The organism is Streptomyces sp. NPDC020898, assembly GCF_044333925.1.
In the GTDB taxonomy this organism is placed as follows: domain Bacteria; phylum Actinomycetota; class Actinomycetes; order Streptomycetales; family Streptomycetaceae; genus Streptomyces.
This window is the reverse complement of record NZ_JBIRRV010000007.1, coordinates 476,463-568,716: the sequence shown is the minus strand read 5'-3', so window position 1 is coordinate 568,716 and position 92,254 is coordinate 476,463. Positions and strand designations below refer to the sequence as shown.

Here is a 92,254-nt window from a genome sequence, read left to right as displayed (position 1 = left end):
GGCTCGGCGTACACGGCCACGCTCGCGATCCCGGCATCCCGGCAGGCCCGGGCAACGCGGACAGCGATTTCGCCACGGTTGGCGATGAGCACCTTGCGCACTTTCCTCCGCCGCACACTCATGAGAAGAACTTCCAGGACGCGGCAGGGGCCGCGTACGCACGGCTGCCCCGGCTCCAAGAGGCCGTCCTGGCAGGCCCGTTCGTACCGTCGCCGCTTTCCGCGGCCGACTCCTGCTGCTGTCCGGCCGACAGCAGCACGGCCACCACCGCTGCCAGCTCCTCGTCGCTGGGGTTTCCGTGCAGCACCTTGAACGCGTTCATCTGTCCGCCGTCCCTTCGTACGTCGGCTTCACGTCGGGGGATTTCCATGCTTGCGCGAGGGAAGATCGGCGTGCTTCGTGCGCAGCATGGCCAGTGAACCGATCAGCGCCGATCGGGTGTCACGGGGGTCGATCACGTCGTCCACGAGCCCGCGCTCCGCCGCGTAATAGGGGTGCATCAGCTCCGACTTGTACGCGTCGATCTTCTGCCGGCGCATCGCGTCCGGGTCCTCGGCACCGTTGATCTCACGGCGGAAGATCACGTTGGCGGCGCCCTCGGCGCCCATGACGGCGATCTCGTTCGAAGGCCAGGCCAGTGACACGTCCGTGCCGATGGACCGGGAGTCCATGACGATGTACGCGCCGCCGTAGGCCTTGCGGACGACGACGGAGATGCGCGGGACCGTGGCGTTGCAGTACGCGTACAGCAGCTTGGCGCCGTGCCGGATGATGCCGCCGTGTTCCTGGTCCACACCCGGCAGAAAGCCCGGCACATCCACCAGGGTGACCAGGGGGATGTTGAAGGAGTCACAGACGGAGACGAAGCGCGCCGCCTTTTCGCTGGCGTGGATGTCGAGTACACCGGCGACCGACGACGGCTGGTTGGCGACGACGCCGACGACATGGCCGTCGAGGCGCGCCAGGGCGCAGACGATGTTGGTCGCCCAGGCGGAGTGGACCTCGAAGTACTCGCCGTCGTCGACGACTTCCTCGATCACCGACCGCATGTCGTACGCCTGGTTGGGGTCGGCGGGGACGAGATCCAGCAGTGCGTCGTTGCGCCGGTCGGCCGGGTCGGACGTCGGGGTGACGGGCGCGAGCTCCCGGTTGTTCTGCGGGAGCAGCGAGAGCAGATAGCGGACCTCCTCCAGACAGGTCTCCTCGTCGTCGTGGGCGAACTGGGCGACGCCCGACACGGAGGCGTGCACGTCGGCGCCGCCGAGGCCGTTCATCGTGACCGCCTCACCGGTCACGGCCTGCACCACATCGGGTCCCGTGATGAACATCTGCGCGGTGTCGCGGACCATGAAGACGAAGTCGGTGAGGGCGGGGGAGTAGGCGGCACCGCCCGCACACGGGCCCAGCATCACGCTGATCTGCGGGATCACACCGGAGTTGCGGGTGTTGCGCTGGAAGATGCCGCCGTATCCGGCGAGCGCGGTGACACCCTCCTGGATACGGGCGCCCGCTCCGTCGTTGAGGCTGACGAGCGGGGCGCCCGCCGCCTCGGCGAGGTCCATCAGCTTGTGGATCTTGGCGGCGTGGGCTTCGCCCAGGGCACCGCCGAAGATCCGGAAGTCATGGGCGTAGACGAAGACCGTCCGACCGTGCACGGTGCCCCAGCCGGTGATCACCCCGTCGGAGTGGTAGCGCTTGTGTTCCAGGCCGAAACCACTGGCCCGGTGTCGGCGCAGGGCCTCGATCTCCTGGAACGAACCCTTGTCCAGCAGGAGTTCGACGCGTTCGTGGGCGGTCAGCTTGCCGCGGGCATGCTGCCGGTCGGTGGCTTCGGGGTCGGGTCCCTGCCGGGCCCGCTCCTTGAGCGCGTGCAGTTCGGCTATGCGGTCCTGGGTCTGGGTCTGGGTCTGGGTCTGGGGCGTCACGGACGTACTCCTTGTCACGTTGAAGGGACGGGTCGGGGCGGAGCGCGGTCAGTGCGCCGCCACCTCGGCCAGCAGCCGGGAGGCGTGCTCCCAGTCCGTGCGTGTGCTGCCGCAGGCCGCCACATAACCGTCGGGGCGCAGCAGCAGGAACCCGCCGCCGCCCTTGCGTACATGGCTGTGGCTGACGAGCGCGGGCCGCAGCCCGGCCAGTGCCCGGCCGCGCAGCTCCCCCTCGCGGTCCCCGCGTCCGAGCGTCACCAGCCGGTACCGGTCCCCGTCCGGGTGTGACGAGGCCCAGTGCGGTGAGCGGGTGCCCGGCTCCGGAAGACGGCGCCCGCCGAGCCGGCCGCCCGCCCGGTCCGCCGGGTAGCGGACCCGCCAGCCTGCCAGCAGCGGTGCGAACCAACGGCGCAGCAGCCCCAGGGACTCCAGCGTGCTCCAGACGGTGTTGCGGACCCGCGCCGCGGTGGGGCCCAGCGTGAACACCTTCAGGAACTGGTGGGTGTTGCGGACGATCTGCTCGGCCGCGTGCCGCCGCTCGGGCTCGTAGCTGTCGAGCACGGCCGGGTTCAGCGTCCCCTTGATGACACCGGCCAGTTTCCAGGCGAGGTTGTGCACATCCTGGATACCCAGGTTGAGGCCCTGGCCGCCGAGCGGGGAGTGTGTGTGGGCGGCGTCCCCGGCCAGGAAGACGCGTCCCTCGCGCAGCCGGACCGCGATCCGCTCCTGACTGCTGAAGTTGTTCACCATGTCGAGCGAGGCGATGCGCAGACCGCCGGGCCCGCGCTCGTCGAGGATCTGCTGCACCCCCTCCTCGGTGAGGGGGTGGCCGACGGGGACGGCCGCGGACACGCGGACCCGCTCGCCGGGCATCGAGGCGAAGACGACCGAGCCGGCCAGACCCAGGAAGTACGTGACCGCGTCGTCCGCGGGCCGCCCTTCGAACCGGCCCTCGGCCAGCAGGAAGTTGACCGGAACCGGGCTGCCGGCGAAGTCGATGCCGAGCTGTTCACGGATCGGGCTGCGCACCCCGTCGGCTGCGACGAGCCAGTCCGCCTCGATCCGCGCCGTCCCGTCCGGACCCTCCGTCTCGACGACGACCGTCTCCTCGTACGGGACGATCTTGGTGACCTCGACGCCGCGTTCCACGTGGCCGCCCAGCTCTCCGAGGCGCCGCTCCAGGAGCGCGCAGGTGCTCTCCTGCGGGAGCATCAACGGCTCGTTGAGCGCGCCGAGTTCGATGCGCAGGGTGCGGCCGTTCGCCAGGTGGTACTCGTTCGCGCGGATCCGCAGGCCCTGCCGCTCCGCCTCGTCCAGGATGCCCAGCTCGCGGAAGACCCGCAGGGTCGGGGCGTGCAGTTGTACGGCGCGCGATCCGCGGTGCGGGGAGTCCTGGGCCTCCAGGACGCGGGCGGGAACGCCGCGCTGCCACAGGGCGCAGGCGGCGGCCAGACCGACCGGGCCCGCGCCCGCGATCACCACCGTCGTCTTGGTGTCCTTCATGTTCGGGTCGGCCTCCGGTCTCTGGTCCCTCTGGTTCATCTGGTCCGCGTTCACACCGGCTCCCGGGTGTTGAGGGTGACAAGCCAGGCGGTGACGGCTTCGGCGGTGTCGGGCGCGTACTCCTCGATCATGGAGAAGTGGTCCCCGGGCACATCGGCCGCTTCGTGCGGCGGCTGCCAGGACGACCGCCAGCCGTCCCCCTCCGCCGGCGGGGTGCCGGGTACCGGCTCGGACGGGCGGACCAGCAGTACCGGTGTCTTGACCGGGCCGGGCCGCCAGCCGTCGAGCAGGCTCAGATAGCCGCTCATCGCGGTCAGCCGGGCGTCCTCGACGGGGCCGAACTCCTCGAGCCGGCCGGCCATCTGCCCCATCAGCGCGGGCCCGGCCGCCGCGAGAGCCTCGTCGCCGGGCGCGTACGTGTCGAGCAGGACGAGCGCGTCCGGGTAGACCCCGGAGCTCTCCAGCAGCCGGACGGTCTCGTGGGCGACGACGCCGCCCGAGGAGTAGCCGACGAGGACGAACGGTCCGCCCTCCGTGTTCCGGCGGACCGCTGTCGCGGCCGCGTCGGCGATGGCGTCCAGTGTCGAAGGCAGCCGTTCACCGTCCCGGAAACCGGGCAACGACAGGGCGAACACGTCCCGGTCGCCGGCGAACGGCGCGGCGAACCGCGCGTACTGGTGGGGTCCGGAGGTGGCGAGGACGGTGGGGAAGCACAGCAGCCGAGGGCCACCGGATCCCTCCGTGAGCCGTACCGGCTCGGGCAGGTCGCCCGGCTCCGGTACGGCGAACACGGGCCGTTCGCGGGCGGCTTCGGCCAGCCGGTCCATGACGTCGGCCGTGTCCCCGCTCGCGTACGCAGCCGAGAACCGCTCCGCGAGAGCGCCCTGCGACCCCGGCTCCCGGGCACTGCCGGCCAGTTCGTCGGCCAGATGGCGGGCCAGCGCTTCCGGCGTCCGCCGGTCGAGAACCACCCGGGCCGGCAGACGCAGTCCGGTCGCGGCGCTGAGCCGGTTGCGCAACGCCACACTCGTCACCGAGTCCATGCCCAGCTCCAGGAACTCGCGCTGCGCCGCGACCGCGCCCGGCTCCGCGTGTCCGAGCACCGCGGCGACCTCCGCGCTGACCAGGTCGAGCAGCAGCTCTCGTTGGCGCGCCGGCGGCAGCCCGGCCAGCCGGCCCCATGCCTTCGACGCGCCGGCCGTAGCCGTGGCGGACTCCTTGCGGGCCCGCTTGACCTGGGGGATCTCGGAGACGAGCGGGCTGGGCCGGTCACCGTCGAAGACCTGGGCGAAGCGGTTCCAGTCGACATCGGCGAGCACGATCGCGCCGGCCGCCGGGTCCATGGCCCGCTCGAAGGCGGCGAGCGCGGGAGCCGGGCGCAGCAGCGGGAGTCCGCGTCGGCCCAGTCGCTCCCTACGGGACTCCTCCAGGGCCCTGGCCTCGTCCTCGACGGGTTCGCTCCGCCATACGCCCCACGCCTGCGCGATCGCGGGCAGGCCCAGGGACCTGCGGTGAGCCGCCAGCGCGTCCAGGTGTGCGTTGGCCGCCGCGTAGGCGGCGAGGCCGAGGCCACCTCCGAAGGCCGCGGTGACCGACGAGAACAGGACGAACGCCGAAAGGCCGCCGTGCAGGGTCAGTTCGTGCAGATGACGGGCGCCGAGCACCTTGGCCCGCAGAACGCGCTCCAGATCCGCCGTGGTCAGGCTGTCCAGCGGGGTGTCCTCCAGGACCCCGGCCGTGTGCACGACAGCGGTCAGCGGCGCCTCGTCCGGGACGCCGGCGACCACCTCCGCGAGGGCGTCGCGGTCGGCCACGTCACAGACGGCGACGGTCACGCGCGCGCCCAGCGCGGTCAGCTCGGCCTCGAAGTCGCCGATCAGCGCGGGGTCCGTGCCGGGCGCAGTCGTCAACAGCAGCCGTCCGGCGCTCTTTGCGGCGCCCTTCCCGGCGAGCAGCCGGGCGACGTGCGCGCCCATACCGGTGACGCCGTCGGTGACCAGGACGGTGCCGCCGTCGGCGTACAGCCCCAGGTCGGGCGCCGGGGCCGGGGCGGGGGCGGGCACGAGCCGGCGTACGTACACACCCGAACCGCGTACGGCGGTCTGGTTCTCGCCGCCGGGTGCCATGAGCAGCGCGGTCAGCCGGGACAGCGACCGGTCGTCGGCCGTGTCCTCGGGAAGGTCGATCAGGCCGCCCCACAGCGCCGGAGTCTCCAGCGCCGCGACCTGTCCCAGGCCCCAGACCTGTGCCTGCTCCGGGGAGCCGACCCGGTCCGGGGGTTCGGCCGACACCGCGCCGCAGGTCACCGTCCACACCGGAGCCGTGAGTTCCGCGTCCGTGAGGGCCTGCAGCAGCAGTACCGTCCGGTCGAGCCCCGTGGACACCGCCGGACGCGGACCCTCCCCGGGGCCGAGCGGCACCAGCGACACGACGCCTGCCACGGCCTTGCCGGCCAGGGATCCGGCGGCCTCGGCGAGCCTCCGGGCGAGATCCGGACGATCGGTCTCCTCGTCCACCTCGACGGTCGTGGGGCGGGCGCCGGCGTCCGCCAGCGCCCGGGCGAGTCCCGCGGCGACCGGGTCGGCCGAGGGGTGCGACGGACGTACCACCAGCCAGTCGCCGGCGAGGACGGCCGAGGCGGGTTCGGCGACGGGCCGCCACACCACCTGGTAGCGCCACGAGTCCACGGCACCCAGTTCCTCGCTGTCGCGCCGCCACGAGGACAGGGCGGGCAGCAGTTCGACGAGGGCCGAGGTGTCGGTGAGATGCAGCGACGCGGCGAGACCCGCCACGTCCCCGCGTTCCACGGCGTCCCAGAAAGCGGCGCCGACCGGATCGCCCAGAGGGCCACGGTCCTCGACCGGATCGACCCAGTAGCGCTGCCGCTGGAACGGATACGTGGGCAGCTCGACCGTGGTGCGCCCCGCGCCGAGGACCGCCCCCCAGTCGACCCGGAGACCGCGTACGTACGCCTCGGACAGGGAGGTGAGGAAGCGTTTCATGCCGCCGCTGCCGCGCCGCAGCGTGCCGGTCACCAGCACGTCCGCGCCGGCGTCCTCGACCGTCTCGTCCACGCCGAGGACCAGCACCGGATGGGCACTCGACTCGACGAACACGTCGAAGCCGTCGTCGAGCAGGGTGCGCACGACCGGCTCGAAGTCCACCGGGCGGCGGCAGTTCTCGAACCAGTAGTCGGCCGTCAGCTCCGGCCCTTCGAGGGCCTCGCCCGTGACGGTCGAGTACAGCGGTACGCGGCCCTTCCGGGGCCGTACGAAGGAGAGGAGCTCGGCGATACGGCCGCGCAGCCGGTCCACCTGCGGGGAGTGCGAGGCGACGGTCGCGGGCACGATCCTGGCCCGGATGTCCCGCTCGGTCAGCGCCGCCACCAGCTCCGCCAGCGGCTCGGGCGCCCCGGCCACGGTCACCAGGCGGGGACTGTTGACACCCGCGACGGCCAGTTCGTCCCCGTACGGGGCGAGCCACTCGTCCATCTCCCGGCGGGACAGCGCGACGGACGCCACCGCTCCACGCCCCACCAGTTCGTCGGCGAACAGCTGGGAGCGCAGCACCACGATCCGGGCCGCGTCCTGGAGCGTCAGCGCACCGGAGACACAGGCCGCGGCGATCTCGCCCTGCGAGCTGCCGACCACCGCGTCCGGCTCCACTCCGTGGTGGCGCCACAGCTCGGCGAGGGACACCATCACCGAGAACAGCACGGGCTGGACGACCTCGATCCGCTCCAGCGACGGCGCGCCGTCGCGTTCCCGCAGAACGTCCTCCACCGACCAGTCGACATGGGCCGCGACAGCGGCGTCGCAGGCGCGCAGCCACTTTGCGAACTCCGGTGAGGTGTCCAGCAGTTCCACGGCCATGCCGGCCCACTGCGAGCCCTGCCCGGGGAACACGAACACCGTCCTGCCGCGTTCCTTGGCGACACCCGCGGCGACCTGCGCGGACGCCTCGCCCGAGGCCAGCGTCTCCAGACCCGCGGCCAGCTCGTCCGCTCCGGTGCCCAGCACCACCGCCCGATGGTCGAGAGCCGATCGGGTCACCGTCAGGGAGTGGCCCACATCGGCGGGCGACAGCCCGGGGTGGGTGCGCAGATGGGTCCGCAGCCGGGCGGCCTGGGCCCGCAGCGCCGCGTCGTCGCGCGCCGACAGCGGATACGGCACCACCACCGGCTCCACGGACGGCTCCGCAGCCGTGGGACCGGCCTCGGCGGGCGGGCCCTGCTCCAGGACCACATGGGCGTTGGTCCCGCTCATGCCGAAGGCGGAGACCCCGGCGCGGCGCACCCGTCCCGTCTCCGGCCAGGCGCGTCGTTCGGTCAGCAGCTCGACCGCGCCCGCCTCCCAGTCGACGAACGGCGACGCCTCGTCCGCGTGCAGGGTGCGGGGCAGCACCCCGTGCTCCATCGCCTTGACCATCTTGATGACACCGACCACACCGGCCGCGGCCAGTGTGTGCCCGACGTTCGACTTCACCGAACCCAGCCAGAGCGGCTGCTGCGCGTCGCGCCCGTGTCCGTAGGTGGCGATGAGCGCCTGGGCTTCGATGGGGTCACCGAGGCGGGTGCCGGTGCCATGCGCCTCGACGGCGTCCACCTCGGCCGGCGCCAGGCCCGCCGAGGCCAGCGCGGCACGGATGACGCGCTGCTGGGAGGGCCCGTTCGGCGCCGTCAGGCCGTTGCTGGCACCGTCCTGGTTGACGGCGCTGCCCCGCAGCACCGCCAGGACCCGATGGCCGCTGCGGCGCGCGTCCGACAGCCGCTCCACCACCAGCACGCCCACCCCCTCGGCGAAGCCCGTACCGTCGGCCTCCGCTCCGAACGCCTTGCAGCGCCCGTCCGGCGAGAAGCCCCGCTGCCGGCTGAAGTCGACGAACCCGGTCGGCGTGGCCATCACGGTGACCCCGCCGACCAGGGCCAGTGAGCACTCGTCGCGGCGCAGGGCCTGCGCCGCCAGATGCAGCGCGACCAGCGACGAGGAGCACGCCGAGTCGACGGTGACCGCGGGACCCTCCAGCCCGAAGAGGTACGACACCCGGCCCGACAGCACACTGGTCGCCGAGCCGGTCATCCGGTACGCCTCGATCTCCTCCGGAGCCGAGGTGAGCAGTACCTGGTAGTCGGAGGTGACGCACCCCGCGTACACGCCGGTGCTGCTGCCCCGCAGCGTGGCCGGGTCGATCCGGGCCCGCTCCAGCGCCTCCCAGGAGGCCTCCAGGAACAGCCGCTGCTGCGGGTCCATGGCGAGGGCCTCGCGCGGGGATATCCCGAAGAACCCGGCGTCGAACTCGGCGGCGTCGTACAGGAATCCGCCGCGCCGCGTGTACGACTTGCCGGGCCGGTCCGGCTCGGGGTCGTACAGCCCGTCGACGTCCCAGCCACGGTCGGCCGGGAACTCGGAGATCGCGTCGGTGCCGGTCTCCACCAGCGTCCACAGGTCCTCGGGGGAGCGCACACCGCCCGGCAGCCGGCAGCTCATGCCGACGATCGCGATCGGCTCGTTCCAGGATTCCTCGGCCTCCCGCAGCCGCAGCCGGGAATCGCGCAGCTCGACCGTCACCCGCTTCAGATAGTCCCGCAGTTTCTTTTCGTCGGACTCAGACATCGCGTTCCTCGCTGGTTCAGGGCGGTGGGGGATCGGTGGGGTCAGGACGAACCCAGTTCGGAGTCGATGAGGTCGAAAAGGTCCTCGTCGTCGGCATCCTGGAGCCGGTCCGCGAGCTCGCCGGCCGGACCGGCGGACGCCGCCGGGACGTTCAGCGCGGACAGCATGGCCTGGAGCCGGGCGGCGGCCCGTTCGCGTACGCCGTGGTCGTCCGCCGAGGCCAACGCCTCTGCCAGCCGGTCGAGTTCGCCGTCCATGTCGACGTCGGCGCCCGCAGTCCGCGGGGCCAGTTCCCCGGCCAGCCGGGCGGCCAGGTCCACCGGCGTCGGGTGGTCGAAGACGAGCGTCGCGGGAAGGCTCAGGCCCGTCGCCGCCCCCAGCCTGTTGCGCAGAGTCACGGCGGCCAGCGAGTCGAAGCCCAGCTCCTTGAGGGACCTGCGCGGCTCGACGGCCTCCTTGCCCGGGTACTGCAGCGCTGCGGCGATCTCGGTGCGCACCAGGTCGAGGACCCGGCGCTCCCGCTCGGCCGCGGCGAGCCCGGCGAGTACGACGCCCAGGTTCTCCACGGTCTCGGCCTGGGCCGCGTCGATGGCCGCGTCGGGCAGGGGGGCCGCCGGCTGCGCGGTGTGCCTGCGCCGCCAGGCCGACAGGGCCGGCAGTGCCTCGCCCAGTGCGGCCGTCTCGTCGGCGCTCAGCGTGCCGGCCAGCGTGTCGAGGTCCTCGTGTTCGACGGCGGCCCAGAAGCGGGCCTCCACCGAGCCGGGTGCCGGCACGTCCGTGCCGGGCGCCTCCATCCAGTAGCGCTGCCGCTGGAACGGATACGTCGGCAGCTCCACCCGGCGTGCGCCCGAACCGGCGTACGCCGCCTGCCAGTCGACGTCCGCGCCGCGCACGTACGCCGTCGCGACGGCCGCCGTGAACGTCTCGGCCTGCGCGTGGCCGCGGCGCAGCGTGGGCACCAGCGCGGCGGCCTCCGGCCGGTCGGCCAGGGACTCCTGCGCGAGCGCGGTCAGGACGGCGTCCGCGCCCAGCTCGACGAAGGTGGTCACGCCCGCCTCGACGAGCGCGGTCATGCCGTCGTGGAAGCGGACGGCCGCACGGACATGACGTACCCAGTACTCCGGCGAGCACAGCTCCTCGGCGGTGGCGGTGCGGCCGGTCAGGTTCGACATCACCGGTATCCGCGGTTCCTGGAACGACAGCCGGCCGACGACGGTCCGGAACTCGTCGAGCATCGGGTCCATGTGCGGCGAGTGGAAGGCGTGACTGACCCGCAGCCGCCGGGTCTTGATTCCGCGCACCGCCAGTTCCTCGTCGATGGCGCTCACGGCTGCCTCGTCGCCCGAGATCACGGTCGAGGCGGGGCCGTTCACGGCGGCGACGGTCACCTCGTGCTCGCGCCCGGCGAGCAGCGGAGCGAGTTCCTCCTCGGTGGTGAGTACGGAGAGCATGGCGCCCCCGGCGGGCAGCGCCTGCATGAGACGGCCGCGGGCGGCCACCAGGGTGCAGGCGTCGGCGAGCGAGAGCACACCGGCCACGTGCGCGGCCACCAGTTCGCCGATCGAGTGACCCATCAGATGGCCGGCACGCAGCCCCCACGACTCGGCGAGGCGGTACAGCGCGACCTCGACCGCGAAGAGCGCGGGCTGCGTGTACGCGGTCTCGTCGAGCAGCGCGGCCTCTTCCTGTCCCTCCGCCGCGAAGATCACGTCCAGCAGCGGACGGTCCAGCTGCCGGTCGAACGTCCCGCAGACCGTGTCCAGCGTCTCGGCGAAGACGGGGTACGTGTCGTACAACTCCCGTCCCATGCCGGGGCGTTGGCTGCCCTGGCCGGTGAACAGGAAGGCCAGAGAACCGCCGCCCCCGGACTCGCCGCGCGGACCGCGCACCAGCGTGGGCGCGGAGCCGTCGGCGGCGAGCGCGTCCAGCCCGGAGAGCAGCCCGTTCTCGTCGGAGGCCAGCACGACCGCCCGGAGGTCCAGCGGAGCACGGGTGGCCGCCAGCGAGAACCCGAGGTCGTCACCGGACACGCCGCCGGTGAGCCGCGCCGCCAGCCGGGCCCCCTGGGCGGCCAGCGCCGACGGGGTACGGGCGGACAGCGGCAGAACCGTCATGGGAAGGCCCGCGGTCGGTTCCCGCGCGGGCTCTTGTGCGCGTTCCTGGGTGGGTGGGGCTTGTTCGAGGACGATGTGGGCGTTGGTGCCGCTGATGCCGAAGGAGGAGACGGCGGCGCGGCGGGGTCGGCCGGTGTCGGGCCAGGTCTGTTGTTCGGTGAGGAGTTGGACGGCGCCCGTCTCCCAGTCGATGAGGGGTGAGGGCTGTTCGGCGTGGAGGGTGCGGGGGAGTACCCCGTGTTCCATGGCTTTGACCATTTTGATGACGCCGCCGACGCCGGCTGCGGCCTGGGTGTGGCCGATGTTGGACTTGAGCGAGCCGAGCCACAGCGGTTGTTCCGGGTCGCGTCCTTGGCCGTAGGTGGCGATGAGGGCCTGGGCTTCGATGGGGTCGCCGAGGCGGGTGCCGGTGCCGTGTGCCTCGACGGCGTCGATGTCGGACGGCGTCAGGCCCGCGGAGGCCAGCGCGGAACGGATGACGCGTTGCTGGGAGGGGCCGTTGGGTGCGGTGAGGCCGTTGCTCGCGCCGTCCTGGTTGACGGCCGAGCCCCGGATGACTGCCAGGATGTTGTGTCCGTTGCGTCGGGCGTCGGAGAGTTTCTCCAGGACGAGGACGCCGACGCCCTCGGACCAGCCCGTACCGTCGGCCGAGGCCGAGAAGGACTTGCAACGCCCGTCCGGAGACAGCCCCTTCTGCCTGCTGAACTCGACGAACGTACCCGGCGACGACATCACCGTCACCCCGCCCGCGAGAGCCAGTGAGCACTCCCCCTGGCGCAGCGCCTGGGCCGCGAGATGCAGGGTGACGAGGGAGGAGGAGCAGGCCGTGTCCACCGTGACCGCCGGGCCCTCCAGACCGAAGGCGTACGACACCCGGCCGGACAGCACACTTCCGGCGCCCCCGGTCAGCCGATGGCCGTCGGCGCCCTCCACGGGCTCGAACAGATACGGCCCGTAGTCGTGGTACATGATGCCCGCGTAGACGCCGGTGTCGGTGCCGTGGAGTGTGGTGGGGTCGATGCCGGCGCGTTCGAAGGCCTCCCAGGAGGCTTCCAGGAGGAGGCGCTGCTGCGGGTCCATGGCGAGTGCCTCGCGGGGTGAGATCCCGAAGAACTCGGCGTCGAACTCCGCCGCCTCGTGCAGGAATCCGCCCTCACGGGTGTACGACGTACCGGGTCGGTCCGGGTCGGTGTCGTGCAGCCGCTCCAGGTCCCACCCCCGGTCGACGGGGAACGGCGAGACGGCGTCGGTGCCCTGTTCGAGCAGCTCCCACAGGTCTTCGGGCGAGGTCACTCCGCCGGGGTAGCGGCAGCTGACGCCGACGATGGCGACGGGCTCGCGGGACACGGCGAGAAGCTCTTGGTTCTGCTGGCGCAGCCTGCTGGTCTCCTTGAGCGAGTCCCGCAGCGCTGCCACGACCGCTTCGGACGAGGTGGTGTTCATGCTGTTCCTTCTCCAGGACTGTTCAGGACTCTTCAGGAGCCGTGACTCTCGCGAGCCATCCGTACGAGGGCGTCGACGTCCAGGGCGTCGATGTCGATGTCGGTGTCCGGACCGTCCGCATCCATGGCGGAACCGTTGCCGTCGGTCGCCGTGCCGCTCGCGCCCGCCTCCGGTTCGGCGAGCTTCAACAGCGCGTCCAGCAGGCCGGAGCCCCGGAGCCGGTCGATCGAGAGCGCGGTGAGCATCCTGCGGATGTCGTGCTCCGCCATGGCGCCGCCGGTCGGGGTGGCCTCCGCTGCGGACTCGCCGTCGGCGCCGCCCAGTTCGGTGCGCAGGAGGTGGGCTACGGCGAGGGGGTTGGGGTGGTCGAAGACGAGGGTGGCGGGCAGGCGCAGTCCGGTGGTTCGGTTGAGTCGGTTGCGCAGTTCGACGGCGGTGAGGGAGTCGATGCCGAGTTCCTTGAAGCTGCGGCGCCCGTCGACCGCGTCCGGGCCCGCGTAGTCGAGCGTCGCGGCGACCTCGGCCCTGACCAGATCGACGAGCAGCTCTTCCTGCTCCGGTTCGGCCAGACCCGCCAGGCGCTGTGCGAAGGAGGGGCCGGACGCCTCCGCCGCCGAGGCACCGCCGACCGCCGCCCGGCGCACCGGCGTACGGACCAGCCCGCGCAGCAGCGGCGGAAGTTCCGCACCCAGGGCCCGTAGCGCGGCGACGTCGAGCGGCAGCGGGACGGCACCGGCCAGGCCCGACGCCAACGCGGTGTCGAACAGCTCCATGCCCTGGGCCGGAGCGATGGGCACCATGCCGCTCTTCGCGAACCGCTTGCGGTCGGCCTCGCTGAGCGCCGCCGCCATGCCGCCCTCCGCCCATGGACCCCAGGCCAGGGACACGGCGGGAAGCCCGAGAGCGTGGCGGTGCTGCGCGAGCGCGTCCAGGTAGACGTTGGCCGCCGCGTAGTTGGCCTGGCCCGCGCCTCCGGCCAGACCCTGGATCGAGGAGAAGAGCGCGAAGACGGACAGGTCCAGGTCGCGGGTGGCCTCGTGGAGGTTGCGGGCGGCGTCCGCCTTGGGACGCAGCACGGCCGACACGCGCTCGGGAGTGAGCGCGGTGAAGACGCCGTCGTCGAGGACGCCCGCCGCGTGGACGACACCGGTGAGCGGGTGCTCGGCCGGAACGCCGGCCAGCAGTTCGTCGAGGGCGGCCCGGTCGGTGACGTCACAGGCCGCGAAGGAGACCTCGGCGCCGAGACCGGTGAGCTCCCGCCGCAACTCCTGTGCACCATCGGCGCTCCCGCCGCGACGGCTGACCAGCAGCAGCTGCCGTACACCGTGTTCGGTGACCAGATGACGGGCGAGCAGCCCGCCGAGCGCGCCGGTCGCCCCCGTGATCAGGACCGTACCGCCCGATGCGAACGGTGAACCGACGGCCTCGGGCACGGTGACCCGCGCCAGCCGGGGTGCGAGCGCCTGTCCGTTCCGTACCGCGATCTGGGTGTCCGCGCCGGTGAGCGCCCGGTCCGGGGCGGTGGGGTCGTCGAGGTCCTCGACGTCCATGAGCACGATCCGGTCCGGGTTCTCGGTCTGCGCCGAACGCAGCAGGCCCCAGACCGCCGCCGCTGTCAGGTCGCGCACGTCCTCGTCGTCCGACACGGCCACGGCGCCCTCGGTGACGACGACCAGACGATGGTTCTCCGGCCGGTCCTCGGCCAGCCACTCCTGGACCCGCGCCAGCGCCCCGTGCACGGTGGCGTGCACCGAGTCCGTGCCCCGCAGCCGTACGACCGTGGTGTCGACCATGGCTGTGCCGGGCGCGACCGGAGCCCACTCCACGCGGAGCAGCGACTCGTGGACCCGGCTCCCCGCCGCACCGAGCTGTGCCGCGGAGACCGCCCGCACCGCCAGCGACTCCACCGACGCCACCGGAGCGCCGGCCAGGTCCGCGACGTCGATCGTCACGGTGTCGGGGCCGGCCGGGGCCAGCCGCACCCGGGCGGTCGTGGCACCGGTCGCGTGGAGCCGCACGCCGCTCCAGGAGAACGGCAGCCGCGGCTCACCGGTGCCCGGCAGGGCGCCGAGTTCGATGGCGTGCAGCGCCGAGTCGAGCAGCGCCGGGTGCAGGCCGAAGGCGTCCGCGTCAGCGCTCGCGCCCGCCTCCGCGCGCCGGGCGTCGGGCAGGGCCAGCTCGGCGAAGACCTCGTCACCGCGCCGCCACACCGCGCGCAGCCCCTGGAAGACCGGGCCGTAGTCGAACCCCTGTTCTGCGAGCGTCTGGTAACGGCCCGTCAGGTCGACGGGCTCGGCACCCTGCGGCGGCCAGACCGTGAGCTCCCGGCCCGTCTGCCGGCCCTCCTCGGAGGTCAGCACACCGCCGGCGTGCCGGACCCACGGCTGGTCGAACTCCCCGCCGTCCAGCCGGGAGTACACGCTCAGCGAGCGCCGCCCGGACTCGTCGGCGGCACCGACGGCCACCTGGAACTGCACGGCACCGTGTTCGGGAAGCATGAGCGGACCCTCCAGGGTCAGCTCCTCCAGCTGCCCGGACCCTGCCTCGCCACCCGCTCGCAGTGCCAGTTCCACGAAGGCCGTGCCGGGCAGCAGTACGCGGCCGAGGACCACATGGTCGGCCAGCCATGGGTGGGTGCGCAGCGAGAGCCGCCCGGTGAACAGGAACTCGTCGCTGTCGGCCCGCGTGACGGCGGCGCCGATCAGGGGATGGTCGATCTCGCCGAGCCCGATGGAGGCCACGTCCCTGGTCGGGGCCGTGTTCGGCTGCCAGTAGCGCTTGCGCTGGAAGGGGTAGGTGGGGAGGTCGATCCGTTGTGCTGTCCGGTTGCCGAACATGGCTTGCCAGTCGGGGGTGGTGCCGCGTACCCAGAGTTGGGCGAGTGCTTCGGTGAGGGTGGTGGGTTCGGGTTGGCCTTTGCGCAGTGCGGTGATGAAGGCGGGTTCGGTGGTGGGGTCTGGGGTGTTGGTGGGGTCTGTGGTGTCGGGGATGCAGGCTCGGCCCATGGCGGAGAGGACGCCGGTGGGGCCGAGTTCGAGGTAGGTGGTGACACCGCGTTGGTGGAGGGTGGTGATGGCGTCGTGGAAGCGGACGGTCTCGCGGACGTGGCGTACCCAGTAGTCGGGTGAGGTGAGCTGTTCGGTGGTGGCGAGAGTGCCCGTGACGTTCGAGACCACCTGGAGCCGGGGCGGGTGATAGGTCAGCCGGCGGGCGACGGCGGCGAACTCGGCCAGCATCGGGTCCATGTGCGGGGAGTGGAAGGCGTGACTGACCCGCAGCCGCCGCGTCGTGACGCCCTCCTCCTCCAACCGTTTGGCCACGTCCAGCACGGCGAGCAGATCGCCCGAAACGACCGTGGAGGTGGGCCCGTTGACGGCGGCCACGGACACCTCGTGCTCGCGTCCCGACAGCCGCGCGGTGACCAGTTCCTCGGTGGCGAGCACGGAGACCATCGCGCCGTTCTGCGGCAGGGCCTGCATGAGACGGCCGCGGGCGGCCACCAGGGTGCAGGCGTCGGCGAGCGAGAGCACACCGGCGACATGCGCGGCCGTCAGCTCGCCGATCGAGTGCCCGGCCACGAACTGCGGCCGCAGGCCGAAGTGCTCGGCCAGCCGGAACAGCGCCACCTCCAGCGCGAACAGTCCCGTCTGCGTGTAGACCGTCTGGTCCAACAGCTCCGCGTCCCACTCGGCGTCCTCGTGATCGGCGAACATGAGGTCGCGCAGGGAGCGTCCGAGGTGGGCGTCGAGGTGCCCGCAGACCTCGTCCAGGGCCTGCGCGAAGACGGGGTACGTTTTGTACAACTCCCGTCCCATTCCGGAACGTTGGCTGCCCTGGCCGGTGAACAGGAACGCCGTGTCGCCCATGACGACCTCGCCCTGTACCAGCCGGTTCGACGAGCCGCCGTCGGCCAGTAGGGCCAGCTCCGCCAACAGCCCGTCGCGGTCCTCGGCCGGAACGACAGCGCGGTGATCGAGCGCCGCACGGGAGCGGGCGAGCGAGTCACCGAGTACCCGCAGGTCGACGTCCTCGGTCGCCTCCAGGTGGGCGATCAGCTGCCGTGCCTGGTCGCGGAGGGCGTCCGGGGTCTTGGCGGACAGCGGGACGGGGACGGGGCCGCTCGTCGCCGGGGCCGGTTCCCGCACGGTCTCTTGTGCGCGTTCCTGGGTGGGTGGGGCTTGTTCGAGGACGATGTGGGCGTTGGTGCCGCTGATGCCGAAGGAGGAGACGGCGGCGCGGCGGGGTCGGCCGGTGTCGGGCCAGGTCTGTTGTTCGGTGAGGAGCTGGACGGAACCCGCTTCCCAGTCGATGAAAGGGGAAGGTTCTTCGGCGTGGAGAGTGCGGGGGAGTACCCCGTGCTCCATGGCCTTGACCATTTTGATGATGCCCGCGACACCGGCCGCGGCCTGGGTGTGACCGATGTTGGACTTCAGTGAGCCGAGCCACAGCGGCTGTTCCGCGTCCCTGTCCTGGCCGTAGGTGGCGATGAGGGCCTGGGCTTCGATGGGGTCGCCGAGGCGGGTGCCGGTGCCGTGTGCTTCGACGGCGTCCACGTCGGACGCCGTGAGCCCGGCTGCCGCGAGGGCGGTGCGGATGACGCGTTGCTGGGAGGGGCCGTTGGGTGCGGTGAGGCCGTTGCTCGCCCCGTCCTGGTTGATCGCGCTGCCGCGTACGACGGCCAGGACCCGGTGTCCCTGCCGGCGGGCGTCCGACAGCCGTTCCACGACCAGGACGCCGACGCCCTCGGACCAGCCGGTGCCGTCGGCCGAGGCCGCGAAGGGCTTGCAGCGGCCGTCGGGCGCGAGTCCGCGCTGCCTGCTGAACTCGACGAAGGTGTCCGGGGTCGACATGACGGTCACCCCGCCCACGAGCGCGAGCGAGCACTCGCCCTGGCGCAGCGCCTGGGCCGCCATGTGCAGGGCGACCAGCGAGGACGAGCAGGCCGTGTCGACGGTGATCGCCGGGCCCTCCAGACCGAAGGCGTACGACACCCGGCCCGAGAGCACGCTGGCCGCCGAACCGGTCATGCGCTGGCCCTCGGCGCCGGTGCTGCCCCGCCCGCCGTCCTGGTCGCGGAACATGAACGTGCCCGCGTAGACGCCGGTGTCGCTGCCGTGCAGCCCGGTCGGGTCGATACCGGCCCGCTCCAGCGCCTCCCACGAGGTCTCCAGCAGCAGCCGCTGCTGCGGGTCCATCGCGAGCGCCTCACGCGGCGAGATCCCGAAGAACGCGGCGTCGAACTCCGTGGCTCCCTCCAGGAATCCGCCCTGTCGCGTGTACGACGTGCCGGCTCGCTGGGAGTCGGGGTCGTAGAGGGACTCGAGGTCCCAGCCGCGGTCGGCCGGGAACCCGGAGATCGCGTCGCCGCCGGACGCCACCAGCTCCCACAGCTCCTCGGGCGAACCGATACCGCCCGGCAGCCGGCTGCTCATGCCCACGATGACGACCGGGTCGTCGTCGGCCGCGACCCTCCTGGTGCCGGCCGTGGCAGCGCGAGGGGAGTCCAGCAGCGCGGACCGCAGATGCCCCACGACCGCCTCCCCGGTCGGATGGTCGAAGACCAGCGTGGCCGGCAGCCGCAGCCCCGAGACCGCGCTCAGCCGGTTGCGCAGCTCGACGCCGGTGAGCGAGTCGAACCCCAGCTCCTTGAACGTGAGCCCGGTGTCGACGGAGTCGGCCGACGCCAGCTCCAGCACGTCGGCGATCTCGCCCCGCACCAGGTCGGCGACGGCGCGCTCACGTTGGGCCGCCGGCAACCCCGAGAGCCGCTCGGCCAGGCCGGACAGGGGACGAGAGACCTGCTGCCCGGCGGCGGATCCGGCAGACGGCGCGCCGTCGGAACCCTGAGGGCGTCGGTCCGCCGAGGCGGCTTGACGGACCGGGGTCCGGACGAGTCCGGACAGCGCGGGACGAAGGCCGGCCGCAGCCGCGCGTTCACCCAGCGCCGCCCGGTCGAACCGCGCCGGCACCAGCAGCGGTTCGTCGAGCGCGCGGGCCGTCCCGAGCAGGGCGAGCCCGTCCTCGTCGGCCAGCGGCAGCAGTCCCGCGCGGGCAAGCCTTTCCCGGTCGTCGTCGCCCAGTCCGCGCGTCAGCTCGCCGCGCCGTTCCCACAGGCCCCAGGCCAGCGAGAGGGCGGGCAGCCCCTCGGCGCGGCGGTGGTGGGCCAGCGCGTCCAGGAAGGAGTTGGCGGCGGCATACGCGGACTGCCCCGCGTTGCCGACGGTACCGACGACCGACGAGAACAGGACGAACTCCGACAGCTTCAACTGGCGGGTCAGCTCGTGCAGATGCAGTGCCGCGTCCACCTTGGGCCGCAGCACACGGCCGGCCTGCTCGGCGGTGAGGTTCTCCAGTACGGCGTCGTCCAGCACGCCCGCCGCGTGGACGACGGCCGTCAGCGGACGGGCGGCGGGGACCGCGGCGATCAGTGCGGCGAGCGCCTCACGGTCGGCGACGTCGCACTTCGCGACGGTGACCTCGGCGCCGAACTCCCTGATTTCCGCAGCGAGTTCAGTCGCACCGGGCGCGTCGGGACCCCTGCGGGACGCCAACAGCAGATGCCGTACGCCCTGTTCGGCGGCGAGGTGACGGGCGACGAGTCCGCCGAGTGCCCCCGTGCCGCCGGTGATCAGAACGGTTCCGTCGGACTCCCACACGGCGGAGAGGTCCGTCGCGGGTGCGGCTTTCTCCAGCCGTGGCGCGAGGACGCGGCCGCCGCGCAGGGCGAGTTCGGGCGCACCGGAGGCGAGGGCGGCGGGCAGTGCCCGCAGGGACTCGGAGCGCTCACCCAGGTCGAGGAGGACGAACCGGCCGGGATGCTCCGCCTGGGCGGACCGTACGAGGCCCCACAGCGGTGCGTGCGTCAGGTCCGGCACTCTGTCGTCCGGGCCCGCGGCGACCGCGCCGCGGGTCACCAGGACCAGCCGGGACCCGGCGAACCGCTCGTCGGCCACCCAGTTCCGCAACAGGTCCGCCGTGTCCGCCACGGCGGTACGGGTGGCCTCGGCCCTCCCTGTCGCGCCCTGCTCGCCCGGTGTGAACGGTACGAGCACGAGAGGGGGGACACGGTGCCTGGTGGCCTGCGAGAGAGCGGCCAGGTCCGGGTACAGCTCCACGCCGTCGGTGGCGGTGGTCAGGGCGGCACTCAGACCCAGCGTGTCCGCACCGAGCACGGCCCACGGGCCCGCGGTCGCCCTCTCCTCGGACAGCGGCAGACCGCTCCACCGCACGCGGAACAGCGAACCGCGCCGCGGGACGTGCGCGAGGGCCCGCAGCTCCTGGGCCGAGGCGGCGCGCGGACGCAGCGCGTCCACCGCCAGCACCGGCCGCCCGGCCGCGTCGGCCGCCTGGAGCGAGAACCCGTCGGCACCGTCGCCCAGGACACGGACCCGGAGCAGCTCGGCTCCGACGGCGTACAGACGGACCCCTCGTACGTCCACCCTCAGGACGGCGGTCTCCTGGGCGAGCGGGAGGGCCTCCCGGGGTAACGGCGCGTTGGCGGCGGCGCGGAACGCGGCGTCCAGCAGCGCCGGGTGGAGCCGGTAGCCCTCGGCCTCCTCGACCGCGATCTCCGCGAACAGTTCGTCGCCGCGCCGCCACAGAGCACGCAGCCCCCGCGGCGCGTGATCGGCGTCCGGCGTGGTCTCGGCCGCTCCCGACGGGGGCCAGACGGACAGGTCGAAGCCCGCCTCCTCGGCGTGGCCCGTCTCCTCGGCCGGCGCGAGCACACCGTCGGCGTGCCGGGTCCATGGCGCCTCGGCGTCCGCGTCCTCGGGCCGCGTGTGCACGGCCAGCGCGCGCCGCCCGTCCTCGTCCGGCGCCCCGACGACGACCTGGACGCGTACGGCTCCGGGCTCGGGCAGCACGAGCGGCGCGTGCGTCGTCAGCCGGTCGAGGCGTACGGCGCCCACCTCCTCGCCGGCCTGGAGCGCGAGCTCCACGAACGCCGACGCGGGCAGTACGGCGGCCCGTGACCCGGAAGGGTGGGGGATCCACGCGTGATCGGGGGCCGACAACCGTCCGGTGAGCAGGAGTTCACCGGAGTCGGCGCGCCGCACGACCGCGCCCAGCAGCGGGTGTCCCGCCGCCACCAGCCCGGCCGCGCCCACATCCCCGCCGCGCAGCGGTGCCCGCAGCCAGTGGGACGTGCGCCGGAACGCGTACGTCGGCAGTTCCGTGCGGCGACCGCCGAAGGTCTCGGCCGCCCGCTCCCACGCGACCGGCACCCCGTGCGCGTGCAGTTCGGCCAACGCCGCGAGAACGGTGGTGACTTCGGGGCGCGAACGGCGCGCGGTGGGCACGAAGCGGGCATCGGCGGCGACGCAGTCGCGGCCCATGGCCGCCAGCACGGCGTCCGGACCGACCTCCAGGTACGTCCGTACACCGTGCTCCTCCAGGGCACGCATACCGTCGAGGAAGCGGACCCCCTCACGCGCGTGACGCACCCAGTGCTCGGGCGCGGCGATCTCCTCGGCGGCGATCGCGCGGCCCGTCAGGTTCGACACGACGGTGATCTGCGGCGGGTGATACGTCAGTTTCTCCGCCACCTGCCGGAACGCGTCGAGCATGCCGTCCATCCGCGGCGAGTGGAAGGCATGGCTGACGCGCAGCCGCTTGGTCCTGCGGCCCTGTTCCTCCCAGCTCCGGGCCACTTCCAGGACGGCGTTCTCGTCACCGGCGATCACGGTCGACAGCGGGCCGTTGGCCGCGGCGACGGTGACCTCCCGCTCCCGCCCCGCCAGGGCCGGCAGCAACTCCTCCTCGGACGCCTGGACCGACACCATGGCGCCGCCCTCGGGCAGTTGCTGCATCAACCGGCCGCGCGCGGCCACCAGCGCCGTGGCGTCCGGCAGCGACAGCACACCTGCGACATGGGCGGCTGCCAGTTCACCGACGGAATGGCCCAGGACGACGGAGGGCGTGACACCCCAGTGCTCCAGGAGCCGGTAGAGGGCGACCTCGTACGCGAAAAGGGCGGGCTGTGTGTAACGGGTCTGGTGGAGAAGCGCCGCCTCGCCGGAGTCCGCGGCGTCCGCATCGGCGAACATCACCTCCCGTAGCGGCCGGTCGAGTTCGGCGTCAAGATGACCGCACACCTCGTCCAGGGCCCGGGCGAAGACGGGAAACGTCTCGTACAACTCCCGCCCCATGCCATGGCGTTGGCTTCCCTGACCGGTGAAGAGGAAAGCGGTGGTGGAGTCGCTCGCGGACCCCGTCACCAGACCCGGTGCCGACTCCCCGCCGGCCAGCGCGCCCAGCGAGGCGAGCAGTCCCGCACGGTTGTCGGCCAGCACCACGGCACGCTGCTTGAAGTGCGTACGGGTGGCGGCGAGGGAGTACGCCACGTCGGCGGTCCCGGTCCCGGGGCGGTCCGTGAGATGGCGCAGCAGCCGGTCCGCCTGGGCGCGCAGCCCCTCCTCGGTCCGCCCCGACAGCGGTACGGCGACGGGCGCGGCCACCGGCACGACGGCGTCTTCGGCGACCGGCGCTCCCGGCCAGTCCGTCAGCACGAGATGGCAGTTGGTTCCGCCCATACCGAACGAACTGACCCCGGCGACGACCGGCCCGTCCTCGGGGCCACGCAGCGCCACAGTGGCGTCGCCGACCGCGATCCGCAGTTCGTCGAGCGGGATCGCCGGGTTGGGCCGCTCGAAGTTGAGACTCGGTACGAGGGTGCCCGCGCGCAGACACAACGCCGCCTTGACGAGGCCCGCGATCCCCGCCGCGCCTTCGAGGTGCCCGATGTTGGTCTTCACCGAACCGACGAGCAAGGGGGCGTCCTCGGCACGTCCGGCGCCGAGCACGGCGCCGAGCGCCGCCGCCTCGACGGGGTCGCCGACCGGTGTCCCGGTGCCGTGCAGCTCGACGAACCGTGTGGCGGACGGCTCGACCCCGGCCGCGGAGTACGCCCGGCGCAGGACGTCCTCCTGCGCCGCGCCCCGCGGTGTGGTGAGCGTGGCGCCGCCTCCGTCGTTGTTGACGGCTCCGCCGCGGATGACGCAGTACACCTGGTCACCGTCCGCGATCGCGCGGCGCAGCGTCTTCAGGACGACGACACCACCGCCCTCCCCGCGCACATAGCCGTCGGCGCGGCTGTCGAAGGCGTACGTACGGCCCTCGGCGGACAGCGCCCCGAACCCCTCGGCGACGGCGAAGCCCTCCGGGACCAGGTTGAGGCTGACGCCACCGGCGAGCGCGACGGAGGACTCTGAGCTGCGCAGGCTCTCGCAGGCGAGCTGGACAGCGACGAGGGACGAGGACTGACCGGTGTCCACGACGAGGCTGGGGCCTCGCAGCCCGAGCACGTAGGACACGCGGTTGGCGATGACGCCACGGCTCGTGCCGGTGATCGAATGATGGGTGACGGACTGGGCGCCGTACTGATGGGCGAGCTTGGCGTAGTCGTCCCAGATCGCGCCGATGAAGACGCCCGCCGACGTGTCGCGGAGCTCGGCAGGCCGGATGCCGGAGTTCTCCAGCGACTCCCAGGCCAGTTCGAGGACCAGCCGCTGCTGCGGATCCATGGCCGCCGCCTCGCGCGGTGAGATGCCGAAGAACTCCGGCTCGAACGTGTCGATGCGGCCCAGGAACCCGGCCGGCCGCACCGCGGCACCGGCCGGCAGCCCGGGACGGCCCTCGGGGACGGGACCGACGGCGCTTTCGCCGTTCGCCAGCAGCTGCCAGAAGGCGTCGGGATCCGGGGCGCCCGGGAAGCGGCAGGACAGACCGACGACGGCGATGGACCCGTCCAGCACCGTAGAACCCTCATAACCCTCGGGACGACCGGACCCGGGACGGATGGCCATGTTCTTCGCTCTCCCTGTCGGCGAAACCGCGCGCGACGAGGCGACCCGTGCGCGTGGACGTACGTGATGTGGTGCGGTCGGCGGGCGGGGGGCGGCCTCGGGCGCTCCCGCTCCGCTCACGTGTACGTGTGGAAACCGCGGCCGGACTTCTTGCCCAGCAGTCCGCTCTCGACCATGCGCAGCAGCAGTGCGGGCGGTGCGTACAAGGGCTCCTTGAACTCCTCGTACATGGCCTCGGCGATCGAGACCGTGGTGTCGAGGCCGATGAGATCGGCCAGTTGGAGTGGTCCCAGCGGATGGGAGCAACCCAGGGTCATGCCGCGGTCGATCACCTCGGCTGTCGCGAGACCGGAGTCGAGCATGCGGATCGCGGACAGCAGGTAGGGGAACAACAAGGCGTTCACCACGAAACCGGCCCGGTCCGGAGCCTTGATGACGGTCTTGCCGAGCATGTCCGCCACGAACGACTCGGCCCGGGAAGTGGTCCGGGGATCCGTCAGCACCGACTCGACGATCTCGACGAGGGGCAGTACCGGCACGGGGTTGAAGAAGTGGACGCCGAGGACCTGTCCGGGTCGGCCGGTGGCACGGGCGAGCCGGGCGATGGAGAGCGAGGAGGTGTTGGAGGCGAAGATCGCGTCCGGTGTCTCGACGATCTTGTCGAGCGAACCGAGGAGGTCGAGCTTGAGCGCCTCGTCCTCCTTCACAGCCTCGATGACCAGCTGACGGTCGCTCAGTTCACCCAGATCGCGGGTGAAACCGATGCGCCGCACTGTGTCGTCGCGCTGCTCCTCGGTGATCTTCCCCTTGCTCAGGGCCCGGTCCAGCGAGCGGGCCACCCGCCTCGGCCCGGTCTCCAGCGAGCGCTCGGAGGAGACGGCGACCAGGACGTCGCAGCCCGCCTTGGCGCACAGTTCGGCGATGCCGGCGCCCATGATGCCGCTGCCGACGACACCGACCCGACGAATCTCCGAGGTGGCCGGGGCGTCGGTTCCAGGCCCGCTCACGCCGCCACCCCCCAGCGCAGCAGCGAGGCCCCGATGGACATACCGCCGCCGAAACCGGCGAGCAGGACGAGGTCGCCCGCCGCGAGGGCACCCGACCGGTTCGCCTCGTCGAGGGCGACCGGCACGGACGCGCTGCCCACGTTGCCGTACTTCTGCAGGGTGCGATGGGTGGTCGCGCGGGTCAGCCCCGCCAGCTCGACGACTTCGCCGAGCATCACGCCGTTGGCCTGGTGCGGTACGAAGTGGTCCACCTCGTCCAGGCCGACGCCCACCCGTTCGGCCAGCACGGCCAGGGCCGGGGGCACCTGTTCGGTGACGAAGTCGCGCACGCCGCGGCCGTTCATCCTGAAGTAGTGACCGCCCTCGGCGAGGGTGCGGGCCGAGGCCGGGTTCCTGCTGCCGCCGGCTTCCACGCGGATCAGGTCGTGGGCGTCGCCGCGGCTGACCAGGTCGATGCCGATGATGCCGTAGGGCTCGGCCACGGGTCCGACGACGGCCGCTCCGGCGCCGTCGGCGAAAAGGACCGCCGTCCGCCGGTCGCCGAAGTCGAGGATCCGCGAGTACAGGTCCGCGCCGATCACGAGGACGTGGCAGTCCGGTCGGCCCTCGACGAGGCTCCGGGCGAGTTCCAGCGCGTAGACGAAGCCACTGCACACGACGTTGATGTCGAAGCACGCGGCCGCGTAGGCGCCGAGCGCGTCCTGCACCAGATAGGAGGTGGGCGGCTGGGGGAAGTCGCCGGTGGACGTCGACACGATCAGGTAGTCGATACGGTCGGCGGTCAGTCCCGCCTGCTCCAGCGCCCGGTTCGCGGCATGTACGGCCAGGTCCGAGGTGGCCTCGTCCGGTGCGGCGTAGCGGCGCGACACGATCTGCGTCTTGCGCTCTATCCACTCGGCGGTGACGCCGGCCCGGGCAGCGACCTCCTCGTTGCCCACTTCTTCCTTGGGCAGATAGGAACCGGTCGATATGATTCCGATTCGTTTCTCTGTCACGTCACGCAGCCCTTTCCTGGGACTTCGCACGCGCGGAAGCAGCGTCGGTTCCGGTGGCCCGCAGCGGATTCAGCCGCTCGACCCCGAGGGCGGCCCGCTTCTCGGCGTCGGTGACACCGAGACCTTCCTCCGGGGCCAGACACAGTACGCCGACTTTTCCGGTGTGCTTGTTCTGCTGGACGAGCCTGGCGGCCTCGGCAACCTCGGCCAGCGGATAAACATCTGAGAGAACAGGGGACAGCCGTCCGAGCTGGACGAGCCGGTTGCACTCCCACTGTTCCTGGAGATTCGCGGCGTGACTGCCCACAATGCGCTTGAGATTCATCCAGAGATAACGGTTGTCGAACTCGTGCTGATAGCCCGTACTCGAACCACAGGTGACGACGACACCGCCGCGCCGCACCACGAACACCGAAATTCCGAAGGTGGCCTGTCCGATGAAGTCGAAGACGACGTGAGGGTCTTCACCCACGGCTGCCCTGATGGCCCGGCCGAGTCTTTTTCCCGTTTCGATGGTGCGTTCCGGCGTCAGCGCGTCGTCGCCGCCGAGGCCGATCTCGGTGCGGTTGATCACGACATCACAGCCGAGGGAGCGCAGGATGCCGGCCTTCCGTTCCGAGCTGACCACCCCGACGGGGATACCGCCCGCGTTCTTGACCAGTTGAACGGCGAAGGCTCCCAGGCCACCGGTCGCACCCCAGATCAGCACGATGTCGCCCTGTTTGATCCGAGCGCCGTTGTCACTGACGAGCATCCGGTAGGAGGTGGCCGCGGTCAGCATGACGCCGGCCGACTCCTCCCACGTCAAGTGGGCCGGCTTGGACAGGAGTTGGCTCGCGCGTACGACGGTGTAGTGCGCGAGGCCGCCGAAGTTGGTCTCGTAACCCCAGATCCGCTGACCGGAACCGAGCATGCCGTCGGCGTGGGTCGCCGGCTCCTGGTCGTCCACCTGGACGCAGCTGACCACCACATGGTCGCCCGCCCGCCAGCGGCGGACACCGGCGCCCACGCGCACGATGACACCCGAGGCGTCCGACCCCAGCACGTGATACGGCAGGTCGTGGCGTTCGGCGTATCCGCCCTCGCGCCCGAAACGCTCAAGAAAATTGAAGGTGGAGACGGGGGAGAATGTTGCCGACCAGACCGTGTTGTAGTTGATCGAGCTGGCCATCACGGCGACGACGACTTCGTCCGGGGCCAGCTCCGGCATGGGAACCTGGCCGACATGCAGGGATTTCCGCACGTCCTTGTCGGAAATCCCGTCGAACATGCCGGCCTCTTCGGCACGGAGATGCGCTGCCAGATACGTGTCGGGCAACTCTGCTTTTTCGATTTCCGCCCGCTCGGCCCCCGCCAGGAGAGCCTCGGTCAACACATCCATGCCAACCTCTTCCGTCGGGAAAGCGACTGCTCCAGGATGGAAGCCGCCAACTCGGGCCTGCCTGAGATGTGAGGGGGATCGGCACTGTCCGACATGCGTTCCCCGACGCCGGAAACGCTACGCATTTACCCTCGGTGCCCCATAGCCTTGGGCACCCTTAGACGGCCCCTAGCTGAACCCCATAGGGGTGGGGCCCCGGCCTGAATAGGGGTTTTCGTAACGCAGGTTTCACGCGGGAGGAGGCTGGAGGGTGATGTGGCTGGTCCAGCTCGCCGCGTCCGCCGATGTGACGGTGCGTACGCACCTCTGATCCCCCAGGCGCCGAGCGTTCACCGCGGTCCGCCGAGGCGAGGACGGGCCATCACGGACCTGCTGAATACGCTGGCGGACAAGGGGCTCGGTCGGCCCCGGACGGGGCCGGCGTGATCGCCACTCCGGAGGAGAGCGCCCCGGCCGGGGCCCGAGTCCGGGCGCCGGACGACGAGTCGGTCGTGTCCTGGGCCCAGTGGCTCGGCCACCCGGGCCCCGGGTGCACGCTACGGAAGAACGCGCACCTCCTGCCCCGCGCCGGTGCGCGCCTCCGGTCAGATGTCCCGGAAGAGACCAGCAGGCCGCGTGACCTGCTGTGTCGAGCGGTGGTGGGTCGTTGGCCCGGGCATATGGTCTTTCGGTGACGCTCGTTCTGATGGAGCGTCAGGCGGGTTGCGTCGCTGGCCAGACCCTGAGATTCGTCGTCCGACGGGGCCATGCCGCTTACGGCTTGGGCGCGGATTGCTCCCCCGAGCCTCGGACGATCAGCCGGGTGGGAACGGTGATGGTGCGGGCCCGGGAGCGGTCGCCGTCGAGCCGGGCCAGGGCAGTGGCCGCGGCGCTGCGGCCGATTTCCTCGGGGTCCTGGGCGACGACGGTCAGGGCCGGTTCCAGTGCCTCGGCGAGTGATACGTCGTCGAAGGCGACGACGGCTACGTCCTTGCGCTTGCTGCGGGCGAGTTCGGCGACGATGCCGAGCGCCATGATGTTGTTGCCGGCGAACAGGGCCGTGGGGGGATCGGCCAGTTCGAGGAGCTGGTAGGTCGCGGCCTCGGCGCCTGGCTGGTCGTGTGCGCTGGCGGCCAGGGAGCGATCGTGGGGGATGTCGGCTTCTTGCAGGGCCGCGCGGTATCCGGCGAGGCGTTCGCGGCGGGTGTACAGCTTGACGGGCAGGTCACCGATGAATCCGATGCGGCGGTGCCCGTGGGCGATCAGGTGGGCGACGCCGTCTTGGGCCCCCGCGCGGTTGGAGCTGACGATGCTGTCCGTGGCGAGGCCGACTCCGGGGCGGTCGAGGAAGATCACGGGCAGTCCCGCCGTACGGTGGGACTTGAGGTGGGAGTGGTCGGCGCCGACGGACGGAACGACGATCAGGATGCTGACGCGGCGGGCGAGGAACTTGTCCGTCAGGGCGCGTTCTCGCTCGGGGGCGTCCGCGGAGGAGCCCATGAGGAGGGTCAGTCCGCGTTCGCGGACGGTGTCCTCGATGGCGCGGGCCACGGCTCCGAAGAAGGGGTTGGCGAGGTCGGGAATGACCAGGCCGATGGTGGTGTCCGGGCCGCCGACGCGGATGTTGCGGGCCATGAGGTTCGGCTGGAAGCCGAGCTTGGCCACTGCGGCGAGTACCTGTTCCCTGGTCTGCGCGGAGGCGGGTCCGTCCTCGTTGAGGACTCGGGAGACCGTCTTGGCGCTGACGCCGACTTCTCGGGCGACGTCGGCAAGGGTTGGGCGGCGGTTCGCTGCCATGGAGGAAACCGTCTCCTGAGGGCTCTCGGTTCCGGCCGCGGCCTCGGCCGGGAACTGCGAGCGCGGTGTTGTGCTGTCAGGTGGCCTGGACTCCGGCGGCCTTCGCGGCCTCCGCGTCCGCTACGACAGTATCTCCGGCCTCGTCGACCGTGAGCGCGCCGGTCATGATGGCGACGACCTCGGCCATGGAGTAGTCGGAGGGCTTGATCACGGCGGCGCGCCGGCCGAGGCGGTGCACGTGGATCCGGTCGGCGATCTCGAAGACGTGGGGCATGTTGTGGCTGATCAGAACGACCGGCATGCCCTTGTCCCGGACGCGGCGGATGAGGTCGAGAACCTGGCCCGACTCCTTGACGCCGAGGGCGGCGGTGGGTTCGTCCATGACGACGACGCTGCTGGCCCAGGCGACGGAACGGGCGACCGCGACGGCCTGCCGTTGTCCGCCGGAGAGTGTCTCCACCGACTGCGTCAGGGAACGCAGGCCGATCTTCAGGTCGGCCATGTGCTCGGCCGCCTCCTGACGCATGCGCTTCTTGTCGAGCATGCGGAAGACACTGCCGAGGACGCCGGAGCGGCGCAGCTCCCGCCCGAGGAACATGTTCGAGGCGATGTCCATGGAGGCGGCCACGGCGAGGTCCTGATACACGGTCTCGATGCCGTGGGCGCGGGCGCTCTGGGGACCGGCGAAGGTGATGGGTTCGCCGTTCAGGCGTATCTCGCCCGCGTCCGGGGTCACCGCGCCGGTGAGGGCCTTGATCAGGCTGGTCTTGCCGGCGCCGTTGTCGCCGATGACGGCGAGGACCTCGCCGGGCAGCAGGTCGAAGTCGGCGCCGTCGATGGCGGTGACCTGGCCGTACCGCTTGACCAGACCACGGGCCTGCAGCACGGGCGTGGGGGAGGAGGTGGCGGTCATCGGGCCTTCTTCCGGGAGAGCTGGTCGACGGTCACCGCGAGGATCACCAGGACTCCGGTGATCAGGGTCTGGTAGATGGAGGCGACGCCCATCAGCTGCAGGCCGTTGCGGAAGACGCCGACGATGAGGACGCCGATGAACGTGCCAAGGACCGAACCGCGTCCGCCGAAGAGGCTGGTGCCGCCGAGGACCACGGCGGTGATGCTGTCGAGGTTGTCGGTCTGTCCGGCCTGGGGGTCGCCGACTCCGGTGCGGGAGATGAGCAGCACGGCGGCGATGCCGTACAGCACGCCGGCCGCGGTGTAGACGCCGATGGTCAGCCGGGAGGTGCGGATGCCGTTCAGCCGCGCGGCTTCCGGGCTGTTGCCCAGGGCGTAGACATGCTTGCCCCAGCCGGTGTTGCTCAGCGCGTAGGCGAGGAGGAGGAACAGGGCGATGGTGACCAGCGAGCCGTACGTGATGTCGGTGTTGCCGAGCGGGAAGGTCTGCCCGAGGGCCGTCAGCGGGCCGGGCAGGTTGGTGACGGTCTGCTCCTCGGAGTAGATGTGGGTCAGCGCGAACGCCACGTTGAGCATGCCGAGGGTGACGATGAACGGCGGCAGCGGGATCTTCTGCACCAACGCCCCGTTGAGCAGGCCGAAGCCGCCGCAGACGACCAGGCCCAGAGCGATGGCGGCGAGCGGGGGCAGAGAGCCCTCTGCGGCCATCTTCGCGATCACGATGCTGCCGAACGCCATCACCGCACCGCACGACAGGTCGATGCCCGCGGTGAGGATGATCAGCGTCTGGCCGATGGCGAGTGTGCCGACGACCATGACCTGCTGCACGATCAGCGAGAAGTTGCCGCCGGTCAGGAACTGTTCGGTCGAGACGGAGAAGAAGACACAGGCCAGGAGGAGGGCGACCAGCGGGCCGGTGGTCGGTTGCGTGAGCAGTCTGCGGACCGTGGTCGGTCCTTTGAGGTCGGCGTACGGCGTGGACGTGGAGGGTGGCGTGGACGTGGCAGTCATGCGAGGTCCTTGTCGGAAGACTCAAGTCCTTGTCGGTCCTTGTCGGACGGCAAGAGGACGAGGGGGCGGCCGTCCCCGGTCGGGGAGGAGGGGCCGGCCGCCCCGCTGAGGGGTTTCGAACGGCGGCAGTTGGGCGTCGGCGGCTCAGCCCCAGCAGTTCTCCAGGCCGTAGGCGGTGTCCTTGGAGGTGACCCCGTCCTGCGCCTTGTCGGTGATCAGGGTGACGCCGGTGTCGGTGTAACCGGACGCCTTCTTGCCGTCCTTGGCGTACGTCGCGACGGCCTTGACGCCCTCGGCGGCCATCTTCAGGGGGTACTGCTGCGAGGTCGCGGCGATCTTGCCGTCCTTGACGGCCTGGGTGCCGGTGCAGCCGCCGTCGACGGAGACGATCAGGACGTCCTTTTCCCGGCCCTTGGCCTTGAGCGCGGTGTACGCGCCCAGCGCAGCCGGCTCGTTGATGGTGTAGACGACGTTGATGTCGGGAGACTTCTGCAGGCAGTTCTCCATCGCGGTCTGGCCCTTGGCCTGGTCGCCGCCGGTGTCCTGGGAGCAGACGATGGAGGAGTCGCCCTCCTCGACGCCGAAGCCCTTCAGGAAGCCGTCGTGGCGCTGGATGCCGACGGAGACGCCGGGCGCGAGGTCAAGGGTGGCTATCTTCGCCGACTTGCCCTGCATGGCGGCCTTGGCGTACTCGCCGATCAGCTCGCCCGCCTTGACGTTGTCGGTGGCGAAGAGTGCGTCGACCGCGCTTTCCGGCTCGGTCGGGGTGTCCAGGGCGATGACCAGAACACCCTTGGCCTTGGCCTTCTCGAGGGCCGGCACGATCGCCTTGGAGTCGCTCGGCGTGATCAGGATGCCCTTCACGCCGGCGGCGACCATGTTCTCGACAGCGGTGACCTGACCGGCGTTGTCACCGTCGAACTTGCCTGCGGCGGTGGACAGTTCGACACCGTTCTCCTTGGCGGCCTTCTCCGCGCCCTCCTTCATCTTCACGAAGAACGGGTTGGTGTCGGTCTTGGTGATCAGGCCGACCTTGACGCTGCCCGAGCCGGAGCTCGCGGTGCCCGATTCGGATCCGGATCCACAGGCGGTCAGGGCGAGGGCTGCGACACCCGTGCAGGCAGCGGCTCTGAGCAAGGAGGAGGGCAGACGAGAGATGCGTGACATGAACGACTCCTGCGGGATTGCGGGCGAGCGGCCGGCATCGAGGCATGCCGTCCCGAAGTGTCATCGTTGACTTATGTCATCGTTGACACTGCTTGGCCAGGATGATGGACTCCGCCTCCAGGCAACGTCAATGCCTTGCACCCGTCACAAATCGGCAACGCCCGCAGCCGTCGCCCGCCCGAAGCCATTCAGCGACTGCCCGCGACGTGCCCGTTCTGCCAGCGCGTTCCAAGAAAAGAGCAGCCCATGACCCCGCCTCAGATCACCGTCCTGGGAGAGTGCGTCGCCGACGGGTTCACCGAACCCGCAGGTACCCGGAACGAACTCGCCCTGCGGGTGCTGCCGGGCGGCGGACCCGCCAACACGGCGGTGGCCCTGGCCCGCCTGGGAACCCCGGCCCGCTTCCTCGCGCGGTTGTCCGGCGATGTGTTCGGCCGTCTCTTCCGCGCCCACCTCACGGCATCGGACGTGGACCTGTCGCACGCCGTCGAGGCCGCCGAGCCCAGCACGCTGGCCGTGGCGGCGCTGGACCCCCAGGGCCAGGCCACGTTCTCCTTCCATGCGCAGGCCACCGCCGACTGGCAGTGGACGAGCGCGGAACTGGCCGGGGTGGACCTCGCCGACACCGCCTGCGTACACACCGGATCGCTGGCCCTGGTCAAGGAACCCGGGGCGGCGGTGGTGGAGGACTTCCTGGCAGTGGCCGCCCCCAGGGCCACCATCAGCATCGACCCCAACGTCCGCCCGCTCCTGGTGCACCCCGAGGTCTACCGCGCCCGGCTGGCGCACTGGTGCGGTCTCGCGGATGTGCTGCGGCTGAGCGAGGACGACCTCGATCTCCTCCTGCCCGGAACCCCGCCCGAGCAGGCGTGCGACACCTGGCATGCGGCGGGGGCGCGGCTCGTCGTGATCACGCGCGGCGCCGACGGCGCCCTGGCCTCACTCGACGGGGAACGGGTGCAGGTCCCCGCAGTGGCGACGCAGGTCGTCGACACAGTCGGTGCGGGGGACTCGTTCACCGCCGGACTGCTGCACGACCTCGGCACCCGCGGACTCCTCGGCGGCCGGCTGACCGACCTGCGTATCGGCGATGTCGAGGCCGCCTGCCTGTTCGCCACGCAGGTCGCGGCCCTGACCTGCTCGGTCGTCGGCCCCAACCCGCCGTGGGAGAGCCAGTTGGCAAGGTTCGCGACGGAAAAGACCATCGCCCAGCACCTCGACTCCACTCACTGACAAGGACACGAAACCATGACGAAAACCCTGCTCGCCGAGTTCACCGCCCGAGAGGGAGCGGAGGACGAAGTCGCCCGCCTGATCCGGGACTACGCCCTGAAGGTGCACGCAGAGGAAGGCAACCTGGCCTTCGACGTCTACACCAAGGCGGCCACCCCACGCGCCTACTGGATCTTCGAGGTCTACCGGGACGAGGACGCCTTCCAGACGCACCTGAACGCCCCGTACGGCGGTCCGTTCAACGCCGCCCTCACCCCGCTGATCGAGGAGGACGCCTCCGTCCTGACGTTCCTCGACCCGCTGGCCACGCATCCGTGACGAGCGTTGAACACCGGCGGCGACGCGGAGCTGGAGCGCGGGGAGATCGACTGCAAATCCACTCGCCCGCCCACGTGATCACCGCTAGCGTGCGTGAGGTGATGAAGGCCGACGATGTGTTGTCCATCCTCGCCGTGCTGCGGAACGCGGACGTCGACATCTGGATCGGCGGTGGCTGGGGCATCGACGCCCTGGTCGGCGAGCAAACCCGCCAGCACCGTGACCTGGACCTGATGCACCGCAAGAACCAGGAAGCGGCCGTTGTGGCGGCTCTCGCGGACGCCGGGTTCGTCGAGACCCTCGACTGGCGCCCCGTGCGGTTCGTCGTCACCGACCCTCACGACCGGGAGATCGATCTTCACCCTCTGATCTTTGCCGGGGACGGATCCGCCGTGCAGGCGTCACCCGACCCCGAACATCCGTTCACCTATCCCGGCTCGTGCTTCGTCACGGGCACCATCCTCGGGGCGACCGTCCCGTGCCTGTCGCCCGAGCAGCAGGTCTACTTCCACCAGGGCTATGAACCTGCTGATCACGACCGTCGCGACATGGCCCAGCTCCGGCAGACCTTCGGGATCACCACCCACTTCTGAGCAGTTCTCCAAGGGCACTCCCGTCGAGTCACACCAGTGTCAGCCGTGCGCCGAGAGCCGCGCGCCGGAAGCCGCTCCTGGCCGGCCGGCGCGCGGACCTGCGGCGCGTCACCGCCAGATGGACTTCAGCTGCCACGCCCGCATGTGGTCGAGGGCAGCGGTGCCGCCCTCGGCGAAGACCTCGACGCCGGTGCTGGAGGGGTCGGGGAAGATCTGGTCGGTGATCACTGCCTCGCCGTTGCCGCCGAAGACCTCGACGGAGGACCAGTCGACGAGGATACGCAGCGTGACCTTGCCGTTCTCGGGCTTCAGGGGTGCGGTCCGGACGCCGGGGAAGGTGCTGTTGAAGTCGACGGCGCCGGAGCGGGTGCGGTCGACGTACAGCTCCTGGGTGGTGGTGTCGTAGCCGATGACGGTCTCCTCGCCGCCTGCGCCGGTGCGCACCTTCAGGCCGAAGCGGTCGGCGTCCTTGAGGGAGAAGGTCGCCTCGATATCGAGTGCCTTGCCCGTGGCCGCGCGGCTGATCAGCGGCTTGGAGGTGCTCTTGACGGTGACGCCTGACGCCGTCGCCGGGTGCTGCTGCCGGAGGGACTCCAGGCTGCCCACCGGCTTGCTGGTCAGCCGGATCCGGCCGTTGATCGTGCGCAGGGCCATTTCCCGGGGAACGCTCTGCGCGCTGCGCCAGGGGGAGGTGGGGATGGATTGGCCGTAGTCCCAGTTGTTCATCCAGCCGATCATGTAGCGCTTGCCGCCCGGTGCGTTCTCCCAGGACACCGCCGCGTAGTAGTCCTTGCCGTAGTCGGTCCAGTCGGCGCGCTGTACGACGGACTGGGCGGGCTTGTCGGCGGCGGTGAACTGGTCGGCCATGACGTGGCCCCAGCCGGCGGTGTTCATGTCGAGGATCTGGATCTGCGCCTTCTTGCCGGCGTACGGGCGCAGGTCGAAGGACGCCCGGTCCAGGCTCTCGCTGTCGGCGCCGGTCGCGCTGCGGACGACCTTGCCGTCGACGAGCAGGTTGACGGAGGTCTCCTGGGAGACGCGCTGGGCCTGGGTGTCGGACAACATGATGTGGTCGACGTTGAGGTGGCCCCAGCCGCCGCTGTTGTTGTCGACGATTCTGATCTGCGCCTTCTTGCCGGCGAGGTCGCCGACGTCCCACGAGGCCCAGTTGAGTGCCTCGCCGTCCTTTCCGGTGGAGCTGCGGACGACCTGGCCGTCCACGAGGAGCTCGACGGCGGTGGGGTTGTCGGAGTCGGCCGGGTGGTTGCCGCCGCCGATGAGGAAGTTGATGTGCTTCTTGTCGAGGGTGAACTCGGGCGAGGTGAGGGTGCCGGTACTGGCGTCGCCGTTCAGGAAGGTGTTGGCCAGCCCGTCTCCCAGGAAGCCGGAGACCTGTCCCTGGTCGGGGAGGGTCCCGGTGGCCGGTGCCGAGCCGAAGGCGTCCCCGGTTGCCGTCCAGTCGCCGTAGGTGCCGCCTTCGAAGTCGGCGAGGACCGTGCCCTCGGGCGGAGTCCTGTCCATGACGGTTCCGGCCTCGTGCGGATGCCGCCCGCCACCGACCTTGAAGTTCAGGTAGGGGCTGTCCACGGTGAATTCGGGTGAGGTGAGGGTCCCGGTGGCGCCGTCACCGCCGTGGAAGCTGTTGGCGAGGCCCTTGCCGTCGAAGCCGGTGACCGGCCCCTGCCAGTCCACCGCACCGGTTGCCGGTCCCTGACCGAACGCGGTGCCGGTGGTCGTCCAGGAACCGAAATCGGTGCCCTCGAAGTCCTGGACCACCGTGCCGGTGGGCGGGGTGTAGGTGCCCTTGTCGTCGGCGGTGAACTTCTTGCCGTCGAAGTCACCGATGAAGTACTGCGAGCCCGAACCGCCCGCGATACCACCGGGGTTGATGTTGACGACCAGGACCCACTTGATCTTCTTCTTGTCCCCGTCGACCGCGAGGGGGAACAGGTCGGGGCACTCCCACACGCCGCCCGTCGCCCCGGTCGGCCCGAACTCGCTCTGCAGCTTCCAGTCCTTGAGGTTCTTGGACGAGTAGAACTGCACCTTGTGCTCGGCGGACAGCGACACCGTCATCAGCCAGCTCTTGGTCGGCGCGTACCACTGGACCTTGGGGTCGCGGAAGTTGTCGGAGCCGATGTCGATGACGGGATTGCCCTGGTACTTGGTCCAGGTGCGGCCGCGGTCGGTGCTGTAGGCGAGCGACTGGGCCTGCTTGCCGCCGTCCTTGTAGGCGCTGGTGTAGATCGCCACCATGGGCGGGTTCTTCTTCGTACCGAACCCGGTGGTGTTGTTCCAGTCGACGACCGCACTGCCGGAGAACACCATCTCCTCGTCGTCGTGCGACAGGGCGAGCGGCAACTCCTCCCAGTGCACGAGGTCCCGGCTCACCGCATGCCCCCAGGACATGTCACCCCAGGAGTTGCCGTTCGGGTTGTACTGGTAGAAGAGGTGATACTCGCCCTTGTAGTACACGAGGCCGTTGGGGTCGTTCATCCAGTTCTTCTGCGGAGTGAAGTGGAACTGGGGCCGGTAGGTCTCGGAGTACGGCGGGGTGTCGGCAGCCACGGCCTGGGGGGCGAGCGGCGCTGCGGACAGGGCGCAGACGGTCGCCACCGCCGCCATCATCCGTATGCGGGCATGCCGGGATACGCGTGCAGAGCTCATGGTGTCTCCTAGTCCCGCAGCTCGTCGGCGCAGCACTGACTGCGGCCCCGGCGCGGACGGACCGAAAAGTGACATCCCAGCGGCGTCGACGTCCACGCAGCCGACTGGGGTGTCATCGACGACGAATGTCATCGATGACAGCGAGTGCCCGATTATGAAGGGCGATCCGGTCAGTGCGTCAACGGTGCGGGCGCGATTGCTCCGGGACGGGTCTGCGGTCCATCGGGCGTCGTCGGCGGCCGGCAGCCGCGCCAACGAGCTCGGCCATGACGGGTTGGAGTCGGCAACCGCGCAGGTCAGAGCGGTGGCTTGGGTGGCGACCGGCAGGCTTCCGCGGCCTCGTGCGAGACCGAGACCGGCTGCGTTAACGAGTTGTTTCCGGGGTGTTGACCGGTGAGGCCTCTCGATGCTTCACTTCCGGAACCGGTACCGAAACCGGTTCCGGAACTGCTTCCGGTACCGGTTGCACGGGTCTCTGTACGATCGTCCCTTCGGTGCGGGAGGGAAGTCTTCCGCCTCTGTAGGAAGGGAGGGGAGGTGACATGGGAGTCACTATCGCCGACGTGGCCACGCGGGCCGGCGTCAGCAAGACGACGGTCTCGCGGGTGCTGAACGGCAAGGGCGAGATCCACGAGAACACCGTCGTGAAGGTCCGCGAGGCGATCTCGGAGCTCGGCTATGTGCCGAGCGCCGGGGCAGTGGGGCTGGCACGCGGCACGACACAGATGATCGGCATGCTGGTCCCTGACCTGGCCTGGGTCTGGGCCGGCATCGTGCAGGCGGTCGTCGAGACGCTGGAGGCCGAGGGCTTCGGGCTGCGGATGCTGACCGTGAACGGCGGTGAGGAGTCACTGCGCAGGCTGGGCGTGCAGGTCGCCGCCAAGTCGTTCGACGGTCTGCTGGTGATAGAGCCCGAGGGGGCCCTGGCGGCCATCACGGAACTGCACGAGGCCGGACTGCCGGTGGTGCTGATAGACGACCGCTTCCAGCGGCCGGGATTCCCCTATGTGGCCACCACCAACCGGGAGGGCGGTGAGCAGGCGGCGCGCCACCTGCTGGACCTCGGTCGCCGTCGCCCTCTGGTGGTGACCGGTCCTGATGAGTACGGCTGCACTCAGGAAAGGTTGGGCGGCTTCGTCGACGTCTATGCGCAGGCCGGGATCGAGCTCGAACCGCGCAGCATCATCTGCGGCGACTTCTTGTTCGACAGCAGCCGGAGCGCGGTGGCACAAGCTCTCGCGGACGGCGTGGAGTTCGACGCGGTCTTCGGGCACAACGACCCCTCGGCGGCCGGCGTGCTCGCGGCCCTGCACGAGGCCGGCCTCAAGATTCCGCGGGATGTCGCCGTGGTGGGGTTCGACGACGTAGAGGTGGCGTCGTACACCTATCCGGCCTTGACCACCATCCGCCAGCCGATGCGGGAGATGGGTGAGGCAGCGGCGCGTCTGCTGCTCGACCACGTGCGCAGATCGCCCGAGGCCGCCCCCTCGCGCATCATTCCCACCAGCCTCGTGATCCGCGGTTCGACGTTAGAGCCGAGCTCGAACTGACGCGACGTCATCACGATGCGTACGTGATGGCGCCTCGCGGTCGGGCGGTGTGTCGCTGGTAAGTGACGCACCGCCCCTGTCTCCCCGAAACCCCGGCGGACCTCTTCGGCCTCGTCTTCCTCGCACCCCGTAGCGGCTGCGCCCGCGTTCACGCGGCACCGCCCACCAGCACCTTTTCCGTTCGCGCGTTCCCGATCCGGGACACCGAACGGCGCGCCTGGCCCACCCCGCCCGGCCCCTACCCACTCCGCGTCGGATGCGCCGGCCGCGCCCTGCGGCTGCCCGCCGACGCCGCTGTCACCGCAGACGGTCCCCACCCGTGCGCCGGCCCATCCGGACGTCCGCCCGCTCTCACCCTTAGCCCCCCCGCGCCTGTTTCGCCCAACGGCAAGGAGCCGCATCATGCGTATCACCACCCGTCACGCTGTCAGAACCGTCCAGACCCTGTGTGTCACCGTCACGGCCGCCCTGGTGGCCACCGGCTGCGGCCGGAGCGAGGATTCCGGCCCCGGCAAGGACGCACCCGCCGAGATAGCCGCGGGCAAGGCCAAGGGGACCGTGGTCATGTGGTCCATGGGCGACCCCGACGAGGACCTGAAGGAGCTGGCCAAGAAGTTCGAGCAGGAGAACCCGGACGCGACCGTCAAGATCACAGCGATCCCGTGGAGCGCCGCCCACGACAAACTGACCACCGCGGTCGCCGGCGGCAACACCCCGGACATGTCCATGATCGGGAGCACCTGGATGGCCGAGATGGCCGCCATGAACGCCTTCCAGGCCACCCCGACGTCGATCAAGTCGTCGGACTTCTACCCCGGCCAGTGGGACACCACCAAGTACAAGGACACCTCCTACGGCGTCCCGTTCATCGCCGACACCCAAGCGATCTACTACCGGACCGACCTCACCACGAAGGCCGGCATCAAGGGCGCCCTGGCCGGCGACCGGGCCGGATACCTGAAGGACCTGGAGGCCATCCAGGCCACCGCCGGCAAGGAGAACCCCAAGCTGCGCCACGCCAGCGGGCTGGTGATGGGCTTCAACTCCTGGATCTTCTGGGTGCCGATGGTGTGGCAGCAGGGCGGTGACATCTACGACGCCAAGACCGGGAAGTTCACCTTCGACTCGCCCGAGGTCGCCAAGGCGCTGGAGGACTGGGCGAGCGTCCCGAAGCAGGGCCTGGCGCCGACCGACAGGTCGGACAACGTCCAGGGCTTCCGGGACGGGCTGATCGCCGTCTACCAGGAGGGTGCGTGGGCCGGCGGCACCTTCCACAAGGACGCCCCGGAGCTGGACGGCAAGTGGAAGACCATGCCGGTGCCGTACACCGAGCAGCCCGCCGGGTTCGCCGGCGGCAGCGACCTGGCGGTGTTCAAGGAGGCCAAGAACCCCGACGCGGCATGGAAGTTCGCCCAGTTCCTGACCGAGCCTGCCAATCTCGCGGCCTATTCCAAGGCCACCGGCAGCCTGCCCCCCGCGCCCCAGGCGTGGACGGACGGCAAGCTGACCGAGGACGAGAACATGAAGGCGTTCGCCGAGCAGCTCGAGGTCAGCAAGGCGCCGCCGGCCATCACCACCTGGCAGCAGATCGCCGACACCATCGACTCCGAACTGGAAAAGCTGGCCCTGGGCAAGGTCACCGTCGCCGAGGTGCAGAAGACGCTGCAGTCCAAGGCCACCAGCATCGGCACCGGCCGATGAGCGCCGCCGCGATGAGCACCCCTCGTAGGGAGGGATGACATCCATGTCCACGAATACGCTCCCCGGGCGGGGCGACACCGGCAAGCAGAACACCGGGGGGCCGGAGCGGAGTGCCGATCGCCGGCGCCTCACGCTCCGGAGCCCGGCGCACGGCAGGCAGGCCCGGGCCGCCTGGCTCCTCGCCGGTCCCTTCCTCGCGCTGTTCGCGGCCTTCATGCTGCTGCCGGTGGTGTGGTCGCTGCTGATGAGTTTGACCGACACTCAGAGCGCCGATCTGCGCACCCCTTTGAACGTGTCGTTCGTCGGCTTCGACAACTACGTGCGGCTCTTCCAGGACGATCAGTTCTTCACGGCCCTGCGCAACACCGCCGTGTTCGTCCTGGTGGCCCTGCCCCTCACCCTGGCCGCCGGGCTCGCCGCGGCGGTCGCCCTCGACCGGGGCATCCGCCGCTTCCGGGCCGTCTTCCGGGTCGGCTTCTACCTCCCGGTGATCACCAGCATCGTGGCCGTCGCGGTGGTGTGGAAGACGCTCCTCGAACCCCGCGCGGGACTGGTGAACCTCGTCCTGGGCTGGTTCGGGATCGACGGCCCGGCCTGGCTTGCGGACACCCGCTTCGCACTGCCCGTCATGATCCTGATGGCCGTATGGCGCAACCTGGGCACCGTCATGATCATCATGCTGGCCGGGCTGCAGTCCGTGCCCCTGTCCCTGATGGAGGCGGCAGAACTCGACGGTGCCGGGCCCTGGCAGCGGTTCTGGCGTGTCACCTTCCCGCTCCTGCGTCCCGCCCTGCTGCTCACCGCCGTCACGACCGGCATCGGCTACCTGCAGTTCTTCGACGAACCGTTCGTCATGACCGACGGCGGACCGCTGGACTCCACCCTGTCGGCCACGTTGTACGCCTACAAACAGTTCGGCAACGGCAATTACGAGATGGCGTCGGCCGCCAGCTACGTCATCTTCGTCCTCATCGTGGCGCTGACCGTGCTGCAGTTCCGCGTGCTGCGAGACAAGGACTGACGACCCATGAGCACCCTCTCCACTCTCCCCACGGCACAACCGGGCACGGACCGCATCCTCAAGCGTCGCCGCATCCGCCGGACCTGGGGCCAGCCCTGGCTGTATCTGCCGCTCGCGGGCGCCCTGCTGCTGATGATCGCGCCGTTCCTGTGGATGCTGTCCGGGTCCTTCAAACCCGAGGCCGACATCCGCAGCGTCCCGCCCGTCCTGCTCCCCACGGCGCCCACGACCGCCAACTACGGTGAGCTGTTCAGCACGCTCGACTTCACGAGCATGTTCGCCAACTCCGTGATCGTGGCGCTGGCCGTCACCGCCGGGAACCTGATCTTCTGCTCGATGCTCGGATACGCCCTGGCCAAGCTGGAGTTCCGCGGAAAGCGCGCCGTGTTCCTGCTGGTCATGGGGACGCTCATGATCCCCGGCCTGGTCACCTTCGTACCGCTGTACGTGCTGGTGTCCAACATGCAGCTGACCGGGTCCATGCTCGGGCTGATCCTGCCGTTCCTGGCCGGCCCCTTCGGGGTGTTCCTGATGCGGCAGTTCATCTCCACCCTGCCCGACGAGCTGATCGACGCCGCCCGCGTCGACGGCTGCCGCGAACTGGCCATCTTCGGGAGGATCATCCTGCCGCTGACCAAGCCGGCCCTCGCCACCCTCGGGATCATCACCTTCCTCGGCTCCTGGAACAACTTCCTGTGGCCCCTGGTCGTGGCCCAGAACGAGAGCCAGTACACCCTCCCCGTCGGCCTCGCCCTGGCCAGCAGCGGACAGGACTTCACCCGCTTCGGCATCCTGCTCGCCGGTGCCGTGATCGTCCTGCTGCCGGTGATGATCGTCTTCCTCATCTTCCAGCGCCAGTTCATCGCCGGCATCGCCACCACCGGCCTGAAGTGACACCCCGGTTCCCACCCCGCCGCCCCCTGCCGTGCTGGTCCCGCCCGGGGCGGCGGACAGACGGCGCGCGAGCCCCGCCGCGCAGGGCGGCAGCGTGCGCGCGACGAGGCACTCGCGTCGCCCATCAACTCTCTGATCTGTGACGACTCATCTCTTGGAGAACACCGTGGGACAGCCGGTCCACTCTGCCTTGTACCTGGATCCGGAAGCGGCCGTGGAATCGAGAACCGAGGACTTGCTGTCCCGGATGACCCTGCCGGAGAAGGTCGGGCAGCTGCTGATGCTCGACGCACAACACGGGGACCTGGTGGACATCCTGTCGGCCAAGCTGGCCGGGTCCGTTCTGCATGTGACTCCCGAACGGATGCCCGAGGCCATGAAAATGGCCCAGCGGACACGGCTCGGCATTCCGCTGCTGACAGCCGACGACGCCATCCACGGTCACTCGTTCTGGCCCGGCGCGACCATCTTCCCGACCCAGCTGGCCATGGCCTGCACCTGGGACCCCGCTCTGCTCCACCGGGTGGCCCGCGCGTCCGCGACCGAAATCGCGACGACCGGAATCCACGGGACGTTCTCCCCGGTGCTGTGCATCACCCGGGACCTGCGCTGGGGCCGGATCAACGAGACGTTCGGCGAGGACCCCTTCCTGATCGGCGAACTCGGCGCGGCGATGGTGCGCGGCTACCAGGGCGAGGGACTCAGCGACCCGACGGCCGTGCTGGCGTACGCCAAGCACTTCGCGGGCTACTCCGAAACCCTGGGCGGGCGCGACGCGAGCGAAGCCGATCTCAGCCCGCGCAAGCTGCGCTCGTGGTTCCTGCCCCCGTTCGAGCAGGCCGTTCGGGCCGGCTGCCGCGGCTTCATGCTCGGGTACCAGTCGATCGACGGCGTGCCCATCACCGCGAATCAGTGGCTGATCAACGATGTGCTCAAGGGCGAGTGGGGCTTCACCGGGACGCTGGTGACCGACTGGGACAACGTCGGCCGGATGGTCTACGACCAGCGGACCTGCGCCGACTACGCCGAGGCGGCGGCGGTCGCCGTCAACTCCGGGAACGACCTCATCATGGCCACGCCGCAGTTCTTCGAGGGCGCGCAGGAGGCGGTCGCCCGCGGCTTGGTCGACGAGAAACAGATCGATGACGCGGTACGGCGGGTTCTGCGGCTGAAGTTCGAGCTCGGGCTCTTCGAGGACCCCCGCGCCCCCGACCCCGAGCGGCAGGCACAGGTGATCGGCTGCCGCACCCACGCCGACCTCAACCTCGAGACCGCCCGGCGCTCCCTGGTGCTGCTGCGCAACGAGGGGATCCTGCCCCTCGAAGGCGGGCTGACCTCGGACGGAACGGGCCGCGCCGCGAGCCAGGGCGCACCGCGGACGATCGCGGTCATCGGCCCCAACGCCGACAGCCCGGAAGCCATGCTCGGCGACTGGGCGGGCGCCACCGGGCAGGTCCCGTGGATGCCCGAAGGCCATCCCCGCGAGACGGTGGAGACGGTGCTCGACGGCCTTCGCGCCGTCGCACCCGCCGACTGGACCGTCACGCACGCCCGCGGAGCCGACATAGCAAGTCCCACCCATGCCCCCGAGTGGTCCACCGGGCCGGACGGCCAGCCACTGCCGCCCGTTTTCACCCCCGCCCCGGTCGACCAGGCACAGCTTCGAGAGGCCACCGCCGCCGCGCAGGCTGCCGACTACGCCGTCGTGGTCGTGGGAGACACCATCGCCCTCACCGGCGAGGTGCGCTCGACGGCCACGCTCGACCTCCAAGGAGGCCAGCTCGCCTTGCTGGACGCGGTCGCCGCCACCGGCACACCCGTGATCGTCGTACTCGCCCAGTCCAAGCCGAGCACGCTCCCGGAGTCGGCACTGAACGCGGCAGCCCTCATCGAGGCGTTCAACCCGGGCATGCGCGGTGGCCGCGCCATCGCCGAACTCCTCCTCGGACTCATCGAACCCAGCGGCCGGCTCCCGGTCTCGTTCGCACGCCACGTCGGTCAGCAACCGGTCTTCTACAACCAGGTGCGCGGCCAGCACGGCAACCGCTACGCGGACCTCACCCAAGACCCCCTGTTCGCGTTCGGCGAGGGCCTCACCTACACCACCGTCACCTACTCCGACCTCGTCGTGCACGACCCGGACGTCCCTGCCGACGGCACCGTCGACGCGACGGTACGACTGACCAACAGCGGAAGCCGTCCGGCCCTGGAAACCGTCCAGGCGTACATCAGCGACCTGACCACCAGCGTCACCTGGGCCGAGCAGGAGCTGAAGGGTTTCACCCAGGTCGAGATCCCTCCCGGCGAAAGCCTGGACGCCACCATCAACATCCCGGCCACTCACTGCTCACTCGTCACCGCGGACAACCGCCGAGTGGTCGAACCGGGTGAGTTCATGCTCCGCGTCGGCCCCAGCTCACGGCGGGAGCAGCAACTGAGCGCGGGATTCCGCATCGGGACCTGAACCCCGTATCCGGACCTGAACCCCGTATCCGGACCTGTAGCCCGCATACGGGCTCGAAGACCCCCGCCCCGTCGGCCTGCCGCCCCGCCAAATCGAGGGCCGGCGGGGCGGGTTCCATCGGAAACACCGAAAGGCACGCGTGTGTCCACCACACCCCGCGATCCGCACCGCCCCGTGGCGCACCTGCGGCCGCCCCGCAACTGGATCAACGACCCCAACGGGCTGGTCTTCCACGACGGCCACTACCACGTCTTCTACCAGTACAACCCGCACGGAGCGATCCACGCGAACATGCACTGGGGCCACTTCCGCAGCCCCGACCTGCTGACCTGGGAGCCACTGCCGATCGCCCTGTCCCCGACCCTCGACGGCGTGGACGCCGACGGCTGCTTCTCCGGCAACGCCGTCTCCGACGGCGACCGGCTGGTCGCCTTCTACTCCGCGCACCGCGAGGACCGCTCGTTCCAGCACCAGCCGGTCACCTGCGCCGTCTCCCACGACGGCGGCAACAGCTTCCGCCCGCGCGGCGAACTGCTCATCCCCGAGCTGCCCGAGGGCTGCACCATGTACCGCGACCCGTACGTCTGGCAGGACGGCGACGGCTGGCGGATGCTGGTCGGCGCCGCCCTCACGGACGGCCGCGCCGCCGCCCTTCTCTACGACTCACCCGACCTGGAGAACTGGACCTACCGGGGGCCCTTCGCAGCCCGCCGTCCGGAGCCCGTCGGCGGCACCGAGGAGCTCACCGGCGATGGCTGGGAATGCCCCCAATACCTCCCGGCAGCCGACGGACCCGGCGCCCTCCTCTTCAGCACCTGGACCGAACCCACCGGTCCGCTGAGGGTCGCGGCCCTGATCGGCGAAGAGCACGACGGCCACTTCGAGGCCGGCCCAGCGGTACCCGCCGACCACGGCCCCGACTGCTACGCGCCCGCCCTGCAGCGCGCACCGGGCAACCGGTGGCTGTTGTGGGGCTGGTCATGGGAAGCCCGCGACGAAGCCTGGGCCGTCGCGGACGGATGGGCCGGCGTCCTCACCCTGCCCCGCGAGATCCACGTCGACGACGACGGCACCCTGCGCCAGCAGCCCGCCACCGAACTGCTCGCCCTGCGCGGCGAACACATCATCCACGCCACAGGAGCGACGCACGGCCCGCAGCCGGTGGACCTCGGCAACGTGGGCCGAGCCTTCGACCTGACGGCCCGTCTGGAGCCGACCGGAAACGCCGGTCTGCGGCTGCTCACCACCCCGGCAGGCTCCGAGTACCTCGACATCCGCCTTGATGCCGACGCGGGCGAACTGGTCGTCGACCGTGACCACGCCTCACTGGACCCCCGGGCCCGCGGCGGCTCCTACCGGATGCCCTGCCCCTCTGGTCAGCCGGTCGAGCTGCGCGTGGTCGTCGACCACTCCATCGCCGAAATCTTCCTGACCACCACCGGCCAGGTCCTCAGCCTGCGCTTCTACCCCACAGGGCAAGGCCCGTGGCGACTTGAGGCCCGCAGCGCACCGGGTACGCGCCTCGGCTTCGCGGTCGACGCGTGGGAGCTGCACCCGCTTGTGATCAAGGAGCCGAGCACCGGCACCGCAGCGTCGGCGCCGACGTCGCCGTAGAACCGACTCCAACCGGTAGATCCCCACCTCGGCAATGCGTCCCACCCCCTCTCCCAAGTAGTGACCAAGCAGGTCCGAAGGAGGATCTTCCATGAGCTCATACGGTCTCGGACGACGCCAGTTCCTGGCCACCGCCGTCGGTGTCGCCGCCGCCTGGACCTCGGTTTCCGGGAACGCCATCGCCGCCCCGCAGCTGAAGCAGGCCGCACGTGGCAATTCCGTCCGTGTGTGGCTGACGGACGTATCGGCCGACCAGTGGGTCGCCGGCCAGGACGATGTGCTGTTCAAGGCGAAGAGAACGGCCAATCCGCTCACGATCAAGATCGACGACAGCGTCAAGTACCAAAAGGTCCAAGGCTTCGGCGCCGCCATGACCGACTCCTCCGCCTGGCTCATCGACAAGCTGTCCACTGCCGAGCGGACCAAGCTGATGAACAAGCTGTTCGATCCCTTGAAGGGAATCGGCCTCAGCCTGCTCCGCTCCCCGATGGGCGCCACGGATTTCAACGCGTCCGGGAACTACTCCTACAACGACATGCCCGCCGGCCAATCGGACCCGACGCTGTCCGACTTCTCCATCCAGCACGACGTGCCGTACATCATTCCGGCCTTGCGGCAGGCCCTCTCACTCAACCCGTCCATCAAGATCATGGCCAACCCGTGGAGCCCGCCAGGCTGGATGAAGACCTCCGACTCCATGATCGGAGGCACCCTCAAGAGCGAGTACACCTCCGCGCTCGCCACCTACTTCCTCAAGTTCATACAAGCCTGTGGCGAAGCCGGCGTGCCCATCTCCTACATTTCCCCGCAGAACGAACCCATGGGTACTCCCACCTGGCCCGGAATGTTCCTGTCCGCGTACCAGGAAGCCGAGTTGATCCAGGAGATCGGCAAGGCGTTCGAAGCCAACGGAATCTCCACGAAGATCCTGGCCTGGGACCACAACTGGGACGTGCCCTCGTACCCCGAGACGATCTTCAGCGACCCCGCAGCCTCCAAGTACACCGCGGGAACCGGGTGGCACATCTACAGCGGCAACCCGAACTACCAGACGCTGGTCCACAACGACTACCCGAGCAAGGAAACGTTCATCACGGAAGCCACCGGAGGCGTTTGGCAGGACAGCGACCAGACGGCGTTCAGCGAAGCACTGGGTACGTGGATCATCAACGGCACGCGCAACTGGGCGAACGGGGTGATGCTGTGGAACATCGCACTCGACCCCGATCGGGGCCCGCTCAACAGCGACACGGCCGGTATACCCATGCTTCGGGGCCTGCTCACGATCGACCCTGCCGACGGGCGGGTGACCTACAACGTGGACTACCACGCCCTCGCCCACGCCAGCAAGTTCGTCAAGCCCGGAGCACACCGGATCTACTCGAACACCTTCGGGGAAGGCAGCATAGAGAACGTCGCGTTCCAGAACCCGGACGGATCGAAGGTCCTGATCGCGCACAACTCGGGAAGCGCGGCGAAAACCTTCAGCGTCGCGGACGGGACACACTCGTTCGACTACACCCTCAACGCCGGCGACGCCGTCACCTTCACGTATGCCGGGCCTACGCGGAGCGGCCACACTCCCGCAGCGACCAAGGTCGCGGACCCGACACACGACTTCACGTTCACGTCGCCATCCGGTCCGGTCACCGTCACGTATGACCCGGCGCTGCTGCCCTACCAGAACTCGATCCGTACCGGAAACAAGCTGGTCACGTATTCCCTTCCGATCGGAGCTTCCGTCCAGACGACAGGAAGGGCACTGAGCCGCAGCAAGTGGACCGCCACGGCTTCGGCGCAGCCGGATTGGGGTGTGGCCGCGAACGCGATCGACGGCGACATCAACACCAGGTGGAGTCTGGGGCATGGGCCGACGAGCGGCGACTGGTTCCAGATCGATCTGGGGAGCCCTACGAGCTTCGACAAAATCGTCCTGGACACCGGCGTAAACAATTCGTTCGACTACGTCACCAAGTACCAGATATACGTGTCGAACGATGGCGTCGATTGGGGCAGCGCGATTGCGAGCGGCAGCGGAGGCATTGGCAAGACAGCCGTCACGTTGCCGACCCGGACGGCACAGTACATTCGCATCGTCAGTACTGCGGCCTCCGGTTTCTGGTGGGCCATCGGCGACATAGCGGTGTACGGGTCTGCGCGTGGAACCGGTTCGATCACAGCTCCGGCAGCGGTATCGAACGGCCTCCAGATGAAGACCTGGGCCGGCAAGGAAGGGGAGCAGGTCACCGCAGTATTCAACGGGACCACCGACAGTAAGAGTTTCAAGGTATCCGCCGATGGCTCGTATACCTATATGCTGCCGGGCGGCACCTCGGCGATGTTCACGACCAAGAAGCTGTCGACTTTCCCATCGCCGACGTTCAGCGATGTGAAGCCGGAACGGGGCATGCCGCGCTCCAAGTTCACGATCCGCGGTTCTGGCTTCGGCGATGCGCAGGGGCTGGGTACGGTGTATTTCGGATCGAGCTATGCCGAAATAGACACCTGGTCGGACACCAGCATCAGCGCCTACGTTCCGAAGGGACTTCCGGCGGGGAAGGTCACGGTTTCCGTGAAGGGAACCAGCGGAGCAGACGCAGGACGATCATCGTTCGACGTCATCGATCCAGGTGCTGCACTGCCCCGGACGACCTGGACCGCACAGGCTTCGGACGCAAGTCAGTGGGATGCGCCCGGAAACATGATCGATGGCAATTCCGACACTCGGTACAGCTCCGGAACAGGGCAGTACGACGGCCTCTGGATCCAAGTGGACATGGGGCAGACGCAGACCTTCGACAAGATTGTGCTGGATGTCGGCGGCAGTGTCAGCGACTATGCGCGCAGCGCAGACGTATACGTATCCACGGATGGAACCGACTGGACCAAGGTTTCTTCCGTAGCGGACGGCCAACGAGTCCACCTGATTTCCTTCCCGACGCAGACAGCTCGCTACATCAAGGTCGTCAACACCGGCAATGTTGCGCGTAGCTGGTGGTCAGTCGCAGAGTTCAACGTCTACACCTGACCCCGGCTTTCATGTAGGGCGACCGTTTGCCCCCGGCGCAGAGAGAGTGCCTCTTGTCGGCGGGAACAGGGAGTGCTGATGTCCTTGTTCCCGTGGACGAGGAACTTCCGGGTGCCCGTGGCGACTTCGAGCGCGCAGCGCGCCGAGTACGCGCATCGGCTACGCGATCGACATCCGCATTGCCAGACAGCAACAGGCCCACGACGGGTTCGCCGACCCCACCGCGGCCGTGGTCGACGAACCCCATCAGCGGGTGGTGCCAAAGGTCTTCCAAGCCGGTCTACTCCTTACGGGCTGCCCGCGATTGTTCCGCAGCCGGCCACCGGGGCCAGATCCTGAAGACCGACGTCACGCCAAGTCCCGATTGGCCAACAGCATCCCCCAGGGTGCGGCGCCGTTCACATGCCCACGAGATGCACAGCGTTCCCCTGGAGGGGAAACAGTCGGGACGGCAGCCGATCTGTCCGTCGCAGGCCCCGTCTGGGATGCTGAAGGCCAGGCTCGACAGGGGGACAGACGATGTATACCGAACCTATGGCGCGAGCCGTTGTGGAACCAGCAGTACTCGAGTTGATACGGCAATACCCCCGTGGCCGGCCGTTCTCCACGACGGTCACATTCGGCGGGGACGACTTCACCATGTGCGCCCACGTACGGGCGCAGTGGGCGGCACCCGGGCAGGTGAAGATCGCACTGGCCTGTTGGGTCGTCAACATGGACACCGCGCGCTACCTCGGTGACAACCCACCTGCCAGGGAGGAGATGCACCTGCCGCCGGAAGGCACAGGGGAGTGGGACGAGGAACTGACCAGCCGGGTGATCGGCCACCTCGCAGTTCGTATGAACGCTCTTGCGACCGCCCTGCCGACCACCGACGAACACCTCACCATCACCGTGCCTCTCGTCCTGACGTAGTCCGGTTGAAGGGTCCGCCGCACCATGCCCGGGCGGCGGCCTGGACCGCACGCAAGTGACCAGAGCCAGCGCGGTCGCTACCTGCATCGACGGCCTGGAGGCCGCGGTAGGCGAGTGCGGCGCTGAACCACGGCCGGTCCGGTGACCGACCGGAGTGTCCAGCGTCACGGCTGCCAACTGGCCTTCCAGCCCTGCCTGTTCGGGGATGAACGCCGACCGGAACGCACGGCCGCGCAGCCGCGACAGCAGCCACCACGCACCCGGCGCGCGGGTCGAGTCCGGTGTGCGGAGGGTGCCCTCATGCGGCCCGCGCGAGGAAGCCCAACCAGCCGCGAGCCGCGTGAGCCCCAGGAAGGGAAGCGGGCCATGAGGCCGGCCGGCTCCGGAAAGCCGCTCAGCGGGCCGGGGACGGACTGATCGGCTCCCACCGCCGCGGCGAGCGTCCCGCAGACCTGGTCAAGGGCCTGAAGGGGTCGGCTGGTCGCAGGCCGGAGCCTTGAAGGCGTCCTTCGCGTGCCGCGTCAGGTCGCAGACCGTACGCAGCGCGACTTTCCAGGTGCCGTCCTGGAGGACCGACGCCCCCGGGCCCCGGGTGTCGAGCTGTCGGTCCTCGCGCGTGAGGGTGTAGGCGACGTCGGCGTTCAGGTCCGAGGTGTACGACACCGAGGTCACCTCTGCGCGCAGCTTGCCGCCGAGCGGGTCGGTGAAGAGGTTGATGATCATCAGCTCGTTCCCGTCGCCGCTCTCGACGACTTCTCTCCTGTCCTTGGAGGAGGATGCCGGGTCGAAGAAGGTCCGCCAGGCTTCCCTGATCTCCTGCTCGGCCTGTTCCGGGTCCTCCGGTGCCGTACCGGCCGGGACGGGGGAGGAGGGCTCCGAGACCGACGGGGACGGTGACGTGTCGCTGGGCGTCGTCGCGGAGGAGGCAGGCGGACGGCTCGTCCCCGGCGCGTCCTTGCGGCCGCCGTCGCCTCCGTCGCAGGAGCTCGCGAGGACCAGAACGGCGGCTGCGGCCAGCGCGCGGGCCGCTCGTCGTGTCGTAGCGGGCATGGACCGTTACCTCCGGGTTGGGTCCTGTGTCTGGGTACCCGGTGCGAGCGGGTTTATCCGAGGCGGGCAGAGGAGACGGGGCAGAAGCAGGGCGCGACCCGAGGTGAGGACGGACACGATGCACAGGATGCCGGGCTGGGTAATTCGAGCGGTCGGGGCGCTCGCCGCCGTGGCGGTGCTGCTGTGGATGGCGACCTGGCTGGTGGAGAACTTCTAGCGGTCCCCTTCGCGGCGACGAAGCGGCGGCGAGCAGGACTCGCGCAGCACCGTCCGGGAGGCGCCCACCTCCATCTGACCGACAGCCTCTTCCGGGCCGGGCACAGCCGGTCTCGCCGGCGTCCGGCGGGCGCTACCGTGGCGTGGTCCGGACCGAGGGAGGCAAGGGGCCCGGCCTTGAGCTGAGCACCGGAGGGCCCGTCTTTTCCTGGCGTCGGGGCCGCACGCGGCACGGCCCCGCTCGCCCTTCCGGCCTTACCCGACTTGGCGCATGCGGGGGTCGGCTCGCCATTCCTCGGTGAATTCGCGCAGGGCTTCGAGGTCGAACTCGGTGCAGGTCAGCGTGAGGTAGGCGTGGACGGCCTTGAGGTCCGGCTTCTGGTCCGGGGCGGGGCCTCCGACCACCCGACCTGATTGCGGGTTGGTGACGTAGCTGCGCAGGGCGTCCAGATCGGCGGCGGGAAGCTGGGGCCGGTACTGGACGATGACGTATCCGTCGCCGATGACATGGCCGAACCCGGACTCCGGAGCGCGCTCGCCGGGTTCGGTGAAGTCCGTCGGGTGTCCGGTGTTGCCGGTGAACGATTCGGTACGGTCGCGGACCTGGCAGCTGCCCTCAGCCTCCGCCGTCTCGGATGTGTCGCCGAGGACGACCAGCGTTGCGGCGGCCACCACACCACAGGCCACCAGAGCAGCCTGCGCGACCCGGATCCCGCGCCCTTCGGGGCGCAGTCGCGGGGGGAGCCTGCGGACCCTGCACCACGCGACGACCGACTCGGCGGATCTCCTGGCCGGCACTGACGCTCGCGGCGGTCGTCCTGGCCGGGTGCGCCTACGCCGTCCTGCGCGACGGGGCACCTCGCTGGAGAGTGTTCGCACTGGCCGCCGTACAGGCCCTGTTGCCCGCGTACCTCGAATCGACCGGCACCGTGGTCCCGGCCACGACGCTGGACGGCCACCTGCGGTTGCCGTCGGCCTGGCACCACAACACGCTGGCCATGGCCGCGTTGAACCTCCTCGCGGGCCTCGCCCTGATCTGGTTCTTCCGCAGCGCCTCCCACCTGCCCGGGCGGCTGTCGCACGCCGTGGCACGGAACGGTGCGGGGCTGGTGGACGCGCCTGCGGTACGTCATCGCCGTGGCTCTGGGGCTCGTGGTCACGCTCCTGCCCCGGCCCGCGCGTCCGCCTCTGCCCGACGCGTCGCTCCCACGCCCGCACGCGCTCACGGTCCTGCTGCACCGCGCCCAGCCCTGCGCGCCGTAAACCGCACGACACTCCGCCGCACCAACACCCCACCCGCACGCCTGACTTCGGCGTGCCCTCACCGACACCGGAGTGTCCGCTGTGCCCGCAGTATTCCTTTTTCTCGCAGATGACCAGCCGTACGTGCCGCAACCACGCGACAACGGCCACGGCGTCGTCGAGTTCCTGACCTCGGCGCAAACCGTCCTTGGCCTGGTGGTGGCCCTGATCGCGCTGACGTTGCTGCTGTCGTCACTGTGGCCGGGGCGGCGCCGGGCCCGGGACGGGAAGGAGGGTGGGAAGAGGAGCTGAGCGCTCCGCTGCGGCGCCGTCGTAGTGCTGTGGGCAGGGGCAAAGCCACCGCTAGGCCGGTACGAGCTTCCCCGCGCGCATCTCTATCGAACGGTCAGCGAAGTGGCGTACGACCGCACGATCGTGGCAGATGAAGAGGTACGCCAGGTCCAGCTCGTCCTGGAGGTCGGCGAGCAGGTTGAGGACTCCGGCCCGGATGGAGGGGTCGAGGGCGGACACCGGCTCGTCCAGGACCAGCAGGCGGGGTTCGGACGCCAACGCGCGGGCGATTCCGGCGCGTTGGCACTGTCCGCCGGACAGCTCGTGCGGGAAGCGGTCGCCGTAGGCCGGGTCCAGGCCGACCCGGTCGAGGAGTTCGGCGACCCGCGAGGGGCCCGTGGCGTCCCAGCGGCCCTGGACGCGCAGGGGTTCGCCCACCGCGTCCCGGATGCGGTGGCGAGGGCTGAGCGAGCCGTACGGGTCCTGGAAGACGGGCTGCATACGGGGGCGGAGCGGGCGCAGCTCGCGCTCGCTGAGGGTGGTCAACTCCCGCCCCTCGAAACGGACTTCGCCCGACTCCGGGCGGTGCAGCTGGAGCACGGCGGCGACCGTGGAGGACTTCCCGCAGCCGGACGGGCCGTTCAGGGCCAGGGTCTCGCCCGCGTCCACGGTGAAGGACACCTGGTCGACCGCGATGACCGTGCCGTAACGGACGACCATGTCGCGCACGTCGAGCAGGGGGTCGCTCCGGTTCATGCGGACTCCTGGAACAACTCGGTTGCGGGGTACGGGACTGCGTCCCAGCGGTGGCAGGAGACCTCATGGCCGTCGTCGGCCGCCGCTCGTGGCTGCGGGTCCTCGCGACGGCAGCGGTCCTCGACGAGTGGGCAGCGGGGCGCGAAGGCGCAGCCCGGCGGGAGGGCGTCGGGGGTGGGCGGGGATCCGGGGATGGAGGGCAGCCGACGGCGACGAGCGCCACCACCGTTGCCCTCGTCGGGCGGCAGCGACGCCAGCAACCCCACCGTGTACGGCGCCCGAGGGCGCCCCAACACCCTTTTCGCCGGGCCCTGTTCAACCTGTCGCCCGGCGTACATGACCAGCACGCGGTCGGCGTGTTCCCGGACCACGCCCAGGTCGTGCGTGACCAGCACGAGCGCGGCGCCGACTGCCTCGCGCTGTTCGCCGAGGACGCGCAGCACCTGTTCCTGGAGCTCCGCGTCCAGCGCGGTCGTGGGTTCGTCGGCGACGACGACGTCCGGTTCGTTGATCGTCGCCATGGCGATCACGGCTCGCTGCCGCATACCGCCGGAGTACTCGTGCGGATACGCCCGCGCCTTGCGTACGGCGTCGGGGATGCCCACCCGGTCGAGCGCGGCGACCGCCCGGGCACGGGCCTCCTTGCGCGAGACACCTGCCACCGACCGTACGGCGGCGGCGAGTTGGTCACCCACGGGGTGAACGGGAGACAGGGCGGAGAGGGCGTCCTGGGGGACGAGGGCGATACGGCGGCCACGCTGGGCGGCGAGATCCGTCTCACCCCGCAGCCGCACGGTTCCGCTCGTCGTCGCGCCCCTGGGCAGCATCCCGAGCAGCGCCCGGGCCGTGAGGGACTTGCCCGCGCCCGACTCGCCGACCAGGGCGAGCACCTCGCGCGGGCGGACGTCGAAGGACAACCCGCGCACGGCCTCCACCCCGTCGAACGCGATCCGCAGCTCGCGCACCGACAGCAGCACGTCGTCAGACGCCAACGGGGGCCTCCTTCGTCATTTTCTTCCCGCTCTTCGAGCCCTTGGGCCCCTTGGAGTTCTGTGTACTCCGGCCGGACTTCCGGCCACGCCGTCCCTCCGCGAACGCCGCGCTCGACACCGCGAGCCCGGCCAGCAGGGCCAGGGCGACCGCCGGGGCCAGGGCCGCCCACGGGGCGCGTTCCACGTAGGCGCGGGACTCGTCGAGGAGCAACCCCCATTCGGGGGTGGGCGGTTGGGCGCCCAGGCCCAGGAAGCCGAGGGAGGCGAGGGCCAGGGCGATGCCCGGCAGGCGGAGGACGGCGTGGCGGGTGACCGGGGCCGCGACGGACGGGAGGACGTGCCGCGTGAGGATCCACAACGGGCTTGCGCCGATGGCCCGTTGGGCGGTCAGGAACGTGGACGCGCGGACCTCCTGGGCCAGGGCCGCCGAGTGGGCGGCCAGCGGGGGCCAGGAGATCAGTGCCACGGCGAGGGCCGCGCCGCCCGTGCCGGGGCCGGCCGCCGCGGCGACGAGGATGCCGACGATCACCGGGGGCAGCGCGTTGGCGATGTCCGCCGCGCCCGCGGCCACGCCGGGCAGGAAGCCGAGCGCCAGGGCGACGAGAAGGCTCAGCGCGCAGACCGCCGCCGCGGTGCCGACCGTGGACGCCGCGCCGTGGCCGAGGCGGGCCAGTACGTCACGGCCGAGCCCGTCCGTGCCCAGCGGATGCGCCCAGGACGGCGCCAGCAGGCGGGTGGTCGTGTCCACGGCGTACGGGTCGCGCAGCAAGCCCCAGCCGATGGTGACCAGCAGGAGCGCGGCGAGAGCCAGCGGCACCGCCGGGTGGCTGCGGACCGGGCGGACGGCCGGGAGGGTGAGGCCCGCGTCGCGCAGGGCGGGGCCGAGGAGCCGGCGCCGGGCGAGGGCGGCCAGAGCGCCCGCGACCAGGCCCAGCGCGAGCAGGGCGAGCACCGAGCCCTGGAGGAGCGGGAGGTCCTGGGACTTGGCCGCGCCCAGTGCCGTACGGCCGATGCCGGGCACCGAGAACACCGTCTCCACGGGCACCGCGCCGCCCGTCAGACCCACTGCCACCATGCCGAACTGCGGGACCAACGGCGGCAGTACACGGCGCAGCGCGGCCGCCGAGACACGGGCCCGGCTCACGCCCGCGCCGCGCCACAGTTCCACCCAGCGCTCGTCGAGCACGGCGGGCAGCGCGTCCGCGACCAGGCGGCCCAGCAGGCCGCCGGCCGGGACGCCGAGGGCGATCGCGGGCAGGACCAGGTACTCGGGGCCCGCCCAGCCGGACGTCGGCAGCCAGCCCAGCCATACCCCGCACACCAGCAATGCCACTGTGGCCAGCAGGAACTCGGGCACGGCGGCGAGCATCGCGGCGAACGCGCCGGCCGACCCCCGGCCCCGTACGAGCACCGGGGCGACCAGCGCGCAGGCCAGCAGCAGCGCGATGGTGAAGGCGGCGCCCATCAGGCCGAGGGAGACCTGGAAACCGGAGATGATCGAGGGGAGTACGTCGGTGCCCGACACCCACGACGTACCGAGGTCGCCGCGCAGCAGACCTGAGGCCCAACTCCCCAGTAGGGAAAGCGGACCGGCGCCCAGGCCGAGGTCGTCACGGATCGCGGCCAGCGCCTCGGGCGTCGCCTCCTGCTCGGCCGACCGGGCACGCAGCACGGTCAGCGCGGGGTCGCGGCCGGACAGCCACGGCAGCAGACCTACGACGGTCAGCACGACGACCAGACAGACGAAGCGGGTCAGCCCGGCCGCGCCGACCAACGTCCTTACAGCACGCTTCACTTGGGCCGGACCTACCGACTCCCCTACGGATTTCCTCACTTGACGTAGGTGTCCGCCGTGACCAGCTCCCGCTCGCGCGGGTCGTGCGCCGCGTCCACGACGGTGGCCGCGTCGCCCTGGATGACGCGCTCGTGGAGCATCGGCACGGCGGCGTCGGTGGTGAGGACGGCGGCCTCGGCGTCGATGACGGCCTTGCGGCGGGCGTCACCGGCAGCGGTGTCGGCGGCCGTGTCGAGGGCCGTGTCGACGGTCTTGTCGGAGAGCTGGGAGATGTTGAAGGAGCCGTCGGAGGCGAAGTCGCTGTACAGGTACGCTGCCGGGTCGCCGGAGTCGAGGACGGTCGCCCGGGAGAGGATGAACGCGTCGAACTCGCCCGCCAGCGCGTCGGATTCGATGTTCGCGTACTCGCGCACGTCGAGCTTCACCTTGAACCCGGCCTTCTGCAGCTGCTGTTGCAGCGTGGCCGCGACCTCGGGCAGCTCGGCGCGGTCGGTGAAGGTGCCGATGGTGATGCTCTTGCCGTCCGGGTCACCGGCCTTGGTGCGCTTCACGGCCGACCGCAGCTCGGCGGCCCAGGGGAGCGCGGGGCCCAGCAGGCCCTCGGCGACATCCGCCCGCCCCTCGTACACACCCTCGACGATCGACTTCGCGTCGATGGCCGCGCGGGCGGCGGCGCGCAGGGAGGCGTCCGTGAAGACGCCCTTCTCGGTGTTCAGGTAAAGGGTGTTGGTGCGGGGCATCGGGACCTCGGTGATCAGGTCCTGGTCGAGCACGGCGGCCTGCGACACCGGGACCGCCTCCACGATGTCGGCCTCACCGCTGCGCAGGGAGGCCGCGCGGGCGGTTCCGTCCGGTACGAACTTCACATCGATGCCGGGGGCCTTGGCCTTGCCGCCCCAGTAGTCGTCGTAGCGGTCGAGGGCGGCGGACGAGGTGCCGTTGACCTTCGTCAGCTCGAACGGACCGGTGCCTGCACCCAGCGGGTTGACGGTCTTCCCCTTGTACGCCTTCGCCGCGAGGATCGACAGCTGCGGCGAGCTGAGGCGCTGCGGGACCAGCGGGTCCTCGGTGCCCGTGGTGACGGTGACGGTGTTGCCGTCGGCCTGCGCGGTCAGGTCCACGCCGTCGAGGATGCGGGGCTTGGGCGCGGCGGTGGCCGCCTCGGTGAGGGAGTTGACGACGGTCTCGCCGGTCAGCTTCGTACCGTCGTGGAAGGTGACGCCGTCGCGGAGCGTGAACGTCCACTTCTTGCCCGACTGCTTCCACCCGGTGGCCAGCGCGGGCTGCGCGTCGCCCTCCGCGTTCAGCTTCACCAGGGTCTCGGCGGTCGACCAGCGCGACAGCTTGAACGCGTCGTCGGACAGCGGCGACAGGCCCGAGCGGGGCGGCTGCATCATCGCGACACGGATCCGCTTGCCGTCACCGGAGGCGGCGCCCTCGCCGGTGCCCGTCGACGAGAAACAGCCCGTGAGCAGGGCGGAGGCCGCGGTGGTGACCGCGGTGAGGGAGACAGAACGGGCCGGGAGACGCACGGGACACTCCGAGTAAAGGCATGGTCAAAGGTTGAACGCGCACCGACCGTAGCACGATGACAATCGTTTTCAGAAGCGCGCTTTTGCGCCACCGGGACGGCGGGACGCGGCTTGGAGATGGCGTTTTGCACCGGCAGGGCACGTGGAGGAAACCAGCCAACCGACCCCCACCGTTCCTGCGGTGGGGGTCGGAGGTACGGGCTCTGAACCTGATCTCCTATTCGGTGCGCAGGGCTATGGCGGTTCGGGCTCTGGCGGCCCAGCCGGCGGGCAGGAGCGCACCCAGGGTGGCGATGAGCAGGCCGCCGAGCGCGAGGGGGAGCAGCTCGGCCGCGTGGTAGACGGCGATGACGGAACGGGGGAGGCGGAGTCCCACGCTGTCGCCCATCGCGGGGACGACCCAGCCGTGCAGGGCCACGCCGAGCGGCACGCCCAGCGCGCCCGCGACCAGTCCGGTCAGGACGACCGAGGTGAGGACCATTGCGACGGTCTGGCGGGGGGTCATGCCGAGCGCCTTGTGGACACCGATCTCCCGGACGCGCTCGCGGGTGTCGAGCAGGACGCCGTTCAGTACGCCGAGCGCGGCCACGGCGACGAGCATCAGCGTGAGGATCGCGGACAGCGCGTTGAGCGTGACGACCATGTCGCTGCCGGAGTCGAGCCCACCGGCCCGAGCGGTGACTCCCAGCGGTGCCAGGTCCTTGTTCAGCGCATCGACGTAGCCGGTCACGTCGGTGCCTGAGGTGACCGCGATGTGATGGCTGGTCTCCGCCAGGTCGGGATGGGCGATCGTGAGGGTCGAGGCGTCGGTGAAGACCTGCATGCCGTCGTTGCGCGGGTCGAGAACCTCGCCGACGATCCGGACCGTGACCGGCTCGGCCAGGCCGTTCAGGGTGAGGGTGTCGCCGATGCGGGTGCCGGTGGCGGCCAGGAAGGGGGTCGGGACCACGGCCTCGCCGGGGTTGCCGATCCAGCGGCCCGAGACCATCGTGTATCCGCCCCAGGAGGCGTCGCCGGTGAAGGCGTTCACGTTGACGGTGCCGGTCAGGCCGGACACGGTCGCCCGTACCGTCGCGGCGCTGTAGTACTTCCCGGTTCCGGCGGCGGCCTCGATGGCCGCGGCGACCGCGGCGGGATCGACCTCGGGCTGCTTCTCGGTGGCAGGACCCTGAGGGCCGAAGTCCGGCAGGGGCGTGGGCACGACGACATCGGCGGCGTCGTGGGCCCTGGCCTTCATCACCTCGCCGAGCGAGGCGCCCATCCCCACGGTGAACGTGACGGCTACGGCGCCGAACAGGACCGCCGTGCCCATGGCCAGCGAGCGGGCGGGCCGCACGAAGGGCCGGGCCAGGCCCAGGGCGACCGGCTGCGGCAACGGCAGCCGTCCGGCCAGCCGGGCCGCCCACCGGCCGCGCCCCGCCGAGGCGGTACGCCCGACGGCGAGTGCGTCGACCGTACGCAGTCGGCCTGCCCGCCAGGCACTCGCCCACGCGGTCGCCGCCACCAGGCCGAGCACCCCGGCGATCACCGCCAGGTCCACCCAGGGGGCGACGGTCAGGGACGAGGTGCCGTAGACCTCCTCGGCCTCGGCCAGTACGGGGACGGCGAGCAGATGGCCGGCGAGGACACCGAGGGCCGTGCCGATCGCGGCCGGGATCAGCGCCTGGCCCACGTAGGCCCGCACGACCTGGGCCGGGGTGAAGCCGACGGCCTTGAGAATGCCGATACGGCGCGTTCCTGTGCCGACCGCAGACGCGACGACGTTGCCGACGATGAGCACCGACATGACCAGGCCCAGGGCGCCGAACGCGATGAGGAACGGGACGTAGACAGCGGTGTCCTGCTCGGCGGTCTTCTTGACGGTGAGCCATGACTGTTCGCCGACGGCCGCTCCCGGCGGCAGGGATTGCGTCACCGCCTTGCCGCCCGCGATGACCTGCGCGGCGGTGCCCGCGTCGGTGAAGCGGTACAGCATCTGGTAGCCGCCGCTGCCGGGCGCGGTGAGCGCCGGCATCTGGGACGGAACCACCCAGGCATCAGCGGTCTGCGTGACCGAGCGGGCCACACCGACCACCGTCAGTGCCGGATCGCCGGACAGATCAGGGAAGGCGATCTTCATGCCCATGGTCGCGAAAATCGAGGAGTCGGCGGACAGTACGATCTCGCCGGAGCGCGTGGGCCACCGCCCGTCGAGCAGCGCCACCTCGTCGACGTCCCGGCCCAGATCGCCCCGGCCGACCACGGTGATCGGCCACTCGGGGCCCGCCCCCTCCGACCGCGGGGTGACCGTCGTCGTAGGGAACGGCCCGGCCGCACTGCTCACCCCTTCGGTGTCCTTGGACCTCGACAGCCGCGCGGCACCCACCTTGCCCGCGTCGAACTGGACGGACAGATGCGCGCCGTGCTGCTTGGTGAAGGCGTCGTCGAAGGGTGCGCCGGAGACCACGAGCAGCGATCCGCCGAGGACGGAGGCGGCCACCGCCATCATCGTGGCGAGCCCGATCACCAGCGTCTGCACCCGGCGTCGTCCCACCCCCGAGCGCACCACCTTGCCGAGTGCGCTCATCGGACGGCCTCCGGGGCGACGGCCTGTGACCGGACGTCCTCGGTGATCCGGCCGTCGGCGATCCGGACCGTACGGTTCGTGCAGGACCGGGCCAGAGCCAGGTCGTGGGTGACCACGACGACGGTCTGGCCCTCGGCATTGAGGTCGGTGAGCAGCTCGCTGACGTCCTGTCCGGCGGCCGTGTCGAGGGCCCCGGTCGGCTCGTCGGCCAGGAGCAGCGCCGGCCGGTTCATCAACGCCCGGGCCACCGCGACGCGTTGCCGCTCGCCGCCGGACAGCCGTCCCGGGTAGGCGCGGGCGTGCCGGTCGATGCCCAGCAGTTCCAGGAGTTCCGCCGTCCGGCGGTCCGCCTCACCACGTGCCGTACCCGCGAGGCGCGCGGGCAGGACGACGTTGTCCGCGACGGTCAGATCGTCGAGCAGGTTGAAGAACTGGAAGACCATGCCGATCCTCGACCGCCGGTAGAGCGCCGATCCGGCTTCGCCCAGCCGGTCCACCCGCACCCCGTCCACGGTGACGGTCCCCGTGTCGGGCCGGTCCAGGCCCGCGATCAGATTGAGCAGCGTGGACTTGCCGCTGCCGGAAGGGCCGAGGATCGCGACGGCCTCGCCGGGCCGCACGGTCAGCGACACCTCGTGCAGAGCGGGCGGGCCGTCGTCGTACCGTCGGCTCACCTCGCGCAGTTCGATCACCGGCGTGGTCACGAAAGACTCCTCAGGTAGGGGCAGTTGGCTGGGTGAACGCTAGGAGCGGGCCCGGCCCGCACGCGTCCCCCGCCCGAACCCCTTGCGGTACCGCGCTGGGTTGAGCCCCTCAAACGTCATCCCTGCGATGTAGGCGGGTGATGTATCAAGGGCGATGAGAATGACCACAGGGACGGACTCCACGAGTCCGCACGGCGGCGACAATGAACCGGTGATGGACGTACGTACGACGCTGGAACGGCTGCTGGAAGCCGCCCGCCGGACGGTCCGCGACGCCAGGCTTCCGAGCGGCCCGCCGCTACAACTCACCCGGCGCGCCTGGCAGTTCGACGCGTTGGTGGCACTGGTACTCGGAATCGTCACCGTCTACTACGGCATCGACAACGCCAACAACGTCGTGATCCGTGAGATCGCACCTGGCGTGGAGTACGTCATTCGGCGCCCGTCCGGACCCGGCGGCCTGGCCCTCATGGTGACCCTCGCGGCCATCGCCTCCGGTGCCCTGGCGCTGCGCCGCCGCTACCCGCTCGCCGTGCTGTGCGTCGTGACGGCCGCGACACTGGCGACACCGCAGAGCGTCATGCGGCTGACCTTCTACGCGTTCGTCATCGCCGTCTACAGCGCCGCCGTCTACAGCCCGTACCGGGTGGCGACCCTGGCGGCGCTGCCCGTGTCGGTCATCCTGGTCGGCACCTCGGGGAACTCGGTGACCCCGATCGTCCCCAACGAATACATCGCCCTGCTGATCCTGGTCCCGATGGCCGTGGCCGCCGTCGGCCTGCGTACCTGGAAACTCCGCACCGACGAGGGCCGCACCCGGCTCTCCGCCCTGGAACGCGAACAGGCCGAGGCGCTGCGCCGGGCGGTCGAGCACGAGCGGGCCAGGATCGCGCGCGAACTGCACGACGTCGTCACGCACAACGTCAGCGTGATGATCATCCAGGCGGGCGCCGCCCGCAAGATCATGAAAACCTCCCCCGAGGAGGCAGGCGAGGCGCTGCTCGCCGTCGAGGCGGGCGGACGGGCGGCCATGACCGAGCTGCGCCACGTCATGGGACTGCTCACCATGACCGACGAGGGCGAGGGGACGGACGCAGCTGCGGACCTGGCCGACACGGCCACGGAGCTGACCCCGCAACCCGGCCTGGACCAGCTGGAAACCCTGGTCGGACGGGTCCGCGACACCGGCCTGCCCGTCGGCCTGACCGTGACCGGCCCGCCCCGCCCCCTCCCGCCCGGCCTCGAACTCGCCGCCTACCGCGTGGTCCAGGAAGCCCTGACCAACACCGTGAAGCACGCGTCCGGCGCCACCGCCGCCGTGACCGTCGAATACGGCCCGGAACGGCTCCGGGTGGAAGTCACCGACACCGGTGGACACCCGGGCGCGGGCGCGCCCACCGGAAACGGCCGGGGCCTGATCGGCCTGCGCGAGCGCCTCGCCGTCCACGACGGAACCCTGACCACAGGCCGGCGCCTGACCGGCGGCTACCGTGTGGAGGCCCTGATCCCCTTGGAGACACCGTGACCGAGCCGCTGCGGGTGCTCGTCGCCGACGACCAGACTCTGGTCCGCACCGGATTCCGGCTGATCCTCCGGGCCGACGGCATCGACGTCGTCGCCGAGGCGACCAACGGAACCGAAGCGGTCGAAGGGGTCCGCCGCACCCGGCCCGACGTGGTCCTGATGGACGTACGGATGCCCGAGATGGACGGCCTGGAGGCCACCCGCCGCATCCTCAACGGCGCCCCCGACACACCCCGCGTCATCATCCTGACCACCTTCGACCTCGACCGGTACGTCTACGCGGCACTGTCCGCCGGGGCCAGCGGCTTCCTCCTCAAGGACGTCACCCCCGAGCAGCTGACCGCGGCCATCCGCACGGTCCGCACCGGCGACGCCCTCCTCGCGCCCGCCATCACCCGCCGCCTCGTCCAGAGGTTCGCCCAGCACGGCAGCGACACCGCCGCCCTCCACCGCGACCTCGCCTCACTCACCCCGCGCGAACTGGAGGTCCTCGGCCTGCTGGCCCGAGGACTGAGCAACGCCGAACTCGCCACCCGCCTCCACCTGGCCGAGGCGACCGTCAAGACCCACGTCGCCCGCATCCTCGCCAAGCTCGGACTCCGCGACCGTGTCCAGGCCGTCATCGTCGCCTACGAGACAGGTCTGGTCAGCGCCGGCGGACGCGAGGCCGGCCAGCAGCCGACCGAGCAGACACAGACCGAAGCCGAAAGCTGGGACCAGTAGCCAAAACCTGCGCCTGTCCCGGTGGTTCACACCCGCTGTCGTGCAACGTCGCCCGATGTCCGCGTTCTCCGCGGTGCGGGTGTCGGGCACAGGTCCGTTCGCAGCGACGACCAGCCGGTAGGCCAGCGCAAGTTACGACTCCTCCGCGCAGCTCCAGTTTCACCGGATCCCGATCAGAGGGAACTCAGCCCGCTCCTCCCGCTCGTGCCCCTGGGCCGCAATCTCGCAGAAAGTTCTCATGCCCGCGCGCTACCAGCTCGTCTCTGCCGCGGCCTTCCTGACCGTCAAGGACGCCGCCGAATACCTCGGCCTCTCACCTCACACGCTCTACGTCTGGCGGCACCGGCGGCAGGGCCCGCCCAGCTTCCGGACGGGTCCTCGCGGCCGTGTCATGTACCGGCGCGAAGCCCTCGACAGCTGGATCCGCGAACAGGAGCAGGCCGACTCCCGCTCCAACACGGCCCGGAGCCCGCTGAGTACCGCACCCCAGCAGCGGGTTGCCTACATCCCCGGTGCCTGACGCCCTCGTGTCCTAGAGCACCGCATCTGCCCTTCTTCAAGGAGTTCCACCTGGCCGGCCACATAGAAGACCGATGGCTCAGGAAGCGCCCCAACCCCAAGACCGGTAGACGCGAGCGCACGGCCATGTACGGCCATGTACGGCAAGTGCACTCGCTACCGCGTCGAGGGCATCCCCGCTGTCAAGGACCGATTCTTCGACGCACTCCAGGATGCCAAGACCTGGCTCGCGCAGGCCCAGACCGACGCCCGTCGAGGCGAGTTCGTCGATCCACGCGATGGAGCCATCTCCCTCAAGGACTACATCGCGACTCACTGGTGGCCCACCCAGAGCGGCGACCCGTCCACTCTCGAACGCATCGAGCAGCGGGTCCGTCGGCACATCGTTCCGCACCTCGATGCGCTGCCGCTGAACAGCGTCGGAACGGAGGCGTTGCGGGGCTGGAAGAAGCGGTTGGAGAAGGACCTCGGCCCTACCTCGATCCGCCTCGTCTGGGCGACGCTGTCGGGCGTACTCCAAGCCGCCGTCGAAGACCGTCGCCTTGCACGCAACCCATGCCGCGCCAGTACCGTCCGCCCTCCGGCAGCCGCGCCCGGCAGGGTCGAGGCGTGGCGCCCGACCGTGTCCTGGCGGTCCGAGCAACTCTGTCCGAGCGCTAGCGCGTCCTCGTCGAGATCGGAGCCGGCCTCGGACTCCGACAGGGAGAAGCGTTCGGCCTGTCCATGGAGGACATCGACTTCGATGCGGACGTAGTCCACGTCCGCCGTCAGATCAAGATGGTGCGGACGAAGCTGTGCTTCGCGCTCCCCAAGGGCCGCAAGGTCCGCGGCGTGTCACCATGGCGTGGCACGACCCCCGCCCGGCCCAGACGTCGGTGGAGGCCAAGCACCGGCGGCCGAGGACGTACAACCTCCTGGTGACGGGGCGTGAACGCAAGGCGATCAACCGGAACTACTTCAACTCCCACGTCTGGAAGCCGGCCCTGGCCGGGGCCGGCGTGATCGCCCACCCTGGAGGAGAGCGCCCTGGACGGGGCCCGAGTCTGGGAGTCGTCCCGAGAACACGGCTACCATGCGCTGCGCCACTTCTACGCCTCCGAGCAACTGGAGGCCGGTGAGTCGGTCGTGTCCCTGGCCCGGTGGCTCGGCCACTCGGACCCCGGGTTCACGCTGCGGAAGTACGCGCACTTCCTGCCCCGCGCCGGTGCGTGCGGCAGCACCGCCATCGACGCGGTCTTCGCGTAGCCCGGCCGACCGGCAGAAGCCCGGTCCTGGCCCAAAGTCCCAGAGAAGTCCCACAGGTGCCGCCGCACCCCTTTCTGGCCAGCATCCATGCAGGTCAGAAAGGGTGCGGCGGCATCCGTCGTTCAGATGTCCCGGAAGATCTCGATCTGCGCCCCCACCGAGTTGAGCCGCTCCGCCAGATCCTCGTAGCCGCGGTTGATGACGTACACGTTGCGCAGCACCGACGTGCCCTCCGCCGCCATCATCGCCAGCAGGACGACCACGGCGGGCCGCAGGGCGGGTGGGCACATCATCTCGGCGGCGCGCCAGCGGGTCGGGCCCTCGACCAGCACCCTGTGCGGATCGAGGAGTTGGAGGCGTCCGCCGAGGCGGTTCAGGTCGGTCAGGTAGATCGCGCGGTTGTCGTAGACCCAGTCGTGGATGAGGGTCTTGCCCTGGGCCGCCGCCGCGATGGCCGCGAAGAAGGGGACGTTGTCGATGTTCAGGCCCGGGAAAGGCATCGGGTGGATCTTGTCGATCGGCGCCTCCAGCTTGGAGGGCCGGACCGTCAGGTCCACCAGTCGCGTACGGCCGTTGTCGGCGAAGTACTCGGGCGTACGGTCGTGATCGAGCCCCATCTCCTCCAGGACCGCCAGCTCGATCTCCAGGAACTCGATCGGCACCCGGCACACGGTCAGTTCGGACTCGGTGACGACCGCGGCCGCCAGCAGGCTCATCGCCTCGACCGGGTCCTCGGAGGGCGAGTAGTCCACGTCCACGTCGATGGTCGGTACGCCGTGCACGGTGAGCGTGGTGGTGCCGATGCCCTCGACCCGTACGCCCAGCGCCTCCAGGAAGAAGCACAGGTCCTGGACCATGTAGTTCGACGACGCGTTGCGGATGACCGTCGTGCCGTCGTGGCGCGCGGCGGCGAGCAGCGCGTTCTCGGTGACGGTGTCCCCGCGCTCGGTCAGCACGATCGGGCGGCCGGGGGAGACCGAGCGGTCGACCCGGGCGTGGTACAGCCCTTCGGTCGCCGCGATGTCGAGCCCGAACCGGCGCAGCGCGATCATGTGCGGCTCGATGGTCCTGGTGCCGAGGTCGCAGCCGCCGGCGTACGGCAGTTGGAAGCTGTCCATACGGTGCAGCAACGGCCCGAGGAACATGATGATCGAGCGCGTACGGCGGGCCGCCGCGGCGTCGATGGCCTCCATGTTCAACTCGCCCGGCGGCACGATCTCCAGGTCGACGCCCTCGTTGATCCACCGCGTCCGTACGCCGATCGAGCCGAGCACCTCCAGCAGGCGGTACACCTCTTCGATGCGGGCGACCCGGCGCAGCACCGTGCGCCCCTTGTTGAGGAGCGAGGCGCACAGCAGCGCGACGCAGGCGTTCTTGCTGGTCTTGACGTCGATCGAGCCGGACAGCCGACGACCGCCGACCACCCGCAGATGCATGGGACCCGCGTAGCCCAGCGAGACGATTTCACTGTCGAGGGCTTCACCGATTCGGGCGATCATCTCAAGGCTGATGTTTTGATTGCCGCGCTCGATGCGATTGACGGCGCTCTGACTGGTGCCGAGCGCCTCGGCGAGTTGCGACTGAGTCCAGCCCCGGTGCTGCCTGGCGTCACGGATGAGCTTGCCGATACGTACGAGGTAGTCGTCTGCCATGAGGTTGAGGCTATCTCAGATATGAGATGACGCCTTCTGGGGGAGTCCGTGTGGGTGACGTACCGTCAGCGGCGCTTGGCGGAACGGGTGCGACGCCACCCGAAAGGTCCCGGCAGGTCCATGGACGTCGTACGCCGTCCTGTGCTGCTGTGGGTGCGGCGGGGTCCGTGGCGGCCGCCGGTCGTGATCGACCAGGAGCCCTTGTTGATGTTCAGTCGTACTCCCGGGAGGATCCGGAAGCTCTTGCGGAAGGTGAGAGGCATAGGGGTCGGTTACCCCGAATCGGCGCGGTGATGGCCACATCACACGGCGGCCGGGCATGACCATCCGCCACCCATGTACTAGAGTTATCTCGACATCGAGATATCTGCCCACGACTAAGGCTTGCCTAACTTAGCCTTACCTTAGCGGATCGGCCAAGTAGGCGTGGCGGCAGGATGCGGTGGAACGCGCACATCAATGAAGGAGACTGTCGTGTCGGCGAACAGCTTCGACGCCCGTAGCACGCTCAGCGTGGGCGACGAGTCGTACGAGATCTTCCGGCTGGACAAGGTGGAAGGCTCGGCTCGCCTTCCGTACAGCCTGAAGGTGCTGCTGGAGAACCTGCTCCGTACCGAGGACGGCGCGAACATCACCGCCGACCACATCCGGGCCCTCGGTGGCTGGGACTCGCAGGCGCAGCCCAGCCAGGAGATCCAGTTCACGCCGGCCCGCGTGATCATGCAGGACTTCACCGGCGTGCCCTGTGTCGTCGACCTCGCCACCATGCGTGAGGCCGTCAAGGAGCTCGGCGGCGACCCGGCGAAGATCAACCCCCTCGCCCCCGCCGAGCTGGTCATCGACCACTCCGTCATCGCCGACAAGTTCGGTACGCCGGAGGCCTTCGGCCAGAACGTCGAGCTGGAGTACGGCCGCAACAAGGAGCGCTACCAGTTCCTGCGCTGGGGCCAGACCGCGTTCGACGAGTTCAAGGTCGTCCCGCCCGGCACCGGCATCGTCCACCAGGTCAACATCGAGCACCTGGCCCGTACGGTCATGGTCCGCAACGGCCAGGCGTACCCCGACACCCTCGTCGGCACCGACTCGCACACCACCATGGTCAACGGCCTCGGTGTGCTGGGCTGGGGCGTCGGCGGTATCGAGGCCGAGGCCGCGATGCTGGGCCAGCCCGTCTCGATGCTCATCCCGCGCGTCGTCGGCTTCAAGCTGACCGGTGAGCTGCCGGCCGGTACCACCGCCACGGACCTCGTGCTCACGATCACCGAGATGCTCCGCAAGCACGGTGTCGTCGGCAAGTTCGTCGAGTTCTACGGCGAGGGCGTGGCCGCCACCTCCCTCGCGAACCGTGCCACCATCGGCAACATGTCGCCGGAGTTCGGCTCCACCGCCGCGATCTTCCCGATCGACGGCGAGACTCTGAAGTACCTGAAGCTCACCGGCCGCGACGAGCAGCAGGTCGCGCTCGTCGAGGCGTACGCCAAGGAGCAGGGCCTCTGGCTCGACCCGGCCGCCGAGCCCGACTTCTCCGAGAAGCTGGAGCTCGACCTCTCGACGGTCGTCCCCTCGATCGCCGGCCCGAAGCGTCCGCAGGACCGGATCGTCCTCGCCAACGCCGCCGAGCAGTTCAAGGTCGACGTCCGCAACTACGTCGACGACGTGGACGAGGCGGGCAAGGAGTCCTTCCCGGCCTCCGACTCCCCGGCCGTCGCGCCCAACGGCGCCCCGTCGAACCCGGTCACCGTGACCGCCGCCGACGGCTCGACGTACGAGATCGACCACGGTGCGGTGACGGTCGCGGCCATCACCTCCTGCACCAACACCTCGAACCCGTACGTCATGGTCGCCGCCGCGCTCGTCGCGAAGAAGGCCGTGGAGAAGGGCCTGACCCGCAAGCCGTGGGTCAAGACCACCCTCGCGCCCGGCTCCAAGGTCGTCACCGACTACTTCGACAAGGCGGGGCTCACCCCCTACCTCGACAAGGTCGGCTTCAACCTCGTCGGCTACGGCTGCACCACCTGCATCGGCAACTCCGGCCCGCTGCCGGAGGAGGTCTCCAAGGCCGTCAACGACCATGACCTGGCCGTGACGTCGGTGCTCTCCGGCAACCGTAACTTCGAGGGCCGGATCAACCCCGACGTCAAGATGAACTACCTGGCGTCCCCGCCGCTGGTCGTCGCGTACGCCCTCGCGGGTTCCATGAAGGTGGACATCACCAAGGACGCGCTGGGCGTCGACCAGGACGGCAAGCCCGTCTACCTGGAAGACATCTGGCCGACCGAGGCCGAGGTCAACGACGTCGTGGCGAACGCCATCGGCGAGGACATGTTCAACAAGTCCTACAAGGACGTCTTCGCGGGCGACGCCCAGTGGCAGGCGCTGCCGATCCCGAGCGGCAACACCTTCGAGTGGGACCCGCAGTCGACGTACGTCCGCAAGCCCCCGTACTTCGAGGGCATGACGATGGAGACCACCCCGGTCTCGGACATCGCCGGCGCCCGCGTCCTCGCCAAGCTGGGCGACTCGGTCACCACCGACCACATCTCCCCGGCCGGTGCGATCAAGGCCGACACCCCCGGAGGCAAGTACCTCACGGAGCACGGTGTCGAGCGTCGTGACTTCAACAGCTACGGCTCGCGCCGCGGCAACCACGAGGTCATGATCCGCGGCACGTTCGCCAACATCCGCCTGCGCAACCAGATCGCGCCGGGTACGGAAGGCGGCTACACCCGCGACTTCACCGTCGACGGCGGGCCGGTCTCCTTCATCTACGACGCCTCGCGCAACTACATCGCGCAGGGCATCCCGCTGGTCATCCTGGCCGGCAAGGAGTACGGCTCGGGCTCGTCCCGCGACTGGGCCGCCAAGGGCACCGCGCTCCTCGGCGTGAAGGCCGTCATCGCCGAGTCGTACGAGCGCATCCACCGCTCGAACCTCATCGGCATGGGCGTCATCCCGCTCCAGTACCCGGCGGGCCAGTCCGCCGAGTCCCTCGGGCTGACCGGCGAGGAGTCCTTCTCCTTCACCGGCATCACCGAGCTGAACGAGGGCACCACGCCCCGCACGGTCAAGGTCACCACCGACACCGGTGTGGAGTTCGACGCGGTCGTCCGCATCGACACCCCGGGTGAGGCCGACTACTACCGCAACGGCGGCATCCTCCAGTACGTGCTGCGCAGCCTGATCACCAAGTAGGCGATCCGGTACGGCAGTCGGGCCGCACTCCCCGCTCGGGGGGTGCGGCCCTTCGTATGCGACCGGCCCATGGCTCGGAACCGAGCTACACCCAGCCCCGCTGAGCGGCCCGCACCCCCAGCTGGAACCGGCTCGCCGCACCCAGCCGGTCCTGCAACTCGCTCACCCGTCGCCGCAGGGTCCTGAGGCTCACCCCGAGATGACGGGCCACCGCCTCGTCCTTCATTCCGGCCGCCAGCAGCCGGGTCAACGTCCGCTCGCCCTCGGAGAGTTCACCGTCACCGACCCCCTGGCCGAGCGGTGTCGCCTGCTGCCAGGCCAGGTCGAAGAGCTTCTGCAGCGCCTCGGTCACCGCCGAGTGCCGGACGACCGCCGCGCAGTAGCCGCCCGCGTCGGACGAGGTCAGCGGAAGCATCGCCCGACGTCCGTCGACCACCAGCAACTTGACCGGCACCGAGGGCAACACCCGGGCCTGCTCGCCGAGTTCGACCATCTTCCAGGCGTGGAAGAGGACGTCCGGATCCTCCAGGGCGGTCGCCGCGTACACCGTGCGGTACACGATCCCGCGGCTGAGCAGATCGGACTGGAGGTCCAACTGCGGGGTGCGCGGGGCCAGATACGGGGGAGTGTCGAAGACACACACCTCGTGCTCGGCGCGCGCGTACAGCTCTTCCAGCCGGGCCGCGTTGGCGCCCTCCCCGGAGACCACCTCGACCAGCCGGGACGGCTCCTCCCGCAGCAGCCCCGCCTCGTACGCGGTCGCCATCTCCTCGGCGGTGGCAAAGAGCAGTTCGGACTCCGTCTCACGCCGCCGGATCAGCGCGCGGATCGCCACCCGCGGGTCGACCGCGCGTAACCCGCCCATGGAGTCCGGCGGTTGCAGCAGACCGAGCGTGAGCAGCCGGTTGCAGGACTCGCGGACCCGGGCGGGAGCGGCGCCGGTCAGCAGGGCCCAGCCGGCCGCGCCCGCGTCGGGTTGATGGAGGACCGACTGGTACACCAGCTCGTCGAAGGCCGAGACCCCCACCGCGGACCAGGGGCTCGCGGCAGGGGCCTGTCTTGCCGTGTCATATGCCGTGTTCACCATGGCTCGGCACGCTAGACGATCGTTGTTAAGGCTGGTGCACGAGTTACGGGTGTCGCCTACTTCAGGCCGAACGCCCGCACTACGGTCTGGTCGATCCCGTTGCCGTCCCGGTCGGCGGCCCGCACCCGCAGCGACACCGACTCGGCGCCCTTCGCGGCCTTGAACCGCGCCGTGCCGCCCTGGACCTTCACCTGCTTCCAGGACGTGCCGTCGTCGAAGGAGACCCAGGCCTTGAGGCTGCTCGCCCTGACGCTCCCCAGCTGGTCGGCGACGGGCAGCGCGATCTCCAACTCCCGCCTGCTGTCCGCCCGGTTGAGCAGGTCCAGCCCCTTCGGGGCGATGCCGACGGTGAGCAGCGGCAGCGCCGTCGTGGCGTCGGTGTGCGCCGAGGCGAAGGTCCATGCGGTGTGGCTGCTGGTGGAGTACTTGGCCCAGCCCGCCCGGCGCTGTACGTCCAGCTCGAAGCGGTACGAGGCTTTCGCGGCCGTCACGTCGAAGACGCCGTACCCGCCGATCAGTGAGTCGCCGACCAGTTGCCCGTCCGCGTAGAGCTTGCCCTTCGCGGTGCTGTCGGTGCCGTCGACGTAGCCGTAGTGACCCGGCGTGGAGTCGGTCAACTCCGCCACCGAGAGGGTGAGTTGGTCGCCGGTGCGTTCGGAGAGTCCGTACTCCTCACTGGTTCCGGGGCGGACGACCTGACGCAGCCAGTTCTCCGCCTGCTTCTCCGTGGCCGCCTCGCTGAAAGTCCGCAGCGGGCTCCACTGGCCCCTGAACGCCTCCCAGTTCGGGTAGACGACGTGCCAGGTACGGGTGTCGGGGTCGACGTAGTAGTACTCGTCGCGTTCCGTGCCCAACTGCATGTACTTGCTGTTCTCGATGCCGTAGAGCTGCCAGGGACGGAAGGTGTACAAGGTGTCCGCGCCGAGCTCGCCGGCCGTCGCTCCGTAGTAACGGGCCGTCCGCTTCACCGTGTTGGAAGCGTCCAGGCGGTACGTCTGGTCCGTGGAGATGGCGCCGGTCTGCGCGGCGAGCAGGTTGTAGACGTACGGGCTGACCGGTGTGCCGCCCAGCTTCAGCGTGACCTTCTTGCCGGTCTGCAGCAGGCCGGCGAGCTTGGCGCCCTCCTCGCCGGTGGCGATCATCAGCGGGACGGTGGTCGCGCGGTCCACGGCCTCGATCCAGAAGCCGGGGGTCTTGCGGTACGCGATGAGGTAACCGGCGCCGGCCCTGGTCGCGTTGTCCAGAGCGCTCTGTGCCCGCTCCGTGGCGCCGAGCCCGACCACCGCGACCTTGCCCCTGACGTCGAGCCCCGCGAAGTCGGCCTCGGTGCCGCCGCCCGCGTCCACCGCCTGAACTTTGCGGTCACCGCTGATCTTCAACGGGAAGTCCTCGTACGTCTGCGAGTAGTAGAGCGAGGACAGCGCGGACTTCTCCGGGCCGGTGACACTCGCCGTCAACTCCTTCGCGTACAGCCGGAACTTGGCGGAGAACTCCAGGGTTCCCTCGGTGACCTGCTCGGTCGGTGTCACATAGACGTGGTCGGTCCAGAAGCCCTGGCTGTAGGTGAGCCCCCAGGCGTTGCCGGGGCCCTCTCGGTGCCAGTTGGTGCTGAAGCCCTGGAACTCGGAGTCGTCCTTCGTCCGCGGCTTGATCTCCACGGCCTTGCGGGCGTCGAGGACGACCTCGGTGTCCCCGCCGACCTTGATCTCCGGGTTGCCGACGATGGAGGTGCCGACGGCCAGACCGCCCGCGTCCAGGTCCGGTATCCAGGCCGCGATGGAGTACGTACCGGCCGGGACCTGCCAGGTCGACGTGGAGCCGAGGAAACCGTAGCCGTCGGGGTGGGCGCCGTTCAGTTCCATGAACGTGAAGAGGGACCCTCCGCTGGTCGGCTTGCCGTCGCGGTTCAGGAGGGAGACCTTGAGGTCGTACGTCTTCGGCGCCTTCTCGAAGCCGACGCCCGTGGTGACCTGGACGCCGTCGGCGGAAGCGGTGACGTGACCCGTGTACCGGCCCCGGGTCACCTTCGCGGGGTCGACGCCGACCGGGACCGTGAGGGTGCCCAGCGCGGGCACGGTCACGGTGCTGCCGCCCAGGGAGAGGTCGGCGAGCGTCGACGAGAGCGTCAACTCCACCGCGTTGTCAGTGGTGTTGGTGTACGTGATGTCCTTGGTGGCGACCTCGGTGTCGCCGTCCTCGAACATGCCGAAGCTCAGCGTCGGCGTCGCGAAGACCTGCTGACCGACCGCCCGTACGACGTCGACCCGGCCGTCGCCCTGCTCGAACACGGAGTTGTCGGCGTTTGTCTTCGCCGTACTGGCCAGGGACTGCTTGATCTGCTGGCCCGTCCAGTCCGGATGGGCCTGCGCGACCAGCGCCGCCGCGCCCGCGACATGCGGGGTCGCCATCGAAGTACCGTTCGCCGTCGTGTAGTTGTCGTCCACCGGCGTGCCCATGGCGGTGCCCGCGGCACGGGCCGCCGTGATGCCCACGCCCGGCGCGGTGATCTCCGGCTTGACCGCGAAGTCGCCGGGGCGCGGGCCCCGGCTGGAGAACCGGGCCAGTACGTCGGACTTGTCGACCGCGCCCACCGTCAGCGCCGAGTCGGCGATGCCAGGGGTGCCCACGGTCTGCGCGCCCGGGCCCGAGTTGCCCGACGCGATCACGAAGAGGGTGCCGGTGGACGAGGACAGCTCGTCGACGGTCTCACTGAGCACGTCGGAGGGACCGGCCGCCGTACCGCCCAGCGACATCGACACGATCTTCGCACCGGAGTGCGCCGCCCACTCCATGCCCGCGATGATCCAGGAGGACTGGCCCCGGCCCGCGTTGTTCAGCACCTTGCCGACCAGCACCTCCGCGCCCGGCGCCACCCCCTTGCGGCTGCCCTCCGAGGCCGCGCCCGAGCCGACGATCGTGGACGCCACATGGGTGCCGTGCCCATGGCCGTCCTGCACCGCCTCGTCCGGTACGAAGCTCGTCGACTGCGCGATCCTCCCCGCGAGGTCCGGATGCCCGGCGTCCACGCCCGTGTCGAGGACCGCGACCTTGACGCCCTTGCCGTCGTAGCCCGCCTCCCACACCTCGGGCGCGCCGATCTGTCCCACACTCACGTCGAGGGACGCCTTCACCTGGGCGTCCAGCCAGAGCTTGTCGATGCCCTCGCCGAGCTGCTTCGCGGCCTTCGAGGTGGACTCGGTGCCGAGAGCCGGCGCGATGTCCGCCCAGAAGGCGGGGGACTTGCTCGCGCTCAGCGCGGCGCCGTCGATGCCGGGCAGCGCGAGCGTCCGGCGCGCGCCCTCCGGGGTCGCGCTGCCCTTGCTGTACGTCGCGATCACGGGGGTGACGCCGGTCTTGGCGTCCGTGTAGCCCTGCTTGACCAGCTGGGTGACGTTGAACAGGGCCGGGTCGAGGCGGCCCGCCCGGATCAGCGGGATCGCGTCCGCCGGCAGGACACTGACCTCGCCGTTCTTCTCGCTGGACAGGAAGGTGGCGGCCTCGCGGCCCTTGCCGCGCCGGACCTCGACAGCGCTCCTGCCGTCCGGTCCCGCGGTGAGCGACACGGTGTCGCCAGTGATGAGGGTGACGATCTGGGTGCTCGTGGCGCCCTGCCCGGTGACGGGCGTGGCGGCACTCTGCGGGCGTAAGGCGCCCGGCTCGGTGACCGGCGACACGGGACCGGCCGCCGCGGGCGCGACCGCGCCCGCGACCAGTCCGGCCGCTCCTGCCACGGCCCAGAGAGCATGGAGTCTTCGCATGGGTGGACGTCCTCCCCTGAACGCTGAAAACGCTTCCGGCCCGGTGAGCGGAAGCCAGTGATCAGAGTGAGCGCTGCGCGGAAAGCGGCTCAAGGGATTCGGGTGGCCGGGGAGTGCCAATGCCGCCTTCGGCCACGGCGTCCGACCGCGTCCGACCGCGTCCGACGCCTCCGCGAGGACGTCCCACGGCTGCGCCTCAGGTTGAACACAGGATTCCCCCAGGCAACCGGGACACGATTCGTACATGTCTGGCACTACTGGGGTCCGCGGCGGCCACGTGATTCGGGCGGGGGAGGACGGAAGATGACGGTACGTCTGCGCGGGCGCTCACTGCGGACCCGCCTGCTGCTCCTCATCGGGGTCACCCTGGCCGTCGTGTGCGCCGCGATGGCGGTCACCACCGTCTTCGCCCAGCACAGGTACCTGCTCGGCAACCTGGACGACCGCGTCACCAACGCCGTTCAGCGCAGCCAGGGTTGGGCCGCGCTCCACCCCGAGCGCGACGCCGGCCTCGGGTTCCTCGACGAGAACGGCCAGCCTGCCGGGACGCTGGCCGCCCGGCTCGCCGCCGACGGCACCCTGCTCACCGCCCAGGTCGTCGCCCAGGACGCGGCGCCCAGGAACCTCGACCCCGCCCAGCGGTCGGCGCTCGCCGGCATCGAGGCCGACGGTTCGATGCACACCCGTACCGTGCCGGGCCTCGGCACCTACCGGATCACAGCGGTCGGCGGCGCTGCCGACGATGGCGTCCGGGTGCTGACCGGGCTTCCGATGGACGACGTCCAGGACATGATCAGGGGCCTGATCGTGGTCGAGGCCGTGGTGGCCGGGCTCGGACTGACGGTCGCGGGCTGCCTCTGCGCGGTCGTCATACGGCGCCAACTGCGGCCCCTCGGCCGGGTCGCCGCCACCGCCGTCGAGGTCTCCCGCGTGCCGCTGGGCCGGGGCGAGGTCGTCGGCCTCACCCGTGTTCCGGAACGCGACACCGACCCGGGGAGCGAGGCCGGCCAGGTCGGCGCCGCCCTCAACCGGATGATCGACCACGTCGAGTCGTCCCTCGCCGAGCGCCAGGCGGGCGAGGAACGCATGCGGCGCTTCCTGTCCGACGCCAGCCATGAACTCCGTACCCCGCTCGCCTCGATCGCCGGATACGCGGAACTCATGAACCGGGGTCCGCAGCGCATCGAACCCGAGCTGGCCTGGCGCCGGGTGTCGGCGGAGTCGGCGCGCATGACCGGGCTGGTGGAGGACCTGCTGCTGCTCGCCCGCCTCGACGAGGGGCGTCCGCTGCAGTCGGCCGAGGTGGACCTCGCGGCGGTGGTCGCCGAGTCGGTGTGGGACGCGAGGGCCGCCGGTGAGAACCACAACTGGCAACTGGCGCTGCTCCTCGACTCCCCGGCGCTGGTCGTCGGCGACGAGGCACGGCTGCACCAGGTGCTGGCCAACCTGCTGGCCAACGCGCGTGTGCACACACCCGCCGGCACGACGGTGGCGGCCTCGGTCGAGATCGTGGACGAGCGGTGCGTCATCCGCGTACACGACGACGGCCCCGGCATCCCGCCGCACCTTCTCCCGTCCGTCTTCGAACGCTTCACCCGCGCCGACGCCTCCCGCGCCCGCACCGGTCCACAGGACGGGGGTTCGGGCCTCGGCCTCGCCGTCGCGACGGCGGTCGTGGCCGCGCACGGGGGCCGCATCGCCGTCGAAAGCGCCCCGGGACACACCGAGTTCACGATCGAGCTGCCCACAGCGGCACCGGTGGTGGTGCCTGTGGCGACAGCCCGCCCCGATCTCCGTACAACCATTCGGGGTTGATCGTTGTCGTGTCTCGGGGGACCCGCATGTCCCTCCGATCACAGCACACGAAAGGTGGGGGACGACGCATGCCACTGGCACGCAGACTGTTTCTGGGGAGCTTCACCGCGGGCGCGGTGACCGTCGCGACGGCCGCCGCGACGGGTACGGCCTCGGCCGCCGGGGAGAACGGCGCGACGACGACCTTCGACGGACCGGTGGCTGCCGAGAGGTTCAGCGCGGACACCACCCTGGAGGCCGCGTTCCTCAAGACCACGTCGGAGACGAACCACGCGGCGACCGTCTACCAGGCCGGTACGGCCGGCAGCGGCGCCGCGCTGAACGTGGTCTCCGACAACCCGGGCACCTCGGCCATGTACCTCTCCGGCACGGAGACCGGCCGCGGCACCCTGAAGATCACCCACCGGGGATACGCCGACGGCTCCGACGCCAACGCCGCCGCCCTGTCGATCGACCTCCGCACGGACGGCACCGCGGCCCAGGGCATCTTCCTCACCGCGACGAACGGTGCGACCAAGGGCAACCTGATCGTCCTGCGCAACAACGACGGTCTCGACGACTTCGTCGTGAAGGGCACCGGCCGCATCGGCGTCGGCGTCGACCGCGCGGCCACTCCCCGCGCCCAGGTCCACATCGTCCAGCGGACGGGCGCTCCCGCCGCGCTCCTGGTCGAGGGCTCGGTACGCATCGCGAACGCCGGGACGGTGCCGGTGTCGGTGGACAGCGCGGGCGGCGGCGCCCTGTACGCGTCGGGCGGCGCCCTGCTGTGGCGCGGCTCCAACGGCACGGTCACGACGATCGCACCGGCCTGACGTATCTGAGGTACAGGAGGAAACCGTGCAACTGACGCCCGAGGAGCTGGTCTCGGAGTTCCACGACGCGGTGATGGAGCTCTACTTCGCCAGGAAACGGATCGTGATCCTGGAGGCGGAGAACGCCGAACTGAGGTCACGCCTCGCCACCGCGACCGCGCAGGAGCCGGAGGACTGACCCCGGCTCCAGCCCCGGTTCTCTGTTCCGCGAGGGCCGCACCCACCCGGGTGCGGCCCGAGGGCCTGTCCGGCGGATCATGCCGCAGACGCGGGGTCTGGCACGCACATCTGCGGCGTTGTCGTCACTCTCCCCCACTCTCGGCTTCGCTCGACCGGGGGGACCCCCATCGCTCCGCGTCGACTCCCTCCTCCGCCTTGCAGCTGCACGCTCCCCCACGCTCGAACACCCTCGCGCGGGGGGACCCCCATCACCCCGCTCACCGGCACTCATGAGACACCGCCGATTTCCTGCGACCTGATCCGCCGAACAGGCCCTCGCGCCAGACGTTTACAACCGCACCGTACGGCGCTAGCTTCGAAGGAGAGTGGGGTGGGAGCGCTCCCATACCGAGCGGACCGGAACCCGTAAGCGGGGGCCGCTCCTACCCCACCACCCCCCACGCATCACACGGTGCACATCGCACCCCACGCACGCCCCTCGCCGGGCGAGCCCCTTCACCCGCACGTTCCGTACGCGCCGCACCGCGTACGGCGTACCGCGTACGACTGAAGGAGATCATGACATGGCCATGACATCAACGTCCCCATCCTCCCCCCGGACCCCACGCCGATTACCGCTCCCCACCCGAGGCAGATCCCTCTTCCTCGTCCTCCTGGCACTGCTCACCGCGATCCCGGCCCTCGGCCTGGTCGTCACGACGGGCGGCGACGCCGAGGCGCACGGCACCCCGATGAAGCCGGGCAGCCGTACCTTCCTGTGCTGGCAGGACGCACTCACCGACACCGGTGAGATCAAGGCGATCAACCCGGCGTGCAAGACGGCACAACAGGTCAGCGGAACCACGCCGTTCTACAACTGGTTCTCGGTACTGCGCTCGGACGGAGCCGGCCGCACCCGCGGCTTCGTCCCCGACGGCGAGCTGTGCAGCGGCGGCAACACCAACTTCACCGGGTTCAACACCCCCAGCGCCGACTGGCCGTTGACCCACCTCACCTCGGGCGCAAACGTCGACTTCTCGTACAACGCGTGGGCGGCGCACCCGGGTTGGTTCTACGTCTACATCACCAAGGACGGCTTCGACCCGACCAAGACGCTCACCTGGGACGCGATCGAGTCCCAGCCGTTCCTGAGCGTCGACCACCCGCCGCTCAACGGCTCCCCGGGCAACGTCGAGGCCAACTACTCCTGGAACGGCCAGCTTCCGGCGAACAAGTCCGGCCGTCACCTCATCTACATGGTGTGGCAGCGCTCCGACAGCGCGGAGACCTTCTACTCCTGCTCCGACGTCGTCTTCGACGGCGGCAACGGCGAGGTCACGGGCATCAAGGACCCGGGCAACCCGAACACCGAACCCCCGCCCGGCGCGTGCACCGCCACCCGCAGCACGACGGGCAGCTGGAACGGCGGCTACCAGTCCCAGGTGACCGTCACCAACTCCGGGAACGTGCCGATGCTCGGCTGGATGGTCGACTGGACACTTCCGGCGGGCCAGAAGGTCGACAGCCTCTGGAACGGCAACGCGACCTACAACGGCCAGGCGGTGATGGTCCACAACGCCAACTGGAACGGCTCGCTCGATCCGGGCAAGAGTGCGACGTTCGGATACGTCGTTCAGGGCTCCGGGGGTGATACGGCAACTACCCTGCCCTGCCGGGTCGGTTAGGCCCGCGGGGCTGCGGTTTCGAGTCAAGCTGCTCAGGGCGGACCCGGTGGTCGATACCCACCGGGTCCGCGAGCCGGGCCGGCACGGGGGATGAGGCCCGGGTGGAGGGTGTCTGGGAGGTGACCGGCTGGAGACAACGTTGTCCAGTGGTCTGGACAACACTCTATCGCCCCACTGGACGACCTCGTCAAACCGGTTGCCTCCCTGGCAGGAGTGCACTCCGTCCCCCGTACGCATGACCCGCACGCGCGTCCCCCGGAGGCACACACCGTCCCGTGGTACGGCTGGCGCACGTCACTGTCCCCGCGGCTTGTGCGCCCTGTGGAGCGCGACCCGTCCGAAGGAGGAGGGTCCGCGTCATGCGTGTCCGCCCCACGTCCCTGCTGCTCGCCGCCGCCCTGGCGCTCGGCACCCCCGCCCAGGCCCTCGCGGCGACCGACGCGACGCCGGCGCCACCTCCGGACCTGGTCCAGGACCCCACCGCGTACGTCGATCCGCTCATCGGCACCAGGAACGGCGGCGACGTCTTCCCGGGCGCGGTCGTCCCGTTCGGCATGCTCTCCTGGAGCCCGGAGAACACCCGGGGCGACGCCACCCGCACGGCGGCCCCCGGCGGCTACCACTACGACGCCACCCGCATCCGGGGCTTCAGCCTCACCCACATGTCCGGCACGGGCTGTGCGGGCGGCAGCGGGGACATCCCGTTCTTCCCGTACTCCGGCGAGGTCACGTCTTCCCCGGCGAGCGACACCGGGGACGCGGTGTACGCGGCCGACTTCAGCCACGCCGACGAGATCGCCGAACCCGGCCACTACAAGGTGGGCATGGCGTCCGGGGTCACCGCTGACCTGACCGCGACCACGCGTACGGGTTCCGCCCGCTTCACCTACCCGCCCGGCAGACCGGCCTCGCTGCTGATCCGCACCGCCAACTCCGAGGTGGGTTCGACGGATTCGACGGTCATGATCGACCCAGCCGCCCGTACGGTCTCGGGCTCGGTCACCTCCGGCAACTTCTGCGGCCACCTCGACCCGGAGGGTCAACGGCCTTACTACACCCTCCACTTCACGGCCCGCTTCGACCGCCCCTTCAAGACGACGGGCACCTGGCAGGACGACCGGGTGAACCCCGGCGCCACGTCCGCGTCCGGCGGAACCGGCGGCTTCTCGAACAAGGGACGCCCGGTGACCGGCAAAGGGGCGGGCGGCTATGTGGAGTTCGAGCCCGGCACCGGCCCAGTGGGTGTCAAGGTCGGTGTCTCGTACGTCAGTCGGGCGGGCGCCGAGGCCAACCTCGCGGCCGAGAACCCGCCGACCCGCTCGTTCACCGACGTCCAGTACACCGCTGAACGCGCCTGGCGGGACCAGCTCGCCGCCATCAGGATCGGCGGCGGCACGGAAGCCGAACGCACCACCTTCTACACCGCCCTCTACCACTCCCTCCTCCACCCGAACGTGATCAGCGACGCCGACCGCCGATACCGGGGCAGCGACGGCAAGGTCCACCTGGTCCGCGCGAGCCACGACAACCAGTACGGCACCTTCTCCGGCTGGGACGTCTACCGCTCCCAGGTCCAGCTGCTCACCCTCCTCAACCCCCGCACCGGCTCGGACATCGCGCAGTCCCTCTACGAACTCGCCCGCCAGAACGGCGGGTTGTGGGACCGCTGGCTGCACGGCGCGAGCGGCACCCACGTCATGAACGGCGACCCCTCGCCCGCCACCCTCGCCGGTATCCGTGCCTTCGGCGGCACCCACTTCGACCTGCGCGGCGCGCTGGACTCCCTGGTGCGGGCGGCGACCGTACCGACACCGCAGGACCTGTCCCCGGCGGGCAAGCCGGTCCTGTCGGCCGGTCAACGCCCGTCCCTGGACCAGTACGTGACCCACCACTACATGCCATCCGTGTCCAACGCCTGGGGTGGCGCGGCGGAGACGCTGGAGATGTCGGGCGCGGACTTCGCCCTCGCCGAACTGGCCCGCGCGGCAGGGCGGACACGCACGGCGGACAACTTCATGAAGCGCGCCCAGTGGTGGCAGAACAACTTCAACCTCGCGGCGCATCCCAGCGGCGGCTACATCGCCGACCGCAAGGCGGACGGCAGCTGGGTCACCGGCTTCACCCCGGCCACCGGCAAGGGCTTCGTCGAGGGCACGGCAGCCCAGTACACGTGGATGGTCCCGCACAACCCGGCGGGCCTCTTCGCGGCAATGGGAGGGAAGGGCACGGCAGTCGACCGCTTGGACGCCTTCTTCCACCGGGCCGACGGCAGCTGGGCGCTCACCGGCAACGGCGGCGAGAAGTCCGAGCTGGACAACGAACCCTCGGTCAACGTCCCCTACCTGTACGCCTATGCGGGCGCCCCGCACAAAACCCAGGAGACGGTGCGGGCGGCGATGACAAGGCTCTGGTCGACGGACCCGGGCGGCATCCCCGGCAACGACGACCTGGGCGCGATGTCCTCCTGGTACGTCTTCGCCGCGCTCGGCATGTACCCCCAGGTGCCGTCCCGAGCCGAACTGGTTCTGGCCTCACCCCTGTTCCCGAGGATCGAGATCGACCGCCCGTACGGCAACGACATCTCGATCCGCGCGGCGGGAGCGGCGGCGGACGCCCCGTACGTCCACTCCCTGGCGGTCAACGGCCGTACGACGACCCGCCCTTGGCTCCCCACGTCGTTCGTCCGGCGTGGCGGCACCCTGGACTACACCCTCGCCGCCACCCCGAACCCCACCTGGGGCAGCGCCCCGTCCGACGCCCCGCCGTCCTTCCGGGAGGGCGAGCAGCCGTACCAGATCGGCGTCGGCCCCACCACGGCGACGATCGCACCGGGCGGCAGCACGGGGGTGGACATCCGCGCACTGTCCCTGACGGGCGGCCCAGGCAAGGGCCCGGAGGTGCGCTTCGAGGTGGCGACCCCGACCGGAGTAACGGCAACGCCCGCCTCCGGAACGGTGGTTGACGGCAACCAGCGGATCACGCTCGCCGCGCATCCTGGCGCCGAGCAGGGCTTCTCCACGGCGAGGATCAAGGTCACCTCGACGGACACGGCGTACGAGCAGCGACAGCCGATCTCCCTCACCGTGGCCGCCCCGGGCTCCCTCCTCGCGGCGTACAACAACACGGGCACCTCCGACGACATCGGCGACCACACGGAGGCCGACTACGACGGCGGCGGCTGGAGCTACTCACGCCAGGCCCTGGCAGCGGCGGGCCTGGTCCCGGGTGGTCGGGGCACCCTGCCGAGCGGCCTGGCCTTCACCTGGCCGACCTCGCCGACGGGCCGCCCGGACAACGCCTCGGCGGCAGCCCGGACGATCGAACTCCCGGCCCGAACGGCCCAGTTGTCGTTCATCGGCAGCGCGGTCTTCGGCAACCGGCACACCCAGGCGACCGTCACCTACACCGACGGCACCACCGACACGGTCGACCTCGCCCTCACCGACTGGACCCTCGGGGGCGGCACGGGCACCGTCCAGTACGGCAACGAGGTCGTCGCGAGGACCACGTACCGGAACGTGGCCGGAGCGGGCCGGGATCCGGTCCCGACGTACGTCTTCGCCACGAGGCCCTTCCAGGCACCGGCGGGCCGGAGCATCGCGAGCGTACGGCTTCCGGCCGACGCCAACCTGCACGTCTTCACCCTCGCCACCGGCTGACCGGCCATCACCACCTCTGGCGGGGTACGCCGTTGGGCGAGACCATCGTGGGATGGGGCAACGGCCGAACCTGCCCGAGGAGTTCAGGTCGGAGGCGCGCGCCGCCTTCGCGTTCCTCGTCGAGAGCGAGGGTTTCGCCGAGCCGGAGGACGACGACCTCCGGCCGGGGTTCTACGGCTCTGAACTGACGTACTGCCGCGCGGACCTGGAAGTGAGCCTCGGGTTCCATGGCGGACATGAGCCCCAAGTGTGGACGCATCTGAGCCCGATCACCCCGGACGGCGCGCGAGGATGGGGTGCGTCGCTGGACGATCTCTATGTAGCCGCCGGCTGCGGCCCGGCACAGGACGTCCCCATCACGGTCCACAACCGGCGCACCCTGCTCATGCGCGTGCACCAACACGCGGAAGGACTGCGCCGGTTGCTGCCCCGCCTCCCCGCCCGCTTCCCCGAGCGCTGACCGGGAGAAGCGGGCGGGTGAACGGGCGGGGAGTGGTCAGCCCAGCAGCTCCACCTCCGCCAGCGTCGACTCGCTGTCGAGGACCAGCCGGTAGCGCGTGTACGAGCCCCCGGACGTCACCGAGAACGCCCGGGTCTGCCTGTCCCACCTGAACGACTCCCCGGAACGCCGGTCCAGCGTCCGCCAGTTCGCACCGTCGGAGGAGGAGCCCTGCAACACCCAGCCCGTGGGGGCCTGCGTACGGTCCGAGGACGTCAGCGTGTACTGAACGGCCGTCGTGGGACCGGCAACCGGCAGGTGCACGGAAGTCACCGCCGCGTTCGTCGCCGACGTGTTGTCGAACAGTTCCTCGTTCAACGCCCCCTCACCCACGACCACATCCGCCCGCGGCGTCGGCACCTCGTCGTCCTGGGTGATCGAAACCGGGGCCGCGTGCCTGGCCGCTCCCCACGTCGAGGGCTCGGGGCCCATGTCGAACTCCAGGGTTCCGCCCCGGGAGATGAGCGAGTGGGGAAGTGAAGTCGACGTCCAGGGAAGGCCGTTGATCTTCAAGCCTTGTACGTACACGTTCCGCGCGCTGTTCTCCGGGGCCTTGATCACCAGGTCCCGGCCGTTCTCCAGATGGACCGTCGCCCTGGTGAACAGCGGGGAGCCGATGGCGTATTCACCGCTGCCCATGACCAGGGGGTAGAAGCCGAGCGCCGAGAACAGGTACCAGGCCGACTGCTCGCCGTTGTCCTCGTCGCCGTGGTAGCCCTGCCCGATCTCACTGCCCGTGTAGAGGCGGGCGAGGACCTCGCGGACGTTCTTCTGTGTCTTCCAGGGCCGGCCGGCCGCGTCGTACATGTAGTTCACGTGGTGGGCCACCTGGTTGGAGTGGCCGTACATGCCCATCCGGACGTCCCGTGCCTCCGTCATCTCGTGGATGACCCCGCCGTACGAGCCCACGAACTCCGGCGAGGCGGTCTCCGGGGTCTCGAAGTAGTCGTCGAGCTTGTCCGCGAGGCCCGCCCGGCCGCCGTACAGGTTGGCCAGGCCCCGGCTGTCCTGCGGGGCGGTGAAGGCGTACCCCCAGCCGTTGGTCTCCGTGTAGTCGTGGCCCCAGACGCGCGGGTCGTACGCCGACGACTCCACCCGCCAGTCGCCCCGCGCGTCCCGGCCCTGGAAGAAGCCGGCCTTCGTGTCGAACAACCGCACATAGTCCTGGGCCCGGTTGAGGAAGTACGCGGACTCCTCCTTGTAGCGGTGCCGCCCCGTCTCGCGGTACAGCTCCTGACCCATCCGTGCGATGCCGTAGTCGTTGAGGTAGCCCTCCAGCGCCCACGACAGGCCCTCACGTGTCTCGGTGCTCGTGTAGCCGAGGAAGGGCGAGGTCGCCATGCCCTTGCGGCCCACGCCCGACGTCGGGGGCACGACGGTCGCGTTCTTCACGGCTGCGTCGTACGCCGACTTCGCGTCGAAACCGACGCCCTTCACATAGGCGTCCGCGAACGCCACGTCCGACGAGGTGCCGGTCATCAGGTCGGCGTACCCGGGGGAGGACCAGCGCGACGTCCAGCCGCCGTCCTTGTACTGCTGCACGAACCCGTCGACCATCTCACCCGCTTGACGGGGCGTCAGGAGCGAGTAGGCCGGCCAGGTCGTCCGATATGTGTCCCAGAAGCCGTTGTTGACGTACACCTTGCCGTCCACGATCTTCGCGCCGGTGTGCGTCGGGGTGTCGGGACCCGGCATCGGGGAGAACGGAGACGCGTACCGGTACTTCGAACCGACCTTCTCGAAGCCGGAGTTGGGGTACAGGTACAGCCGGTACAGGCTGGAGTACAGCGTCGTCAGCTGGTCCGGCGTCGCTCCCTCGACCTCGACCTTCCCGAGCAGCCCGTCCCACTGCCGCTGCGCAGCGGCCCGTACCGCCTCGAAGGACGCACCGTCCGGAATCTCCTGCCGCAGATTGGCCTTGGCCTGCTCGACGCTGATGAGGGAGGTGGCGAGCCGAAGCGTCACCACCCCGGTCGGAGCCCTGAACCGGAGATGGCCCTTCACCCCGCTCGACGACCCGTCCGTGACCACGGCGTCGTCGTCGAACTCCCCGTACACGAACAGCCGGGTCGCCCCCGTCGACAGCCCCGACTTCACGTCCGAGTAGCCGGTGAAGGTGCCGTTCTCCGGGGCCAGGGTCAGGCCCGCCTGGTCGGTGACGTTGTCGAAGAGGACGCTCGCGTCGTCGCCGGGGTAGGTGAAGCGCAGGACCGCCGCATGGTCGGTCGGCGTCATCTCGGCCTTGACGCCGTTCTCGAACCGCACCCCGTAGTAGTAGGGCCGCGCGGTCTCGTTCTCGTGCCGGAAGGCCAGCGCCCGTGCCGTACGTCCGGTGTCCGGGGTGCCGGCGGCGGCCGACGGCATCACCTGGAAGGTCTGCCGGTCGCCCATCCAGGGGCTCGGCTCATGACTCGCGCTGAACGCCTGGATCGTCGGCAGGTTGGCGGAGTTGTTGGCCCGCGCGTAGTCGTACAGCCAGCTCAGTGAGCCCGCGTTGGTCACCGGCGTCCAGAAATTGAAGCCGTGCGGCACAGCTGTCGCCGGGAAGTTGTTGCCGCGGGAGAAGCCGCCGCTGGAGTTGGTGCCCCGGGTCGTCACCGCATAGTCGGACGGGTGTTCCCGAGGCGGCTCGGGGACGACGGTCCGCAAAGCGATGTCATCGAGCCACCCCCGGAACTTCGCCGGACCGGCCGGGGAGTCGTACGCGACCAGAACCCGGTCGACGGTCCTCCCCTCCGCCACCGCCCCGATGCGCGAGGCGACATGGTTCCACTGGTTGACGTACAACACCTTGGCCGCGCCCTGCCCTTGCGGTGTCAGCGCGAAGCCGTGCTGGTCGACCGCCGCCAGTTCGCTCAGATGGGTGCCGTCGGTGAAGGCCAGGTCCACGGACACGTTCGTGGCGTCGTAGTCGAGGTCGCCGGACGCCATCGACGGGAACACGCGGTACGACAGCTCGGTGTCCCGGCCGACGGCCACGTTCACGTCGAACACCTTGTTGTACGAGAACGCCCGTCCGTCCGCGAGGTGTCTGCCGGCGTACCTCAGCGCCCGTTTGCCGGTGAAACCGGCGCCCGCCTTCGCGGTCGGCGAGCCGCTCGGGCCCCGGTCGACCAGCGACAGCATGTCCTTCGGCACCGGATCACCCGCGCTGCCGCCCGTCGAGAACTGGACATCCGCGAGCTGGGTGATCGCGCCGCCGTTGTTCCGCCCGAGGTCGAGCCGGAAGTGCCTGTACGCGACCGGTTCGGCAAGGTCGTACGAGAGGGTCTGGAACCGCTCGGGGAACGACTCGCCGCTACGGCTGTCGAGAGTCCTCCAGTCCGTCTTCCCGTCCGCCGAGCCCAGGAGCGTCCAGTCGGCGGGATCGCGCTCTGCGCGGTCGTTGGCCGAGGTCAGCGCATAGGTGACGAGCCTGATCGGCTCGTCCAGGTCGAACTCCATCCAGCCGTTCGTCGCGAACGTCAGCCACTTGGTACCCGGCTCACCGTCGACGAGGTTCTCCTTCACCTCGCCCCCGCCGGTGTTCTCGCCGCTCGCCCGTACGTCCGTCACCTGGTCGGTCACATTGCCCGGAATGCCGCTCCGGTAGCCGCCGTCGACACCGGAGGTCCGCTTCGTGCCGTCCGGCGCGATGTCGACGGTGTTCAGCCAGTCCGGGGCCGGCTCACCCGTCTCGAACGAGGAGGCGAACTCCCGGTCGCCGGCCGGTGCGGCGGCGGGCAGGGCGGTGGCCGCACCCGGTCCGCCGATCACCAGTGCGAACACCGCCGCCAGCGCCGGGACCGACCCTGACTGCCATCCGTACCGAACTCCGTAGCGAACTCCGTGCCGCATGCGCGAGCACCCTCCCTGAGGACCGGACAACGTTGTCACCTTGGCTGCGCAGGAACCAGTAGGGAGTCAAGTGACCAGTGGTGTCAAGGGCGTTGGGTGTGGCATTCGGGTCCAATATCGCGAATTTCCCGTTCAAAGGGATCCGTGCGGGCTGCACATTTCCGCGAGGTCTCAACTCGGAAAAGACCCGTGGCCAACCCTGCATTCGATCTTGCCCCTTTGACGGGAAGTGGACTATACCTGTCGGCGTCTGCCTAGCTGTTCGACCGGTCAGCGACAGGTCCCAGAGAGCCGGAAGGGTGGTTTGGCGTGCCGAACGCGCGGCCCGCCGGGTATTCCCTCTGATCAGGGCGCATCACGCACTAAGCACTTCCTGCACGACCCAGTTCGACCCGATCGCGGTGCCGGAGGATCCGGTTCACCGCCTGAGTCCTGGAGAAGGCGAGGACTTGAGCATGGGATCCACTTCCGACGAGAGCCGCACCCCCGAACACACCACCGGCACCACGGCCACGACCGGTTTCGGCCGCCGCGACCTGATCAAGCGGTCCGCCGCGCTCGGCCTGATCACCGTCCCCACGATGAGCTTCCTGTCCGCCTGCGCGAGCAGCGGCGGGGACGGCGAGGACAAGGCCGAGTCGGGCGAGAAGACCGCGAAGAACCCCCTGGCGGTCAACGACACCGCGCAGATGGAGTTCGTGCTCTTCGACGGCGGCTTCGGCAAGGAGTACGCCGAGGACTCGGTCAAGATCTACGAGCAGAACTTCCCCAAGGCGAAGGTCAAGTTCTCCGCCACCCAGAAGATCCAGTCCACGCTCCAGCCCCGCTTCAACCAGGGCACCCCGCCGGACCTCATCGACAACTCCGGCGCCGAGCAGATGGACATGGGCGTCCTGGCCGGCAAGAACCAGCTCACGGACCTCACCCCACTGCTCGACGCCCCGTCCTTCGACGACCCGAACAAGAAGGTCCGCGACACCCTGCGGCCGGGCATCGTCGAGATGGGCCAGCTCGACGGCGACCCGGTCTGGATCATGTACTACGCCTACACGGTGTACGGCGTCTGGTACTCCCAGAAGGCCCTGGACTCGCTCGACTCCGCCTATCCCCAGACGTGGGACGAGATGCTCGCCGTGTGCGAGAAGGCCAAGAAAAAGGGCATGGCCGGCTGGACGTACGCGGGCAAGTACCCGTACTACCTGCCCTTCTCGCTCTACCCGATGATCGGCAAGGTCGGCGGTGTCGAGGTCCTCGACGCGATCGACAACCTGGAGCCGAACGCCTGGAAGCACCCGGCCGTCAAGGCCTGTTTCGAGGCGTACTACGAGCTCTACAAGAAGGGGTACGTCCTCAAGGGCACCCCCGGTCTGGACCACATCCAGTCGCAGACCGCGTGGGCCAAGGGCAAGGCGCTGTTCATCCCGAACGGCTCCTGGGTGGAGAACGAGTCGGCCAACGTCATGCCGGCCGACTTCGATCTCGCCGTCTCCGCGCCGACCGGCATCGACAGCTCCGACAAGCTGCCGTTCGGCACGATCTGGGCCTCCGGCGGTGAGCCGTTCATCGTCCCGGCCAAGGCGAAGAACACGGCGGGCGGCATGGAGCAGCTGCGCATCATGCTCAGCGAGGCGTCCTCGAAGAACTTCACCACCAAGGTCAAGTCGCTGACCGCGTACAACGGCGGCACCGACGGCATCACCCTCACCCCGGGCCTCAAGTCCGGTGTGGCGGCGCTGGAGAAGGCGGGCGACAACGTGGTGAACCCGCGCCTGCAGGACTGGTACGTGCAGCTCCAGAAGGAGAAGATCGGGGTCTCGGGGCTCGGCGAGATGATGGCCGGACGGCTCACTCCGGCAGAGGCCATCAAGAAGATCCAGGACTTCGCCGACGAGACCGCCAAGGACACGTCGATCAAGCACTACAAGCACCAGTGATCCAGAGTTGATGACGAGTCACCGGCGGCGGCACCCGCGTACGGAACGGGGTCTGTGGTAATGCAGCACGGAAAATACCGCTTCATCGTGGGATTCCTGGCGGTCCCTCTGGGGCTGTACGCACTTTTCGTCGTCTGGCCGTTCATCCAGTCCATCTATTACTCGTTCACGGACTGGACCGGACTGAGCCCGGAATTCACGATGGTCGGCTTCGACAACTACGAGAGGATGTTCGACGACGCCATCTTCTGGAAGTCGCTGCAGCACAGCCTCCTGTTCGCGTTGCTGCTGCCGCTCGTGACGATCAGTCTGGCGCTGTTCTTCGCCTTCATGATCAATGTGGGTGGGAAGCGCCGCCGCGGTGGACCGGTGATTTCCGGTGTACGCGGTTCCTCGTTCTACAAAATCGTCTACTTCTTTCCGCAGGTGCTGTCGATCGCGATCGTCGCGCTGCTGTTCGCCTTCGCGTACAACCCGGACAGCGGCTCGATCAACTCGCTGCTGCGCGGCATCGGGCTCGACAGCGTCCAGCCGCTCTGGCTGGGCGACCCGGACCTCGCCCTGTGGTGTGTGATGGCGGTGCTGGTCTGGTCGACGGTCGGCTTCTTCGTGGTGCTGTTCTCGGCGGGCATGGCGTCGATCCCCGCGGACCTGTACGAGGCCGCGCTGCTCGACGGCGCGGGACGGGCGACCACGTTCTTCCGGATCACCCTGCCGCTGCTGTGGGACACCGTGCAGTCCGGCTGGGTCTACATGGGCATCCTCGCGCTGGGCGCCGAGGCGTTCGCGGTCGTCCAGATCATGACGACCGGGCCGGGCGGGCCGGACTACTCGACGACCGTCATGGTCCTGTACGTGTACCAGAAGGCCTTCCGCGACGGTCAGGCCGCCTACGCAACCACCATCGGGGTCGCCCTGCTCGTCGTCACGCTGGCCTTCGCGGCCCTCGTGATGCGACTGGGCCGGCGCGAGCGGCTGGAGTACTAGCCCTATGAAGACGACCGACACCACACCGCCCGACACGGTTCCCGGGCCCGGCACGCCCGTGCACAAGGTGGACGCCGCCACGAAGGACGACCGGGAGAAGAAAGAGGGCACCGTCCTCAACGTCTTCTCGCACGGCGTGCTCGTCCTGTGGGCGTTCCTGGTCGTGATGCCGCTCCTGTGGGCGGTGATGACGTCCTTCAAGGACGACAACGCCATCTTCAGCTCGCCCTGGTCCCTGCCGGACAAGCTGCACTTCGACAACTGGGCCCGGGCCTGGACCGACGCCAACATGAGCGACTACTTCCTCAACACCATCCTGGTGGTGGGCGGTTCACTCATCGGCACCCTGGTGCTCGGCTCGATGGCGGCGTACGTCCTGGCCCGCTTCGACTTCCCGGGCAACCGGTTCATCTACTACCTGTTCATCGGCGGCATGAGCTTCCCGATCATGCTGGCGCTGGTCCCGCTGTTCTACGTCGTGAACAACATGGGCCTGCTGAACACGATCCACGGGCTGATCCTGGTCTACATCGCCTACTCGCTGCCGTTCACGGTCTTCTTCCTGACCTCGTTCTTCCGGACCCTGCCGAGCTCGGTGGCGGAGGCGGCCTTCGTCGACGGCGCCTCGCACTCCCGGACGTTCTTCCAGATCATGCTGCCGATGGCCAAGCCCGGCCTGATCAGCGTGGGCATCTTCAACTTCCTCGGCCAGTGGAACCAGTACATGCTCCCGACGGTGCTCAACACCGACCCCGACAAGCGGGTCCTCACCCAGGGCCTGGTGCAGCTGGCCGCCAGCCAGGGCTACAAGGGTGACTGGTCGGGTCTCTTCGCCGGACTGGTGATGGCGATGATTCCCGTACTGGCCGCCTACATCGTCTTCCAGCGGCAGGTGGTGCAGGGGCTGACGGCGGGCGCGCTGAAGTAACCGGAACCCTCTGTTCAGCCGCTGTACGCGCGCGTGCATGCCACAAACGGTGCACGCGCGCCACTATGTGGACAAGACCTCGGATGCAGTTCAACCTCTTGACGGGAGGCGACCCGAACGGCTCAGCTTAGAGTTCACTAGTTGGACATAGACGGGGCCTCATCGATGCGGTCTCGTGCGCAGGAGGTCGTCGTGGAGACTCCGGGATCGCAGTCGTCACTGCACCGAGCCAACCTGGAACGGGTCGTACGGGCCGTGCGCCTCGCGGGGTCGCTCACCCAGGCCGAGATCGCCAGGTCGACCGGGCTGTCCGCGGCCACGGTCTCCAACATCGTGCGCGAGCTCAAGGACGGCGGAACGGTCGAGGTCACACCCACCTCGGCAGGTGGCCGCAGGGCCCGGGCCGTCTCGCTGAGCGGTGACGCCGGCATCGTGATCGGCGTCGACTTCGGGCATACGCACCTCCGGGTCGCCATAGGCAATCTCGCCCACCAGGTGTTGGCCGAGGAGTCCGAGCCGCTGGACGTGGACGCCTCCGCCGCGCAGGGCTTCGACCGGGCGGAAGAGCTGGTCAATCGCCTGATCGCAGCAACGGGCGTCGACCGTTCCAAGATCGCCGGCGTGGGCCTCGGCGTACCCGGTCCGATCGACGTGAAGTCCGGCACCCTGGGCTCCAGCGCGATCCTGCCCGGCTGGATCGGCACCAGACCCGGCGAGGAGCTGCGCGGGCGCCTCGGCGTGCCGGTGCACGTGGACAACGACGCCAACCTCGGCGCCCTCGGTGAGCTGGTCTGGGGCAGCGGCCGGGGGGTGCGCGACCTGGCGTACATCAAGGTCGCGAGCGGTGTCGGCGCCGGGCTGGTGATCGAGGGCAAGATCTACCGCGGCCCGGGTGGCACAGCGGGAGAAATCGGGCATATTACTCTTGATGAATCCGGCCCCGTCTGCCGCTGCGGAAACCGGGGCTGCCTGGAGACCTTCGCGGCGGCGCGCTATGTGCTTCCGCTCCTCCAGTCCAGCCACGGAACGGACCTGACCATGGAAGGTGTCGTGCGGCTGGCGCGGGACGGCGACCCGGGCTGCCGTCGCGTGATCGCCGACGTCGGCCGTCATATCGGCAGTGGAGTCGCCAATCTCTGCAATCTGTTGAACCCGAGCAGGGTGGTACTCGGCGGTGATCTCGCCGAGGCCGGTGAGCTGGTGCTCGGTCCCATCAGAGAGTCCGTCGGCCGCTATGCGATCCCCAGCGCGGCACGTCAACTGTCCGTTCTTCCAGGGGCACTTGGAGGTCGTGCGGAGGTACTCGGAGCGCTCGCTCTCGCGCTGAGCGAAATGGGCGATTCGACCCTTTTGGACGGCACGCTGACCACAGCCACTCCTGTCTTCACCTAAAGAACGCGCAGAGTCGTTGCCAACCCGTTAAGGATTTACTTCTTGACGTCGCAC

The 92,254-nt window shown here is 70.1% G+C and carries 54 protein-coding genes and 1 pseudogene; 27 read left to right on the top strand and 28 right to left on the bottom strand.

The features are described 5' to 3' along the window. The 14 genes and pseudogenes from ACH4TV_RS24820 to ACH4TV_RS24755 form a co-directional block, all read right to left on the bottom strand. The coding region (locus ACH4TV_RS24820) for a biotin carboxylase N-terminal domain-containing protein (protein ID WP_382268234.1) at window positions 1–101 on the bottom strand (101 nt) is incomplete at its 3' end. A 17-nt stretch (window positions 102–118) separates the two neighbouring features. Further along, window positions 119–322, bottom strand: coding sequence for an acyl-CoA carboxylase subunit epsilon (locus ACH4TV_RS24815; protein ID WP_398401592.1), 204 nt, complete (start codon window positions 320–322; stop codon window positions 119–121). A 28-nt stretch (window positions 323–350) separates the two neighbouring features. Then, a complete protein-coding gene (locus ACH4TV_RS24810) occupies window positions 351–1,925 on the bottom strand; it encodes an acyl-CoA carboxylase subunit beta (protein WP_398401590.1) in 1,575 nt (524 codons plus the stop codon). Window positions 1,926–1,973: 48 nt separating this feature from the next. Then, window positions 1,974–3,482 (bottom strand): FAD-dependent monooxygenase, encoded by a 1,509-nt coding sequence (locus tag ACH4TV_RS24805; protein WP_398401588.1) that lies wholly within the window; start codon window positions 3,480–3,482, stop codon window positions 1,974–1,976. Next, window positions 3,479–8,995, bottom strand: a complete 5,517-nt coding sequence (locus ACH4TV_RS24800) for a type I polyketide synthase (protein WP_398401649.1) — start codon at window positions 8,993–8,995, stop codon at window positions 3,479–3,481. The genes ACH4TV_RS24805 and ACH4TV_RS24800 overlap by 4 nt, the downstream gene beginning before the upstream one ends. Window positions 8,996–9,360: 365 nt before the next feature. Continuing rightward, a pseudogene (locus tag ACH4TV_RS24795) lies at window positions 9,361–12,561 on the bottom strand (type I polyketide synthase); the annotation flags it as partial. 68 nt (window positions 12,562–12,629) lie between these two features. Continuing rightward, on the bottom strand, window positions 12,630–23,402 hold the full coding sequence (locus tag ACH4TV_RS24790; RefSeq protein ID WP_398401586.1) for an SDR family NAD(P)-dependent oxidoreductase: 10,773 nt from the start codon (window positions 23,400–23,402) through the stop codon (window positions 12,630–12,632). A gap of 116 nt (window positions 23,403–23,518) precedes the next feature. Continuing rightward, window positions 23,519–24,337 (bottom strand): 3-hydroxybutyryl-CoA dehydrogenase, encoded by an 819-nt coding sequence (locus ACH4TV_RS24785; RefSeq protein ID WP_398401647.1) that lies wholly within the window; start codon window positions 24,335–24,337, stop codon window positions 23,519–23,521. Between the two features lie 68 nt (window positions 24,338–24,405). Further along, the gene (locus tag ACH4TV_RS24780; RefSeq protein WP_398401584.1) at window positions 24,406–25,404 is read right to left on the bottom strand and encodes a 3-oxoacyl-ACP synthase III family protein; all 999 of its coding nucleotides are present in this window, start codon (window positions 25,402–25,404) and stop codon (window positions 24,406–24,408) included. Window position 25,405: 1 nt separating this feature from the next. Then, complete coding sequence (gene ccrA / locus ACH4TV_RS24775; protein ID WP_398401582.1) at window positions 25,406–26,785, bottom strand: crotonyl-CoA carboxylase/reductase; 1,380 nt, start codon at window positions 26,783–26,785, stop codon at window positions 25,406–25,408. A gap of 753 nt (window positions 26,786–27,538) precedes the next feature. Next, window positions 27,539–28,561 (bottom strand): LacI family DNA-binding transcriptional regulator, encoded by a 1,023-nt coding sequence (locus tag ACH4TV_RS24770; RefSeq protein WP_398401580.1) that lies wholly within the window; start codon window positions 28,559–28,561, stop codon window positions 27,539–27,541. A gap of 76 nt (window positions 28,562–28,637) precedes the next feature. Then, complete coding sequence (locus ACH4TV_RS24765) at window positions 28,638–29,474, bottom strand: ATP-binding cassette domain-containing protein (protein ID WP_398401579.1); 837 nt, start codon at window positions 29,472–29,474, stop codon at window positions 28,638–28,640. After that, on the bottom strand, window positions 29,471–30,484 hold the full coding sequence (locus ACH4TV_RS24760) for an ABC transporter permease (RefSeq protein ID WP_398401578.1): 1,014 nt from the start codon (window positions 30,482–30,484) through the stop codon (window positions 29,471–29,473). Before ACH4TV_RS24760 ends, ACH4TV_RS24765 begins: the two co-directional genes overlap by 4 nt. A gap of 144 nt (window positions 30,485–30,628) precedes the next feature. Next, on the bottom strand, window positions 30,629–31,651 hold the full coding sequence (locus ACH4TV_RS24755) for a sugar ABC transporter substrate-binding protein (RefSeq protein ID WP_398401577.1): 1,023 nt from the start codon (window positions 31,649–31,651) through the stop codon (window positions 30,629–30,631). A 246-nt stretch (window positions 31,652–31,897) separates the two neighbouring features. On the opposite strand from ACH4TV_RS24755, the gene ACH4TV_RS24750 reads away from it, so the two are divergent. The 3 genes from ACH4TV_RS24750 to ACH4TV_RS24740 all read left to right on the top strand — a co-directional run bounded on the left by ACH4TV_RS24750 (window position 31,898) and on the right by ACH4TV_RS24740 (window position 33,795). Further along, entirely contained in the window at window positions 31,898–32,884 is a 987-nt protein-coding gene (locus ACH4TV_RS24750; protein WP_398401576.1) for a carbohydrate kinase, read from the top strand. Window positions 32,885–32,899: 15 nt separating this feature from the next. Beyond that, window positions 32,900–33,202: a putative quinol monooxygenase gene (locus ACH4TV_RS24745; RefSeq protein ID WP_398401574.1), complete on the top strand. Its 303-nt coding sequence runs from the start codon at window positions 32,900–32,902 to the stop codon at window positions 33,200–33,202. 101 nt (window positions 33,203–33,303) lie between these two features. Continuing rightward, the gene (locus ACH4TV_RS24740) at window positions 33,304–33,795 is read left to right on the top strand and encodes a nucleotidyltransferase domain-containing protein (RefSeq protein WP_398401645.1); all 492 of its coding nucleotides are present in this window, start codon (window positions 33,304–33,306) and stop codon (window positions 33,793–33,795) included. A gap of 108 nt (window positions 33,796–33,903) precedes the next feature. On the opposite strand, the gene ACH4TV_RS24735 is transcribed toward ACH4TV_RS24740, so the two are convergent. Continuing rightward, on the bottom strand, window positions 33,904–36,462 hold the full coding sequence (locus ACH4TV_RS24735; protein ID WP_398401572.1) for a GH32 C-terminal domain-containing protein: 2,559 nt from the start codon (window positions 36,460–36,462) through the stop codon (window positions 33,904–33,906). Between the two features lie 542 nt (window positions 36,463–37,004). Here ACH4TV_RS24735 and ACH4TV_RS24730 point away from each other — a divergent pair. From ACH4TV_RS24730 to ACH4TV_RS24695, 8 genes are all read left to right on the top strand, one after another. Continuing rightward, window positions 37,005–38,012: a LacI family DNA-binding transcriptional regulator gene (locus ACH4TV_RS24730; RefSeq protein ID WP_398401570.1), complete on the top strand. Its 1,008-nt coding sequence runs from the start codon at window positions 37,005–37,007 to the stop codon at window positions 38,010–38,012. A 402-nt stretch (window positions 38,013–38,414) separates the two neighbouring features. After that, a complete protein-coding gene (locus ACH4TV_RS24725; RefSeq protein ID WP_398401568.1) occupies window positions 38,415–39,713 on the top strand; it encodes an extracellular solute-binding protein in 1,299 nt (432 codons plus the stop codon). 43 nt (window positions 39,714–39,756) lie between these two features. After that, a complete protein-coding gene (locus ACH4TV_RS24720) occupies window positions 39,757–40,734 on the top strand; it encodes a carbohydrate ABC transporter permease (protein ID WP_398401566.1) in 978 nt (325 codons plus the stop codon). A 6-nt stretch (window positions 40,735–40,740) separates the two neighbouring features. Next, on the top strand, window positions 40,741–41,628 hold the full coding sequence (locus ACH4TV_RS24715; protein WP_398401564.1) for a carbohydrate ABC transporter permease: 888 nt from the start codon (window positions 40,741–40,743) through the stop codon (window positions 41,626–41,628). A gap of 247 nt (window positions 41,629–41,875) precedes the next feature. After that, on the top strand, window positions 41,876–44,092 hold the full coding sequence (locus tag ACH4TV_RS24710; protein WP_398401643.1) for a glycoside hydrolase family 3 N-terminal domain-containing protein: 2,217 nt from the start codon (window positions 41,876–41,878) through the stop codon (window positions 44,090–44,092). 141 nt (window positions 44,093–44,233) lie between these two features. Then, the gene (locus ACH4TV_RS24705; RefSeq protein ID WP_398401562.1) at window positions 44,234–45,706 is read left to right on the top strand and encodes a glycoside hydrolase family 32 protein; all 1,473 of its coding nucleotides are present in this window, start codon (window positions 44,234–44,236) and stop codon (window positions 45,704–45,706) included. A gap of 91 nt (window positions 45,707–45,797) precedes the next feature. Beyond that, the gene (locus tag ACH4TV_RS24700) at window positions 45,798–48,734 is read left to right on the top strand and encodes a discoidin domain-containing protein (RefSeq protein WP_398401560.1); all 2,937 of its coding nucleotides are present in this window, start codon (window positions 45,798–45,800) and stop codon (window positions 48,732–48,734) included. A 534-nt stretch (window positions 48,735–49,268) separates the two neighbouring features. Beyond that, the gene (locus ACH4TV_RS24695) at window positions 49,269–49,649 is read left to right on the top strand and encodes a hypothetical protein (RefSeq protein WP_398401558.1); all 381 of its coding nucleotides are present in this window, start codon (window positions 49,269–49,271) and stop codon (window positions 49,647–49,649) included. A 456-nt stretch (window positions 49,650–50,105) separates the two neighbouring features. Here the strand turns inward: ACH4TV_RS24695 and ACH4TV_RS24690 are convergent, their stop codons facing one another. Together ACH4TV_RS24690 and ACH4TV_RS24685 are read right to left on the bottom strand one after the other, a co-directional pair. Continuing rightward, on the bottom strand, window positions 50,106–50,699 hold the full coding sequence (locus tag ACH4TV_RS24690) for a hypothetical protein (protein ID WP_398401556.1): 594 nt from the start codon (window positions 50,697–50,699) through the stop codon (window positions 50,106–50,108). 471 nt (window positions 50,700–51,170) lie between these two features. Next, a complete protein-coding gene (locus tag ACH4TV_RS24685; protein ID WP_398401554.1) occupies window positions 51,171–51,602 on the bottom strand; it encodes a DUF3105 domain-containing protein in 432 nt (143 codons plus the stop codon). 657 nt (window positions 51,603–52,259) lie between these two features. Between ACH4TV_RS24685 and ACH4TV_RS24680 the strand changes: the two genes are divergently transcribed. Continuing rightward, window positions 52,260–52,469 carry a hypothetical protein gene (locus ACH4TV_RS24680; protein ID WP_398401552.1) on the top strand — a complete coding sequence of 70 codons (210 nt, stop codon included), beginning with the start codon at window positions 52,260–52,262 and terminating at the stop codon, window positions 52,467–52,469. Between the two features lie 51 nt (window positions 52,470–52,520). Here the strand turns inward: ACH4TV_RS24680 and ACH4TV_RS24675 are convergent, their stop codons facing one another. The 6 genes from ACH4TV_RS24675 to ACH4TV_RS24650 form a co-directional block, all read right to left on the bottom strand. Beyond that, on the bottom strand, window positions 52,521–53,204 hold the full coding sequence (locus tag ACH4TV_RS24675) for an ATP-binding cassette domain-containing protein (protein ID WP_398401550.1): 684 nt from the start codon (window positions 53,202–53,204) through the stop codon (window positions 52,521–52,523). Continuing rightward, complete coding sequence (locus ACH4TV_RS24670; protein ID WP_398401548.1) at window positions 53,201–54,196, bottom strand: ABC transporter ATP-binding protein; 996 nt, start codon at window positions 54,194–54,196, stop codon at window positions 53,201–53,203. The genes ACH4TV_RS24675 and ACH4TV_RS24670 overlap by 4 nt, the downstream gene beginning before the upstream one ends. Next, the gene (locus tag ACH4TV_RS24665) at window positions 54,186–55,991 is read right to left on the bottom strand and encodes an ABC transporter permease subunit (RefSeq protein WP_398401546.1); all 1,806 of its coding nucleotides are present in this window, start codon (window positions 55,989–55,991) and stop codon (window positions 54,186–54,188) included. The genes ACH4TV_RS24670 and ACH4TV_RS24665 overlap by 11 nt, the downstream gene beginning before the upstream one ends. A gap of 35 nt (window positions 55,992–56,026) precedes the next feature. After that, entirely contained in the window at window positions 56,027–57,523 is a 1,497-nt protein-coding gene (locus ACH4TV_RS24660; RefSeq protein WP_398401544.1) for an ABC transporter substrate-binding protein, read from the bottom strand. Window positions 57,524–57,740: 217 nt separating this feature from the next. After that, window positions 57,741–60,089: an ABC transporter permease gene (locus tag ACH4TV_RS24655; RefSeq protein ID WP_398401542.1), complete on the bottom strand. Its 2,349-nt coding sequence runs from the start codon at window positions 60,087–60,089 to the stop codon at window positions 57,741–57,743. Next, window positions 60,086–60,793: an ABC transporter ATP-binding protein gene (locus ACH4TV_RS24650; RefSeq protein ID WP_398401540.1), complete on the bottom strand. Its 708-nt coding sequence runs from the start codon at window positions 60,791–60,793 to the stop codon at window positions 60,086–60,088. The genes ACH4TV_RS24655 and ACH4TV_RS24650 overlap by 4 nt, the downstream gene beginning before the upstream one ends. A gap of 214 nt (window positions 60,794–61,007) precedes the next feature. On the opposite strand from ACH4TV_RS24650, the gene ACH4TV_RS24645 reads away from it, so the two are divergent. From ACH4TV_RS24645 to ACH4TV_RS24630, 4 genes are all read left to right on the top strand, one after another. Continuing rightward, window positions 61,008–62,318: a sensor histidine kinase gene (locus ACH4TV_RS24645; RefSeq protein ID WP_398401641.1), complete on the top strand. Its 1,311-nt coding sequence runs from the start codon at window positions 61,008–61,010 to the stop codon at window positions 62,316–62,318. Beyond that, entirely contained in the window at window positions 62,315–63,040 is a 726-nt protein-coding gene (locus ACH4TV_RS24640; protein ID WP_398401538.1) for a response regulator, read from the top strand. The genes ACH4TV_RS24645 and ACH4TV_RS24640 overlap by 4 nt, the downstream gene beginning before the upstream one ends. A 238-nt stretch (window positions 63,041–63,278) precedes the next feature. Beyond that, window positions 63,279–63,560, top strand: coding sequence for a helix-turn-helix transcriptional regulator (locus ACH4TV_RS24635; RefSeq protein ID WP_398401536.1), 282 nt, complete (start codon window positions 63,279–63,281; stop codon window positions 63,558–63,560). A 135-nt stretch (window positions 63,561–63,695) separates the two neighbouring features. Further along, on the top strand, window positions 63,696–64,313 hold the full coding sequence (locus ACH4TV_RS24630) for a hypothetical protein (RefSeq protein ID WP_398401534.1): 618 nt from the start codon (window positions 63,696–63,698) through the stop codon (window positions 64,311–64,313). A 613-nt stretch (window positions 64,314–64,926) separates the two neighbouring features. Here ACH4TV_RS24630 and ACH4TV_RS24625 read toward each other — a convergent pair. Continuing rightward, on the bottom strand, window positions 64,927–66,456 hold the full coding sequence (locus ACH4TV_RS24625) for a helix-turn-helix domain-containing protein (RefSeq protein WP_398401532.1): 1,530 nt from the start codon (window positions 66,454–66,456) through the stop codon (window positions 64,927–64,929). Between the two features lie 65 nt (window positions 66,457–66,521). Beyond that, entirely contained in the window at window positions 66,522–66,719 is a 198-nt protein-coding gene (locus ACH4TV_RS24620) for a DUF4236 domain-containing protein (RefSeq protein ID WP_398401530.1), read from the bottom strand. A 211-nt stretch (window positions 66,720–66,930) separates the two neighbouring features. Here ACH4TV_RS24620 and acnA point away from each other — a divergent pair, with 211 nt between their 5' ends. Continuing rightward, window positions 66,931–69,648 carry an aconitate hydratase AcnA gene (acnA, locus tag ACH4TV_RS24615; RefSeq protein WP_398401528.1) on the top strand — a complete coding sequence of 906 codons (2,718 nt, stop codon included), beginning with the start codon at window positions 66,931–66,933 and terminating at the stop codon, window positions 69,646–69,648. Window positions 69,649–69,733: 85 nt separating this feature from the next. Here the strand turns inward: acnA and ACH4TV_RS24610 are convergent, their stop codons facing one another. Both ACH4TV_RS24610 and ACH4TV_RS24605 read right to left on the bottom strand, forming a co-directional pair. Beyond that, window positions 69,734–70,735: a response regulator transcription factor gene (locus ACH4TV_RS24610; protein WP_398401526.1), complete on the bottom strand. Its 1,002-nt coding sequence runs from the start codon at window positions 70,733–70,735 to the stop codon at window positions 69,734–69,736. Window positions 70,736–70,791: 56 nt separating this feature from the next. After that, the gene (locus ACH4TV_RS24605) at window positions 70,792–74,493 is read right to left on the bottom strand and encodes a S8 family peptidase (RefSeq protein ID WP_398401524.1); all 3,702 of its coding nucleotides are present in this window, start codon (window positions 74,491–74,493) and stop codon (window positions 70,792–70,794) included. Window positions 74,494–74,796: 303 nt separating this feature from the next. Between ACH4TV_RS24605 and ACH4TV_RS24600 the strand changes: the two genes are divergently transcribed. The 6 genes from ACH4TV_RS24600 (at window position 74,797) to ACH4TV_RS24575 (ending at window position 83,083) form a co-directional block, all read left to right on the top strand. After that, entirely contained in the window at window positions 74,797–76,308 is a 1,512-nt protein-coding gene (locus ACH4TV_RS24600) for an ATP-binding protein (RefSeq protein WP_398401522.1), read from the top strand. Window positions 76,309–76,376: 68 nt separating this feature from the next. Beyond that, complete coding sequence (locus ACH4TV_RS24595) at window positions 76,377–77,120, top strand: hyaluronoglucosaminidase (protein ID WP_398401520.1); 744 nt, start codon at window positions 76,377–76,379, stop codon at window positions 77,118–77,120. Between the two features lie 25 nt (window positions 77,121–77,145). Beyond that, window positions 77,146–77,298 (top strand): hypothetical protein, encoded by a 153-nt coding sequence (locus tag ACH4TV_RS24590; protein ID WP_398401518.1) that lies wholly within the window; start codon window positions 77,146–77,148, stop codon window positions 77,296–77,298. Between the two features lie 571 nt (window positions 77,299–77,869). Beyond that, a complete protein-coding gene (locus ACH4TV_RS24585) occupies window positions 77,870–78,964 on the top strand; it encodes a lytic polysaccharide monooxygenase (RefSeq protein WP_398401639.1) in 1,095 nt (364 codons plus the stop codon). Between the two features lie 359 nt (window positions 78,965–79,323). Beyond that, window positions 79,324–82,623, top strand: a complete 3,300-nt coding sequence (locus ACH4TV_RS24580) for a GH92 family glycosyl hydrolase (protein ID WP_398401516.1) — start codon at window positions 79,324–79,326, stop codon at window positions 82,621–82,623. A 52-nt stretch (window positions 82,624–82,675) separates the two neighbouring features. Further along, window positions 82,676–83,083, top strand: coding sequence for a hypothetical protein (locus ACH4TV_RS24575; protein ID WP_398401515.1), 408 nt, complete (start codon window positions 82,676–82,678; stop codon window positions 83,081–83,083). 36 nt (window positions 83,084–83,119) lie between these two features. Here the strand turns inward: ACH4TV_RS24575 and ACH4TV_RS24570 are convergent, their stop codons facing one another. After that, window positions 83,120–86,959, bottom strand: a complete 3,840-nt coding sequence (locus ACH4TV_RS24570; protein ID WP_398401513.1) for a GH92 family glycosyl hydrolase — start codon at window positions 86,957–86,959, stop codon at window positions 83,120–83,122. A gap of 455 nt (window positions 86,960–87,414) precedes the next feature. Here ACH4TV_RS24570 and ngcE point away from each other — a divergent pair, with 455 nt between their 5' ends. The 4 genes from ngcE to ACH4TV_RS24550 all read left to right on the top strand — a co-directional run bounded on the left by ngcE (window position 87,415) and on the right by ACH4TV_RS24550 (window position 92,200). After that, the gene (gene ngcE / locus ACH4TV_RS24565; protein WP_398401511.1) at window positions 87,415–88,893 is read left to right on the top strand and encodes an N-acetylglucosamine/diacetylchitobiose ABC transporter substrate-binding protein; all 1,479 of its coding nucleotides are present in this window, start codon (window positions 87,415–87,417) and stop codon (window positions 88,891–88,893) included. A gap of 60 nt (window positions 88,894–88,953) precedes the next feature. Further along, window positions 88,954–89,880 carry a carbohydrate ABC transporter permease gene (locus ACH4TV_RS24560; RefSeq protein ID WP_398401509.1) on the top strand — a complete coding sequence of 309 codons (927 nt, stop codon included), beginning with the start codon at window positions 88,954–88,956 and terminating at the stop codon, window positions 89,878–89,880. A gap of 4 nt (window positions 89,881–89,884) precedes the next feature. Further along, window positions 89,885–90,808 (top strand): carbohydrate ABC transporter permease, encoded by a 924-nt coding sequence (locus ACH4TV_RS24555; protein ID WP_398401507.1) that lies wholly within the window; start codon window positions 89,885–89,887, stop codon window positions 90,806–90,808. A 192-nt stretch (window positions 90,809–91,000) separates the two neighbouring features. Then, window positions 91,001–92,200, top strand: a complete 1,200-nt coding sequence (locus ACH4TV_RS24550) for an ROK family protein (protein ID WP_398401505.1) — start codon at window positions 91,001–91,003, stop codon at window positions 92,198–92,200. The last annotated feature ends 54 nt before the right edge of the window (window positions 92,201–92,254 follow it).

Coding starts and splice junctions, on each gene's coding strand:
- ACH4TV_RS24815 (WP_398401592.1), bottom strand. CDS start 322: ATGAACGCGTTCAAGGTGCTGCACGGAAACCCCAGCGACGAGGAGCTG.
- ACH4TV_RS24790 (WP_398401586.1), bottom strand. CDS start 23,402: ATGGCCATCCGTCCCGGGTCCGGTCGTCCCGAGGGTTATGAGGGTTCT.
- ACH4TV_RS24785 (WP_398401647.1), bottom strand. CDS start 24,337: ATGGGCGCCGGCATCGCCGAACTGTGCGCCAAGGCGGGCTGCGACGTC.
- ccrA (WP_398401582.1), bottom strand. CDS start 26,785: ATGGATGTGTTGACCGAGGCTCTCCTGGCGGGGGCCGAGCGGGCGGAA.
- ACH4TV_RS24770 (WP_398401580.1), bottom strand. CDS start 28,561: ATGGCAGCGAACCGCCGCCCAACCCTTGCCGACGTCGCCCGAGAAGTC.
- ACH4TV_RS24765 (WP_398401579.1), bottom strand. CDS start 29,474: ATGACCGCCACCTCCTCCCCCACGCCCGTGCTGCAGGCCCGTGGTCTG.
- ACH4TV_RS24760 (WP_398401578.1), bottom strand. CDS start 30,484: ATGACTGCCACGTCCACGCCACCCTCCACGTCCACGCCGTACGCCGAC.
- ACH4TV_RS24755 (WP_398401577.1), bottom strand. CDS start 31,651: ATGTCACGCATCTCTCGTCTGCCCTCCTCCTTGCTCAGAGCCGCTGCC.
- ACH4TV_RS24750 (WP_398401576.1), top strand. CDS start 31,898: ATGACCCCGCCTCAGATCACCGTCCTGGGAGAGTGCGTCGCCGACGGG.
- ACH4TV_RS24745 (WP_398401574.1), top strand. CDS start 32,900: ATGACGAAAACCCTGCTCGCCGAGTTCACCGCCCGAGAGGGAGCGGAG.
- ACH4TV_RS24740 (WP_398401645.1), top strand. CDS start 33,304: ATGAAGGCCGACGATGTGTTGTCCATCCTCGCCGTGCTGCGGAACGCG.
- ACH4TV_RS24735 (WP_398401572.1), bottom strand. CDS start 36,462: ATGAGCTCTGCACGCGTATCCCGGCATGCCCGCATACGGATGATGGCG.
- ACH4TV_RS24730 (WP_398401570.1), top strand. CDS start 37,005: ATGGGAGTCACTATCGCCGACGTGGCCACGCGGGCCGGCGTCAGCAAG.
- ACH4TV_RS24725 (WP_398401568.1), top strand. CDS start 38,415: ATGCGTATCACCACCCGTCACGCTGTCAGAACCGTCCAGACCCTGTGT.
- ACH4TV_RS24720 (WP_398401566.1), top strand. CDS start 39,757: ATGTCCACGAATACGCTCCCCGGGCGGGGCGACACCGGCAAGCAGAAC.
- ACH4TV_RS24715 (WP_398401564.1), top strand. CDS start 40,741: ATGAGCACCCTCTCCACTCTCCCCACGGCACAACCGGGCACGGACCGC.
- ACH4TV_RS24710 (WP_398401643.1), top strand. CDS start 41,876: ATGACCCTGCCGGAGAAGGTCGGGCAGCTGCTGATGCTCGACGCACAA.
- ACH4TV_RS24700 (WP_398401560.1), top strand. CDS start 45,798: ATGAGCTCATACGGTCTCGGACGACGCCAGTTCCTGGCCACCGCCGTC.
- ACH4TV_RS24695 (WP_398401558.1), top strand. CDS start 49,269: ATGGCGCGAGCCGTTGTGGAACCAGCAGTACTCGAGTTGATACGGCAA.
- ACH4TV_RS24690 (WP_398401556.1), bottom strand. CDS start 50,699: ATGCCCGCTACGACACGACGAGCGGCCCGCGCGCTGGCCGCAGCCGCC.
- ACH4TV_RS24675 (WP_398401550.1), bottom strand. CDS start 53,204: ATGAACCGGAGCGACCCCCTGCTCGACGTGCGCGACATGGTCGTCCGT.
- ACH4TV_RS24655 (WP_398401542.1), bottom strand. CDS start 60,089: ATGAGCGCACTCGGCAAGGTGGTGCGCTCGGGGGTGGGACGACGCCGG.
- ACH4TV_RS24645 (WP_398401641.1), top strand. CDS start 61,008: ATGGACGTACGTACGACGCTGGAACGGCTGCTGGAAGCCGCCCGCCGG.
- ACH4TV_RS24635 (WP_398401536.1), top strand. CDS start 63,279: ATGCCCGCGCGCTACCAGCTCGTCTCTGCCGCGGCCTTCCTGACCGTC.
- ACH4TV_RS24630 (WP_398401534.1), top strand. CDS start 63,696: ATGTACGGCAAGTGCACTCGCTACCGCGTCGAGGGCATCCCCGCTGTC.
- ACH4TV_RS24625 (WP_398401532.1), bottom strand. CDS start 66,456: ATGGCAGACGACTACCTCGTACGTATCGGCAAGCTCATCCGTGACGCC.
- ACH4TV_RS24620 (WP_398401530.1), bottom strand. CDS start 66,719: ATGCCTCTCACCTTCCGCAAGAGCTTCCGGATCCTCCCGGGAGTACGA.
- ACH4TV_RS24610 (WP_398401526.1), bottom strand. CDS start 70,735: ATGGTGAACACGGCATATGACACGGCAAGACAGGCCCCTGCCGCGAGC.
- ACH4TV_RS24605 (WP_398401524.1), bottom strand. CDS start 74,493: ATGCGAAGACTCCATGCTCTCTGGGCCGTGGCAGGAGCGGCCGGACTG.
- ACH4TV_RS24600 (WP_398401522.1), top strand. CDS start 74,797: ATGACGGTACGTCTGCGCGGGCGCTCACTGCGGACCCGCCTGCTGCTC.
- ACH4TV_RS24595 (WP_398401520.1), top strand. CDS start 76,377: ATGCCACTGGCACGCAGACTGTTTCTGGGGAGCTTCACCGCGGGCGCG.
- ACH4TV_RS24585 (WP_398401639.1), top strand. CDS start 77,870: ATGACATCAACGTCCCCATCCTCCCCCCGGACCCCACGCCGATTACCG.
- ACH4TV_RS24580 (WP_398401516.1), top strand. CDS start 79,324: ATGCGTGTCCGCCCCACGTCCCTGCTGCTCGCCGCCGCCCTGGCGCTC.
- ACH4TV_RS24575 (WP_398401515.1), top strand. CDS start 82,676: ATGGGGCAACGGCCGAACCTGCCCGAGGAGTTCAGGTCGGAGGCGCGC.
- ACH4TV_RS24570 (WP_398401513.1), bottom strand. CDS start 86,959: ATGCGGCACGGAGTTCGCTACGGAGTTCGGTACGGATGGCAGTCAGGG.
- ngcE (WP_398401511.1), top strand. CDS start 87,415: ATGGGATCCACTTCCGACGAGAGCCGCACCCCCGAACACACCACCGGC.
- ACH4TV_RS24560 (WP_398401509.1), top strand. CDS start 88,954: ATGCAGCACGGAAAATACCGCTTCATCGTGGGATTCCTGGCGGTCCCT.
- ACH4TV_RS24555 (WP_398401507.1), top strand. CDS start 89,885: ATGAAGACGACCGACACCACACCGCCCGACACGGTTCCCGGGCCCGGC.